130 protein-coding genes and 3 pseudogenes (1 of these 133 only partly in view) are annotated in these 113979 nt (G+C 37.9%); 81 read left to right on the top strand and 52 right to left on the bottom strand.

What is annotated here, in order from left to right; translation table 11 throughout:
• The 5 genes from tsaB to CGC52_RS07550 all read right to left on the bottom strand — a co-directional run.
• On the bottom strand, window positions 1-603 hold the 5' portion of the coding sequence (tsaB, locus tag CGC52_RS07570; protein ID WP_095893992.1) for a tRNA (adenosine(37)-N6)-threonylcarbamoyltransferase complex dimerization subunit type 1 TsaB. Its footprint begins 66 nt before the window's first position; only the first 603 of its 669 coding nucleotides appear in the window; it begins with the start codon at window positions 601-603; its stop codon lies beyond the left edge, outside the window.
• 227 nt (window positions 604-830) lie between these two features.
• Window positions 831-2243, bottom strand: a complete 1413-nt coding sequence (locus CGC52_RS07565) for a M17 family metallopeptidase (RefSeq protein WP_095893991.1) — start codon at window positions 2241-2243, stop codon at window positions 831-833.
• Window positions 2244-2290: 47 nt separating this feature from the next.
• Window positions 2291-2722, bottom strand: coding sequence for a DUF5606 domain-containing protein (locus CGC52_RS07560; protein WP_042007792.1), 432 nt, complete (start codon window positions 2720-2722; stop codon window positions 2291-2293).
• Window positions 2723-2809: 87 nt separating this feature from the next.
• Window positions 2810-3397, bottom strand: a complete 588-nt coding sequence (gene def / locus CGC52_RS07555) for a peptide deformylase (RefSeq protein WP_042007790.1) — start codon at window positions 3395-3397, stop codon at window positions 2810-2812.
• Window positions 3398-3586: 189 nt separating this feature from the next.
• A complete protein-coding gene (locus CGC52_RS07550; protein WP_095893990.1) occupies window positions 3587-5206 on the bottom strand; it encodes a DUF4139 domain-containing protein in 1620 nt (539 codons plus the stop codon).
• A gap of 162 nt (window positions 5207-5368) precedes the next feature.
• On the opposite strand from CGC52_RS07550, the gene CGC52_RS07545 reads away from it, so the two are divergent.
• From CGC52_RS07545 to CGC52_RS07525, 5 genes are all read left to right on the top strand, one after another.
• Window positions 5369-6085, top strand: a complete 717-nt coding sequence (locus CGC52_RS07545; protein ID WP_042007785.1) for a pyridoxine 5'-phosphate synthase — start codon at window positions 5369-5371, stop codon at window positions 6083-6085.
• Between the two features lie 35 nt (window positions 6086-6120).
• Window positions 6121-7245 carry a DNA polymerase III subunit delta' gene (locus tag CGC52_RS07540; RefSeq protein ID WP_095893989.1) on the top strand — a complete coding sequence of 375 codons (1125 nt, stop codon included), beginning with the start codon at window positions 6121-6123 and terminating at the stop codon, window positions 7243-7245.
• A gap of 10 nt (window positions 7246-7255) precedes the next feature.
• A complete protein-coding gene (locus CGC52_RS07535) occupies window positions 7256-7639 on the top strand; it encodes a hypothetical protein (RefSeq protein WP_095893988.1) in 384 nt (127 codons plus the stop codon).
• Window positions 7640-7739: 100 nt separating this feature from the next.
• Window positions 7740-8483 (top strand): 1-acyl-sn-glycerol-3-phosphate acyltransferase, encoded by a 744-nt coding sequence (locus CGC52_RS07530; protein WP_042343937.1) that lies wholly within the window; start codon window positions 7740-7742, stop codon window positions 8481-8483.
• 41 nt (window positions 8484-8524) lie between these two features.
• On the top strand, window positions 8525-9073 hold the full coding sequence (locus tag CGC52_RS07525) for a CAP domain-containing protein (protein WP_095893987.1): 549 nt from the start codon (window positions 8525-8527) through the stop codon (window positions 9071-9073).
• 139 nt (window positions 9074-9212) lie between these two features.
• Here the strand turns inward: CGC52_RS07525 and CGC52_RS07520 are convergent, their stop codons facing one another.
• Together CGC52_RS07520 and CGC52_RS07515 are read right to left on the bottom strand one after the other, a co-directional pair.
• The gene (locus CGC52_RS07520) at window positions 9213-11474 is read right to left on the bottom strand and encodes an inorganic phosphate transporter (protein ID WP_095893986.1); all 2262 of its coding nucleotides are present in this window, start codon (window positions 11472-11474) and stop codon (window positions 9213-9215) included.
• 120 nt (window positions 11475-11594) lie between these two features.
• Window positions 11595-12032, bottom strand: coding sequence for a retropepsin-like aspartic protease (locus tag CGC52_RS07515; protein WP_095893985.1), 438 nt, complete (start codon window positions 12030-12032; stop codon window positions 11595-11597).
• A 122-nt stretch (window positions 12033-12154) separates the two neighbouring features.
• Here CGC52_RS07515 and hemB point away from each other — a divergent pair, with 122 nt between their 5' ends.
• Window positions 12155-13147, top strand: coding sequence for a porphobilinogen synthase (hemB, locus tag CGC52_RS07510; protein ID WP_095893984.1), 993 nt, complete (start codon window positions 12155-12157; stop codon window positions 13145-13147).
• Window positions 13148-13151: 4 nt separating this feature from the next.
• Here the strand turns inward: hemB and obgE are convergent, their stop codons facing one another.
• The 4 genes from obgE to CGC52_RS07490 form a co-directional block, all read right to left on the bottom strand.
• Entirely contained in the window at window positions 13152-14153 is a 1002-nt protein-coding gene (gene obgE, locus CGC52_RS07505; protein ID WP_042009803.1) for a GTPase ObgE, read from the bottom strand.
• Window positions 14154-14727: 574 nt separating this feature from the next.
• Entirely contained in the window at window positions 14728-15585 is an 858-nt protein-coding gene (locus CGC52_RS07500; protein ID WP_095893983.1) for an MBL fold metallo-hydrolase, read from the bottom strand.
• Between the two features lie 21 nt (window positions 15586-15606).
• A complete protein-coding gene (locus CGC52_RS07495) occupies window positions 15607-16278 on the bottom strand; it encodes a GDYXXLXY domain-containing protein (RefSeq protein ID WP_095893982.1) in 672 nt (223 codons plus the stop codon).
• Window positions 16271-17494: a DUF2157 domain-containing protein gene (locus CGC52_RS07490; RefSeq protein WP_095893981.1), complete on the bottom strand. Its 1224-nt coding sequence runs from the start codon at window positions 17492-17494 to the stop codon at window positions 16271-16273. The genes CGC52_RS07495 and CGC52_RS07490 overlap by 8 nt, the downstream gene beginning before the upstream one ends.
• A 144-nt stretch (window positions 17495-17638) precedes the next feature.
• Between CGC52_RS07490 and CGC52_RS07485 the strand changes: the two genes are divergently transcribed.
• A complete protein-coding gene (locus tag CGC52_RS07485; RefSeq protein ID WP_095893980.1) occupies window positions 17639-18541 on the top strand; it encodes an ABC transporter ATP-binding protein in 903 nt (300 codons plus the stop codon).
• Window positions 18542-18551: 10 nt separating this feature from the next.
• Window positions 18552-20786, top strand: a complete 2235-nt coding sequence (locus tag CGC52_RS07480; RefSeq protein WP_095893979.1) for a redoxin family protein — start codon at window positions 18552-18554, stop codon at window positions 20784-20786.
• Window positions 20787-20878: 92 nt separating this feature from the next.
• On the opposite strand, the gene bioD is transcribed toward CGC52_RS07480, so the two are convergent.
• Complete coding sequence (bioD, locus tag CGC52_RS07475) at window positions 20879-21499, bottom strand: dethiobiotin synthase (RefSeq protein ID WP_042346309.1); 621 nt, start codon at window positions 21497-21499, stop codon at window positions 20879-20881.
• A gap of 412 nt (window positions 21500-21911) precedes the next feature.
• Between bioD and CGC52_RS07470 the strand changes: the two genes are divergently transcribed.
• From CGC52_RS07470 to CGC52_RS07460, 3 genes are all read left to right on the top strand, one after another.
• Window positions 21912-22850: a transporter gene (locus tag CGC52_RS07470; RefSeq protein ID WP_095893978.1), complete on the top strand. Its 939-nt coding sequence runs from the start codon at window positions 21912-21914 to the stop codon at window positions 22848-22850.
• Complete coding sequence (locus CGC52_RS07465) at window positions 22835-23959, top strand: GNAT family N-acetyltransferase (protein WP_095893977.1); 1125 nt, start codon at window positions 22835-22837, stop codon at window positions 23957-23959. Before CGC52_RS07470 ends, CGC52_RS07465 begins: the two co-directional genes overlap by 16 nt.
• A gap of 112 nt (window positions 23960-24071) precedes the next feature.
• Window positions 24072-24782 carry a ZIP family metal transporter gene (locus tag CGC52_RS07460; protein ID WP_042009793.1) on the top strand — a complete coding sequence of 237 codons (711 nt, stop codon included), beginning with the start codon at window positions 24072-24074 and terminating at the stop codon, window positions 24780-24782.
• Between the two features lie 234 nt (window positions 24783-25016).
• Here the strand turns inward: CGC52_RS07460 and CGC52_RS07455 are convergent, their stop codons facing one another.
• Window positions 25017-25619 carry an META domain-containing protein gene (locus CGC52_RS07455; protein ID WP_095893976.1) on the bottom strand — a complete coding sequence of 201 codons (603 nt, stop codon included), beginning with the start codon at window positions 25617-25619 and terminating at the stop codon, window positions 25017-25019.
• 224 nt (window positions 25620-25843) lie between these two features.
• Here CGC52_RS07455 and CGC52_RS07450 point away from each other — a divergent pair, with 224 nt between their 5' ends.
• Window positions 25844-26092 (top strand): hypothetical protein, encoded by a 249-nt coding sequence (locus CGC52_RS07450; RefSeq protein ID WP_095893975.1) that lies wholly within the window; start codon window positions 25844-25846, stop codon window positions 26090-26092.
• Window positions 26093-26204: 112 nt separating this feature from the next.
• Here the strand turns inward: CGC52_RS07450 and CGC52_RS07445 are convergent, their stop codons facing one another.
• A complete protein-coding gene (locus tag CGC52_RS07445; protein ID WP_095893974.1) occupies window positions 26205-26846 on the bottom strand; it encodes a S24 family peptidase in 642 nt (213 codons plus the stop codon).
• A 92-nt stretch (window positions 26847-26938) separates the two neighbouring features.
• Between CGC52_RS07445 and CGC52_RS07440 the strand changes: the two genes are divergently transcribed.
• From CGC52_RS07440 to CGC52_RS11250, 3 genes are read left to right on the top strand one after another with little or no spacing between them, the layout of a single operon-like run.
• Window positions 26939-27148, top strand: a complete 210-nt coding sequence (locus tag CGC52_RS07440) for a hypothetical protein (RefSeq protein ID WP_095893973.1) — start codon at window positions 26939-26941, stop codon at window positions 27146-27148.
• Window positions 27149-27151: 3 nt separating this feature from the next.
• Complete coding sequence (locus CGC52_RS07435) at window positions 27152-27745, top strand: Rha family transcriptional regulator (RefSeq protein WP_095893972.1); 594 nt, start codon at window positions 27152-27154, stop codon at window positions 27743-27745.
• An 11-nt stretch (window positions 27746-27756) separates the two neighbouring features.
• Window positions 27757-27930 (top strand): hypothetical protein, encoded by a 174-nt coding sequence (locus tag CGC52_RS11250; protein WP_157909126.1) that lies wholly within the window; start codon window positions 27757-27759, stop codon window positions 27928-27930.
• Window positions 27931-27933: 3 nt separating this feature from the next.
• On the opposite strand, the gene CGC52_RS07430 is transcribed toward CGC52_RS11250, so the two are convergent.
• The gene (locus tag CGC52_RS07430) at window positions 27934-28347 is read right to left on the bottom strand and encodes a hypothetical protein (RefSeq protein WP_157909125.1); all 414 of its coding nucleotides are present in this window, start codon (window positions 28345-28347) and stop codon (window positions 27934-27936) included.
• 227 nt (window positions 28348-28574) lie between these two features.
• Between CGC52_RS07430 and CGC52_RS07425 the strand changes: the two genes are divergently transcribed.
• The 17 genes from CGC52_RS07425 (at window position 28575) to CGC52_RS07350 (ending at window position 37864) form a co-directional block, all read left to right on the top strand.
• On the top strand, window positions 28575-30611 hold the full coding sequence (locus CGC52_RS07425) for a hypothetical protein (protein WP_095893970.1): 2037 nt from the start codon (window positions 28575-28577) through the stop codon (window positions 30609-30611).
• Window positions 30608-31495: an ATP-binding protein gene (locus CGC52_RS07420; RefSeq protein ID WP_095893969.1), complete on the top strand. Its 888-nt coding sequence runs from the start codon at window positions 30608-30610 to the stop codon at window positions 31493-31495. The genes CGC52_RS07425 and CGC52_RS07420 overlap by 4 nt, the downstream gene beginning before the upstream one ends.
• Window positions 31496-31499: 4 nt before the next feature.
• A complete protein-coding gene (locus CGC52_RS07415) occupies window positions 31500-32156 on the top strand; it encodes an AAA family ATPase (protein ID WP_095893968.1) in 657 nt (218 codons plus the stop codon).
• A 2-nt stretch (window positions 32157-32158) separates the two neighbouring features.
• Window positions 32159-32515, top strand: a complete 357-nt coding sequence (locus CGC52_RS07410) for a hypothetical protein (RefSeq protein ID WP_095893967.1) — start codon at window positions 32159-32161, stop codon at window positions 32513-32515.
• Window positions 32512-32712, top strand: a complete 201-nt coding sequence (locus CGC52_RS07405; RefSeq protein ID WP_095893966.1) for a hypothetical protein — start codon at window positions 32512-32514, stop codon at window positions 32710-32712. The genes CGC52_RS07410 and CGC52_RS07405 overlap by 4 nt, the downstream gene beginning before the upstream one ends.
• Window positions 32696-32980 carry a hypothetical protein gene (locus tag CGC52_RS07400; RefSeq protein WP_095893965.1) on the top strand — a complete coding sequence of 95 codons (285 nt, stop codon included), beginning with the start codon at window positions 32696-32698 and terminating at the stop codon, window positions 32978-32980. The genes CGC52_RS07405 and CGC52_RS07400 overlap by 17 nt, the downstream gene beginning before the upstream one ends.
• A 12-nt stretch (window positions 32981-32992) precedes the next feature.
• The gene (locus CGC52_RS07395; RefSeq protein WP_095893964.1) at window positions 32993-33685 is read left to right on the top strand and encodes a DUF3164 family protein; all 693 of its coding nucleotides are present in this window, start codon (window positions 32993-32995) and stop codon (window positions 33683-33685) included.
• Window positions 33686-33697: 12 nt separating this feature from the next.
• Window positions 33698-33898 (top strand): hypothetical protein, encoded by a 201-nt coding sequence (locus CGC52_RS07390; protein ID WP_095893963.1) that lies wholly within the window; start codon window positions 33698-33700, stop codon window positions 33896-33898.
• A 77-nt stretch (window positions 33899-33975) separates the two neighbouring features.
• A complete protein-coding gene (locus tag CGC52_RS07385) occupies window positions 33976-34272 on the top strand; it encodes a hypothetical protein (protein WP_095893962.1) in 297 nt (98 codons plus the stop codon).
• A 1-nt stretch (window position 34273) separates the two neighbouring features.
• Window positions 34274-34708: a hypothetical protein gene (locus CGC52_RS07380; RefSeq protein WP_095893961.1), complete on the top strand. Its 435-nt coding sequence runs from the start codon at window positions 34274-34276 to the stop codon at window positions 34706-34708.
• A gap of 21 nt (window positions 34709-34729) precedes the next feature.
• Window positions 34730-35257, top strand: a complete 528-nt coding sequence (locus CGC52_RS07375) for a hypothetical protein (RefSeq protein WP_095893960.1) — start codon at window positions 34730-34732, stop codon at window positions 35255-35257.
• Between the two features lie 2 nt (window positions 35258-35259).
• Window positions 35260-35424: a hypothetical protein gene (locus CGC52_RS11245; protein WP_157909124.1), complete on the top strand. Its 165-nt coding sequence runs from the start codon at window positions 35260-35262 to the stop codon at window positions 35422-35424.
• Window positions 35425-35443: 19 nt separating this feature from the next.
• Window positions 35444-35944 (top strand): hypothetical protein, encoded by a 501-nt coding sequence (locus tag CGC52_RS07370; RefSeq protein ID WP_157909123.1) that lies wholly within the window; start codon window positions 35444-35446, stop codon window positions 35942-35944.
• A complete protein-coding gene (locus CGC52_RS07365; RefSeq protein ID WP_095893958.1) occupies window positions 35941-36252 on the top strand; it encodes a hypothetical protein in 312 nt (103 codons plus the stop codon). Before CGC52_RS07370 ends, CGC52_RS07365 begins: the two co-directional genes overlap by 4 nt.
• Entirely contained in the window at window positions 36252-36704 is a 453-nt protein-coding gene (locus CGC52_RS07360; RefSeq protein WP_095893957.1) for a hypothetical protein, read from the top strand. Before CGC52_RS07365 ends, CGC52_RS07360 begins: the two co-directional genes overlap by 1 nt.
• Before the next feature lie 359 nt (window positions 36705-37063).
• Window positions 37064-37609, top strand: a complete 546-nt coding sequence (locus tag CGC52_RS07355) for a hypothetical protein (RefSeq protein WP_157909122.1) — start codon at window positions 37064-37066, stop codon at window positions 37607-37609.
• 69 nt (window positions 37610-37678) lie between these two features.
• Window positions 37679-37864: a hypothetical protein gene (locus CGC52_RS07350; RefSeq protein WP_095893955.1), complete on the top strand. Its 186-nt coding sequence runs from the start codon at window positions 37679-37681 to the stop codon at window positions 37862-37864.
• Here CGC52_RS07350 and CGC52_RS07345 read toward each other — a convergent pair whose 3' ends face one another.
• The 8 genes from CGC52_RS07345 to CGC52_RS07310 form a co-directional block, all read right to left on the bottom strand.
• Window positions 37865-38374, bottom strand: a complete 510-nt coding sequence (locus CGC52_RS07345; protein WP_095893954.1) for a hypothetical protein — start codon at window positions 38372-38374, stop codon at window positions 37865-37867.
• On the bottom strand, window positions 38374-38904 hold the full coding sequence (locus tag CGC52_RS07340) for a hypothetical protein (protein WP_095893953.1): 531 nt from the start codon (window positions 38902-38904) through the stop codon (window positions 38374-38376). The genes CGC52_RS07345 and CGC52_RS07340 overlap by 1 nt, the downstream gene beginning before the upstream one ends.
• On the bottom strand, window positions 38904-39296 hold the full coding sequence (locus CGC52_RS07335) for a hypothetical protein (RefSeq protein ID WP_095893952.1): 393 nt from the start codon (window positions 39294-39296) through the stop codon (window positions 38904-38906). The genes CGC52_RS07340 and CGC52_RS07335 overlap by 1 nt, the downstream gene beginning before the upstream one ends.
• A gap of 139 nt (window positions 39297-39435) precedes the next feature.
• Window positions 39436-40668, bottom strand: a complete 1233-nt coding sequence (locus CGC52_RS07330) for a phage minor head protein (RefSeq protein WP_095893951.1) — start codon at window positions 40666-40668, stop codon at window positions 39436-39438.
• 137 nt (window positions 40669-40805) lie between these two features.
• Window positions 40806-42056 carry a DUF935 family protein gene (locus tag CGC52_RS07325; protein ID WP_095893950.1) on the bottom strand — a complete coding sequence of 417 codons (1251 nt, stop codon included), beginning with the start codon at window positions 42054-42056 and terminating at the stop codon, window positions 40806-40808.
• Window positions 42053-42481 (bottom strand): hypothetical protein, encoded by a 429-nt coding sequence (locus tag CGC52_RS07320; RefSeq protein ID WP_095893949.1) that lies wholly within the window; start codon window positions 42479-42481, stop codon window positions 42053-42055. Before CGC52_RS07320 ends, CGC52_RS07325 begins: the two co-directional genes overlap by 4 nt.
• A gap of 100 nt (window positions 42482-42581) precedes the next feature.
• On the bottom strand, window positions 42582-44099 hold the full coding sequence (locus tag CGC52_RS07315) for a hypothetical protein (protein WP_095893948.1): 1518 nt from the start codon (window positions 44097-44099) through the stop codon (window positions 42582-42584).
• 45 nt (window positions 44100-44144) lie between these two features.
• Window positions 44145-44675 (bottom strand): DUF1804 family protein, encoded by a 531-nt coding sequence (locus CGC52_RS07310; protein ID WP_095894490.1) that lies wholly within the window; start codon window positions 44673-44675, stop codon window positions 44145-44147.
• 179 nt (window positions 44676-44854) lie between these two features.
• On the opposite strand from CGC52_RS07310, the gene CGC52_RS07305 reads away from it, so the two are divergent.
• The 25 genes from CGC52_RS07305 (at window position 44855) to CGC52_RS07185 (ending at window position 62567) form a co-directional block, all read left to right on the top strand.
• Window positions 44855-45940 (top strand): ATP-dependent Clp protease proteolytic subunit, encoded by a 1086-nt coding sequence (locus CGC52_RS07305; protein ID WP_157909121.1) that lies wholly within the window; start codon window positions 44855-44857, stop codon window positions 45938-45940.
• Window positions 45941-45974: 34 nt separating this feature from the next.
• Window positions 45975-46862 carry a hypothetical protein gene (locus tag CGC52_RS07300; RefSeq protein WP_095893946.1) on the top strand — a complete coding sequence of 296 codons (888 nt, stop codon included), beginning with the start codon at window positions 45975-45977 and terminating at the stop codon, window positions 46860-46862.
• Between the two features lie 67 nt (window positions 46863-46929).
• Window positions 46930-47142 (top strand): hypothetical protein, encoded by a 213-nt coding sequence (locus tag CGC52_RS07295; RefSeq protein ID WP_095893945.1) that lies wholly within the window; start codon window positions 46930-46932, stop codon window positions 47140-47142.
• A complete protein-coding gene (locus CGC52_RS07290; protein ID WP_095893944.1) occupies window positions 47142-48371 on the top strand; it encodes a DUF2586 family protein in 1230 nt (409 codons plus the stop codon). Before CGC52_RS07295 ends, CGC52_RS07290 begins: the two co-directional genes overlap by 1 nt.
• A 5-nt stretch (window positions 48372-48376) precedes the next feature.
• On the top strand, window positions 48377-48808 hold the full coding sequence (locus tag CGC52_RS07285) for a hypothetical protein (protein WP_095893943.1): 432 nt from the start codon (window positions 48377-48379) through the stop codon (window positions 48806-48808).
• A 42-nt stretch (window positions 48809-48850) separates the two neighbouring features.
• Complete coding sequence (locus tag CGC52_RS07280) at window positions 48851-49276, top strand: hypothetical protein (protein ID WP_095893942.1); 426 nt, start codon at window positions 48851-48853, stop codon at window positions 49274-49276.
• An 8-nt stretch (window positions 49277-49284) separates the two neighbouring features.
• Complete coding sequence (locus CGC52_RS07275) at window positions 49285-49515, top strand: hypothetical protein (RefSeq protein ID WP_095893941.1); 231 nt, start codon at window positions 49285-49287, stop codon at window positions 49513-49515.
• A gap of 148 nt (window positions 49516-49663) precedes the next feature.
• Entirely contained in the window at window positions 49664-51667 is a 2004-nt protein-coding gene (locus CGC52_RS07270) for a phage tail tape measure protein (RefSeq protein ID WP_095893940.1), read from the top strand.
• Window positions 51668-51678: 11 nt separating this feature from the next.
• Window positions 51679-51957, top strand: coding sequence for a hypothetical protein (locus tag CGC52_RS07265; protein ID WP_095893939.1), 279 nt, complete (start codon window positions 51679-51681; stop codon window positions 51955-51957).
• Window positions 51941-52558 carry a DUF6046 domain-containing protein gene (locus CGC52_RS07260; protein WP_095893938.1) on the top strand — a complete coding sequence of 206 codons (618 nt, stop codon included), beginning with the start codon at window positions 51941-51943 and terminating at the stop codon, window positions 52556-52558. The genes CGC52_RS07265 and CGC52_RS07260 overlap by 17 nt, the downstream gene beginning before the upstream one ends.
• Entirely contained in the window at window positions 52555-53517 is a 963-nt protein-coding gene (locus CGC52_RS07255; protein WP_095893937.1) for a hypothetical protein, read from the top strand. The genes CGC52_RS07260 and CGC52_RS07255 overlap by 4 nt, the downstream gene beginning before the upstream one ends.
• Window positions 53518-53563: 46 nt before the next feature.
• Window positions 53564-54028 carry a hypothetical protein gene (locus CGC52_RS07250; RefSeq protein ID WP_095893936.1) on the top strand — a complete coding sequence of 155 codons (465 nt, stop codon included), beginning with the start codon at window positions 53564-53566 and terminating at the stop codon, window positions 54026-54028.
• 2 nt (window positions 54029-54030) lie between these two features.
• Window positions 54031-54264, top strand: a complete 234-nt coding sequence (locus CGC52_RS07245) for a hypothetical protein (RefSeq protein WP_095893935.1) — start codon at window positions 54031-54033, stop codon at window positions 54262-54264.
• Window positions 54265-54278: 14 nt separating this feature from the next.
• Entirely contained in the window at window positions 54279-54575 is a 297-nt protein-coding gene (locus tag CGC52_RS07240) for a cell wall anchor protein (protein ID WP_095893933.1), read from the top strand.
• A complete protein-coding gene (locus CGC52_RS07235; protein ID WP_095893931.1) occupies window positions 54575-54883 on the top strand; it encodes a hypothetical protein in 309 nt (102 codons plus the stop codon). The genes CGC52_RS07240 and CGC52_RS07235 overlap by 1 nt, the downstream gene beginning before the upstream one ends.
• 3 nt (window positions 54884-54886) lie before the next feature.
• On the top strand, window positions 54887-55639 hold the full coding sequence (locus tag CGC52_RS07230; protein WP_095893930.1) for a chromosome partitioning protein ParB: 753 nt from the start codon (window positions 54887-54889) through the stop codon (window positions 55637-55639).
• A complete protein-coding gene (locus CGC52_RS07225) occupies window positions 55639-56475 on the top strand; it encodes a nucleotidyltransferase (protein WP_095893928.1) in 837 nt (278 codons plus the stop codon). The genes CGC52_RS07230 and CGC52_RS07225 overlap by 1 nt, the downstream gene beginning before the upstream one ends.
• On the top strand, window positions 56465-56935 hold the full coding sequence (locus CGC52_RS07220) for a hypothetical protein (protein ID WP_232751803.1): 471 nt from the start codon (window positions 56465-56467) through the stop codon (window positions 56933-56935). Before CGC52_RS07225 ends, CGC52_RS07220 begins: the two co-directional genes overlap by 11 nt.
• A gap of 6 nt (window positions 56936-56941) precedes the next feature.
• Window positions 56942-57814 (top strand): hypothetical protein, encoded by an 873-nt coding sequence (locus tag CGC52_RS07215; protein ID WP_095893927.1) that lies wholly within the window; start codon window positions 56942-56944, stop codon window positions 57812-57814.
• Window positions 57815-57874: 60 nt separating this feature from the next.
• Window positions 57875-59323: a hypothetical protein gene (locus CGC52_RS07210; RefSeq protein ID WP_095893926.1), complete on the top strand. Its 1449-nt coding sequence runs from the start codon at window positions 57875-57877 to the stop codon at window positions 59321-59323.
• A gap of 27 nt (window positions 59324-59350) precedes the next feature.
• On the top strand, window positions 59351-60169 hold the full coding sequence (locus CGC52_RS07205) for a hypothetical protein (RefSeq protein WP_095893924.1): 819 nt from the start codon (window positions 59351-59353) through the stop codon (window positions 60167-60169).
• A 9-nt stretch (window positions 60170-60178) separates the two neighbouring features.
• Window positions 60179-60568 (top strand): D-Ala-D-Ala carboxypeptidase family metallohydrolase, encoded by a 390-nt coding sequence (locus CGC52_RS07200; RefSeq protein WP_095893922.1) that lies wholly within the window; start codon window positions 60179-60181, stop codon window positions 60566-60568.
• A 17-nt stretch (window positions 60569-60585) separates the two neighbouring features.
• Window positions 60586-61173: a hypothetical protein gene (locus tag CGC52_RS07195; protein ID WP_095893921.1), complete on the top strand. Its 588-nt coding sequence runs from the start codon at window positions 60586-60588 to the stop codon at window positions 61171-61173.
• 301 nt (window positions 61174-61474) lie between these two features.
• Window positions 61475-61825 (top strand): DNA cytosine methyltransferase, encoded by a 351-nt coding sequence (locus CGC52_RS07190; protein ID WP_232751802.1) that lies wholly within the window; start codon window positions 61475-61477, stop codon window positions 61823-61825.
• Complete coding sequence (locus CGC52_RS07185; RefSeq protein WP_232751801.1) at window positions 61818-62567, top strand: hypothetical protein; 750 nt, start codon at window positions 61818-61820, stop codon at window positions 62565-62567. The genes CGC52_RS07190 and CGC52_RS07185 overlap by 8 nt, the downstream gene beginning before the upstream one ends.
• A gap of 80 nt (window positions 62568-62647) precedes the next feature.
• Here the strand turns inward: CGC52_RS07185 and CGC52_RS07180 are convergent, their stop codons facing one another.
• Complete coding sequence (locus tag CGC52_RS07180) at window positions 62648-63088, bottom strand: DUF4377 domain-containing protein (protein WP_232751800.1); 441 nt, start codon at window positions 63086-63088, stop codon at window positions 62648-62650.
• Window positions 63089-63324: 236 nt separating this feature from the next.
• Here CGC52_RS07180 and CGC52_RS07175 point away from each other — a divergent pair, with 236 nt between their 5' ends.
• Window positions 63325-63525: a hypothetical protein gene (locus tag CGC52_RS07175; protein WP_095893919.1), complete on the top strand. Its 201-nt coding sequence runs from the start codon at window positions 63325-63327 to the stop codon at window positions 63523-63525.
• Between the two features lie 257 nt (window positions 63526-63782).
• Here the strand turns inward: CGC52_RS07175 and CGC52_RS07170 are convergent, their stop codons facing one another.
• The 11 genes and pseudogenes from CGC52_RS07170 to CGC52_RS07125 all read right to left on the bottom strand — a co-directional run bounded on the left by CGC52_RS07170 (window position 63783) and on the right by CGC52_RS07125 (window position 69873).
• On the bottom strand, window positions 63783-64334 hold the full coding sequence (locus CGC52_RS07170) for a hypothetical protein (RefSeq protein WP_095893918.1): 552 nt from the start codon (window positions 64332-64334) through the stop codon (window positions 63783-63785).
• A gap of 20 nt (window positions 64335-64354) precedes the next feature.
• Window positions 64355-64690: a TfoX/Sxy family protein gene (locus CGC52_RS07165; protein ID WP_018279832.1), complete on the bottom strand. Its 336-nt coding sequence runs from the start codon at window positions 64688-64690 to the stop codon at window positions 64355-64357.
• Between the two features lie 36 nt (window positions 64691-64726).
• Window positions 64727-65053: a nuclear transport factor 2 family protein gene (locus CGC52_RS07160; protein WP_018279831.1), complete on the bottom strand. Its 327-nt coding sequence runs from the start codon at window positions 65051-65053 to the stop codon at window positions 64727-64729.
• Between the two features lie 73 nt (window positions 65054-65126).
• Window positions 65127-65705, bottom strand: coding sequence for a Crp/Fnr family transcriptional regulator (locus CGC52_RS07155; RefSeq protein ID WP_018279830.1), 579 nt, complete (start codon window positions 65703-65705; stop codon window positions 65127-65129).
• 159 nt (window positions 65706-65864) lie between these two features.
• Window positions 65865-66848, bottom strand: coding sequence for an alpha/beta hydrolase (locus tag CGC52_RS07150; RefSeq protein WP_095893917.1), 984 nt, complete (start codon window positions 66846-66848; stop codon window positions 65865-65867).
• A 33-nt stretch (window positions 66849-66881) separates the two neighbouring features.
• A complete protein-coding gene (locus CGC52_RS07145) occupies window positions 66882-67406 on the bottom strand; it encodes a dihydrofolate reductase family protein (RefSeq protein WP_095893915.1) in 525 nt (174 codons plus the stop codon).
• 48 nt (window positions 67407-67454) lie between these two features.
• Window positions 67455-68294: a type II CAAX prenyl endopeptidase Rce1 family protein gene (locus CGC52_RS07140; protein WP_095893913.1), complete on the bottom strand. Its 840-nt coding sequence runs from the start codon at window positions 68292-68294 to the stop codon at window positions 67455-67457.
• Between the two features lie 59 nt (window positions 68295-68353).
• Window positions 68354-68878: a TetR/AcrR family transcriptional regulator gene (locus CGC52_RS07135; RefSeq protein ID WP_095893912.1), complete on the bottom strand. Its 525-nt coding sequence runs from the start codon at window positions 68876-68878 to the stop codon at window positions 68354-68356.
• Between the two features lie 195 nt (window positions 68879-69073).
• A pseudogene (locus CGC52_RS11430) lies at window positions 69074-69190 on the bottom strand (glyoxalase); the annotation flags it as partial.
• Window positions 69191-69364: 174 nt separating this feature from the next.
• Window positions 69365-69649, bottom strand: a pseudogene (locus CGC52_RS11425) (DUF6597 domain-containing transcriptional factor); the annotation flags it as partial.
• Entirely contained in the window at window positions 69646-69873 is a 228-nt protein-coding gene (locus CGC52_RS07125) for a hypothetical protein (RefSeq protein ID WP_095893909.1), read from the bottom strand. The gene CGC52_RS07125 and the pseudogene CGC52_RS11425, both read right to left, overlap by 4 nt.
• Window positions 69874-70080: 207 nt before the next feature.
• Between CGC52_RS07125 and CGC52_RS11360 the strand changes: the two genes are divergently transcribed.
• The 4 genes from CGC52_RS11360 to CGC52_RS07095 all read left to right on the top strand — a co-directional run bounded on the left by CGC52_RS11360 (window position 70081) and on the right by CGC52_RS07095 (window position 74885).
• Window positions 70081-70668, top strand: coding sequence for a hypothetical protein (locus tag CGC52_RS11360; protein WP_231550020.1), 588 nt, complete (start codon window positions 70081-70083; stop codon window positions 70666-70668).
• 417 nt (window positions 70669-71085) lie between these two features.
• A complete protein-coding gene (locus CGC52_RS07105) occupies window positions 71086-73260 on the top strand; it encodes a TonB-dependent receptor (RefSeq protein ID WP_095893907.1) in 2175 nt (724 codons plus the stop codon).
• 5 nt (window positions 73261-73265) lie between these two features.
• Window positions 73266-74060 carry a cation transporter gene (locus tag CGC52_RS07100; protein WP_095893906.1) on the top strand — a complete coding sequence of 265 codons (795 nt, stop codon included), beginning with the start codon at window positions 73266-73268 and terminating at the stop codon, window positions 74058-74060.
• Between the two features lie 396 nt (window positions 74061-74456).
• A complete protein-coding gene (locus tag CGC52_RS07095) occupies window positions 74457-74885 on the top strand; it encodes a DinB family protein (protein ID WP_232745168.1) in 429 nt (142 codons plus the stop codon).
• Between the two features lie 331 nt (window positions 74886-75216).
• Here CGC52_RS07095 and CGC52_RS07090 read toward each other — a convergent pair whose 3' ends face one another.
• From CGC52_RS07090 to CGC52_RS07070, 5 genes and pseudogenes are all read right to left on the bottom strand, one after another.
• Complete coding sequence (locus CGC52_RS07090; RefSeq protein WP_095893904.1) at window positions 75217-75951, bottom strand: hypothetical protein; 735 nt, start codon at window positions 75949-75951, stop codon at window positions 75217-75219.
• Window positions 75952-76143: 192 nt separating this feature from the next.
• Window positions 76144-76788 carry a hypothetical protein gene (locus CGC52_RS07085; protein ID WP_052458201.1) on the bottom strand — a complete coding sequence of 215 codons (645 nt, stop codon included), beginning with the start codon at window positions 76786-76788 and terminating at the stop codon, window positions 76144-76146.
• A 104-nt stretch (window positions 76789-76892) separates the two neighbouring features.
• The gene (locus tag CGC52_RS07080; protein WP_095893903.1) at window positions 76893-77429 is read right to left on the bottom strand and encodes a DinB family protein; all 537 of its coding nucleotides are present in this window, start codon (window positions 77427-77429) and stop codon (window positions 76893-76895) included.
• A gap of 82 nt (window positions 77430-77511) precedes the next feature.
• Window positions 77512-77658 (bottom strand): annotated as a pseudogene (locus tag CGC52_RS11420) (TetR/AcrR family transcriptional regulator); the annotation flags it as partial.
• A 210-nt stretch (window positions 77659-77868) separates the two neighbouring features.
• Complete coding sequence (locus CGC52_RS07070; RefSeq protein WP_095893902.1) at window positions 77869-79545, bottom strand: formate--tetrahydrofolate ligase; 1677 nt, start codon at window positions 79543-79545, stop codon at window positions 77869-77871.
• Between the two features lie 196 nt (window positions 79546-79741).
• Between CGC52_RS07070 and nhaD the strand changes: the two genes are divergently transcribed.
• A complete protein-coding gene (gene nhaD / locus CGC52_RS07065) occupies window positions 79742-81067 on the top strand; it encodes a sodium:proton antiporter NhaD (protein ID WP_095893901.1) in 1326 nt (441 codons plus the stop codon).
• Window positions 81068-81199: 132 nt separating this feature from the next.
• Here the strand turns inward: nhaD and CGC52_RS07060 are convergent, their stop codons facing one another.
• Window positions 81200-82180: an acyl transferase gene (locus CGC52_RS07060; RefSeq protein ID WP_095893899.1), complete on the bottom strand. Its 981-nt coding sequence runs from the start codon at window positions 82178-82180 to the stop codon at window positions 81200-81202.
• A gap of 131 nt (window positions 82181-82311) precedes the next feature.
• Here CGC52_RS07060 and fbp point away from each other — a divergent pair, with 131 nt between their 5' ends.
• From fbp to CGC52_RS07040, 4 genes are all read left to right on the top strand, one after another.
• Window positions 82312-83328 (top strand): class 1 fructose-bisphosphatase, encoded by a 1017-nt coding sequence (gene fbp, locus CGC52_RS07055; protein ID WP_042005879.1) that lies wholly within the window; start codon window positions 82312-82314, stop codon window positions 83326-83328.
• 91 nt (window positions 83329-83419) lie between these two features.
• Window positions 83420-84661, top strand: a complete 1242-nt coding sequence (locus CGC52_RS07050) for a M48 family metallopeptidase (protein WP_095893897.1) — start codon at window positions 83420-83422, stop codon at window positions 84659-84661.
• Window positions 84662-84802: 141 nt separating this feature from the next.
• Complete coding sequence (locus CGC52_RS07045; RefSeq protein WP_042005881.1) at window positions 84803-85255, top strand: 6-carboxytetrahydropterin synthase; 453 nt, start codon at window positions 84803-84805, stop codon at window positions 85253-85255.
• Between the two features lie 12 nt (window positions 85256-85267).
• Window positions 85268-86032 (top strand): UDP-2,3-diacylglucosamine diphosphatase, encoded by a 765-nt coding sequence (locus CGC52_RS07040; RefSeq protein WP_095893895.1) that lies wholly within the window; start codon window positions 85268-85270, stop codon window positions 86030-86032.
• Window positions 86033-86403: 371 nt separating this feature from the next.
• Here CGC52_RS07040 and CGC52_RS07035 read toward each other — a convergent pair whose 3' ends face one another.
• Window positions 86404-88686 carry an NADP-dependent malic enzyme gene (locus CGC52_RS07035; RefSeq protein WP_095893893.1) on the bottom strand — a complete coding sequence of 761 codons (2283 nt, stop codon included), beginning with the start codon at window positions 88684-88686 and terminating at the stop codon, window positions 86404-86406.
• A 171-nt stretch (window positions 88687-88857) separates the two neighbouring features.
• Here CGC52_RS07035 and CGC52_RS11355 point away from each other — a divergent pair, with 171 nt between their 5' ends.
• The 3 genes from CGC52_RS11355 to CGC52_RS07025 all read left to right on the top strand — a co-directional run bounded on the left by CGC52_RS11355 (window position 88858) and on the right by CGC52_RS07025 (window position 92153).
• On the top strand, window positions 88858-89382 hold the full coding sequence (locus tag CGC52_RS11355; RefSeq protein ID WP_232751799.1) for a beta-N-acetylhexosaminidase: 525 nt from the start codon (window positions 88858-88860) through the stop codon (window positions 89380-89382).
• The gene (locus CGC52_RS07030; protein WP_369800757.1) at window positions 89354-90865 is read left to right on the top strand and encodes a family 20 glycosylhydrolase; all 1512 of its coding nucleotides are present in this window, start codon (window positions 89354-89356) and stop codon (window positions 90863-90865) included. Before CGC52_RS11355 ends, CGC52_RS07030 begins: the two co-directional genes overlap by 29 nt.
• A gap of 166 nt (window positions 90866-91031) precedes the next feature.
• A complete protein-coding gene (locus tag CGC52_RS07025) occupies window positions 91032-92153 on the top strand; it encodes an adenylate kinase (protein WP_082024978.1) in 1122 nt (373 codons plus the stop codon).
• A 59-nt stretch (window positions 92154-92212) separates the two neighbouring features.
• Here CGC52_RS07025 and CGC52_RS07020 read toward each other — a convergent pair whose 3' ends face one another.
• The 3 genes from CGC52_RS07020 to CGC52_RS07010 all read right to left on the bottom strand — a co-directional run bounded on the left by CGC52_RS07020 (window position 92213) and on the right by CGC52_RS07010 (window position 96640).
• Window positions 92213-92413: a hypothetical protein gene (locus CGC52_RS07020; protein WP_042006441.1), complete on the bottom strand. Its 201-nt coding sequence runs from the start codon at window positions 92411-92413 to the stop codon at window positions 92213-92215.
• A gap of 94 nt (window positions 92414-92507) precedes the next feature.
• Window positions 92508-94274 (bottom strand): signal peptide peptidase SppA, encoded by a 1767-nt coding sequence (gene sppA, locus CGC52_RS07015; RefSeq protein ID WP_095893891.1) that lies wholly within the window; start codon window positions 94272-94274, stop codon window positions 92508-92510.
• A gap of 104 nt (window positions 94275-94378) precedes the next feature.
• Entirely contained in the window at window positions 94379-96640 is a 2262-nt protein-coding gene (locus CGC52_RS07010) for a GH92 family glycosyl hydrolase (RefSeq protein ID WP_095893889.1), read from the bottom strand.
• Window positions 96641-97059: 419 nt separating this feature from the next.
• Here CGC52_RS07010 and CGC52_RS07005 point away from each other — a divergent pair, with 419 nt between their 5' ends.
• The 5 genes from CGC52_RS07005 (at window position 97060) to CGC52_RS06985 (ending at window position 103116) form a co-directional block, all read left to right on the top strand.
• Window positions 97060-99327: an aconitate hydratase gene (locus tag CGC52_RS07005; protein ID WP_095893888.1), complete on the top strand. Its 2268-nt coding sequence runs from the start codon at window positions 97060-97062 to the stop codon at window positions 99325-99327.
• A 338-nt stretch (window positions 99328-99665) separates the two neighbouring features.
• Window positions 99666-100466, top strand: coding sequence for a helix-turn-helix domain-containing protein (locus CGC52_RS07000; RefSeq protein ID WP_095893887.1), 801 nt, complete (start codon window positions 99666-99668; stop codon window positions 100464-100466).
• Between the two features lie 64 nt (window positions 100467-100530).
• Window positions 100531-101271: a DNA alkylation repair protein gene (locus tag CGC52_RS06995; RefSeq protein ID WP_095893885.1), complete on the top strand. Its 741-nt coding sequence runs from the start codon at window positions 100531-100533 to the stop codon at window positions 101269-101271.
• 75 nt (window positions 101272-101346) lie between these two features.
• The gene (locus tag CGC52_RS06990; protein WP_095893883.1) at window positions 101347-101724 is read left to right on the top strand and encodes a VOC family protein; all 378 of its coding nucleotides are present in this window, start codon (window positions 101347-101349) and stop codon (window positions 101722-101724) included.
• Between the two features lie 339 nt (window positions 101725-102063).
• Window positions 102064-103116 (top strand): carbohydrate-binding family 9-like protein, encoded by a 1053-nt coding sequence (locus tag CGC52_RS06985; protein ID WP_095893881.1) that lies wholly within the window; start codon window positions 102064-102066, stop codon window positions 103114-103116.
• A gap of 61 nt (window positions 103117-103177) precedes the next feature.
• Here CGC52_RS06985 and CGC52_RS06980 read toward each other — a convergent pair whose 3' ends face one another.
• The 6 genes from CGC52_RS06980 to CGC52_RS06955 all read right to left on the bottom strand — a co-directional run bounded on the left by CGC52_RS06980 (window position 103178) and on the right by CGC52_RS06955 (window position 108172).
• Window positions 103178-103735, bottom strand: a complete 558-nt coding sequence (locus CGC52_RS06980) for a DinB family protein (protein ID WP_095893879.1) — start codon at window positions 103733-103735, stop codon at window positions 103178-103180.
• Window positions 103736-103771: 36 nt separating this feature from the next.
• Window positions 103772-104314 (bottom strand): Crp/Fnr family transcriptional regulator, encoded by a 543-nt coding sequence (locus CGC52_RS06975; protein ID WP_095893878.1) that lies wholly within the window; start codon window positions 104312-104314, stop codon window positions 103772-103774.
• Window positions 104315-104403: 89 nt separating this feature from the next.
• Complete coding sequence (locus tag CGC52_RS06970; protein ID WP_095893877.1) at window positions 104404-104694, bottom strand: outer membrane assembly protein; 291 nt, start codon at window positions 104692-104694, stop codon at window positions 104404-104406.
• 112 nt (window positions 104695-104806) lie between these two features.
• A complete protein-coding gene (locus CGC52_RS06965; protein ID WP_095893876.1) occupies window positions 104807-105808 on the bottom strand; it encodes an SPFH domain-containing protein in 1002 nt (333 codons plus the stop codon).
• 12 nt (window positions 105809-105820) lie between these two features.
• Window positions 105821-107083, bottom strand: coding sequence for a hypothetical protein (locus CGC52_RS06960; RefSeq protein ID WP_095893874.1), 1263 nt, complete (start codon window positions 107081-107083; stop codon window positions 105821-105823).
• A 174-nt stretch (window positions 107084-107257) separates the two neighbouring features.
• Window positions 107258-108172: a cation diffusion facilitator family transporter gene (locus CGC52_RS06955; protein WP_095893873.1), complete on the bottom strand. Its 915-nt coding sequence runs from the start codon at window positions 108170-108172 to the stop codon at window positions 107258-107260.
• Window positions 108173-108505: 333 nt separating this feature from the next.
• On the opposite strand from CGC52_RS06955, the gene CGC52_RS06950 reads away from it, so the two are divergent.
• Window positions 108506-108955 (top strand): hypothetical protein, encoded by a 450-nt coding sequence (locus tag CGC52_RS06950; protein ID WP_095893871.1) that lies wholly within the window; start codon window positions 108506-108508, stop codon window positions 108953-108955.
• 223 nt (window positions 108956-109178) lie between these two features.
• Entirely contained in the window at window positions 109179-110084 is a 906-nt protein-coding gene (locus tag CGC52_RS06945) for a DsbA family protein (protein WP_095893870.1), read from the top strand.
• A 190-nt stretch (window positions 110085-110274) separates the two neighbouring features.
• On the opposite strand, the gene CGC52_RS06940 is transcribed toward CGC52_RS06945, so the two are convergent.
• Window positions 110275-110610 (bottom strand): hypothetical protein, encoded by a 336-nt coding sequence (locus CGC52_RS06940; protein ID WP_095893868.1) that lies wholly within the window; start codon window positions 110608-110610, stop codon window positions 110275-110277.
• Between the two features lie 116 nt (window positions 110611-110726).
• Between CGC52_RS06940 and CGC52_RS06935 the strand changes: the two genes are divergently transcribed.
• The 4 genes from CGC52_RS06935 (at window position 110727) to CGC52_RS06920 (ending at window position 113742) form a co-directional block, all read left to right on the top strand.
• Window positions 110727-111173: a hypothetical protein gene (locus CGC52_RS06935; protein ID WP_042008874.1), complete on the top strand. Its 447-nt coding sequence runs from the start codon at window positions 110727-110729 to the stop codon at window positions 111171-111173.
• Between the two features lie 129 nt (window positions 111174-111302).
• Window positions 111303-111521, top strand: coding sequence for a hypothetical protein (locus CGC52_RS06930; protein WP_095893866.1), 219 nt, complete (start codon window positions 111303-111305; stop codon window positions 111519-111521).
• Window positions 111522-111769: 248 nt separating this feature from the next.
• On the top strand, window positions 111770-112588 hold the full coding sequence (locus tag CGC52_RS06925; RefSeq protein WP_095893865.1) for a GIY-YIG nuclease family protein: 819 nt from the start codon (window positions 111770-111772) through the stop codon (window positions 112586-112588).
• 443 nt (window positions 112589-113031) lie between these two features.
• Window positions 113032-113742 carry an NAD-dependent deacylase gene (locus CGC52_RS06920; RefSeq protein WP_232751856.1) on the top strand — a complete coding sequence of 237 codons (711 nt, stop codon included), beginning with the start codon at window positions 113032-113034 and terminating at the stop codon, window positions 113740-113742.
• The last annotated feature ends 237 nt before the right edge of the window (window positions 113743-113979 follow it).

The following is a 113979-nucleotide window of genomic DNA, read 5'->3' as shown; positions in this document are numbered from 1 at the left end:
CTCAAAACAAGCATTTCTATATCTTTCCTCTGCATACGGAATCATATCTTTTGCCTGTGGATACTTATCACTAACAAAGACTGCATTAGGGTGATTACATATGGCAGAAAATTTCATTGCTCCATCTCCCAAAAAGGTAACTTTTCCTTTATTTAACCACTCTTGATAGCTGTTTTCATCAAGTATTTTTGCTTGAGTTGCTTCTAACTCATTGTTATTTTTATCAAAAACAGCACTATACACCTCCATACGTCGAGCATCCAACATAGGAATAACAAACTGACTGTCAGAAATTTGTTTAGCCAACACCTGTAATGTAGGTACAGAAATTAAAGGAACACCCAATGCAAAGCACAAACCTTTAGCAGCTGACACACCAATCCGCAATCCTGTGTAAGAACCTGGGCCTCCACTGATAGCAATAGCATCTATTTCTTTCATCGGAAGATTTGCATCAGCAAGTACTTTTTCAATAAAAAGATGTAATGTTTCGGCATGTGTAAACTTACCTTTATTTTCCGATTCTTCGGCAATTGATACCCCATCGCGAGCAACTACTACCGAACAATTAATTCCCGATGTTTCTATACAGAGAATGTTCATTTTTACATTTGATTTTGTATAACAAAAATATTTCCTATGTAACAATACTGTTTACAAAGAAATACACTTCGATTTGAATGAGACTGAGCGAAGAGCCTTTTTTTGGAATTTTTAGAAAAACATTAATATTCAACATTTTTACAAATACATTCTTCTTTAAAATAGACCTTTTCGGACAGTCTCTTCTACTATTTTGAATACCTTATGCCAATAGAATTTGTTCGAAATTAATCATTATAAGTTGAAACCTCGCTCAAAAAATCATACAACAAGCGAATACCAACACCTGTCCCACCAGCTTTGAAATAGCGGAAAGGAGCGTTCAAAAACGCAGTTCCTGCGATATCGATATGTACCCAAGGATAATTGGTAAAATGTTCTAAAAACTTCCCAGCTGATGAAGCTCCTCCTTCGGGATTTCCTAAGTTTTTGATATCGGCAATGGGAGATTTTAAATCTTCTCCGAACTCATCCCAAAAAGGAAGTTCTACCAAACGCTCAAATACCTTATCCCCAGATCGTTGTAAACGTTTTTTGATTTCATCGGAAGCATTCCCCATAAAAGCACTACCGTAGTGTCCCGTAACGCGAGCCGCAGCTCCTGTAAGTGTAGCTAAATCAATAACCAATTCTGGGTTCAAACGCTGTGCATAAGTCAAAGCATCCGCTAAAATAAGCCGTCCCTCAGCATCTGTATTCTTAATTTCAACAGTCATTCCGTTCATCATTGTCAACACATCATCGGATACGATAGCATTAGAGTTTATTCGGTTGTCGGTGGCAGGAATTAGCCCTACTACATGCAGTGGCAATTGATTTTTGGCTACGGCACACAACAAGCCTACTACAGCTGCCGCACCCGCCATGTCGGCCTTCATCGTATCCATGTAATTTCCAGGCTTGATGTTATAACCTCCCGTATCATATACTACACCTTTCCCTACAAACACATAAGGTTGTTGATTTTCAGCATTTTTAGGCTTCCATGTAAGAATATTAAAAGTAGGAGGCACTTCACTACCCGCATTCACACCCAATAATCCACCCATCTTCAAATCTTGGATTTCTTGCTTACGGAGTACACTAACCTCAAATCCAAAATGCTTACTGAGAACTTCGATCTCTTCGGATAAACGCGTGGTTGTCAATGCCAAAGGAGGTTCGTTTACCAAATCACGAGCAACTGCAACCGATGCCAACAAATTATTAAACTGAGTAAGTTCGGTTACTGGTAAATCAACGTATACAGATATTTCAGGTTGAGAATCTTCCTTAGTTTTATACTTATTAAACTGGTAGTCAGACAACTGCATCCCTTCCAAAACACACATTGTGAGGTCTTTATCTGCTGATGAATGAATATAAACTTCTGTATATTTTTCTTTTTTAAAAGTAGTAAGAAGTTCGTTTCCAAGTTGTCGAGCTTTTTCTCTTTCGGCATTAGTATCTTTCCCTTTTTCAAGTAGCAAAACAACCACTAAGGGTCGTTCTAATAAAGGGAATGCCACTACTACATTTTGCTGTTTTTCAGTATGTTTTTTCAAATATGTGTGTAAAAAATCAGGCGTTTGCTCTACTTCGGTAGCAATGTAAGCTGTTACATCACCTATTTGCTGATTTTGTGTAGGATATATTTTCATGTGATATTCTGTACAAAAAGAGCGTATCTAAAATACGCTCTGAATGATTATTTATTTTCTTCTGTTGCTTCTTCGCTAAGAGCTTCGGTTTCTGTTTCTTCTAAAAAGCCTTTTTCAAGCAGTAAGTTGTACCATTGGATTACCTTTTTGATATCACTTGCATACACACGATCTTCATCATAGTTCGGAAGTACACTGAAGAAATATTCCTCTAATTCTGCTCCACTTGACTTGTGGGTAACTGGAGTTTTTCCACTATTTTCTTTGTCTTTTATATTTTTAAAAACCTGTGAAAGAGGCACTTCTTCCTCCAATGTGTATATAGCTATTTCTGAAAGTAGGCTCACATTATCGCGGATTCCGATAGAAATTCTCTTCCCGTCCAAAAGTGAAGTTGCTAAAAATCCTGTACGCGTTTGGGACTCTAAGTGGTACAATCCTGGTTTGCCTGAAATAGCTAATATTTTGTTTAATTCCATTTTTTATATTTTTTTATTAATGATTATCTTCGTTATAGACAATAAAAATTTGAGAACTTATTTTGTGAAAATCCTAAGAACTCTGAACTATTTTCTTCTTACATCCGGAAATCGCATACGATAATCGACATTCACTTTACCTTTGCTGATGTCAGTCAATTTCCCTTGTAGGATTCGTTTTTTGAATGCCGACAGCTTATCGGTGAACAACACTCCTTGTATGTGGTCATATTCGTGCTGGATAATTCTCGCTGCCAACCCATCTACCGTAAGAACTTGAGGCTGAAAATTTTCATCTAAATATTCAATAGTTAATCGCTCATGTCGTGACACGTCTCCACGCACCCCTGGAATGCTCAAACAACCTTCGTTAAAACTCCATTTGTCACCTGTTTCCTCAATGATTTTAGCATTGATAAACACCTTACGAAAGTTTTCCAAAAAGGTTTGTTCTTCCTTTGTTAGTTCGTCATCATCAGCAAATGGAGCTGCATCAACCACAAACAAACGAATGGGCAATCCAATCTGTGGTGCCGCTAAACCAACACCCCTACTAGCTTCCATAGTTTGGAACATGTTGGATATCAAATCTTTAAGATTGGGATAGTCTGCAGAAATATCCGTACACATCTTTCGGAGCACAGGATCGCCATAAGCTACAATCGGTAAAACCATAATCTTTCAATGTTATAAGAATGCAAATGTAAACTTTTTCCGTAGAATGACAATTTGTTTGATAAAAAATCGTTATTTTCTGCTTCTATTTTTTTTCGTAATTTCTCTGCAATGGTTCCTATTTGGCAAAAATTAGAAACTCTTTAAACAAAATATCCACACCAAAAATAACACTAAAAGTAGAAATTTTTATAAATTCGACACATTCGATTCCTTATCCGATTCCACTTGATAAGTAAACTTAACCTTCTTATTTTCATTAGGTTTCAGCTGTATTCTCCATTGTAGCTTTCCTTTGGAAGCATCGAAAGTTGCATTATCTGACGACACCAAGTGGACTTTAATTTCTTTATTGGTGCTTAACGGAATCTGATCTTCAACTTCAATCTCTACCAACTCACGCTTGTTGTTCTGCATCGTAATTTCATAGGTAAAAGTCTGTACCTTTTTAGAGCTAAAAGATTTATTTTCTGTATTTTGGGACACCAACTTTCGGTCGATACGGATATTTCTATCTTTACCTAAGCTCAACGTTAGTTTTTTGGATGCGTTTTCTGGGTTAATAACTGTTTTCCCTACATACATACCTTCAAAAATCAAATTTGCCTCACCTCGCAACAGATTGTATTTACCATAATCTTGAATCTCTCCTACCAAATAAGCTCCTAAATCATATTTTGGAACCGTATAGTATTTATACGTCGCTGGGATTTCGATTGTTCGCAGTGCAACACTGTGCTTTTTTGCATTGGAAAGAATGGTGTAAGGCAAATCTATATCAAATACGGTATTGAATTGGGTTTCGTTTACCACTACCACATCTTGAAGTGATTTTTCTTCTAACATAATATCTTGTTCAACCACTTCATTTAACTGCTTTGTTTCCATATTTTTAGAAAAAGCAGCCCTTTGTCGAACCATGGGAGCTGGTTGTGCAGGTTTGTCATAATTAATAAACCATGGACTTAACACCGGAGCTGTAGTTTGTTGATTCACATAACCACTAGACAAACTCAACTTAACATTATTCCAATCCACTCCTGTGCTTTGCGACACTCCTGCGTTGTATTTTAGCGTTATCGGAGCATTAATTTTTTCAGAACGAACCTCATAAAAAGGACTCCAACGTGCTTGGTAAGAAATATAATTCAACTGAAAAGGCACTTTTCCTTCCGTTTCGTTCATTACCTGCAGAATGATTTTCCCTCTATTATTGACATTTTGCGAAGAAGCTGTTCCCATTCTAAATTTGAGTAACCCGAGTTTTTTTTGCAATCTGTCACTTTCTTCTGAAAGATCATTGAGTTGTTTTTCAAGTTCAAATCGTTTTGATTTGTGATAGTCCAACAACTTAGAAAGTTCGGCTGTAGTCATATTTTGATTTGTTAACTGTTGGTTCTTATCAAGTATTTCTAATGATTTTTGGACAGATTTTCTCAATAACGCATTTTTTTTGATTTCTTTCTCAGTATTTTGAATACTATCCCAAATGGGACGAGCTGTATCCGACACAAATTGCTGATCATAGCCCACCACAGGTTGATTTGAAAACTGAACAGACAAAATTGTAGCTGTTTTTGCAGATTTTATCTGTATTGAACTCTCATCCAATTGATTAGCAACATTCATAATCACCACTTCTGATGTCCCTTTTGGGAGTGCCAAATTTGCCGATTGCTGAATTTCAGCCCCATTAAAATAGAGTTGAACACGTTCTGCTTTAGCATGCGTAAACACCGTCTGTGCCTTTAACACACTGAATAACAAGGTTATAAAACCCAAAAAAACACTCAATATAACTCGTTTCATATTTTTATCTTTTTATGTTTGATATTTATATATGTATTTGGCAATACAATAAACGTGCCTTTTATTATTTTTAGCTCAATTATCTGTCAATCTCCAAAAAAATACTTTTATTTTCAACAAGAAGACGTATCTTTGTTTTTTGAATCAATAATGAATAATACAATGACAAAATTAAGTGTAAACATCAATAAAATCGCAACCCTTCGGAACTCACGTGGAGGAAACGTTCCCAATCTACTAAAAGTAGCTACAGATATTCAAAATTTTGGAGCTGAAGGAATTACGATTCACCCACGCCCTGACGAACGACACATTCGCTATCAGGATGCGATTGATTTATTGGATGTTGTAGTAACTGAATACAACATTGAAGGAAATCCGATTCGGAAGTTTATGGATTTGGTGTTAAAAGTAAAACCTACTCAAGTAACCCTTGTTCCAGATGCTGACGATGCCATTACCTCCAACGCAGGTTGGGATACTATCAAACACCGAGCTTATCTGACGGAAGTAATCACTGAATTTAAACGTAATGGAATTCGTACTTCCCTTTTTGTAGATCCTGTGGAAGCTATGGTAAACGCTGCTGCGGAAACAGGCACTGACCGAGTAGAACTTTACACAGAAGCATATGCTACTGAGTTCGAAAAAGGAAACAAAAATGGTATACAACCATACGTGAAAGCAGCCTTAGAAGCTCAAAAAGTAGGTTTAGGACTCAACGCTGGACATGATTTGAATCTTGAAAACATCCGTTTTTTTAAGGAAAACATTCCAAATCTGCTCGAAGTCTCAATAGGACATGCTCTCATTAGCGAATCTCTCTACTTGGGGTTGGAAAATGTGGTAAATTTATACCTAAATAAGTTAAGCAGATAGCATTCGGAAAAATTTATTTTCAATTAACAAAAAAAATGACATTCGACGACATTATCGGATACGAAACCATAAAAAAACACCTGAAAGACAGTGTAGAAGCACAACGTATTCCACACGCACAGCTTTTTGTGGGTAACGAAGGAACAGGAATGTTGCCTATGGCAATTGCCTACGCTTCCCATATTTTATGTAAGGGTGATACTTCCTGTATGACAAAGTGCAACCATCTTTCACATCCCGATATGCATTTTGTTTTTCCGACAGCTACTAACAACAGAGTAAAAAAAGACCCTATAAGTTCGTTATTCTTAGAAGATTGGCGTGTGTTTATAAAGGAGCAACCTTATGGCAGTTTGTTTGATTGGTATTCACAGTTGGGCATTGAAAATAAACAAGGGAACATCAGCGTAAATGAAGCCAAGGATATTACCTCAAAGTTAACTCTCAAAGCTTTTGAAGGTGGATTTAAGGTGATGATTATCTGGATGGCTGAAAAAATGAATGTAGAATCGGCCAACAAGTTGCTGAAACTTTTGGAAGAACCTCCACAAAAAACGATTTTTTTACTCATCACTGAAGATGAATCATCCATATTGGACACGATTCGCTCACGTTGCCAGATTCTGCGATTCCCTCCTTTGAGTGAAAACGCTATCAAACAAGCTCTTATACAGAAAGGGATTACTGAAAGCGATGCCACACGCTATGCTGTACAAGCTCAAGGAAATTTCAACAAAGCCCTACAACTATCGGAAGAAACCGAAGAGGAGGATGTCTTTGAACGCTGGTTTATCACATGGGTTCGATCGGCATACAGGGCTAAAGGCAACAAATCAGCCATTCACGGATTGCTTCAATGGAGCGAAGAAATTGCTACAAGCGGGCGTGAAAAACAAAAACAATTTTTGTTCTACTGTATTGAGATATTCCGTCAAGCAATGCTGTTGAATTACGGCTCAAAAGAATTAGTCTATGCCGTTTTCAAAGACCCTTCGTTTGAATTACAAAAATTTGCACCTTTCGTTCACGGAAACAACATCGAACAAATTCACCAACAGTTAGAAGAAGCTCTACTGCACGTAGAACGCAACGGTAATGCAAGGATTATCTTTACGGATTTATCCATAAAACTTACTCGATTGTTACATAAAAAACCTTGATTAGTCTAATATGTTTTGGAGTTTATTTTTCATATATCTGTTTTTGATAATCACTTTTGGATATAGTGCTTTTGAAAAAATCGTTAATTTTAAGACTTCGGTAAACTATTACAAAAATTATTTTAAAGGTATTTTCATCTCTGGATGGATATATCCTTTATTGTTAATAATAACTGTAATAGAATCTGTTACAACGTTGTTTCTGTGTATTGGAATATATGAACTTTGGACACTCCCCTATCCTCAATACGGATTTTATGGACTAGTACTAAGTAGCTCTACCCTACTCTGCTTTCTTCTGGGACAACGTCTGGCTAAGGACTATGACGGAGCAAGAGGGATTGCTATCTATTTCATTATTTGCTTAATAGGATTTATTTCTGCTTCATTGTAAGCAATCCTTTTTCCAAAGCCTTTTGTAATAATTGATTTTTTACATAAAGTTCAAAACAGGTTAATTGCCTTTTTATTTTCACAAAACAAGACCTTTAAAAATGATATTCCGATATATATTTTGGTTCATTTGGCGGACATGGTTCTATGTATTAGTAGGAACCTTAACCTTATTATTCGCTCCATTACTTTTGATACTGACTTCGCATCAAAAGTGGTATACTCAGTTCTATTGGGTAGCTCGAAATTTATGGGCAAAACCGATTCTATATGGCATGGGGTTTTACCCACAAATATCACGTTATGAAACACTTGAAAAAGGAAAGAGCTATATGTTGATAGCTAATCACACCAGTATGACTGATATTATGCTTATGTTCGTTTGCAGTAAAAATCCATTCGTTTTTGTCGGGAAGAAAGAATTAGCTAAGATGCCGTTATTTGGATTTTTTTACAAGCGAGTAGCTATTTTGGTCGACAGGTCAAACCTACAAAGCCGTAAACAAGTGTATGATTCGGCCATGGAGCGACTTAATGCAGGATTGAGTATTTGTATTTTTCCTGAAGGAGGAGTTCCTGACGAATCGGTTATGTTGGATAATTTTAAAGACGGAGCTTTTCGTTTAGCAATTGAGTATCAAATTCCCATTGTTCCAATGACTTTTTTCGATAATAAAAAACGATTCCCATTTCGCTTTTTTGCGGGAAGCATGGGGCGTATGCGTGTTAAAATACACCCCTTTGTACACACACAAGGAATGCAGTTTGAAGATAGACACGCCTTGAAAAATGAAATTAGAAGTTTGATTTTGAGTGATTTAGAGCAGGTTTATAATTCAAATTAGAAAATATTTAGTGTTGTTATATTTATAAAAAATTCATTTCTATGTACAATTTTTTTTTAACCTTAATTCTTGCTTCTGGGTTGATGGGAGGACATCAGGCGAGTAATGTGTTTTGCCAAAATAGGGCAGTGATCACCCAATCCAAACATCTCTATGACAGTGAGGTGCATAGCTTATCGCTTGCTCAACTACAAACTATTATGCTGGACTATATCAATAGCATCCGAAAAGAGCATAAATTACCTCCGTATCGTATGATAGACCTTCCTCTGGCACAGGAACATTCCAAGTACCTTTCGGAAAGTGGAGAGGATAAAGAGCTTGACTGGAATGATCATTTTGATGCAGAAGGGAAGTCTATTTTTTGGAGAATGAAAGCTACTAAGATACGTTTTAAGGATGTGGGGGAAAATATTGTCACTGTTCCTCCTGGAGCAACGGTCAGGCAACTTGTAGATGCTTGGATGGGAAGTACTATGGGACATAGAGAGGCATTGCTGTCTTCAATATATAAACAGGTTATGATTGGACATCATCCTGGTTCTAATAATGTTGTACTTGATTTTGTTACATTATATGAAAAAAAATAATTGCTTTGAGGTTGCTAATTGCTATTTTGCCTCATTGTCAAAATAAAAGTAGGTAAACTGTGAACTAACAAAAACCACATAGTAACATAGAGTTTATTCTATTTTCCTATGTGGTTTTAAGTTGTTGTTAATCAATAAATTATTTACGGTTGCGATTTCGCTTTTTCAATTCGTGCTGAAACTCATCAAATTGTAAAAGCAGATTATTATTAGCTCTAACTAACGCGTTGGTTTCCAACAGCAGACTGAAATAAAGTTTTGAGTTTTTCGGACTGGTTTCTGAAGTTCGGATACGGTCAATTTGTTTTTGAACCATGTTTGAAACGTGCTTCTTCAATTCCACTCCTTTTCCTAATACATTATGCAGATTTGTATAGTCTTCGCTACGGAAAACCGTTACCTCCCCTTTGAACAATTCTTCCATACTTTCTGAAACACCCTTCAAATCTCTCAATTGATTGAATTTAAGGTTTTTATGGTTATTATTCACATGCTCATAACTGTGTGAAGCAATCGTACTTAGCGAATATGCCATATCTTGGAGATTATCCATAATCATAATATAAAACTTACTCGAAACCACGGAACTATCGTCTAATGACTTTATGAAATAGTAGATATTTCCTTTCAGCTCGTCGATTTCCTTTTCTATTTTTTTTGCGTTTTTCTTATTTTTAGTCAGTTTACCTAAGTCTTGCGTACCTAAATTATTGATAATTTTACCGTAAAGTTCGTTCACACGCTCAATAGTTCCTGAAATATATTCTGAACTTTCTTTAGCAATAGCGTTGATGGTTACTAAGTCATTATATTCAAAATGACGCTTTTTGTTTTTCTCTTTCTCTTTATTTTTAAAAGCGATAGCACTTCGAAGCAATAAAAATCCAACTAAAAGCACCATACCAATAAGTCCAATCACATCACCATAGTACAGAACAAATGCTACTACGAACGCGGACAAAAAGGCTGCACCTGCCGTTAAGAACCAACCTCCTACAACATTGAACACACCTGCCACACGATATACTGCACTCTCGCGTCCCCATGCACGGTCAGCTAACGAGGAACCCATGGCTACCATAAAAGTAACATAGGTTGTCGAGAGTGGTAATTTTAACGATGTCCCTAAGGCTATCAAACTACTTGCAACCACCAAATTAGTAGAAGCACGTACCAAGTCGAATGCCGGAGCATCTTTGTCTTTGATTTTCGGGTCTTCTTCAGGTTTTTGGAAACGCTCGTCAATTTTTTGAGCTACTGCTCGAGGAATAACATATCCAATCACATTGGCTGTAAAAACCGATATTCGCACCACAAAACGAGAAAGCATATTGGACGAAAAACGCTCCTGCCCTTCACTTTGGCGAGAAAGATTGACACCTGTTTCAATCACATTACGTGCTTTTTTGGAAAACCAAAGAGTCAAAACCATAATCGTTCCAGCCAAAATCAATAAAAGTGTTGGAGTTTGAGCCTTCCCTGAAAGAGCTTCCATGGTGAATTGATCGGGTTCTAAACCAGAAGATTGCCACATCTCAAACGATTGCCATGCAGCAATAGGCACCCCTATAAAGTTCACCAAGTCATTTCCTGCGAAAGCCATCGATAAACCAAAAGTTCCAACGATGATAACTATCTTAAAGATATTGACACGCAATTGAATGAATATCTGGGAAAGTATGGTAAAGATTACCAAACACAAGATAAGAATCAGCTTGATATTCTCATCTAACCACTCAAGTGTGTCGGAAGAAATGAATGAAACACCTTTTAGTCCTTTAAAAATGATGAAGTAAGTCAATGCCGTAAGCGAAAGGCCTCCAAAAAGACCTCCCGTAATATGGATATTTCGCTCATATCGGAATGAAAATACTAACCTTGCCAAATACTGTACAATTGTTCCTACCGTAAAGGCAATTAGAACGGACAAGAAAATACTGTATATGATTTGCCCTGCCTTTTGAGTATTGATATATTCGAAAACGGCGGAGATACTTTGGTCGTTATTATAGGTTTTGATGATTCCCACACAGACAGCAGCTCCTAACAATTCAAATACAATGGAAACAGTAGTCGATGTAGGTAATCCCAAGGAGTTAAACAAATCCAAAAGGAGCACGTCAGCAAGCATTACAGTCATAAAAATAACCATAATTTCACTGAAATAGAACTCTGTCGGGTCAAAAATTCCACTCCGAGCTATTTCCATCATTCCACTGGAAAAAATCGCACCAATGGCAACCCCTAAACTTGCAACAATCATTATCGTACGCAAGGTTACAGCTCGTGAACCTACTGCCGAATTCAAGAAATTTACTGCATCGTTACTCACTCCAACTACCAAATCCAAGATAGCCAGTGAGAACAGTACAAACAACATGAAAATATACACTTGTTCCATATTCAAATACTATTTTTATGGAGCAAAATTCTGCATAATCTCAAAAAAATATGTTACCTAATTGTTAAGAAATCGGTAAGATTTTGGTTGTAACATAAGCTCTAAGAAAGTAAAAACAATCTACAGTTTCAAATAGAGTTTTTTCTTGGGATAATTAATCACAGCCTTACCTTTTTTAAGTATGTCTGCACCAATAATCCCATGAACAGGTTCAGCATTATGATGTATCAATGCGGCATTTACATGCGTAAGGTCAAACAAAACTAATGGCGTTCTTTTCATCTCCCATGTGCCAATTTTTAAGTGATTCCTAACGGAAAGTAAAATTTCTATATCACTTGAACCTGCTCCAGTGGCTTTGATTTCAGAAAGTTTCGTATCCAAATCAAAATATACGATATGTTCCATCCCTACACAAGTGTTCGATGCTCCTGTATCTAAAATGAAACGTCCTTCGATTCCATTAATCTTTGCTGACAACTGAAAATGTTGGGTGGGAGTAGTCAGCAAAGGGATAACGACATATCGCTGTGAAATAAGTAATTGTTGTAAGGTCATGCTATAAATTTTGGGCGAATTTACATTTTTTGAGCTCACTTTCCAAAAATATATACAGCCGACAACGATTGCTTATAGGAATAATTCGTACCTTTGCCTTATTGTTAAAATACACAAAAACTATGTATCCATTAAGAAGAAATAGAAGGTTACGCACCACCGAAGCTATTCGCAGTTTGGTTCGCGAAACCATTTTATCCCCCAATGATTTTATTGTTCCATTATTTGTTGTAGAAGGTAAAGGCATTAAAGAGGAGATTGCTTCCATGCCCAATTACTTCCGTTATAGCTTAGATTTGTTGGAGCAGGAAGTGAAAGAACTTTGGAACTTAGGGCTGAAATCCGTATTGTTATTTGTAAAAGTACCTGATAACATGAAGGATAACTCTGGAAAGGAAGCCGTAAATCCCAATGGATTGATGCAACGAGCCATTAAAACTGTAAAAAACATAGTGCCTGAGATGGTAGTTATGACGGATGTTGCTCTTGATCCATATTCAGTGTACGGACATGATGGCATCATCGAAAACGGACGCATTGCCAACGATTCTACGGTAGAAATTCTTTGTGGAATGAGCCTTTCACACGCAAAAGCGGGAGCTGATTTTGTTGCTCCAAGCGATATGATGGACGGACGTATCCTAAACATCCGTGAGACGCTCGAAAATGAAGGATTTACCGATGTGGGAATTATGTCATATTCAGCAAAATATGCTTCCTCTTTCTACGGGCCTTTTCGAGATGCTTTAGATAGTGCCCCTGTAGAAGCTCAAAACATACCGAAAGACAAAAAAACATATCAAATGGACTATCACAACCGATTGGAAGCCATTCGAGAAACTCGTATGGATATAGAAGAAGGAGCTGATATTGTGATGGTTAAGCCAGGGTTGTGTTATTTAGATATCGTCCGAGAGGTAAAAAACATGTCCGAAGTTCCTGTGGCTGTCTATCAAGTATCAGGGGAATATGCAATGATAAAAGCAGCTTCCGAAAAAGGGTGGCTGAATCATGACGCTGTAATGTTGGAACAAACCGTAGCTATCAAACGTGCGGGAGCAGACCTCATCGCATCTTATTTTGCAAAAGACGTGGCGAAACTGATAGGAAAGTAATTTCCTATCGGTTTATCATCTGCCAAAGAGTATCTTTCAGGTTTTGAATGCCTTTACCTGAAACAGAGGAAATAAACAAGAACGGAACCCCCTCTAAAGCAGATTTTATTTCATTTTCTATGGCCAAAGTCAATTCATCATCCAACATATCTGATTTTGAAATGGCTATCAGGCGGTCTTTATCCAACAACTCGGGGTTGTATTCTTTCAGTTCGTTGAGCAGAATATTGTATTCCTCTATGATATCCTTGCTATCGGCGGGGATTAAAAACAATAATGTAGAATTTCGTTCAATATGGCGTAAAAAATAATGACCTAACCCCTTTCCTTCGGCGGCTCCTTCAATGATTCCGGGAATATCAGCTACTACAAACGACTGAAAATCACGATGTTCAACAATCCCCAAATTAGGTTTTAGGGTCGTAAACGGATAGTCGCCGATTTTGGGTTTCGCCGAAGTTATAACCGAAAGTAAAGTTGATTTCCCTGCGTTAGGAAATCCTACAAAACCCACATCAGCCAACACTTTGAGTTCCAATAATAATTCTCGTTCCTCTCCTGGGATACCTGGTTGAGCATAACGAGGCGTTTGATTGGTAGCACTTCTGAAATGCCAATTTCCGAGACCGCCTTTACCTCCTCGTAGGGCGATAACTTCCTGTTTGTCTTCAGTAATTTCAAAAAGCATTTCTTCCGTAACGGCATCTTTGACGATAGTTCCCAACGGCACTTCTAAATAAACATCTTGTCCATCGGCTCCCGTACTACGACTCGCACCTCCACTTTCTCCGTGTCCTGCACGAAAATGTTTCTGGAATTTGAAGTGAATCAACGTCCAAAGGTTTTTGTTTCCACGAACGATAACATGTCCTCCTCTACCTCCATCGCCTCCATCAGGGCCTCCTTTAGCCACAAATTTCTCTCGGTGCAGATGCATAGACCCCTTGCCTCCGTTGCCAGATGTTGCAAATACTTTAACGTAATCCGTGAAATTTCCTTCGGTCATAATCGTATGAAATAAATTTAGGGAACAAAAATACAGTATTTTTTTTGATTTTTCGTTCTTGTGCTAAAGTTCTTGTGGTTATCTGCTTTCTACTACAAAAGTAATTAAATGCCACAAATATCTATAAAACAACAAAACATTACTTTTTTAAAATGCTAAAAATAAAGCATATATACATTTGGGTTTTCTATACAATTATTGCAAATATTTCTGTTGAATTCATCATTTGTTTTCATATTTGTACTTTTGTGTTGAAACATAGTAAACGAAAGCTTGATATGTGAAACCAAAAATTATCTCCACAAGTTCGGCGAACTTCATTCCAAGGCTATAGATACTTCACTAAAAATCAATTCTCACATACTCCGCTGTGCGGACTTTGTCTACAATGCCTATAGAAAACACAAAAAACATTGAAAATAGAAGTCTAATAAATAAAAAAGATATGTGGTTAAATGCTGAACTCGGTATTTCTCTTGCTTCCACACAGGTTAGTAATCACGAAAATCAACAAAGCTATTACGCTCAAAACACGAACATGCTATTTTAACCTCTCTACTACTTTCTGCTAAGTTTAGAATACATCCTCAAAACGAAACGTATTTTTGAGCCGTACACCAATTTCAGTACGCTGTACCGTACATAGCTGATGATGAGCATCATGTTCCAAAAATAAATAATATTCCTTCTCTGCAGCTTCTCGCAAAAACTTATCTTTTTCTTCGAGGGTAAGTAAGGGACGCGTGTCGTAGCCCATCACATAAGGCAAGGGAATATGCCCCACCGTAGGCAACAAATCTGCAACGAACACAATCGTTTTTCCCTTGTAGTGAATGTATGGCAACATTTGTTTTTCGGTATGTCCATCCACAAATAAGATTCCAAAACCTAATTCCGATTGTTCTAAAAACGTATTCCCTTTGGGATCAATGAAATACAACTGTCCGCTTTCCTGCATCGGTAAAATATTTTCTTTCAAGAAAGATGCTTTTTCACGTGGATTGGGTTGGGTTGCCCATCGCCAATGACTTTCGTTTGTCCAAAAACGTGCATTTTTGAATGCAGGTTCGTAGCCTGTACGCTCTTTATTCCATTGGATAGAACCTCCACAATGATCAAAATGCAAATGGGTCATAAACACATCGGTAATATCATCCCGATGAAAACCAGCTTTTTTTAGGGAATCATCCAAATTAGTATCTCCCCAAAGTGCGTAATAGCCAAAAAACTTGTCCGACTGCTTGTTCCCCATGCCTGTATCGATGAGAATCAATCGGTTATTATCTTCAATAAGCATACATCGAGCTGATAAATCAATTTGATTGTTTGCATCGGCAGGATTAGTTTTCTGCCAAATCGACTTGGGAACGACGCCAAACATCGCTCCACCATCCAGTTTAAAGTTCACTGTATCAATAGGATATATTTTCATAACAAGTGTGTTTCAATTTCGCTAATTATCGCCATTAGGTTCGTTAATAGTCTCTATGATGATTTCTTCTGCTTGAGAAGGCTCCTCCATAGGTTGAGTTATTATCTCAGGCTCTTCCTCAGAAGCATCGGTCGTAGCTCCTCTATATGTTTCTACAAAATCTTTGAGAGAAACACCTTCAACAAGGACGTCTTTCAAAACTACCTCTCCTTTGTAGATTGCTACTTGCGCATAGGCTTTGAGGTTCTCATCATTTAAAATTTGTTCTGCTCGTAGTGATTTCTCTTCGTTCATATAGTAACGATTGAAGGGGAAATCAACGGTAATTTGTCCATATTCATCAACATGTAAAACCTTTGTTTTGAAATAATTAGCTATTTCAGTTGGTTCTTGTTCTGAAATTTCGGACAAATAAGCAATACCTGCATAACGATCCACCGTAACAAACGCTTCCTGCCCTACCCTAAAAGAAGGAATACTATCAAAACCATATGCTTGTACTTTATTGTCCCTAAACCCTAAAACGACATATTTCCCTCGAAAAGCATCATGAGGATCAACAGGCTCTGTTTCAAACAAATACACCTGATTCTGACGGATAATATTTTCTCTGTTCCAAATCATTACCGATGGCACTAACCACTGAAAAAGAACCATAAGTCCAAAAACTATGAATAAGATATAGTTACGCATTTTTTCGTATTTTTCTAATAATTAAATAATTAACTACAAAGAAACTCATCCCTAAGATAACGAATACAATTCCTTTTAACAGGAAAGGAATGTAAGCATCAAAGAATCGCTGTCCGATAGCGTATGTGAGTACTATCAATCCAAAATTAATCAGTAAAAACCGATGTGATTTGACACCTTTAATCAAATACCAAATCCCGAAACCAAGCCCCAATAGATCAAACATATAGGGAATGGAAAGCCAATAAGCCTGTGCTACTATCAATATCGGAAACACCTCCAACCAATCAAATTCCTCTTTTTTGACCCAATACTTTTTGTAAGCATACAACAATTGTAAACCAAACAACAGAACAGCTATAAACTGAAAATCAGACCAGAAGCCGTAGGAGTAGTAAGGGAAAAACAATAAAAAAACAATTCCTAGAATGGCTGTGAGTTTATAAGCATTGTAATATATGCTGCTTTGAATATATTTACCCACATAAATAAACATCCATAAAAGAATGATTATCAAAGCAAACACATACTGTTCCCTAGCATTAGCAAATATGGAGATAAGTAAGGTTATCACAAAAAACCAGTGAAAAACAGCCGTATAGTTATTTTTAGCTTCAGCTTTAAAAAGACGATAGTAAAAAGGAATAATTGCAATTACCAACCCGGTTTGCATAAGGAGGTAGTAATTATCGGTTTGGTCATAGTTAAATGCGTTCTGTGTACTGATAGCATAAGCGGACACTCCAAACATGTAAAACAACGCTACCGATTTGGATTTCATCACATAGACCAAAGGAAGCCCCAGTAAAATCCAAGTGAATATAAAATTGCTGATATTATTTTCGGGCAGGTTATAAATTTGATGCACCATTGCTATACACAGTCCTACGGAAAGAGCCGTAAAAATCGCAAAACTCTCGTAAATCCATGTTTTTTGCGGTCTAAACAACACCCAAAAACAGGCTGACTGACCGACGATCAAAGGCGTAAAAGCTACAATGGTTTTGACTCCCCGCGAAAGATAATCCCAGTTATGAGCCAAGATTAGAATAAGTCCCAACCCAATGAGAACCGCTCCCAAGATACCGAAAATAACCAAAAAACTATTAGTGGTATTTGGTTTTCTTTGGTGTAAGTATGCACGTATATTTTGAGCTACTTCGGAGGTAATGACCCCCGCTTCTTGCAACTCGTCCAGTTCATTTAAGATTTTCATAAAGATTGTTTTTGACAAAAATAATAATTTTATTGGAAAATACACTTTTTTTACACAGAAGTTATCTTAATCAAACTCAATTCACACGATTTTTTTTGATTTTAACAAACATTTCACTATCTTCGCCTATCCAAAATAAATATTATGACTCAATACGCCATACAGACCAAAGCTCTAAACTTTGGGTTTTCAAAATCAAAGAAAATAATTGATAACCTGTCGATTAACGTTCCTAAGGGAAGTATTTACGGATTTTTAGGCCCTAACGGAGCAGGAAAATCAACAACAATGCGATTGCTTACAGGAATTCTCCCTGATGATACCAATAGCATCGAAATTTTTGGTCAATCACTTAAAAATCAAATACCTTACATATTTGATAATATAGGCTGTTTGGTGGAAAGCCCCGCCTTATACCTGCATCTTTCGGGATACGATAATATGCGTTACATCGCTTTGATGCGAAATGTGTCAGAAGAAAACATTGAGAAATACTTAGAAATTGTGGATTTACAACGAAGTAAACACATGAAAGCTAAAAAGTATTCTCTGGGAATGAAGCAAAGACTTGCTATTGCGATGGCACTGTTGAGCAATCCTTCGTTATTACTGTTGGACGAACCTGTAAACGGACTTGACCCTAACGGCATGCTCGAAATCAGAAATTTGTTGATAAAACTCAATAAAGAATTCGGCACAACAATCTTTGTTTCAAGTCATTTACTTTCTGAAATTGAGAAAATGTGCACACACGTGGGTATCATTTCGCATGGAAAATTACAATTTGAAGGCTCTATGAAGGAACTTTCAGACAGATACAGTGACTGCAAAGTACAAATCTTCTTACGAAATCTTCCAGAACTAGCTAATAAGATTAAAGAGCAATTCCCTGAGGCTACGTTCACTGACGGCAAAGCTACTTTCACCCTTGCTAACAAAGAGGCTATCCCTGAGTTGGTTAAACAATTAGTACAACTCGGAGCCGAAATTTACGAACTCAAATCTCAGGAAGGTTTGGAAGAATCTTTTATGCTATTAACCAAATAATTTTACAACTATGTCATTTCTAAGCGATTATAAGACAGCTTTCCGAGCTGAAAATATAAAAAGAAAAGGAACAGCCACTTTTTTGATGGCAACTATTTTCGGGGCATTTATCCCTGTGGTGATTTTTGTGTTTTTTCTTACGAGAAAGGAAAATCCCCCAGTTACTATCCCATATAATTATTTTGAAGACATCACCGCCGGAGCTTCGGAAGGGCTAACATCTTTATTTCTTCCACTACTCATTGTGTTGACTTGTGCTAAAATCACACAAATTGACCACCGAAACGGAGGATGGCAACTGATGGAAACTCTGCCTATTTCTAAAATAGCTACATATTCTTCAAAGTTGACAATTGTACTGATTAGCAATTTAATATGTATTCTATCCTTTGTAGTTTGCGCCATATTGTTTGCCTGGATTACTTATCTATTCGGAAAAATACCTGAGGGCGTGGAAATAAACATCCCGTGGGGATTCTTTTTTCAATTTACTGTAAGAATGTTTGTAGCAACTTTGTTTTTCACAATATTACAATTCGTCCTATCAACCTTGTTTTCAAGCTTTATAATTTCCATACTGATTGGAGTGGCATTAGTGATAGGAACAGGAATCCTACGAGGTTTTGATATTGAAAAAGTTTGGAATCCGATAACCATATTAGCAAAAACATCTAAAAATACCTACGGAAGTGACTTGAATCATTGGTTGCTTTACACCGAAAAATTGAGTTTGATAGCCTTTATCACTCTCTTTATTGTCGGATTTATCTGGTTCAAAAGCAAATCCTTAAAACGTGTTTTCACTAAAAGAATGAATGCGATAGCAACCATTTCGGCTTTGGTTGTAGGTTTTTTGTTAGTTTACTACCTATTGATTCCCAACCACTTACCTAAGCATCATCGCACTGTAATTGCAGGAGAATTTGACAGTGATGAAAACATTTCTAAACTGATTTTAAGTGAAAGTTTTATGCGAGATACCATAGTCGAAATCCCTGTAAAGGACAATAAATTTCACTATATAATTTCCGAAGATTTACCTTTGAAACAATATACACTATTGGTTCCGATGAAAGAGAATAATGCACAAATTCATTTCCCTTTCCAAACCAACGATAGTATTTTCTTTAAGCATAAAATTGCGAAGAACAATATTAAAATAATTTCAATAAAAGGAAACCAATTAGCTGATTTACAATACAACTCAGAAAAAGTTTACGATAAATTATGGACGTTGGAATATTGGGCCGAGCGAAATAATCAACCTTTAAATAAAATAGATCAATTTGTCGAAGAAGCATACAGTGTTTGGACAAACAGAATGAACACAACCAACAGCTTCCGAACAAAAGATAATTATGCCCTCAGCGAAGATTTATTGTTGATTCACAAGAAATTATTCACACTGAAAATTTTAAATTATTGGAGAGCCTTTGAGGAAAAAATAAAACATTCAAGACCTGATATTGTGGAAAATCTCCCTAAGGAAATTCAAGAAATCAAAGAATTTATTTCTTTTACGGATCATAGCCTATTGGATTTCCCTGAATATTTACAATATATTTTGAATGAACTCACTAAAAAAGACACCACAGAAATTGCTCTGCAAACCAAACAGTTAAATGCTATCGCAACGCTTAACGATCCTATTTTCAAAGACCAATTGTTATTCTATACGTTGAATGAATCATTACAAAGCTCATTCGATACTAACGAAAGAAGCGAATTGATACAAAACTATGCTTCACAGATTGAAAACACAAAAATCAGAAACCGAATTAAGACTATCTACCGTCAGGGAGAAAAAGTTTCTCGAGGCAGTCAGTCCTTTGACTTTGAAGCTGAAAACTCAGAAAAGGAAACCGTTCGTTTATCCGATTTCAAAGGGAAATACGTAGTCATAGACGTATGGACTACGTGGTGTGGTCCATGTAAATATGATTATCCATATTTTGAAAAGTACGCTCTAAAATACAAGAGCAACCCGAATTTTGTATTCGTTGGAATGAATGCCGACAGCAAACGTGAAGCCTGGTTGCAAGATGTTCAAAACAAATCAAAGTCCATTGTACAACTACGTCCGTTTGATTCTGAGATGAACGCATTTAAAGAGAATTATAATATTACCAAATATCCAACTTATATCCTCTTGGACAAAGATGGGAAATTCATTTCGGCACAAATGCCACGACCTACTGAAGACCATTTTGAGCAAATGCTAAAGGATTTAGAAAAACAAAATTAAGTTTTGTGTATCGGAAACTTAAACTCAAAAACTAAGTTTAACCTCCTTGTGTAGTAATTATTTGTTTTACAACACCATATTATAAAACCGAGCTATAGCAAGGAGGTTAATCGTTCTTGAAATTTTTCTGCATAATATGCAATCACATTCCGATCAAAATAGGGCTCTTCGTTAATGCGTCCGAGAAAAGAAAGTTGTGTTTTTTGGAGTATAACTTCCTCTGTTGGCATATTTTCCTCACCATTGAAAATAATCCCAAACACAGATAGCCCTCTGTTTTTCAGAGCTTCATAAGTTAAAAGAGTGTGATTAATACTTCCCAAATAGTGTCGAGAAACGATGATGATTTTATCGGTCGGAAGTATCAAATCGGCAATCGTTTGGGTATCATTCAAAGGAACTAACAGTCCTCCCGCTCCTTCAATAACAAGATGATTCTCAGTATTTGGGCGATTTATCTGTGTCAAATCAATAGAAACTCCATCTATTTCCGCTGCTAAATGCGGACTTGCAGGAGTGTTTAATCCATAAGCATTTTTATGAAAAACAGAGGTTTGATTGGTTACTAATCGTTGTACTTTATGGGTATCAGAATTGTCTAAATCCCCTGCTTGGATAGGTTTCCAATAATCCGCCTGTAATGCTTCTGTCAAAATAGCTGAAGCTATTGTTTTACCAACATCTGTAGAAATTCCTGTGATAAAAAAGGTCATACGATTGTTTTTTTTGCAAAAGTAATAAAATTTGATTTAACAATATGCAAGACATAATTTGGAATTAAATCACGAAAAATCCTGCCTTCGTAATTCGTAATTTATAATTCGTAATTTATAATTCGTAATTTATAATTCGTAATTTATAATTCGTAATTTATAATTCGTAATTAATTATTTAGGTCGTGTTGTAAAAAGTATGATGGAAGTTCTGATTGTCAGGCTGAGCGAAGTCGAAGCCTTATCATTACAGGGCTTCGACTTCGCTCAGCCTGACAGAAATGTCCTCTTTTTTTAAGGTATCATACTTTTTACATCACTTCCATTATTTATTTCTTGAAAGTAGGAAAAGTATTGTCATTTAAAGAGATAAACTTATATTTGCAGTTCATAAACAAATGAATTGGACACAATGAGAAAAATCATCATATTGCTGATAATCAACACACTTCCGATTATAGCACGAGGACAATATACGGATATTATCAATTCCAACCAACCTGGAAACTCACAAAGTGCGTACGCTGTTGGAAGAAAAGTACTCCAATTTGAAGGTGGGCTGTGGTTTGAACAGCGAAATCATAAGTATACCTACACGGACATGACTTTAGTAGGATTGAACTACTCGGCTCGTTACGGAGTATTAAGCGATAAGTTTGAAGCAGTACTAAACGGAACATTAGCATACGACCATACGCACTACCACTATCTGGGGAGCCAACGTTCCAACAACATCGGTTTCATCAACAACACCATAGGAGCTAAATACCTGATTTACAATCCTTATTTTGATGAGAAACCAAACTTATACAGCTGGAAAGCCAACAACAAATTCCAATGGAAACGCTTAATTCCCGCTGTAGGAGTGTATGCAGGAATGAACTTTTTCCCAAACAAAAGGTTTTATTATGACAACATCCCGACACTTTCGCCTAAAGCTGTGGTTTCGCTTCAGAGCCACCCGATGCCCAGAGTCGTATTAGTTGCAAACCTAATAGCCAATCGGTTTTTGGATAGCAACCGAGAATTGGGTTACATCGCTACTTTAACCCACAATATTGATAATGGCCGATTTAGCATCTTTTTAGAATCCGAAGGTATTCAAAGTCATTACTATAGCGACCATATCCTACGTTTGGGCGGAGCATATCTATTCACCAAAGACATCCAAGTGAATGTAGATTTGGGAGCAAGTTGGAAGGATACACCAAGTCGATACATGGGATTGATTGGTTTTTCATATCGAATTGACAAACATTTAGATGTCATCAAAAAAGAAATTTTAAAAGGCAATGAAGAGGAGTTTAAACCCACAAAAATAAAAAGAAAGAAAAAATGGCTACTATTCTAATTAAAGAGTTATCATCAAAAAAAGAACTTACGGATTTTGTTAAATTTCCTTTTTCCTTATACAAAAATAATCCTTATTGGGTTCCTCCTATCATCAATGATGAGGTAACGTCATTCGACAAAACTAAAAATCCAGTATTTGAAAACGCAGATGCGTTTTTCTATGCAGCGTACGACGCTCAACAAAAGATGGTCGGACGTGTAGTAGCTATTGTCAACAAACACGATTTGCGACAAGGAGTGCAAAAAATTCGTTTTGGATGGTTGGATATGATTGATAACATAGAGGTTACCAAAGCTCTGCTGAACAAAGTTGCCGAAAAAGGAAGAGAGTACAACCTCCAATATATGGAAGGGCCTATGGGATTTTCAAACATGGACAAGGTAGGGGTGTTAACAGAAGGTTATGACCATATTGCCAATATGATGACATGGTATGCCTATCCTTATTACAAACAACATCTGGAACAAATGGGCTTGGTAAAAGAAAAAGGATATATTGAAACCTACTTCACCTTAGACAGTGTAAACCCAGAGGTGTTCAATAAAACAGCAAATGCTATCAAGAAACGCTACGGAGTCCGGTTGGTTGAAGCCAATACGAAAAACGAAATCCTAAAATACGTTGATGCGATGTTCGATTTGTTTAATGAGAGCTACGCATCGCTGTCATCATTCGTACCTATCACTGAAAAACAACGAGAGCATTTCAAGAAGAAGTACATTCCATTTATCAATCCCGAATACATCCGTTTCATCGAGGACAACCAAGGAAAAATGGTATGTTTCGCTATCGTACTACCTTCATTTTCAAAAGGATTACAAAAGGCTCAAGGGAAACTTTTCCCTTTTGGATTTTGGCATCTACTTCAAGCAAAAAGAAAACACGACATGGTCGATTTCTACTTGATAGGAGTATCTCCAGAATATCAAAGCAAAGGAATTCCATCGTTGTTATTCGATTACTATTACCCTATTTTTAAGAAAAATGGCATTAAGAAATGCATTATCACTCCCGAATTAGAAGATAATATTGCTATCCAACAACTTTGGAAGAATTTTAACCCTGTAATTTTTGCAAAAAGAGCAACATATAAGAAAAATATCTAATCTTAAGTTATTAAAAGCTCACTACATAAGTGATTCACGAAAAAAATCATTAAATTATTGAATCTTTGAATCTTTGAATCTTTGAATAGTATAACAAATTTTATAAAAAAGAATGAACTATCTATTACCCTTTCTATCGATTGTATTAGGTTTTGCAATCGTACTTATTTTTAAACCTAAAAATCAACGCAATATCAAATTACTATTAGCTTTCAGTGGTGCTTTTCTGTTAGCTATGACCATATTTACCTTAATGCCCGAAGTATATCATTCATTGGCACACGACCACGACCATGATCATCACGGCGAAATAGGCAAACAGTTAGGCATTTGGATTGTTATAGGAATTTTACTGCAAATTGTATTAGAGTTTTTCTCCAAAGGAGCTGAACACGGACATACACATCACCCGCATAAGGATTTAAAGAACGCCTTCCCTTGGACGTTATTTATCAGCTTAAGCATTCACTCAATTTTAGAAGGATTCCCTTTGCACCATCATCATCATATGGCATACGGGATTTTTGTTCATCACTTGCCAATTGCGATGGTATTGACAATTTTCTTTCTAGATTCAGGTATTGGATTTAAACGTACGTTTGTTTTTCTAACCCTTTTTGCTCTGATGACTCCCTTCGGAACGTTCTTAGCAGAATACATACCTCAACTAGGTCATTACCATGTAGAAATATCAGCCATCGTTATAGGAATTTTCTTACACATTTCGTCTGTCATTCTATTTGAAGCATCTGAAAACCATAAGTTCAATCATATTAAATTGATTACCATAATCTTAGGTTTTGCAACTGCTTATTTTGTTTAGGCTTGATAACAGAACCTACTAAAACACAGCCACATTCTTTACATAAGAGATTTCCTTGTCCTGTGGCTGTTTTTGTTATTGTCCAACACCTAAGTGTAGTCAAAGAGATAGATATATAAAACATTCTTTCACAGGACTATAGCTCCATTTTAGAGGTTATTCATTCTTATTTATTGACACCCTTAAACTCAATTAAAAACACTCCACAAGAATAGACACAAAAAAAGAGGATTTTTAATCCCCTTTTATAAAAGCAACTAACTCATTGCCATTGATGTCATAAAACGTTAAATTAAGTCCGTCGAGTTTGTAGGAAGCTACCTTGCCAATGGCTTCGTTATACTGCCGAGCGATTTCCATTTCGGAACATAATTTGGCAGTCATACCGATATCTCCAAAAACGATTTTTTCTTCAGTAAGCTCCTCAATCTGACCAAAATAACTATTACAACTATCACTTCCACTGATGCTCATTTCTGTAAGATTAATTTCCAACATTGGAATGCCTTCTTTTTTCTCAATCGATTTTCCTCCAATGCGAACAGCTCCCCAAATATCGTGCAGACGCTCATTTACTTGTTGTTTAGGGCTGAAAATCAACTTTTCTTTACCTGAAGCATCGAACAAAACTAATTTTCCGTCGTTTATTTTGAAAGTACGTACTTCGGACAATGCAGTGAAATACGCCGTTTCGATATTGTCTTCCATACACATTTTTTTGGTCGCTCCCACTTTGCCAAACTGAATTTTATCTTGGCTAAGCTCAGTAATGGCTCCGAAATAATTGTTGCAACCACCAATTCCGTTTATTTTTTTCTCTTGCAAATGAAGTTCCAAATTGGGCTTTTATAAGGGGTATTTTAAAATGTACAATATAGAGTAATATAAAAAAGCCTGAAAAACCTTAAAAATTAAGGGATTACACCAAAAAAGCCTGAAAAAGGACAAAAAACAAAATGTACAAAACTGTACATTTATATGCAGAAATTGTCGCTTTTTTATGCGGGTTATTGTACAATATATAAGCCTTTTGTACAGCCCAACAAAGAAAACCCTGTAAAATGTACAAAACCCCTATAATACGCCCCTTTTGGGGCTTTTTTTATGCTTTGAAACTACTGCTTTGGGACCCGCCGAGCGACCATTTGCGTGAGCCCACGAAAATGGTACACCCCACCCCCAAAAGCCTATTTTTAGGATTAGGACTACACTTAGGACTACACTTAGGACTACAAAAAACACCCAAAAAACAGGTAGTAAAGGCATATATATACGGATTTGCATACAACCAAACCCCACTTTTTATATAGTAGAGGGGGGTGTATTGTAGGCTTTTTTGCGACTTGTTTCGAGTTTAAATTGTTGATTTTTATATGTTTACATATAAAATCAACTAAAAAGCATATATGTTGCATTGTACTTTTACTCTAAACGAACCACACCTACTACCAAGGCAACAGCATATATTTGAGACTTGTGCAACTCAAAAGGTTCGTATTTTGGGTTCTCGGAAACCAATGTAATATGTTCATCATCCGAGCTTTTACAAACACGCTTGATTAACGCACCTTGCTCTGTATCAAGTACATATACTTTGTTCCATTGAAAGAAAATATCTTGCAGGGATAATTTTTTACACGCTACCACATCGCCACTATTATATTTGGGATACATAGACGAGCCTTTTACAGGAATAAGATAATCTGCACCTTTGAACATTGGTATTACATAACGCTCACAATCAAGTTCTAATACGGATATTTCCCCACTGCCCACCCCTGCCATAGCGTCTAACGGAATAAGCGGAATACCCTCATTAAGACTCTCTGTATAGGTAGCAACAGGTAAGTTTTGCTCACTTTTGAGCATTGGTTCTTTACCAATTAATAGCCATTCGGGATTTAATTCGGGACATTTTGTATATAAAAGCTCCACGTCATAAGTATTCCTTGACTTCCATTTTGATAAATTTTGAGGTGGAATTTCTAAAAAACGAGCAAAATCTGCATCAGATTTAAATTTTTTATACTCTATTATCTTATTTAAAATCAATGTTTTATCCATAACGATAAAAATTTTATGTAAAAAATGTACTCAAAAATTTGTATTAATGTACAAAATGTACTTATCTTTGCCACATCAAAACATTGTAACAAATGACAAAAGTAATGGATTTTAATGAGATTGTTCGCATTTGCGAACAAAAAAAGCAAACGGGCGATATTCAAACGCTTTCGAGAATGTTCCGAGTAACTACGGACGCTATAAGAATGAGAATGTCAAGAAAGGACGAGAAAACTTACGAGGCTCTTTATCAAATTGTAGAGCAACGAGAAAATTTAATACAAAAATATCAAAATCAATAGATTATGACAAGTTTAATAAACACCATCGAACAAACAATGTCAAGCCGTGAGATTGCTCGGCTAACAGGAAAGAAACATCAGCACGTTATGCGTGATATTCGTGAAATTGCATCGCAATTAACTGAAAATCACCGACTGTCCAAATTTGGACAGTCCGATTACACTTTCAAACAGCAAAGTTACATTAACCAACAAGGAAAGGAGATGCCCGAGTACCAACTCAACCAAAAAGAGGTGTTACTCTTGGTTTCGGGTTATAATGTGGTGCTACGTGCGGCGGTTATCAATCGCTGGATTGAGTTAGAGAAGCAACAAGGTGTTATCAAAATGCCCCGCAGTCTCAACGTTTATGGCAAAGAAGCCTTGCCGTATGTGGAGTGGTTGCTCATCAACGGGTACAGCGTAACGAGTGGGCAATATCACCGCCGTATCAAAAAGCACCCCGAGCAGTTCTACAAAACCGCTGAGGGTAAATGGTACATCAACCGAGAGTTTGCCGAGCAACTGCTCAAAGTTAGAGACGGCTACAAGGCACTGAGCCAAGTGCAGGGACTTCCGCAAATAAAACAAGTAACCATTTTTGACGTGATTAATTAACAATTTATACAATGAAAACAAAAACCATTTACCATTTAGACGTAGATTGCAATTTAGTGAAAGTAGAAAAAAGAACCACGCTTTGGGGCGTGGTGGTAAAGAGAGTTATTTGGCTTGTAACTCCTGTTGTAAATAAGTCAGATTTTGTTGGATTTCCGCTTGTGCGTTTTGCAACTTGTCGGTAGCAACTACCCGAAAAACCAGTGAGTAACCAGCAACAAAAAACCAACAACGAATGAAAGCATACAAGCCCACTCGCAAAAAGACAGCAAGTTATCGTACTTTGAAAAAACTGCTAAACGCCTATCATAAACGGAATTTAGGAAAGATACTTTTATTAGTTCCTGCCAATCCTTGTCCATCCTGCGAAGCTGACTTAATGAAGTTTTTAGAAGAGATAAACCAAAAAGGATACACAATAGGAATGATAGAAACGCAATATCCACCAAAAGGTTGTTGTGGTGCTTTTCGCCGGACAAGGCAATTAGTATGGCAAGAATTGCGCAGGAAACGGAAACAAGATTTTTTGCTATATCTAAGCGTAAATTTTCGATGCGTATTTTGGTTTCTTTGAGTTGGTCAATGGCATCATCTATATTCATAAAACTAAATTTTTGATTAGACACCACAAATTTAGTGAAAATCCTGAAAAGCATACACCCCGAGGCAGGTACGAGGCAGGAACAAGACAAAGAAGGAAGAATAATAAGCCGTTATTTAAGTACGCTGACGGTGGCGACCGTGACGGTTCGGAAAGACGAGCTTTTTTAAAAATGTTTTAATAATCATTTAAAAAGTCCCTCCTTGGGAGGGATTTAGGGAGGAAAAAATGTACGCCTATCAAAATAACATATTATCCATACCGGCACGCCTACTGTACGAGGATTGGGGCTTGATGAGTTACAAAACATACAACGTATATTGTACTCGTGGCAAACTTATCCGAACCAAAGAAGGGCGTGGTCAAGGCAATGAAGCGTGGGTATCGTTCCACGAGTTGCCCGTGGTTAAAGGCGTGGATATTAAAGGATTTTGTATCAAAATGTTAGGTAAACCCGAAGATGCTAATATCGTGCAGAATGATTTAGAACCGCTATTAGTGCCTGACCTTGAAGCCATCAACTTCTTTGCAGGACACCGCAAACCCAACGGCAAACCGCTGACCATTGACCAACAACGTGAAAAAGCCACGTCGGCAATGATTTTAAATGCCATTGAAACGCTACTTAAAGGGCGCGGAAAAAGCCCTCATTACAAAGGAAAAAAAGTGCAGGTTTGGGAAAACATCAGCAAGGCGGTGAACGCCCTAAACCCCGAGCGTTGGCGGTTTGACTTGCCGAACAACCCCCGCGTGTTACAACGCAAATTCAATCAGTACAAAAAAGAGGGCTATTTTGCTTTTATCCACAGGGGCGAGGGCTCGGTAAATGCCAAAATCGTAACGCCCGTTATGGAAAGGCTTTTTATTTCGATTTGCTGTTTGCCTAATAAACCTTATATCAGTTCGGTATATACCATTTATCAGCAGTTTTTGCACGGACAGAAGGAGATTTTTGACCGAAGTACAGGCGAACTCTTTAACGTGGAAACTGATTTTTGCGATGCGTTCGGCAATCTGATTGAAGTTTCGGAAAGCACGGTTAAAAATTGGCTGAACAAACCCGAAAATCAGTTAGTTATCAAAAAAGCCCGTAACGGCGATTATGATTTCAGCCACAAGGAACGTCCGCATGTGAACCGCCACGCTCCGCTTTACTCAATGAGTAAAATATCATTGGACGACCGCGATATTTTGCATACCAAAATGCCCGACGGCTCAAAGGTGATGGCGTATTACGCTTACGATGTGATGAGTACGGCATTGATTGGGATTGCCCACAGCAAAAAGAAAAACACGGAGTTGTTTTTGGATTGCTTCCGCAATATGTTTCAATTTACTACAAGTTACGGACTTGGTACACCGATGCAAATTGAGGTGGAACGCCACCTAACGGGTGAATTTGTCGAAGGACTTTTAAAGGCAGATAACGTGTTTCCGTTCGTACGGTTCTGTAACCCGACCAACTCGCAGGAAAAATACGCTGAAACAGGTATCCGACTAAAAAAATACGGGGTGGAAAAAAACAACCACCAAATAGTGGGACGCCATTACGCACGATTAGACGCCAACCGCGTAACCCAACAAAAGATTTTTGACGAATATAACGATAATTATAAAGAAGCAAAAGCCTCGTATGAGCAAATCGTAGCGATGGACTTGCAGGAGCAAATCGAATACAACAACGAGTTGCACCCCGACCAAGAGCGTTTTAAAGACAAAACCCGTTTGCAGGTGTTTTTGGAAAACGTAAATCCGAACCTGCCGAAGCTCAACAAGGCACTTTTGGCACAATACATCGGATTTTCAACGCACACAACCATTCGCCGAAATCAGTACGTTACGGTGCAATATCAAAAGTACCAACTACCGAATCCGCAGATTATTTCACTATTGGAAAACTACGAAGTACAAGCGTTTTACTTCCCGTCAGGCGAAGGCATCAGCGAAGTGTATTTGTACCAAAACAACCAATTTTTGTGCGAGTGCAAACAGCTAAAAACGTTCAACCGAGCCAATGCCGAATGGACGGAAACCGACAAAGCCATTTATCAGGAGCAAATGAGCTACATCAAAGGCTTTGACCAATTTACGAAAGAAAAAACCGCCGAAAAACTATCGAAAATCGGCATTATTGAGGCACAACCTCAAATTGAAGTGGAATACAACACGGTGGATTATCAAGAGAATGAAACGCCTGTATATCAATATGAAAGTAACGAAAATACAAGAAGTTCAAACATAAACAAAGCTATTTTAGACCTATGATAACTAACGAATTAAAAGAAAAAATTGTTTTGGCAGTAGCCGAAAACCGCAAAAATTACACCAACGACAGAAAACACGCTACGGCGTTGGGCATTGACAAGGCTCAATATTCCCAAGTGTTTATCAAGGGTAAATTAGATAAGGTTTTAAGCGACGCCAATTGGATAAGCATTGCCCGTAAGTTGCAGGTACAACTCAAAGAACAAGCCCCTTGGGTAACGGTGGAAACGGAAACCTTTCAGTACATCACGGGTCAGCTTTCTGCTTGTCAGCAAAGAAGCATTTCGGCGATATTTTGTGATATTGCAGGTATCGGCAAAACCCACACCGCACGGGTGTATGTCAGCAAAAACAAAAACGCCGTGTATGTGGACTGCTCACAAGTGAAAACCAAGCAAAAGCTAATCCGCAAAATTGCACAGGAGTTCGGCGTAAACCATACGGGGCGTTATGCCGATGTGTACGAGGATTTGATTTTCTACATCAAGCAGTTAGAAAATCCGTTAGTGATTTTGGACGAAGCGGGTGATTTGGACTACCCTGCATTTTTGGAACTGAAAAGCATTTGGAATGCCTGTGAATATGTTTGCGGTTGGTATATGATGGGTGCCGATGGTTTGGAGGAGAAAATCAATCGAAACAAAAATATCAAAAAGGTAGGTTATACGGAGATTTTTGACCGCTACGGCAACAAATACAACCGCGTAAGTCCGCAGGCGGACAATGGGGCGATAAAAGCCTTTCACTTAGACCAAATCGCGAAGGTAAGCAAGGCAAATGGGGCGGATATTTCACCCGAAAAAATGTTCGCCAAAACGATGGGAAGCCTGCGGAAAGTACGTACTGAAATTGAGAAAATGCGAATTATACAAACAATGAATTAACACAATGGCAGATAATAACAACATTCCGAGAGCCTATACGTATGAGGATTTAAAGCGAAAAAAATATAAAACCTTACCGCTTTCTGACCAATGGACAAACCATTTGGGGAATGTGGAACGGGCGGGTAGTATTTTGATTTATGGCGAATCAGGACACGGAAAAACTACGTACGCCCTGCAACTGATGAAAGAATTATGCCAGCACGAAAAAGTGTTATACAACTCGTTGGAGGAATGCGGAAGCCTTTCGTTGGTTAAGAATTTGGAAATGAACGGACTAAAACCCTACAAAAACAAGTACATCATTCAGAAAGAGCCGATTGACAAGCTGATACTTCGGCTTTCTCGCCCGCAACAGCCTAAAATTGTGTTTATAGACAGCATACAAGAATGCTTTGACGGCAAAAAAGCCAACCTATACAACAAAATGGTAGAAATGTTTCCCACAACTTTATTCATAGGCGTTTCGCAGGTGGACGGCAAGGGTAAGCCCAAAGGGGCGGTGGCTAATAAATTCTATTGGCTCAGTCAAAATCGAATTGTAGTTCAAGACTTTGTCGCTTCCATTGAGAAAACCCGCACAGGAGCCAACGAAGTAGATCCTTACATCATTTCCAAAGAGAAAGCCGCCGAACGAGAATTTAAACTAACAAACCAATAACTATGCAACGTACACAACAAATCATAAACATTTTACAGACCGACTACATCGGTTATAGTAGCCTACGGCACGCCTATTTTATGCATTGGTGCCGAGAGCAATGTGAACGCCATTATCTGCCTTTAAAAACGTTGGCGATGCACGACAGCGTAGTGCAGTGGTACGAGACCGAATGGCATCACGTTATAGAACAACAAGTGTTTCAAGGTATTGAGGATTTAATTCCGCTGATGAGTCCAGACGACTTATTGGGGTTCATAGACATTCAGGCACGGCAAATACACAAAAATTACCCTGCCGTCCTTTTTCAAATGCTACGCAAAGAATTTAATAACAACGTAAAAACCAAAGCTATATGACAACAAAATACGTTAATAAAGACTGGCTCGAAGGCAAAGTAAATGAAATCAACCACGAACTAATCAATTTTCACCACCAAACCGCCGAACGCCAACGGTTGGAATCTGCCCGAAATTACTACGTGAGTAAGCTCATTGATATGGACGAGTATAAATTGAAATTCATTGAAATTGAAAACTATGAGCACAACGAATGAGTATATCAGGTATTTGGAGGTATTGGTGCTGGATAACTTCGTACGAGTGCTGAGTACTGGCGAACGAATTATGGTCAATCAATATCGAGCGGGTAGAACCGACCAAGTTCCTGAAAAAGCCCAACGCCTACGACAATGGCTCGACACTCACTCGTGGGATATTCCTACCCTGTATTATTCCAGTGAGGACGGCGAATTGAAGTATAGGGAAAAAGGCATTGAAAAGCAACTTAAAGAAAATGAATTGTATAACAAAAAAATTATATAAAAATTAACAATTATGAGCAACATAGATTTATCGCAACTATCGGCACAAGAGTTACAAGCCGAATTGCAAAAACGACAAGACGCACAGGCGGAAAACCGCCAAGCCTACAAGGACTTGGTAAACAATAATTTGAAAAATATTATTGACGTTTTGAAAGAGTTTTCCAGCGAAGTGAGTAGAACTAAATTATTTGTTTTTCAGTCGCTTAAAGTGTTTTTAGACCTCAAAAACGAAGTGTACGAACTAAAAGGCGAACAGCAGAGCCACACTTTTTCCGATGACCATGGAAATACCATTACCTACGGCTTCCGCACGGTGGATGGTTGGGATGACACAGTAAATGCAGGCGTAGAGAAAGTACGAGACTTTATCAGTTCACTTGCCAAGGACGACAATTCCGCCAAGTTGGTAGATGTAATCAACCGACTGCTTCGCAAGGACGCCAAAGGCAATCTCAAAGCCTCACGGGTGCTGGAACTAACCAAAATAGCCGAAGAATTTAACTCGCCCGAGTTTACCGATGCTGTGAAAATCATAGCACAGGCGTACAAACCGCAAAAGTCGGCGTTTTTTGTAGATGCGAGTTATACCGACCCGCAGGGCAAAAAAGTGAACATTCCGCTCAATATTTCGGCGGTGGATTTCCCCGAAGGCACCAACATAGCGGATTTGTTCCCCGTTCACGAGAAATATGATAACATTTAAAACGATTTAGAAATGGAAAAGGAAAAGGAAAACAAAGTAAAACTGCTTATCAGTGCCGAAGGCGAATTGAACAACGCAAAGGATTTCAAAGTTCATCTTGTAGCAGAAGGAGGAATGTTTGAAATATCGTGCGTACTCGCGGGGCTTCTACAAAGAGAAGATTGGCTTAAAAAGGTTGTAGAACAAGCCTTAGAGATGGCATATGAACAGTAGATAATACATTACTTTCCGCACAGGCAGGCATCGGGGTTCGAGCCCCCGAGCGGAGCGAATTTTAAAACGATTTAAAAATGAAACCGACACATTATTACTGCGACTTTCAGTCTGGAACACAGACAAAAAACAAACTGCAAAACGAGTTTTACGATTTCCTAAAAGGTTTTGACCACCGAATTTATAGAGCGGAAGACATTCCTAAGTTACAAGAAGTCGTACAAAATAAAGTGAAAGAATTGAACGCTAAACATCCAAGATGCAAGCCTCTGAACGCTTCACTTGACAATAGCTATCTGTACAACAACGATTACAGCGTGTGGACAGATTTTGCGATACTTAAATTTAAGGCAGGAAATATACACGAGGTTTAAAATGATAACCACAGACCAAATCAGAATAATTCAAACGCTGTTAAATAAACGTTTTAGTGAACGCCAAGAACGGCTGGAGTTTCTCTCCGATTTCTTTGGAATGCAAATTAAATCTACCAAAGATTTGAGCGAAAAACAAGCCTTTATTTTGATAAGACATTTAAAAAGTCCCTCTCCTTCGGGGAGGGATTTAGGGTGGGGATTTTATGCTCGATTTGACACTCAAAACCCGCAACACCGAGCCTTACTTGCCCGTTGCCACGAGTTAGGTTGGGTGCAAGACGACAAGCCTCATTTGGTGGATTTAAACCGCTTGGGTGGGTGGCTCATCTCAAAACGTTCGCCTGTAAAAAAGGCGCTTCAAGATATGAGTCATAAAGAAGTCAGCAAAGTGATTTATGCGATAGAAAATATGATAAAATCAAAATATAAGTAATTAACAACGAACAATTAACAAATGATACTACCTTTCAAAACCAAAATTAACGGAAAACCTACCTATTTTGTAGAGAAGATTTGGGCAGGACTTGAAAATCATTGTAAAGTTTCGGGGAAATACGAGTTTGAGGACAATTGGTCATTTGCTCCGAAAATCCACACCATACGAGAAGATAAACACAACCGTTGGCAAGTGGGCAAAATGATAGACTTCTACATCAACAATCGCACAAAAAAAGCCTTCTGTTTCGCCCCGAGAGTGCCTGTAACGAATATTCAAACCATCAAATTGGATTACGCACCTTCATTCGTATATCTGTATATTGATGATGAATGTTTGGAGGCAGCAAGGATAGATGATGGAGGGATTGAGTACTTATTCAGGAGCTTATCCACAGAAGGCGATTGCCCCATAATGCACAGCTTGGCAATCAATGACGGCTTTGGCTCCATCACTGAATTTTTAAATTATTTTTATCCCTACGAAAGGGACGGAACTACTTGCTTTGAGGGCAAAATCATTCATTGGACAAATCTAAAATATTAGCTATGACTCAAACCGAAATCAATGAAATTATGGTGGAGTATGAAGTGGTTTGTCCGCACGCCGACCACGAACTGCGAGTATTGGAGGCGTATTGCACCTGCGAACTGATTGCTCTTTACTGCAAAAAATGTGGGGAGCAACTCACAGAACCTTATTGGGATTGTTGAATTTAAAACTAATCGTATTATGATGATAATGACACGAAGTGCCTATGAGTTTTGGAGCGGAAAAAAAGCCCCTCCTGAGGTACATTCTTTTGAAAAAAATAATTTAGGACAATGGACAACCACCACGTGGAAAGATGTATTTAAAGAACGTAAAGAAAAGCAAGATAAAAGCCTATCCTTTAAACGTGATTTTTACGAAAAAACAATACCCTGTTATGTTTGGGTTTTTCATAATCAAAATCAGTTTCTTTTTGGAGGTTGGTACATTTATATTGTAACTAAAAACAAGGAGTTCGCATTGAATTTCAGACCTCAATCGAATTATAAGGATATTCTTTTAGATATTATGAAGTTATTTCCTTGTGGCGTACTTCCGATGCACGAAAATTTCGAGCTGTGGTGTGAGGCATTTTGTAGGCAGTTTCCTAAAAAATCAAAGAAACGCCCAACCGAAGGAGCTAAAATCTGTTACGCTGAATTAGATAAATATAATCGCCTTAAAAAAGTTATTACAAAATGAAAATCAGTATTAAAATCAGCAAATCGCAAGCAGAAGTTTTGGCAATATATTCCAGTGTAGGGGGCGTCACTGCCTTTGGCAGAAGGCAACGTGTATTACTTTCGTTAATGCGTGAAATTGCTGAAAAAATAAGGCGGTTTTATCACGGTTTTCGCTCGAATGTGAAATCAAAAAAAATAACGTTTAAATGGTACGAAGCCGATACTTTGGAATTATTCTTAAACGAAAGAATGCCGTATATTTCAGATGAATATGATAAGACTACTCTGCTTTATATCATTGGAGAAATCAACCAACAATTAGCATAATGGAACAACTAACCACCTACCGCGTAACGGGCAAACAAACGGCGATTTCATTTATTTTTAAATACAATTTAAACGGCGATTTAAAAGTATTTGAAATTGTGGGCGAGCCACTCAATGAAGCTCAGAAAGGTTGGCTTTTCGGGGCGTACCGCTTTCCCATTGATGAAGAAAAAATTGTTTTGTGGACAAAAATGCCCGAGTTTATCGCCAAATTTAAAGTAGAAAAAATCCCCGCAGATTTGAGCTTCGACCGACTATGGGAAGCTTACAATTATAAAATGGGCAAAAAGGATGCCCAGAAAATGTTTAACAAACTCAAAGAGGCGGAAGTAATCAAAGTGTTTTTATCGCTCAAAGGTTACGAGGCACATCTAAAACGCACCGGACAAGCCAAAGCCTATTTGGCAACATATATTAACAAGGAATATTATAACAACGAATATCAATTATGACGAAGTTACACTATTTACTGAATACTTTATTTTACCTTTTGGGTTGGTATTTGATAATTGCTATCATAACAGGAGTATATGATCCAACCTGCTGGCGAACGTTTAATCAGATTATTTTTCAAAGCATTATATTATATCAGATGATTAAAATATCTGGATTAGAAAGTGATAAAAGCAACTAAAAATTTCCCCAACCTGACTTTCAAAAGGTCAGGTTATTTTTTTTACTTTTGCTGAAAAAATGAATTATGGGACTTTTTGATTTTTTGAAACCAAAGAAAAAAGTTATACATTCAGAAACAATAAATGTTTTTGGGAATGAACTTGTTATACGACAGTATGAGGACAAAACAGTTAAAATGGAGTATAATGTAGATGAAGAGCAGCAGAAAAAAAAGTATTTAGAGGCTTTGGAGCGACAAAAACAAACTATTCACCAAAACCAAAAAAGTGAGCATTTTAGGGCTTTAAAAGAACTATATTACACATATAAATCTGCTATTTACAATCCCTTAACAGAAATAGAAAAGATAGTTATAGACTTTGAAAAACAGATTCAAAATAAGCATCACCCATTTGATACCGATATTTTCATAGAGGAATTACCCAAAATGGATGACGATATAAAACATACTACTTTGTATGCCTTTATAAAGCAACATCCAAATGCCTTTTTTGGTAATTTTCAAGATAACAAGGCTTTTTTCGTACTGATTCTTACCGATGAAAATCTGCATCGTTTTTTTGATGAGTTGAATAAATTAAAAACGGAAAGAGGAAAACGAGGACGAAAGGAAAAAAAGATAGTGGAGTTAGAGTTCGTAAAGAACTATGTAGAAACGCTAAAATCGGGGGATAAACTTTCAATAGAAATTGATAAACGGATACAAATGTTAATGAAATAGAAACACACAAACGCCAACTTGTAAAATTAGTTGGCGTTTTTTACTTTTGCGAAAAAGTTCTTTTCCGCTATGACACGAACCGAGCGTACACAGTTATTTTATGCCAAAATTCGCAAAGAATACGAGCGTTTGAACGCTATTTGCGAAAATGGGCGTGCCAAATACACCCAGAGCTACATTATTGGAAAAATCGCCCAAAAATACCTACGCTCGGAACGTACCATTGAAAACATTATCTATCACCGCGTTGGGTAATTATGCAATGAAAAAATCCGTGTTTTCGTTGCTTACTTTTACCTTCACATCTGTAGGTTCATAGTATTTCATTGCGCTGGTATCTTGTAACTTACATTCAAATGTAACCTGATACAGATTACCTGCTGTGCCGGTATCTACCGGAGTAAAGCCTAAACGCCTCATTGAGCTGTAATTTTTGCCTATACTGCCGTGAAAAATACCGAACAAGGCGTCTAACGATTTGGTAAATTCCAACGCCCCTGATTGGTTATACGCTCCCACAAAAGTATCTAAAAAAGTTTCGTAAAACAGATAAAAATCTACCTGTAAATCTACAATTTGCATCAGTTCGCCCGCGTCTTGCGTTTGATTGCTACGCAAGGCAATAAATACCGCAGGGGTTGAAAACGGATGCTCATCGGCTAAAAAGCCCACTTGGTTGTGCCACAAATCTACCCACTTGATTTCGGGCATTTTCTCGCTGATACGCTCGGCGAGTTCTACGTATAAATCTTGCCAGTTTTCCATTATTTAAAATCTAAATTACGTTCTGCTGTTTTAATTTCATTGATGATAATACTTGTCAGTTTTTCAGCCAAAAAGTTACTATTGCCGATAAATTGCCTTTTACCAATAGATATGGTAAACTGCTCTTTTTTGGTCAGTGCCAAATTTTTAAAATATTCATTACCTGTTTTTTTGTACATCGCCCAAAAATATTTTCGCATTTTTTCGGTAACCTTGACGGTGATAGTGCCGCCCTCGTTGTGAATGGCGGCGTAATTAAGCCCTTCGCCTGCCGAAATAATTGTTTTTTTCCAATCGGATTGTGCTATACGAATACTATTTTTTAGTGCTAATGACTGATTTAACAGTTTATGAGGTAACACGATTTCGCTTTTTCGTTTAACCCAAGGAATAAACGAAGTATCGGTGAAACCTTGCTTTACAAAGGACTGCACAAAGAAAGCCCGAGCCTCTTCGCCAATGCGTTGGGGCATATTTTGGAGTGCTTCACGGGCTAACTTTCTGAAATCGGGTACTTGTACTTCTGCCATTATAGAAATATGGTAAAAAGGTTTTGCAATTCATTTTCAACGGCTAAGCCATCGTAATAATGCCCTATACGAATAGGTAAATGACGTTGTACGTTATTACTATAACAGAATAAGCGGTAGCCGTTTTTTTCTTCATAAATACCCAATTCAATGTGATGTGATTTGTTTTGAATTTCAAGTCTATAAAACGGCAAATTATCTGTTTTTTCTTTGCAAGTAAAACCTCTTTGCCGAAACCCTTTGATGTAAGGTGCGAGGGTTTTTATCAGTTTTTGGGCGAAGCCTTTGGCATCGGAAAATTGCTGTTGTGCTTTGGCTTTTTCCATTTCCGATTGCGAATTATGCCCCTGCATACGGGCGTCTAACTGCGAAAAAAAGTCTTTTTTATTCATATTTAAATCGTTTTTATTTGTTGTTTAAAAAGTTTTTGTAATTTTGCAGTGTGTAACGAGCAATTGTTACACCGCGAAGCGGACAGTTCCAATTCGCTCCCAGAATAAGCCCTAATAGTAATATTGGGGCTTATTCCGTTTATAACTTCTTGAAAAGAATAAACACACTATCAAAGTCATTCATTAGTTGCTCTTTGGTAAAGTAAATCGCCTTGCTACCATTAACAAAAAAAATTTCTTTTAACCATTTTTTGTCGTTAAAGCTAATTATCTTACCTTTTAAATATCTAAGTATTTCACCTGCTTCCCAGCCTTTAAAGTTGGTAATATCATATACAATACTGCTATTTCCTTGTTTTTTTGCATTCCCCAAGTTACTTTTTATACTTGTGTAAGAACTAACCTCTTTTCTATCGGCAAGTTTATTATTAATTTCATATTCAGGATTTTTGTGTTTGTGTAAATCCAAATGCGGACGAATATTCACGCCCACCCCCAACTCATCGGCAATTACAACGGCAGTTTGTACGTTTTTTTGTAAGTCGCTTTCGTCAGCAAAAGGGCTTACTTTTATTTCCGCACCGTTTTTGGCTTCGTAAATTTTAGTATAAGGCGTGGCGAGTTTGCTATATTCAAAGGCTTTTTTGGTTTCACTGCCCCATTCTTTTGACAGGGCAAAATACGGGTGTGGTTTGCCTTTGTTTGCATCCGTTTCCTTAAAAACTTCGCCCGAAATCCCCACATTGCCCCGAAATTCTTTCGGAAATTCTTTATCCGTAAGCACGGGCAATTCGCCTTCCGTTGGTGGTTCTGCCGTCTGTACCACATAACAGCGACAACGCCAACCGTTGGGCGGGTAGTGCGTTTTCCAAAAGTCACTATCTATTGGGGCAATAATTCCTTGTAAGGCTTGATGTGCCTCGCGTACTTTATTGTCCTTTTGGGTTTGGTACTTTAAATTCGGATACAACGCTTTGTTTTCTTGGTACGCTTGCCAATTGGCAGCGTGATACCCTGCTTGTTTGGCGGTTTGCCACTCGGCTTGCAAATAGTTTTTGTTGTACTTGGGATTGAGTTTCAGTACTTCATTTTTAAAGGCATTCCAATTTTTGCCCTTGTCAGAGGTTAAAATTTGGTTGATATGCTCTAACACCGCGTAATTCTTTGCTCCGCTGAATTTAAACAAATTGCGTTGCATTTGTAAGGCTTCAATAGGTATTTTGCCTGTGGCTTTATTTACTTTGAAATTATCCGCTTTGAAGCCGTCAGACAACGCCCCGTTAAGTTCCTGATACGTTTTTAAGATGTAGGCATCGGAGAGCTCGCCTTTTTTGAGTTTACCCTCCCAACGGTCTTTGGCGATTTGCTCCATTACATTGAGCCAACCTTCTAAATCAATGGCCTCGGGGAAATGAACCGTGCAACCGCAGTTTATATTTTCATACAGAAAATCCGCCCTGTTAAGGGCTAATTTGAGTTGCCATCGGGCGTTGGCTTCATTTCCCCGACTTACTTTTTTTCGGGAAAAACAGGTGCTTGATTGTTTTTTACACCCAAAATTTTTACGCCCGTGATGTTTTCCACCTGTTCGGGGTCGAGTTCAAAATGATAGCCTAAGGTTTGTACCGATTGTAAAAATTTCTCGGTTGTCATTGGCTCGTCATCGTCCCATTCAAAACGCAATCCGCTGAGTTTGGAATATACGGGTGACAATTTTACCAACAACGGAAATAACTTTTTGTTAATGATGTGTTTCACTAACAATTTATCGCTTTGAAATCGGTAACTTGCCAGTTCAAATTGCACTTCCACCGAGCCTACAAAGCCTTTTTCGTCCGTTAGCCCCGTACCGCCTAAAAAACGCTTGGAAATTTCATTGTCGGCACGTTTTATTAGCCCGTCAAAAACGTCATTACTGCCGTGCGTGGTGATGTTTGGTACTTCAAATTTTTCCTGCCCACGTCCGACCATAAAGGCGTTGCGTCTGAAATGGGTTGCCATTTCAAAAAGCTCCATCAATCGGGTGTCGTCTTCTCGGTCGGTGGTAATAAACAAAGGCGGTACGCCGTATTTTTCAATAAAATCCAACCACGACCCCAAGCCTAATTTTTTCGCAAGCACGATGGGAGCGACCAAGGCGTACAGCCCCAAATCGTTGTAATCCTTACCGATTTGAATGTAATAATTGGCTAAATTACCTTCTTTGTAAGGCGTTCCGGTGGTATCGCCTGCCTCTTTTAAAATGATGCCTTTCACGGGATTAAAATACGCCTGCCCAATTTCGGTAACTTCGGAAAGTTCGCCATTTTCGTCCAAATGAAAAAGTTCTACCAAAGTAGTTCCTTGAAATTTGCTCATCAGTACGTATTTGATAAAATCTTGAAACCAAACGCCCTCAAAAAGTGCCTTTAACTCGTCGACGCGTTCGCCCTTTTGGTTGACGATTTTAAAGGGCGACTGCTGGGTTTTGGCAATACGAGTTTCAATGGTTGAGCCCAAATGGTTGTCTTGCTCCAAGCTGTCATACAAGGCACGAAGTTTGGCTTTTTCGGGGTTTTCGGGATTGGTAGCGAGCATCACGCCCATTTTCCAATCTTTAAGGGTTTCCACCCGTAATATTTTCGCTTGATGGTTGATAATATCAGAGGGTGCGGACGTGCCTCGCCCTTTGGCGATTGCCAATACCAAATCCGTATAAGGTACTTTGTTAATGAAGTAATTGCCGATGCTTCGGTAGATGTTTTTTATTGGGTTTTTCATATGTAAAAGTCGTTATTTGTCAAGTTTCCGTATAAAAATCGGGACTGCCCCGTGCCGTTCTGTGGTTCGGGTTTGGGTAAATCTTCCAAAATGATGATGCCTTTTGCAAGTTTGTCCAATTCCTTTTCTGCCCATTCCTTTTGTTTTTCGAGGTTGCTATGCTGATTGTACTTGCGATAGGGGTTTCGTGAACATACATCAGATAAAACCAAAAATGTCAGTATTCTCCCCAACACGGGGTTGTAAACAGGCTTGGTTTCATCAAAAATTGTATCTACGTTATAAAAACGTTTTAAAAGACTTTTAAAAATGGCGATATGCTCGGCTTCGCTTTGGTCAAGTGCCACCTCAAAATCTTTACTGCTTTCGTCAATCGCACGTTCGTACGCCTTGGCGATTAGGTTGTCTTTTTTTAGGTATATCATTTTTTTAGTAATTAGTGGTTAGTGATTAGCAATCAGTATATTATTTGCCTGTGGTGCTACTACTGCCCGTCGTGCTATGACTGCCTGCGGGTGCTACCCGCTACCAGCGGTGTGTACCTAACATTTTGCCCATTAGTGCTTTGAAAGAGCGGTTAGGCATATAGGCTTCAAGGTCGGTAGTGCAGATTTGATGGGCATCGGGAAAGTCATCATTTACTTTGTAATTGGGTTCAATTCCCTTCAATTGTCCGAGCCCTGTTTGCATATCCACCGAGCCTTTTAGCCTTTGATTGTAAAAAATACGACCGTTTTGGTAGTACGGTTGCATACTCATTATGCGGTCTATTTTTTTTGCTCTGTCGAGCGTTCTTTTTATGATGCTTAAATACACGCCTTTTTCGGCTTGAACTTCCTGCAATACGCGTTGTACTTCGTCGTTCCAAAATTGGCTTTCATACTGCCAATGCACTACTACATTGGCGGGTAGCGTTTTTTGAAAGTCGCACATCCATTCCACGGCGGCACGCATTTTGGTCTGTCTGCAAAAGCAATCTACTACGTAAAAATGTTTGTCTTTTAAGCCCTGCACCACTACGGCGTTGTAATCGCTTCGGGAATTACCCGCATAGGCAATATCCCAATGCCCGATGATGTACTCCATAGTGTGCAGGGCGGGCAGTTCCACCCACTGAAATTGCTCATCTTTAAATACAACCCCTTCAATGTGTGGGGAGTTGTTGTATTCGGCATTGGCGGCAAGTTCCCCGATACCATTATCGCCATAAACCAACTCGTAGAAATAGGTATCATCATACTTTCCGCTCCACGTAGGGGCAAAAGTTACAGGGTCGAAAGCGTTTACTTGATGCACCTTCCATTTGGGGTGCTTTTCCTGCAAAATGGTTTGTATCATCACGGGGGCAAATCGGTTGTTGGCTTGAATGAACCGCTTACGCTTACCGTCCATCGTAGGGATTAAATCCTGCTCAATCCAAGTGGCATATTCGTTTTGGCGACGGGGATTTTTGATGAGTTCCTTGCTCTCCAAATCATCGCCAACAATGTGTGTAGGGCGCAAATTTTTGATACGTAGTCCCCTTACGTTTTGCCCCATACCGAGTGCTTGACCGATAAAACCGCCTTTAGTGATAAAAAAACCATCCTCCCACGTACCAAGCTGTTTTTGTTCCCCAAAATCTCCAATAATGCGGGGGTTGGCTTCAAATTCTGCCTTTAAATCCTCCAATAGTTGAACAGCTCGGTCAAAGCTGTTACCGATGATTACCAAATAGACGGGTTCGCCCCGAAGCCACAGCCAAAAGGGAATAAAAATGTCGTTCCAAACGGATTTGGCTAAGGCTCGCCCCCATTGGCAAAAACCCCTGAAATTAGGGGCTTTTTCCACCAACCACGCCCATTCGATTTGGAAATCGGCACAAGGAGCATCGGCATAATGTGGAAAATACCGCTCCACCATTTTACGCGGATCGTTCTTACAAAGTTCAATCGCCGCCTTACGCTCCTCAGGCGTTTCGTGAGCGTATTTTGCTCCTGCCGATTTGGCAAAGGCAATTTTCTGTAAGTACCTCTCTTTGGCTATTTTGTCGTCTATTTTCATTTTGCACGTGGTTGTCTAAAATATTTGGGTGTCGAGCCTCTCGACCTAAAATTTACGGCTGGCAATTTCATTGAGGTGTTCCTCTTGAAAGTCTAAGGTTTGAATGTACAGGCTTTCGTTTTTGATGCGCAGGGCTTCAAAAACCATTTCCATCACTTCAATGTACATTGATAGTGTTACTTTGGTCTCCTTATTTAGGTTCTCCACACGCTTGTTCCATTTGGCGATGGAATCGTCAATAGAGGCACATTGCTTACGGTAGTTTAAAAGCTCATTTTGCAAATCCTTACGGACTTGCTCATCGGATTCGTCCGCTAAAACGCTTTGTACTTGTTTGATTTCGGCAATGATACGCAGACGTTCATCGGTAAGGGAGTCCACCACCAACTGCGTACGTTCGATGCGTTGCTTACCACTATTGGCTTTGGCGTCGCGTATCTTTTTCCAATCGTTTTCTTTTGCCCAACGCTCTACCGTGCGGGGGTTTACGCCTACCTGTGAGGCGATTTCCTCGTATGATTTGCCTTGCTCTACAAACAAAATTCGAGCTGTTTTTTTCTCTATTTCCTTTGCCATATCCTTTGATTTCTCAGGCAAAATTCCCTCTTATTATAACGAGTAAAAAATTAACGTTCCGATTCGGGCAAAAAATACTGCCTAATTTGGGCAAAAAATACTGCCTGAATTGGAATGCCAATTTTTTTAAGCCTTATAAACTATTGAATTTTGCCTTGTCGAAAATGATAAAAGCAACAATGAAAAAAGGATTAGAAGCCGTTATTAACGCATCGCAAAACACCTTAGAGCTCCGCATTACGGGGCGTATTTATCACGGTTGGTCGGCGAGTGATTTTCGCTATGAAATAGACCAAGCCCTGCGACAAGGTATTAAAAAAGGCGTGTTATACCTCAATACGGAGGGCGGTTCGGTTTTCGAGGCTTCGGAAATCGTCAATCAGCTTCGCCGACTGCAAAGCGTGGAAATCCAAACGGGAGCACTCGTAGCTTCGGCAGGTACATATATAATGAGCCATTTTACTTGTAAGGCATTCGCTACGTCTCAATTTATGATACACAAACCACTGACGTATTTTGAGGGCAACATCGACCAAATGCGTTCGGATATGAAATTGCTTGAAAACTTGACCAATCAGTATAAAAAAGTATATGCCAAGCGTTTTAATCGTACCGAGGACGAGATTGACGAGTTATGGAAACAAGATTATTGGCTTACCGCCGATGAGGCACTTTCGCTGGGGCTTATCAACGAAATTGTGGACGGCGAACCCATAATTACCGAAGATACCATCGCCGCCTTTAAGGCTTGCGGGGGTGAGCCACCCAAAGCATTTAAGGAGAAAGTAGCGCAAATACAGGCTAAAAATCAAAATAGTAATAAATCAGATAACAATACAAAAATGGATAGAAATGTACTTATTGCATCGCTGGGAATGTCCGCCGATGCTACCGATGAGCAAATTCAAGCACGTATAAGTGAGTTGAAGCAACACGAACAAGAAAGCAAAGCCACGACACAGGCACGGGCTGAAAAGTTGGTCAATCAGGCGATTTTTGACAAAAAAATAACTGCCGACAAAAAAGAAGCCTATGTGAAGTTGGCGATTGCCGACTACGACAGCACCCAAACGTTGCTAAGCGAGATGGAAGCCCCTAAAGCCGCATCACAGGGTATTACCCCAAAAGTAAATGCCGAAGCTGACCGAAGCGGCTGGACGATGGAGGACTATTTAGATAGAGACCCCGAAGCATTGGAAACACTTATCGCGGAAAATCCCGAAAAAGTGAAAGAGCTAAACGCCTTGTACGCTAAGAGTAAATAGTGAATAGAAAAACAAGAATTAAAACAAGAGAAAAATGCCAAAGAAATCAGAAAGTTTACCGCTAAAAAATGAATTGGCGGTAGTAGAATTGATAAAGCAGTTCCGCCACGAGCATAGCTGGCTCGGAGCGGTAAAGAGCAAAAACGAGTGGGTGGGCAACGATGTTATTAAAGTTCCCGTACGTGGCGCCGTGCCTAAGGTACTTATTGATAACAAGGTGTACCCTATCAACTCTAAAAAACGTGATGACGGGCGTATAGCCATTTCGTTACACAAATACGAAACGGAAAACACCGATGTAACCACCGATGAGTTGTACGCACTTCCGTATGACAAAGTGAATGACGTGCAAATGCAACATCGTGAAGAATTGGAGGATAAAACGGCAATGCACGCCTTGCATTCCATTGCCCCACAACAAAACACGGCTCAAACCCCCATTATCAGCACCACAGGAGAAGATGACGGAACAGGTAGAAAACGCCTCACCGCTAAGGATTTAATCAGCTTGAAAAACAAGTTGGATAAATTGTTAGTACCAAAAAAAGGGCGTGTGTTGGTGCTTTGCAATGATCACGTTTCGGATTTGCTTTTGGAGGACTTAGCCTTCAAAACGCGTTACCAAAACACCACCACAGGACAAATTGCCGCTAACTATTATGGTTTTGAGGTATATGAGTCCACGTACGCGCCTACCTACAATAGCGGGGAAAAAGAAGCCTTTGACGGGGTAGCACAAGGAAAAGAAGCCTCTATCGTATTCCATAAGAACTATACGGTAAAAGCCGTAGGTTCAGCAGTACGTTATGCGATTGAAAAAGAGAAAAATCCACAATACCGTCAGCATCAAATCGGATTTGAAATGCACTTCGTGTGTGTATCTATCAAAGACGAAGGAACGGCGGCTATTATTAACGGATAGTGTGAATCACACAGGCGATTTATTTGTCGCCTGTGTTTTTAAACAACATTTAAAAAATATTTAAAAAATGGATAAAACATACACCAGAGAGGAATTAGCCGAAAAAGCACACCGCACAATGGCGGGGCAAGGCCTAACAGAAATCTACGCTACCGAAGATGGACAACTGTTTTATGAGCAGAACCGCGCGGAATTACACGCCAACAACGACAAAGACAACGTAATGAAGGTGTTTACATTCGTGGAAAGTAAAAAAAGTAAAACCAAAACCAAAGAGTAATGGGGCAATTAGAAGGATTTAAGTTTAAAAAGTCAGACGGTGGGCTGGGCAGAACCGAAGGCACCAACGACAGTGTGTTTTTATTGGTGGGGGCAATGGCTATTGCCGGAGCCACATTAACCCACGCCAAAGCCGAGACCTTTATTCAGCTGAAAGATGCCGAAGCCTTAGGCATTACCGAAAGTTTTGACGCCAATCAAAATACCTTGGCACATTACCACATTTCGGAAGTGTTTCGATTAGCCCCCAATTGCACGTTGATATTTTTGCCTGTTGCTCCCAACGGAAAGGCACAGGAACACACCACCGAAATCGTGAAAACCATTCGGGCGAACAAACAAATCAAAGGCGTGGCACTCTTTGGCTTTACCAATGATTTGTCCACAGTAGGTGACGATGTGGAGCAGTTGCAAACGCAAATTGTGGAGGCTGTAAAACCTGACGGGATTCTGATTGATTTTGTGCTGTTGGAGGGCAAGGGCAAAGAAAGTTTGCAAGTGAACGCCTTTGCCGATTTGAAAGCCAAAAACGCTCCACAGATGTCGGTTATCATCGCACAGGATAAAGATATAGCCAAAATAAGTGAGCATTACAAGTATCACGCTTCCGTAGGTTCGGCACTCGGAATGTTAGGTGTTCGCAATGTCAGTGAAAACATCGGCTCGGTGGACATTGAGAAAAAACCCGAATTTGCCAAAGGCGGTAATACTTATCCGCTCACGGATGCGGGCAAAAAACGCTTTATCAGTGCCGGAATCTCTACAGGGCAAAGCGTGGAAGAACTCAGTAACGAGCAAATGAAACTGCTCAACTCTCGAGGCTATATTTTAGCAGGGCAATATGCCGATACGGCAGGATTTTATTTTTCCAATTCGCCTACTTGCGTGAGCAAAGCCTCTGATTATTCGTATATTGAGAATAACCGAGTGTGGAACAAAGCGGCTCGTTTGGTGCGTAAGGCACTCACGCCACGCATAAAATCAAAATTGCCGAAAAATCCCGACACGGGCTATTTGAAGGACACCATTGTAACCGCTTTGCAGGAAGTTGCCGGAAAAGCCATTGAAAGGCAGATGCTGGTAACGGGTGAAATTAGCGGGTTTGATGTCTATATCAATCCGAAACAAGTAGTTACGGAAGATAGTCCGCTGAAAGTAAAAATCAGAATCGTACCCGATGATATCCTTCACGCCATTGAAGGGGAAATCGGATTAACCACTAATTTGTAAGAAAAATGGGAAAAACAACCGTTGTAAATCATTTCGGAAAACTGCAAGGCTGGAATAACGTAACCTTTAATTTATTGGGACGTGATGTGGTGGGGATTACGGAAATCAATTATTCCGACACCACCAAGAAAACCAACGTAATGGGAGCGGGTAATATGCCCGTAGGGCGTGCCGAAGAAAACTACGAGGCAAAGGCTTCTATTACGCTTTTGAAAGAGGAATTGGACGCTATCAAAAATGCCCTGCCAAAGGGCAAACGCCTACAAGATATTGAACCCTTTGACCCCGTTGTCGTTTACGAACGAGGCGGAATAATACAAAAGGACGTTATACGCAATGCGGAATTTTTGGGAACGGAAATGGCTATCAAACAAGGCGATGGCTCTATTGCCGTAAAATTGGAATTGATTGTAAGTCATATTGATTGGAATATTTAATCCTCCCCCGTCCCCTCCGAAGGAGGGGCGTTGTAGAACAAGTTGAAAAATAATTTAAAACACGCACACCTCCCTGCGTTTAATAGCCCTCCCCTTGGGGGAGGGTTGGGAGGAGATTATATGAGAAATTACACACAGCAAGATATTGACGTTTTTAAAGCCAAGTACCCACGGGTGGTACGAGAAGTTTCGGTTTATCCTTCGGATGTGGAAAAGGACGAAAACGGCAAGCCTACCGAAGAACCTGTGCATTTTTTGATTAAAAAACCGAATCAAAATTTCATTCGGCTCATTCAATCCAAAGAGTATAGTGGAGATGCCGACAAAATCGCCGATGCGGCAATTAAAAACTGCGTATTGGCAGGTGATATGGAGGCGTTGGAAAATGACGGCTCGGTCTATATGGGGCTGGTGGAGCAACTAATGTCGTTAATTCAAAGCTCGAAGGTTGAGTTAAAAAAAGTATAGAAGCCTCTTTGCTTGACATTGAGGCGTACGACTTTATCGAAGGAATTGACGCACTCATTTTAGCCTACTTTGGTAAGAACCCCAAAGGAATGGAAACGCAAGAATACATCGACCATTTTCGGGCGATAGATTTTAAGATGAAATGTGAAAGCCGACTTGCGTACAATGCTCACAAAAGAGCATTGGTTGAAGTGCTTAACGAGTTTTTTTCACAAACAAGCCAAACAAATCCTGAGTAACGGCACCGATAACGGCGCCCGTTACACTGATAACGGCTAAGGCACACCAAAGCATTAGAAGGATGCCAACAATAATGAAAACACCTAAAAGTATGTAACTGAAAACGTCTAACATAGCTTTGTTTTTTAACAAAAGTAACTCAAAAAAATGAATTATACAACTACTTGGACATTTACCGCTACGGATAACATCACCGAGCCGGTGCGTAGAGCACAAGAACGTGTGGAACAGGCTACGGAAAAGGTACGCAAATTCGGCGATTGCCTTCGTGCGGTACGTGCCATTGACTGGCAGGCGGCAAGTCAGGGGTTGAATAGTTTTTTGGGTATTTTTTCCGATGCCGCACAGGTGGGCGAAGATTACGAACGTGCATTATTGGATGTGTCAGCCATTACAGGTGTAACAGGTGAAGATTTAGACCGTTTGGGAGGGAAAGCCCGAAGCCTTGCCAAAGAGTTCGGCGGGTCGGCAACTGATAATTTGGGAACATTCCAAACCATTTTATCAAGGCTGGGACCGCAAATTGGCAATAGTGAGCGGGCAATGGAAAGTATGGGCAAATACGCCAACACCCTTGCCAAGACAATGGGCGGTGATGTGGTTGGTGCTACCGATGCACTCACTACCTCAATGCTGCAGTTTAAAGTGGACTTGAATGATCCTATTGCGGCAGCTTCCGAAATGGAACGAATGATGAACGTAATGGCGGCGGGGGCGAAAGAAGGAGCGGCAGAAGTGCCACAAATTGCCCAAGCATTAGTACAAGCAGGTGGTGCGGCGAAGCTATCCAACGTATCATTTGAAGAAACCAACGCCGCTTTGCAATCGTTAGCTCAATCGGGTAAATACGGAGCGGAAGCGGGCGTGGGACTTCGTAACGTGCTTATCAAAATGAACGCCCCGTCCGCACTTTCAAAAGAAGCCACGACGATGCTTGCCCAGTACGGAGTAAATATGCAAAAGGTGTCAGACACTACCGTGCCATTTGCCGAGCGTTTGAAAGAATTGCAAAAAATCGGACAAAATACCGATGCTCTTGCCGCCGTTTTTGGTGCGGAAAATATTCAAGCCGCGCAAGGGCTTATCAATACTGCCGATGCACAGGCAGAACTTACCCAGCAAATCACAGGGACAAACGTAGCTGTGGAACAAGCCAATACGGTGATGTCGGGTTGGGGTGAGAAAATGAGCCGTGTTAAGGCGTGGTTTCAAGATTTGCAAATTGCAGGATTTGATGTGTTTAAAGTGTTGGGAGCTGTGGGTAGTGGATTAGGAAGCACCATATCGGTTGTAGGTGATTTGGGTGCGGCATATTCAGGGTTAGCTCCTGTAATGAAGTCATTTGGTAAGTGGATTGCACAGACCACATTGGGACAAAAAACAATGGCACTTTGGACGAAAATCGTTACCGCCGCTCAATGGCTTTGGAACGCTGCCCTTTCAGCAAACCCTATTGGACTTATTATCGTTGCTATCGGTGCATTGGTGGCGGGTATCGTTTGGTTGGCATCAAAAGTAACAGGTTGGGGCGAAGCGTGGAAACATACGTGGGAAGGGGCTAAACTACTCTTTGAGGCGTGGGTTTCCGCTGTCAAAGCCAATTGGAACACACTCATTAACGGGCTGATGATTGGACTTAACAAAATTCAAGAGGGTTGGTACAAATTTAAAAATGCAACAGGATTAGGCGATGAGGAGGAGAATAATAAGATGTTGGCTCAAATTCAAGCTGATACCGAAGCTCGTAAAAAGGCAATCGTTGATGGATATAAAGAAGCGGGCGAAAAAGCTCTACAAGCCAAAGATGAATTTGTCAAAGCTGCCAGTTCACTATCCTGGAAAAAAGACAAAGAAGCACCCGAAGACGAAGAAACTCAGAAAACAGCCTCCACACTTTCGCCCAACGCCGCTATTGGTGGAGCAGAAGAAAGCTGGAAAAACCTAAACAAAAACGGAAAAGGGGGTAAAGGTGACAAGGAAAAAACAATGAACGTGGGCGGTTCGGGCGGTGGCTCAAAAACTGTAAATATTAAAATAGAGCAAAAAAACTATTTCACCATTGACCGAAGTGTGGGCAGTAAAGATGCCGCCGCCAATGGTGTAATTACCAAGCTCAACGACCGAATGCGTGATGCTTTGGTTACCATTTAAAAACGAACATTATGAAGGACATTTTACTAAATGAAAACAACGATTTGGCTATTATTAATGGGGATTTTTCCGTAGGGGAAAGTGAAATGCAAGAGGTTGCCCTCATTTTGCAGTATCAGCAGGGAAGCCTCAAATCCGACCCACTCGTTGGGGCAAATATGACGGAGCTCATTAAAGGTAAATATGACCGTACCGCCATTGAAAAACGGGTAAAAATTCAATTGGAACGAGACGGCAAGAATTATGACGAAATCAAAAAACGATTACATCTAAATGGACAATCGCTATAACATAGGGCAATTATTTCAGGCGGCTTTCGGCACAAACCTACCTGTTTATCTGACGGTACCAACAGGCAAACAACCGCCTACCGAGATAAATTACGGTTCGGTGCAAGTAGTGGAAAAAGCAGAAGCCGTGCGACTTAGCCGATTGGGAACGCCCATTGTTTTTCCTGTGAAATTCGTAGGCGGTTCGTACAAGTTTTACAATTCGCAAAGTCAAATCGTGGAGAAAACGCTGCCCGATTTATGGCTTCCGCCTGCTACGATGGTTGATTTTTCAAGATATAAAAACATCAGTCGCACCGATGTTATTGGCGGCAATGGCACGGTAAAAGAGATTTACGGATTTGATGATTGGAGCATCCGCATTCGTGCCTTGTGCATCAATGATGAGCTTTCGGCACGGGAATATGAAAAACGCATTATTGAATGGTCGGAAACGGTGCAATCCATTTCTGTCGAGGGCGATTTGTTCGGTTGGAAAAACATACACAACCTCGTGATTGAAGGGATAGATATTCGTTCGTTAGAGGGCGTTCCGAATGTGATACCCATAGAGCTGAATTGCATTAGTGATGAACCTTTTGAACTGATTTACAAGCTATGACGTTGGCAATTAATGTAGAGATAACCTTTTATCCGAAAATCGGAAAGCCTTTTCAAGTGCATAAGATTTCAGCGGTTGAAATTGAAAGCAGTTGGAAAATGCTCACCGATACGGCAAGCGTGATTTTGCCCCGTAACGTGGGTGATTTTGACAAGCAAAAGGTACGTGAGCTGTTTTCCGTTGGCGACAAAGCCGTTATCAAAATGGGCTATAATGGACAGTTGGTGAAAGAGTTTGAGGGCTATATCACGCAGGTTTCGGCAGATTTTCCCATTCGTTTGGAGCTTTCCGATGCGATGTGGAAACTGCGACAAATCCCCGTGAATTATGTTTCAGCAAATATGGATGTAAAGCAGTTTTTGACAAAATTTATTACTGATTTTCCAATAGATGCCGATGCAATTTCACTCGGTGCGGTGCGGTTCAGTCAAACCACATTGGGGGCGGTATTAGACGAATGGCAAAAAAACTATTCTATATATAGTTTTATCCGCAACGGAAAATTAACCGTAGCAAAACCTTATTCAGAAGTAAAAAACGAAAGTGATACGTATGTGTTTGATTTGGAGCGAAATTGTACGGATAACAATTTGAAGTATTTATCAAGGGAAGAACGCACGGTTAAGATTATCGGAACATCAAGCTACGGTAAAGGCAAACGCCTAAAAGCCGAATTTGGAGACGAAAACCCCAAGACTACAATAAATATGAGTTGGCGGGTCAGCTCACAAAAAGAGTTGGAAAAGGAAGTAAAACGCCTATATGAACTTTCTAAACGTGAGGGCTTTGAGGGGAGTTTTACCACTTATGGAACACCCAGCATTCAGCACGGCGAAAAAGTGAAAATAACATCCTCACTTTACCCCGACAGGCACGGAACGTATTATGTGGACAGGGTTCGCAAAACTCTTGAAAACGCCCAATATCGGCAGGAAATTGAAATTAACTCCTCCCTCTAATCCCTCCGAAGGAGGGAGGTTGTTTGAATATTAAAAAATTAAAAATATGGCAGATGTAATTGATGAATTTGACAAGCTGATGGCACAGCGGATAAAAAAAGCCGTTCCCCAGCAAGTGCAGTGGGCGAAGGTTGCATCGGTCAATTGGGATGAAAAAACCTGCGAGGCAACGGATTTAGATACGGATTTACCTTTTTTAGGTGTGTCGCTCGGTATCGGAAGTATGCACGTAAAGCCCAAAGTGGGAAGTCTCATTTTGGTAGGATTGATTGAAAACAGCGAAACCAAGCCGTTTTTACTCCAAGCCGAAGCAATTGAAGAATACGAAATCAAAGTCACGAAAATTGATTTAAAAAATGATGAAATCAATTTTAAAACGCTTTTAAATGAGCTTTTAACGGAGTTGAAAACAGCTATCGTACAAACCCCTTCAGGGCCGGGCAATTTTGCCCCGAATAATGTTGCCAAATTTGATGAAATAAACGGAAAAATTAACCAATTATTCAAATAGTTATGCCACTAAATAAAGAAGAATTAAAGGAAGGAATTATCGCCCTGCAACAAGAAATGAAAACTAAAACCGAACCTGACGAGGAATATTATGCTGAGCAGTTGGCAACGCTCATCGATACCTTCGTTAAAAGCGGTGAGGTAACTATCCCGCAGGGCATACCCGTAACTACGGCAGGTACGGCGGTGTCACAGGCAGGAGCTACCACCGCACCGGCAAAGGGAACGATAAGTTAAAAAAGCATACCAAAATGGAACTATTGAAAGAAATATTATTGCCAATTATCACCACTTTCGTGGGAGCGTTAGTGGGTTGGTTTTTTGGGCGACCCAAAGAAAAAGCAGAGCTACAAACTTCGGAACTTGACAATGTAGATAAGGCGGTCAAGATTTATCGGGAGATGATTGAGGATTTGGGCGAAAAATATGCAAAAGCGATTTCAGATTTGGAAAAAGCCAACCACCGAGTTAAGGAGTTGGAAAACTCTGTTGAAGAACTTTTGGCTGAACTCAAAAAATACAAGCAGTTAAACGGAAAATCAAAATAATGAAAGTCATTGTCTTACATAATCAATCCCTTTTAGATACCTGTCTGCAGCATACAGGCACTATCGAAAGCCTTTTTGATTTGGCGTTAGCGAATGATTTAAGTGTTACCGATGATTTGACCGCAGGGCAAGTCCTTTCCCTACCCCTCTCGGAAGGAGAGGGAACAAAGGATAAGGATATATTAGGTTATTACACTGCCAAAAATATTCAACCCGCCACAGGTTTTACTCAAACTGATTTGCAAGTGTTAGAACGTTTAGAAGGCATCAGCATTTGGGCGATAAATTTAGATTTTAAAGTAAGTTAAAAAATGGAGAATAAAGAATATCAAGATTTTGTGGATAAATTCAAACCTAAGAAGACAACCGACGATTGTTACACGCCTCCATCAATATACGATGTGATTCTTAACTACGTCAAAGAGAGATGCAATATTGAAGGAATGAAGGTTTTGCGACCATTTTACCCCGGTGGAGATTATGAGAACGAAACTTACACGAAGGACTGCGTGGTCATAGATAACCCGCCGTTTTCTATCATCTCGCAAATTATCAGGTTTTACAATCAGCGAAATATTAAGTACTTTTTATTCGCCCCGCATTTAACCTTATTTAGCTCTGACCAAGATTATACGGGCATTGTGGTTGGCAGTGATATAATCTATGAGAATGGGGCAAAAGTCAAAACTTCTTTCGTTTCAAATCTTTTTGGAGATGTTAAAATATTGGGTGATTCCTATCTGTACGAGCGATTAAAACAAACGCAAGGAGAAAATAAAAAATGTTTGCCTCGCTACATATATCCTGACAACTTGATAACGGTTGCCGATGTTACTAAAATAGTAGCCCAAGGCGGGTCTATTACGATAAATAAAAAAGAGGTAGCCCATTGCAGAGCCTTAGAAAGTCAAAAACCATTTAAAAAAACCATCTTCGGAAGTGGCTTTATTATGAGTGATGAAGCTACCGAACGAATGAAAACCGAACGAATAAAGGCTAAAAAAGAAATAATAACTTGGACTTTATCAGACCGAGAAAAAGAACTTGTAAAAACATTAGGCTAATGGCACGAAGCATACAAGACATACAAGAACAAATCTACCAAGCCAAAGCGAGTGAACCCGCTTTGAACGAGCTAAATTCCACGAGCAAAACCGCCATTTGGCGACTGATGATATACATCGTTTCGGTGGCGATTTGGACGTTGGAGAAACTTTTTGACCTTCATAAAAAAGAAGTGGACGAAATGCTCTCCGAGCTAAAACCCCACACCGCTCGTTGGTATCGTAACAAGGCGTTGGCGTTTCAATATGGATTTGATTTACTGCCTGATAGCGACCATTTCGACAATAGGGGCAGTAGCGAAGACGCCATTGCGAGTAGCAAGATTATTACCTACTCCGCAGTGGTTGAGAGCAAGAACGAGGGCAGACTTATTGTGAAAATCGCCACCGAGCAAGGAGGCGAATTACAGCCTATTAGCGACGAGCAAAAAAACGCCTTTGAAACCTATCTATCAGAAATTAAAGACGCAGGCGTACGCCTCTCAGTGGTCAATCACCCACCTGATGTTTTGCGTTTGAAAATGAAAATCGTCTATGACCCGCTGGTATTAGATGCTAATGGTCAAAGCATTTTAGACGCTACCAAACCCGTTGAAGACGCCATAAAAACCTATCTGAAAAACTTACCCTTTGACGGGGAGTTAGTACTGGCACATTTGGTGGACGCTCTCCAACAGGTTAAAGGCGTTAAAGTGCCACATTTGATACTTGCGGAAAGTAAAAATGTAAAAAGTAACGGAGAATACGGAGATTTTGAAGTGATTGAGATTTCACAAATCCCAACGGCGGGTTACTTTGCTATTGAAAATTTTGAACATATCAGCTATGTACAATAAAATATTTAACATAAACATTGACAAGTTAGGCATTTTGTTGTTGCCTTCGTTACTGCGTAGGTATAAGCTCGTGGCTTGGATAAGGGCGTTGTTATCCCCTTTGAAAAGTAAGCTGTACGATTTCCAAAAAAATCGGGAGGCAAACCTAAATAACTTACAGCACAACAGCCAAGTCTGTTATTTACGTAAGATTTTGAACGACAATTTTGATAAGGAGTTAAGACGTATAAAAATCCTTGATGGTAGACAAAAAGGTAGAATATACCTTTATCCAAGAGCCTATAACAAGCCTGTTTATTTAGGAAAAATATACCTCCATCAGCGGGGTAATTACATTGACGGAGGCGTTGATTTCATAGTTCTGTTACCACAGGGATTGGAGTATGACGTACACAGACTTCAAGCAACGATTGACTTTTATAAATTAGCAGGAAAACGCTACACTATAACTTATAACTAAATAGTAATGAATACGTTAAATTTTACACACGACGCAGGATTCCCCTTAGATGTAGCCACATTGAGCTATATGCAAGAGGCGTATCGCATCTTTAATAACTTGGGCTACTTGGCTGGAAACTTTGTGATTATTTCAGGCTGTGAGAAAACGGGGAACTCAGTAAGCAACGGAATTGTCTTTGTCAATGGCGAAGTATTGCCGTTCAAAGGAGGTACGGAAGGGGCGTCCGTTTTTATTAAAGAAGACGCCACCGAAGGCACGTTTGAAGATGGTTTTTTACGAGAAATGGAGCAAACCCGTTACGTTACTTTCGGAATTTCCTCACCCGAAAAAACGTTTGAGTGGGCGAATTTTAAAAAAGTAAAAAACAACGCTCAATTAGACGATGATAAAACCGAAAAAACAACCACCAATGAGCTGTTAAAACGGATTGAAAAGTTGGAAAAACAAAAGTCTGCCATACCGATTGGTATGATTGCCCTATGGGGAAAACCCGCGAGCGAACCTCTTCCTACGGGCTGGAAAGAGTACGTAAACTTGCGAGGACGTATGCCCGTAGGATACGACCCTGATTACAATAAAACCGCCAATGAACCTGAGGATTACAAGTTAAACCGAATGTTAGAAAAAGGAGGGGAGCGGTCGCATCAATTGACGATAGCAGAGATGCCAAGTCATAATCACGGAACATCTAATCACACATCAGGGGATGATTCAGATAGCAACGGAAACGGCTCTGCATTTACAATGGCAGACCGTGAGATAACGTATAACCGAAGTGATTTGATGACAATCAAGAGTACGGGAGGCGACAAACATCATAACAATATGCCTCCTTATAGAGTAATTCAATTTATTGAGTACGTAGGGTTTGATTAGTAGTTAGTGATTAGATTTTTTTAATCTTTTAATCCTTTAATTTTTTAATCTCTAAAAACAATGGCAACAGCAAGAGAAATAATTAAGCAATGGTTTGAAAATTTCAAAAAACCTACGCAGGAGCATTTTTGGGCGTGGATAGATTCGTTTTGGCATAAGAATGAGAAAATTCCGATGTCGTCCGTGCAGAATTTGGAACAGTCTTTACAAAATGTGGTAACCTCTGATCAGTTCAACAACCACATCAATGACGGGAATGCACACCAAGCGTTGTTTGACAGCAAGTTAGATAAGGGTACTTATACAGGAAATGCCAAAGACTTGGAAAGTGCTATCAATCACAAGGTGGATAAAGTTGACGGCAAAGGTTTGAGTACCAATGATTTTACTAATTCTGACAAGCAAAAGCTGGACGATACCGCCGATAAAGTGATAGTTAGTGGTGCGGTTACGGGCGAAGTAAATAAAATACTAACGCTAACGTATTCCGATGGAACTGCCCTACATATTTCATTCCAAGATTTGGGCATTGACAACATAGCCGACATAATGCTGAACTCGTTGAATTTTAACTTTGAAACGGGGGTTTTGACAGGTTTACGTTCTGACGGGCAACAGCTAACAGTGAATTTGGACGGCAGATACTCACTACTTGATCACCACCACGATGATTTGTATGCTAAAAAAACACACACGCACTCGGAATTTGCCCTGCGTACGCATCAACACAATTGGGATGATATTCAGAATAAACCCGACTTGTCGCAATTGGGGGCGAAGTCTGTGATTAAAGTTACTGTGGATACTGCAAGAACCATAAGTGTTAAAGTAGGAACAACTACAGCGGGGAACTACGTCCCAAAAGAGGGAGATGAGCTATCAGTAGAATTTAAAAAAGGTCAAACAGCTAATAATGTAACATTAAATATTGATAATAGTGGCGAAAAAAAAATAGTTATTGGAGGTGCTATTGCTAATTCAAGAACATTGTTAGTTACTGACCATAAATTAGAGTATAAGAAAATGGTCCGTTTGTGGTATGATGGTGAAAATTATCAACTAACTGGCTCAACGTATAATTCTACTTATGAAATAATACATACCGCACGTTTAGAAGATGTACAAAATCAACAACCACATTTAGTAAGTGGAAAAATATTAGCATGGGTCAGAAACTGGGCGAACATCATCGGCAAACCCGATATTGAGACTGTTCTGTTAAAGATTACAAACAATACCAATACCGAAGATTTGATTAACAATGTGCCTCAGAAAGGCAAAACCATTGTCACGCAAGGAACGGCTAATATTGTGGTGACAGTAAACAGTGCCGATGGTTTTGTAGCGAGTTACCAAAAGGCTGGGACAGGAAATATCACGTTCCAAGCAGGAAATGGTAAAACGTTAGTTCAAGTGGATGGCACCAACGTTATCAATGGAGTAAAAGGAAGCACGGCAACGGTCACTGTTGTAGGGAATGAAGTGCTGTTAAGAGTGAGCAATGTGTAATTATTAATTATTAATTGTTAATTGAAAATGAATGCAACGCAATTTTGGCAGTGGGGAGGCAAACAGCAACGATACGCAGATAACGAGACTGTTATTGAGATAACCACTACATCGTCTAATGAAACTTTTGAATGGGGAATTGTTACAGGAACAGTTCAGTACTATGACTGGGGAAATGGAATAAAAAATAACAACAAATCACATACGTTTGCGAACGCGGGAGTATATACGATTAAGATTGTTGGAGACATTGACTATTTTAGAATAAAAAAAAGCTCTAATTATGAATTAAATCCTTTGGTTACTAAGATTTTACAAGTGGCGGGCTCTATAAATAATTTTTATGAAAGTTTTTATGGTTGCATAAATATAACATCAATTCCACAAGGACTATTTGATAAAAATGTAAATGTAGGCTCCTTTGTTAGTTGCTTTTGGGGATGTGCGGGTTTAACATCAATTCCACAAGGACTATTTGACAAAAATATTAATGTTACAAGGTTTGATGGCTGTTTTTTTCTTTGTACTAACCTAACTTCAATACCACAAGGTTTATTTGACAAAAACGTGAATGTGATATATTTTACATCATCTTTTGCTGAATGTAAAAATCTAACAACAGTGCCAATTGATTTATTTGACAAAAATATAAAAACATGGCAATTTATAGATTGTTTTCACTCATGTATTTCTTTGAAAAACAGACCCAAACCTCATGGCTTAGAGATGTGGCAAATAGCGGGTACAAACGGTAGGCCAGCGGTTATTCACATAGGGCGTATGTTTACCAACTGCCATGCCATGCCCGACTATAATTCACTACCAGCCAGTGTTAATAATCAATAAATCAAAAATATGCAATTAACAAAAAACTTTACAAAACAGGAATTTGAATGCCGAGACGGTTCGGCTATGCCTCCGCAGGCATTGGAAAACGTAAAACAATTGGCTCAACAGCTACAAGTTTTGCGGGATTATTTAGGCAAAAAGATAACCATTAACAGCGGTTATCGGAGTAAAAAGTACAACGCTACTTTAAAAGGAGCATCGCCCAAATCACAGCATTTGTTGGGCAAAGCCGCCGATATTGTTATTGAGGGGATGACTCCTAAGCAAGTCGCCGAGACCATTGAAAGCCTTATCAAGGCAGGCAAAATGAAACAAGGTGGCATCGGAATTTACAAAACTTTTACGCACTATGATATTCGTGGGGCGAAAGCAAGGTGGGATTTTTCTAATAAATAATTTAAAAATGATTGATAATGAAGTTACTATTAAATTTGTTGTTTCTCCTTTTGTTCGTTACAGGTTGCAAAATCAAGCACGTCCAAATAGAGCGGAAAGAAGAAAAGCACAAAGAAATCAAAAAAAGCCAAAAAGACAGCGTTTTTGAGCAAGTTGCCGAGAGTAGAAATCAGTTTTTTTTGCGAGAAAATGAGATAATCTCGCAATTTGAACTTGAAACAGAAAAAGACAACACAGGACAAAGTAAAGTACTTGAATTTGAGCGTATCCGAAGCCCCGCAGGTGAGAAAATCATCGTGCGAGGTGGTAAGGTTAAGATAAAGACTTCCGCCAATACTTCGGAAAAAATCACGAAAAAAGACACATTACAAGTAAATAATACAAGTGTCCGCACGAGTGAAAATACGCAAAAAATTACTGAAAACAAGTCGTTTAAAAAACAAAAAGAAGTGAAAACGCAAGGGTTTACATTCGGAGGTTATCTATCTTTAATCCTTTGGATTTTGGTACTTGGAATTTTGGTATTCCTTGCTTGGCGGTTGAAGTTATTTCGGAAAATTACAGCCATAATAACGAAATTTAAACGGCTTTTAAAAAACATTTAAAAGGTTGGGAAACGAGCCTTAAATCGCCCTTGTCCCGTTAAGCATTTGCCTTATCGCTGCAAGTAAAAAAAACATAGGAGGAAAAAAAATGTCCTCCGCTTTAAAAAAGTTACCACACATTTTTAAACATAAGCACACCGGCTACGGAGGACAAATATGTCTTCTGTACCGGTGTGTTTTTTATGTTTATTGATGTGTGGTGATGCAAAAATACTAAAAAATATGAAATACTACTACAACTGGAAATTATCAAAAACAAAATTCGCTAAAAACAAGGGAAAGGTATTTAGTTGCTTTGCCTGTGGCGGGGGCTCAACACAACCGAAAGCTGGGTGACCGAACTTATGCAGATGTACTGAAACGTATCGAAAACCGAGACAGCAACTTCAATGCTCAATTTATTTATGAGGATAAAACATCGCCTACATTGGCGGCTTCGAGTGGGTCAAAAATGGTTTTGTTTGATGAACCAAGAAAAATGAATCATAGAGAGTTGATTAGTTGTCAGTCGTTTCCGCAGGATTATGATTTTGGAACTTCAGCATATTCATTCGTGCAATACGTACTGGGAATGAGCGTTCCGCCCGTGATGATGGCGAATTTGGTCGATGAGATTTATAGACAATGGAGAAAAATATTTGAAAATGAATGAAATAAAGAGAATAGTTGTACAAAGTAGCAGAATGGGAAATTTGGTTATCAAACGAATTTCCAAAGAAAAAGCAAAAAGTTTAATCATTAAAAATCATTATAGTAAGAAGTTAGGAGCAAATCACGGATTGTTCAATTATGGCATTTTCCAAGAAAATAAAGAATCTGAAAATGATTGTTTAGGCGTGGCAGTGTACGGCTATATGATGCATCCGAAGGCTCGGCATTTTACGCACCCTAATCCGCAAGCGATGATGTTGGAACTCAACAGAATGTGGATAAGTGATGAGCTGGGTAAGAACGCCGAAACGATACTTATTAGTCGCTCGTTGAGACTGTTACGTGAGGATTGTCCGAACTGTGTAGCCGTACAAAGTTTTGCCGATGGTCGGTTAGGTTGCGGAACGATTTACAAGGCGGCGAACTTCAAGTATTACGGGCATCACAAAACAACTTTCTTGAAAAACAAACGCACGGGTGAAATTAACCACGAAATGAACTTTACCCGAATGGACAGTAAAGGAATGTATTTGCGTAATAATTTAGCGTTTTTGCTGGGCGATGTAGCTGTTTTTCAGGTGGACACCTATCGGTATATTTTTCCGCTGTGCAAATGTTTTAGGTATAATAAGCCCGCACAGCCTTACCCTGCATATAACAGAGGCACAACGCCTTTTGAGTGGCAACGCAACCGCAAGCTAATCAAGGAGCGGTTAATAAAATTTATCAGCGAATTGGAATAAAAAACACGGCTAAAATGCCGTGTTTTTGTGTTTTTTGGATATATTTGCAGTGGCGATGAAATTCCGAAAAAATGTACATTTCATTTTGAATTTTGGTACATTTCGTTTTGCGGATTATACTTTAATGATTGCGTAACTTGGTTTCCGTTAAGTTTTTCCAACATCCAATTTCCGTTAAGTTCAAAAGACATATCTTTCTGTTTTTCAATTTCTTTTATCATCGTGTATTTTACCGAAGAAGCATCGGCAGGGACATTTTTGCTATCTAATTGTGTTTCTTTGACTTGTATCTTCTTAAAAAATCCTTCCTCGAAAACAAAATTTTCTATTGGAGCATAAAAATATTCCCATTGAGCTTTATCAAGGTCTTCATTTTTAGAAACTTGCAAACATTCGGCTTTTCCTGCTCCTGCATCACAATCTACTTTTACAGAATTTACCCAATAAATTTGTTCTTTTGAAGTGGAACACGCCGAAATGGCACCTCCAATTATCAAAAAAAGAATATATTTTAATTTCATATCTTAATAATTTAAAAATTTGCTAAGCATTACTACAAAAAGCATTCCATTTTCGCACAAAATCTGAATTTTTTATTTCTACTTAGGAAGTAAATTCGAAGCTTTTTTCTACCTTTAATCATAAAAAAAGACACATTACATTGTGTCTTCGTGTATTTTAGGTTCTGTTATTCTGTCGTGATAAAAATAGTAAATTGAGTTCATTATTTATTTTCATACATTGTTCTTTTCCTTAGATGAAAAGAACCAAAAATCAAGGCTTTGGATATTTGTCTAAAAATCAGACTCATGTCGCTAAAATTTTCCAAACTTGCTTCCTACGGTCGCTTCGAACAATGGAAAATTTTGACGCTTTATTCGTTGATTTTCTTAACGCCAAATCTCCAATGCCGATGAAAAGTGGTCAAAATACTGAAAAATCAGTGTTTAATCATTAAAAAATATATGCAATTAAGAACTAAACTCAAAATAGTAATTCCAAATAATTTTTGGAGCTTCGACTCCGCTCAGCAAGACAAACTCCGTGTCAGTCTGAGCGAAGTCGAAGACTTTTATCTTCGTAATTTTAAATTTAAAATTGTGTAAGTGTCTTCGTTACTTCTTCGTTGTTTCTTCGTTCATTTATGATGATTTTTTTGTAGAAATCAATCACACTTCGACTTCGCTCAGTGTGACATTTAAAATTAAAAATCAATTACTTTAAAATTTCTGTTTTTTCTGTGACATTAGCAGGAATATCGGAAGCCTGAATGATTATTTTATCTCCTGAGAGGTCGGGATTTTGTGCGGTGGCGATATAAATCCAATCGATACCTTGTAAAACGGCTTCGCCCTCCTCAACCAACGAACCATCTGCATTTTGGATAATTACCTTTACAGAAACGACCTTAAAATCATCTGTGGCTCGAATAACAATCGTGTCTCCTGCATTGCCTTTGTAGTTTGAGACATTGATACTTTCGATTTTAGGCGCATTGAGCAGGTCGGCAACAGCTACGTTATAGGCTTTTTTGCCTGTGGTTTCGTAAAGTGCCTTTTGATTGTCGTCTGCAAGGACAGCCTTTCCGTAGAGTACCGCCTGTTGGAACTTGGCTTGTTGTTGTTTTTGCTTTTCGGAATCTTCTCCTTTGCGTTTTTTGGGAGCTTTGGAAACAATGGTTTTCCCGTTTCGTTGGGAGAAGACTAAAATATCTCCCACTTTTCCACTTAATCCGTGGGTTACGATGTTGTTCTTTGATTGTGCCATTTTTTTATGATTTCAAATAATTACTTTTTCTTGGTTTTTTTGTTGAAATCCAAGCAGAGATTAAGCCAAAAAGCAAAATCTTTTGCTGATTTGTAGCCTATTTCTTCCACATAGCAGTAGCCTTTCAAATCCTTATTTTTCATTATGCAAGGTAAATAACCCTGCCTTTCGGTAAGCCCTTCGGTATATTGGGGGTCGAAACGACACATCAAACGGTCATCACTAACATTAATACACATCTTTTCGTTTACCAAAAATGCTAACCCCCCAAACATTTTCTTCTCTTCAACCTCAATTTCAGGAATTTTTGCTAAAAATTCACGCACCCGATTGGCTAAAGCTTCATTGTAAGCCATTTTTATACTATATCGATTATCATTAAAGCCTGTTTTCTACTTATGAAAATAGATTTTCAGCTCTTTCAAAAGTCCGTTTTCTGCTTTCCATATCTCGGCAACATTACCATTTTGTATAGTTCCGTTGGGCAAAATCCAATCGTAATTTGCCAACACAAAGGCATTATCTCCTTCTATTATCGTTTGGATTACTCGCATTGTTTGGTAGCTTTTACAAAAATTTCTGTACATTTCTATATAAGCCTGTTTTCCCAAAAGAGGCTCTCCGTCGTTCATTATAAAAACAAAATCTTCGTCTAAAGTTTGTTCCCAGTTTGCTTTCTGTGCAAACCCCTTGTAATAAGTTGCTAAAAGTTCTTTCATTTTATTCTGATTTTTGGGGCAAAAGTAGTGTCTTTAAAATAAAAAAATGTTGCCATAAGGCAACATTTTCAACTTATAGTGAAACTTCCTTTCTAATCCGACTTAAGGAAGTATGTGTAATTCCTAAGTAACTAGCAATTTGCCTTAAAGGTACATTCTGAATCACTTGCGGTTTATCTTTTAGAAATTGTAGATAACGCTCTTTTGCAGGAAGTGTAATCATTTCAAGCGAGCGTTTTTTTATTTGAAATAACTTTTGGGTCATAAAGAGTCGCCCCCACTCAGCATAGCCCGGAAGAGAATGATACAATTTCTGAAACTCCTTAAAATCAATCTTCCAAGCTATACAATCGGTTAAAGCGACAATACTTTCAGCACTTGGTAGATGGTTGAATAACGATAGTTCTTGCACTATAATTTCATTTTTGCAAAAGAAATCTGTCGTAATTTTATTTCCTTTGTAATCATATACAAAACTTTGAACAATACCACTTTCCAAAATCATATAATCTCGAGCCGTTTGCCCTTCTCGTAAGATATATTCTCCTTTTTTGATTTCAATCCTATAATGAGCCTGTGTAATCTTTTTAAGGTCATTTCCAAAAATCAATGGATGTGCATATATTTTAGAAAAATCAAGAGTGTTTGACATTATCAACATTTTTCCACAAAAGTACAATGTTTTTCAAAATACAATTAAAATTATTTACAAAACACCCCAATTAGGACGTTTTCTACTGCGTATGTTTTAAGTTAATCTATAGATTATGATGTTGTTCTTTGATTGTGCTATTTATATATATTTTTAACATTATTGTAAATTCTCCTTAAAAAACGTTTCCAATTTATCAAACGGAATCACTCCTGCCTGATTGTCGTAAAAGTCGGTGTGCTTGGCGTTGGGAACAATAAACAACTCCTTGTTTTTGCTTCCTACGGATTGGTAGGCATCTTCGCTCATATAGCGGGAATGAGCGTTTTCTCCCGCAACGATAAGGGTCGGGACATCTATTTCGTGAGCATACGACAGCAATGGAAAATTTAGAAACGAAAGCAGTGTAGTGGCTGTCCAAACCTGATTGGAAACCGAACGCTCGTGGAAACCTCTCGGAGTTTTATAAAACTCGATATAATCGTTCAGGAACTGAGGAACTTTATCGGAAGGAGCGTCTGGCATCGGATAGCCCGGAGCAGGTGTTCCTCTTTCGGCATCCGTCCAACGAAGGGCATTGAGCGAACGCTTCATTTCCAGACGCATTTCGGGTGTGTTACTGTCGAAATATCCTTTGCTAAAGACGCGAGACATATCGTACATTACCATCGTCGCCACCGCCTTTATTCGCGTGTCTATAGCCGTAGCGTTCAGGGCAAATCCGCCCCAACCGCAGATGCCAATAAGCCCTATTTTTTCTCTGTCCACAAAGGGTTGAAGCCCCAAGCAATCGACCGCAGCCGAAAAGTCTTCGGTATTGATGTCGGGTGAGGCTACATTGCGAGGTTCGCCACCGCTTTCGCCCGTATAAGAAGGGTCAAAAGCCAAGGTTACAAAGCCTTTTTCCGCCATCGTTTGGGCGTAAAATCCGGAGGCTTGTTCCTTTACCGCTCCGAATCCTCCACAAACGGCAAGAGCTGCAAGTTTCTTGCCTTCGCTGTTTTTCGGAAAATACAAATCGCCGACAAGGGTTATGCCGTAGCGGTTTCTGAACGTTACTTTTTGATGTTCTACTTTATCGCTTTTCGGGAAAATTTTGTCCCAACAGTCAGCACCGGAGTGCATTTTTTTGTTTGTGTTCATATTGTTGAAAAATTAATACCTTTTATTTATGTATTATATTCTTTTGTAATACAATTGCACAAGTCCTGTGTCGTAAGGGGTTACGCTGATGAGTTTTAGTGGCTGTTCGGGTCTGTTGTCGTTAAACAATTTTGTGCCGTTGCCCACCAATATCGGAATGACGGAAATGATGAGTTCGTCCAATAAATCGCCCTTCAAAAGTTCATTCACGATTTGAGCCCCGCCATCGCAATAGATGTTTTGGCGACTTTCTTTTTTCAATTTTCCGATGAGCAGTGATATATCTCCCGTATAAAAATGAATGTTCCCTGCGGAAGGTCTTTCGGTTTTCGTCAGTACATAAACCGTTTTTTCCTTATGCGGAAATTCCCCTACCGCATTCATTACCCAATCGTATGTTTTTCGTCCGATAATCAGCGTATCTACCGTTGATATAAAACGCTCAAAACCATAATCTTCTCCTTCTTTTTCCACGATGGATAAGAAACTTAAATCGTCATTGGGCTTGGCGATATACCCGTCCAAACTCATTGAGATATACAGAATTACTTTACTCATATATTATATTGTATATTGGTTATTTCTGTTTTTGATGTAACCATAAAATCAATCGGTTTGACAGAATTTCGCTTTTCGTATTTTTCTTAAATACAAGCCTATTGCCAAATACATCATCAGCGGAATAATACCGAAAGTTGGCGAAATCAATAATGTTTTATCAGGCGAGACAACGGCAAAACCTTCGGAAATCAGCGGATTGAGAGCGTCTTCCATCGTGTGCATCAAAACCACCACCCAAAGCGAACGCGACAAGAAAAAGACTTCGGTGTACATAATCGTCCAAACGCCCACCACCACAAAGCCGTAGACGAAAAGCCACACTCCGCCGTAAGGGAAAAATTGAGCCAAATAGTCTTCTTCCAAAAACACCATATAATAAGGGGCGTGCCAAGTCTGCCACACCAGTGCCACCACTAAATAAATCAACCATTCGTTTTTGGTAAGTTGCTCCATTTTTAGGGTGAGATAGCCTCGCCAAACCGATTCTTCAAAGATATTTTTGATAAATTCGGGCAGAAAAGCGGTTGCCAATATCGGTAAATAGGTTGCAAAACTAAACTTGCTCATATCTATCCACCCCAGCGATTTGCCCACAAATAGCGTTATACCAATTACCAACGGATAAACCGCAAAAGCGAACAAATACCAACGGGCGTTTTGTTTGAAATTCGGTTTTAGCGGAAGGTCTTTCCAGCCATCTCCGCCGAAAAGGCGAAGCAAAAGCATACACAAAAGTGGCGTAGCGATAAAAATCAACGCTCCGAGCGATTCCAAATTCGAGGGCTGACCGAGTAACTTATCCACCCCAACGCCTACCCAACCGCAAGCGATAGCCACCAAGCTGAATAGGGCAACGTTTCTGAAAGTTTTTGATTTGGTGTTCATATTGTTAAAGGTTTACATTGTTTTTTGAATGAAATTTCGTTTTAGACATAGAAATGATATTATTTTAAAATATCCAAAATTTTCTCCTCATCATAAACAAACATTCCAACTGCGACCAGTGAAGCTATACCGTGAGCCAACATCCACGATTTAGCGATAATGTTCTTTACGCCTTCGTCGGATAATTGTCGGTATTCTTCTGAATTTTTCATTATGTTTACTATTTGCTGACTTTCCGGAAAAATATCTGTAAGTTTTATATTCATAATATTATCCATATAGAAAGCCTTAAATAAAGCAGGTTCTGTATGAGCCATTTGCACATACCCCAATCCTAAATCAAGGAAAGAGTTTCCTGTTTTTGAATAGCCCAACATTGTGTTTTGTAAGTGAATAAGAGCTTTTTGGTAGACTTCGGCTTTGAGGTCGTCCATATTTTTGTATGTCCAATAAATGGGCTGTGTTGAACAACCGATTTTTTTGGCAATGTTTCGGGCAGAAAGCACAGCAAACCCTTCTTTTCGAACCATTTCAAAGGCAGTTTCAATGATAATTTCTTTCGTTATTGTCGTTGTTTTAGGCATAATATTATTTTATAACATACATTATATAACTATTGTTATATTTTATTGCAAAGGTAATATGTTTTTTTGAACAGACAAATTTTAAAAGAAAAAGGAACGAAAATTTCGTTCCTTTAACCTTGAAATCTTATAAGTTATGTTATCTCTAAACCAAAAAACGCCCCGATTGGAGCGTTTTTATATCTTTTTTGATTATCATTCAGGTTCTGTGTAGGTTACTATATCAATACCGATGTCGTTGGGGTCTTTGATAGCGAAATGGCGGTCGCCCCAAGGCTCATTTCGTGGCTCAATTTCAATAGGAACGGTTTTGATTTTTTGTTCATAAACGAAGTCGAACAGTTTTAATTTTCTACTGTCAATTGGCTTTAAAAGTTTTATGGAGGTCTCTAAATTATTCGAGATTTCGGAAGCAAATTTTTCAAATTCATCAGTTTTATATTTGTCAATGCTCCAAAATGAAAAAGGCAAATTTACGATTGAGTCTAAAATTGATTTAATCTCTTTTCGGAAGATATATTCAATGGCTAAAAGTTTAAACCTAATGGCGAAGAATTTAGCGTTTTTAGAGATTTGTATGTCTTTCGGTTTTGTCCAAATTCCTGTGAGTTTGACAGTTGTCAATGTTTCGTTTTCAAACTCTGCAATTAAGTCAAAGTAACCGTCCGGTAAAATGGTATGCTGGATTTCTGTGTCAGTAGTTTCGTAATACCAAAAGCACTGTACAAAGTTGTTCAAAAATCCATTCGGTTTAATTTCTCTGTATTTCATTGTAGTGGCGTTATAAAGGGCATATAACTTGAAAAACGCTGTTTTATGTCTTGTTGTGCGTCATAGGTGTTACTTCGTAAGGACAAAAATACTAATTCCTTTGAAACGAATACGATAATCACATAAAAAACAGAAAGTGCATAACCCACAAACCTATCCTTTTTGGGGAATAATGTAAACCATATCTTTGCTCTGTTTTCTTTTTGCAAAGACAGTAAAAACATTCGGAAATACAAATGTTTCTAGTTGTTGTATCTTGTTGATTTATTGATATATAAAAGAATTATGGATAAAAAAATAAAACGATATACGAATATTATATATGTAGAATAAACGAAATTGCGTATATTTGCGTGTTACCTGCAAGCGTAAAGACAGACCGTGCAACCCTGACAGTAACGGTCAGACAAACAAGAGAAGCGTAAACCATTTTGACAGATAAACAAAGACATACAGACCATATTACAAACGGACAAGAACTAAGCCGACACACCTTGCCGACCCTTCTGTATTTTTTCTTTTCCCTACCGCACATTTTTTTATTCAATTTTTTGCCACCGCACAATGGCACATTGGCTTTTGCCCCGACACACAAAAGCCCACGCTTCGGCAAAATCCAAAGAGCCATTTTTTCCCAACGCTTTTTTAACTTTGCATTTATAAACATCTATATAGAGAACACTATGCTATCAACAGAGAAAACATTATCAGAAGTAATAGAAATACTAAGACAACGTGGTTATACAGAAGACTTTAACTTGTTGGAAGAAAACATATCTTACAAAAAAGGAGGCGAAAAAGTTGATTTGAACGACATCGTTATTGACAAAATATATCGTTTTACAGGACAAAACGACTTGGAAGACGAAGCCATTTTATACGCAATGACAAATCAAAAAGACGGAGCTAAAGGCGTATTTGTCAATGGGTATGGAACTTACACAGACTCAGGGGCAAACGCTGTTATCAGTAAGATAACCGTTAATGAAAATGATAATGACGATTGGACAATAAAATAATGAATTATACTAACTTTGCAGCGTGAAATATTTCTCCTTCATATTAGCCCTTTATGTTTTGTTGCTGACAGCAGCACCAAACTTGGTGGAGGACAATTGTTTTCAGGAGCAAACAACCGAACAATCACAAGACAATCAAAGTGACAAAGATTGTAGCGATTGTTGTTCACCATTTATGAGTTGCAGTACCTGTTTGGGTTTTACTTTTCCAATAGCAAAATTTTCAATACACTCTATCCTCACTTATTCAGACAAAAAAGTTTCTATTTACAAGGAAAATACAACGTCTGACTTTTTCTCTTCCATTTGGAAACCGCCCAAGATTAGTTAATGTTTCCGTGCCTTCGGCACAATAACAAATTGCGGTGCTACGCACCGCCAATTCTTATTTTTCAAACATTAATAATCATTTAGGCAATGAAGTTTAAAATCATTTTGCTACTAATGGTAGCATTCAACATAAATACCGTATTCGGACAGAATACATTTAAAGCGGTCATAAAAGACAGCGAAACAAAAGAACCGTTAATCGGTGCGACAGCTATTTTATCAGAAACGGCAACAGGAGCAACCGCAGACATTAACGGAATGATAACCTTAACCAATATCCCAAACGGAAAGCAGATAATTGAATTTCGTTACATCGGTTATGAAACAAGAAAAGACACGTTTGATTTTCCGTTGACAACATCAAACCTGATAGAGATTTTTCTCAAATCAAATGCAAACGAATTGGACGAAATTGTGATTTCATCTACCCGAAGTTCCAGAACCATAAAGGACATTCCGACAAGAATTGAATTTATTGGAGGGGAAGAATTAGAAGAAAAAGGCAATATGAAAGCAGGGGATATTCGTATGCTTTTAAGTGAAAGCACAGGCATACAAACGCAGCAAACTTCCGCAACATCTGCCAATGCTTCTATTCGTATTCAGGGACTTGACGGACGATATACTCAAATTCTTAAAGACGGATTTCCACTATATGCAGGAGCAGCAAGCGGTTTAGGACTTTTGCAAACGCCACCGCTTGACTTAAAGCAAGTAGAAATTATTAAAGGTTCTTCATCTACACTTTACGGAGGAGGAGCGATAGCAGGATTGGTAAACCTTATTTCCAAAACACCGACAGATGAAAAAGAATTACGTTTTCATTTAAACGGAAGTTCGGGCAGAGGTTTTGACATTAACGGTTTTTACGGACAGCGATTTAACAAAATTGGAACAACAATATTTGCAGCACACAACCGCAATTGGGCTTACAACCCTGCCAATATTGATTTTACAGCAATTCCAAAATTTGACAGGTATGTTTTCAATCCCAAGTTATTTGTTTATTTCAGCGACAAAACAAAACTGAATGTTGGAATAAACACAGCTATTGAAAACCGTATCGGTGGCGACATACATTTTATACAAGGAAAAGGAGACACTATCCACAGCTATTTTGAAGAAAACAAAACACAACGCTATTCCACGCAATTGTCTTTTGACCATAAATTTAATGACAAAAGTTTCTTCAATTTTAAAAACAGCGTAAGTTATTTTAACAGGATAATCAATATTCCGAATTATAGCTTTGACGGCACACAAACAGCCACATTCAGCGAAGCAAGCTATACCAATGTTCGGGAAAAAACAGAATGGGTTGCAGGTGTAAATCTTTGGTCGGATAACTTTCAGGAAAAGCAGACAGACACTTTTCCGTTGAGAAATTACGACCAAATTACTTTTGGTGCATTTGCTCAAAATTCGTGGAAAGCAACCAAGTGGCTCAATCTTGAAACAGGTTTCAGAGCCGACTATGTTATTGATTATGGTATTGCCTTGCTGCCAAGAGTTTCAGCATTATTCAAAATAACCGACAAATTTTCTTCACGGCTTGGCGGTGGCTTTGGCTATAAAACGCCAACCATATTTACAGAGGAAAGCGAACGCATACAATACCAAAATGTAATGCCCATTGATAAAAACATCAACAAATTGGAACGCAGTTACGGAGGAAATTTTGATTTTAATTATCGCACCGTATTTGGCGAAAAAGTAACGTTCAGTATCAACCAACTTTTTTTCTATACCTATTTGAATAACCCTTTGTTGCTTGAATCTCAAACAGGCGGATTATACCAATTTATCAATTCGACAGGACACATTGATACAAGAGGAACGGAAACCAATATCAAAATCGGGTATGATGATTTTAAATTGTTTTTGGGTTATACATTTACCGATACCCGCTTGCATCAAAACGGAATTTTGACAAATACACCGCTTACGCCAAAGCACAGGATAAATTCAGTTTTAATGTATGAAGTAGAGGACAAATGGAAAGTAGGTTTGGAAGCGTATTATTTCAGTCCTCAAAAATTGAGTGACGGTGCAACAGGAAAACAATATGTGCTTTGTGGTTTTATGGTTGAAAAGCTATGGGAGAAATTTTCGGTTTACATCAACTTTGAAAATTTCCTTGACGCAAGGCAAACCCGATTTGACACTATTTATACAGGCACAGTAACTAATCCTGTTTTCAGGGACATTTACGCACCGCTTGACGGATTTTTAATCAATGGTGGTATCAAACTAAAATTGTAGCAATTATGCAAAAGACAATATTTAACATTACAAAAATGGATTGCCCAAGCGAGGAGCAATTAATACGGATGAAACTGCAAAAATTTGATGAAATAAAATCATTGGACTTTGACATTCCGAACCGAAAATTAGCAGTTCATCATAACGGAAAACCAGAGCCAATACACTTAGCATTAAATACACTGAACCTTGATACTTCTTTGGTTTCAACAGAAGAAAGCAGAGTAGAAATTGAAACGGACACAAGCAATAAACAACGGAAATTGTTGTGGACGGTTCTTATCATCAATTTTCTGTTTTTCGGATTGGAAATGCTGTTAGGAATTTTTTCCAACTCAATGGGATTAGTGGCAGACAGTTTGGATATGCTCGCAGACAGTATTGTTTACGGATTGGCATTATTTGCGGTGGGTGGAACAATAACGAGAAAAAACAATATCGCAAAATTTGCAGGATATTTTCAAATACTTCTTGCTGTAATTGGTTTTGTAGAAGTAGTCAGACGATTTATAGGAGTTGAGAAAATGCCTGATTTTCAAACAATGATTATCGTTTCTGTTTTGGCTCTTATCGCTAATGTGATTTGTCTTTACTTATTACAAAAAGGTAAAAGCAAAGAGGCTCATATGCAAGCAAGTATGATTTTCACTTCCAATGACGTAATTATTAATTCGGGTGTTATCGTTGCAGGACTTTTGGTTAATTGGCTTAGTTCAGGTTATCCCGACTTGATTATTGGAGCAATCGTTTTTATAATTGTTGCAAGAGGAGCATACAGAATATTACAATTAGCGAAGTAAAAAGCCAACGCACACAAGCACACACATTTTGCAGCCGCTACAAGCCGACACGCAAACCAAAGCTGTAAAAAGAGTGTGCTTGTTCCCTAAAAAAATTGAATAAAAAATTTCCTGCCCTTCTGAAAAGAAAAAATACCCGAACGCACAACCCGACAGCGACACTTGGACGACATACAGACAAATGGTTTACTAAGACGGTGGACAGAACGCCAGCAGCTAACAGCGGTTTGGCGTAATGGGGGCGGACGTTCTTCGTATGACAGTTTTTCGTAAATTTGAACTTTCGGCTTCGTATGAAGTTTTGTGCTGAAAAGCCCCCACTACGCCAAGCCGCGAACCGTTATGTGTAATTTCACCAAAACACCGTCCAAATGAAGGAAAAGTTAAACGAATTATTTGAGTACAACTATCATTTTAATAAAAAAATGGATTGAGTTTCTGACGGAAAATTTCCAAGAAGTTCCTGAAAAATCTTTGAGACTTATAAATCATCTGATTAAAGCTCAACAAATATGGAACATCAGAATTGACAATGAAATTGAATTTGGAGTTTGGCAAATTAACGAATGGAATAAAATCTCGAAGATAAATGATGAAAATTATACAAAAACCTTGAAAATAATTCGTGAAAATAATCTTGAAAATATAATTGAATATCAAAATTCAAAAGGACAAAAATTTACAAATAAAATTGAAGATGTTTTATTCCATATCATAAACCATTCGACTTATCACCGTGCTCAAATTGCGGTCGACATTAAAAATTATGGAATAGAACCGATTAACACAGATTATATTTTTTATAAAAGAAAGATTGAAGAATAAAGAAACTGCCCACTAACATCGTATTGGCGAAATGGCTGTTTAAGGGAAAAATTGAAAGTTTACCTTCGGGGAGACTTCGTATTCTCCTTTTTTGTTGTAGCAACCATCCAATTGAAACAAATACGATAATCACATAAAAAACAGAAAGTTCGTTAAAAAAATCCCCGTCTAAAAACATAAAACGACTTATCCAATAATCTTCAAATTTTACTGATATAATTCAGCAAATCAAAAGGGAATTTTTACATCTCCCCCTTGAAAGGGTCATTAGATAAGACATACAAAATCTATAAAATACAAATGATGAAATATCATAAAATAATTTCATTTCTCAAACATCAAAGAAATCCATCTCATACTGAAAAACTTCGAACGGAACTTCCTCATTATATGCCTTATAGACTTCTGACTTCAGAATTTTTCCATTGGAGTCAAAGATGTTTTTTTGTATGGTAGCATCGTCTTGATTGACTGCCGATTTCCATCGGTATAGACAACAAAAGCCGTACTTGTCATATTCATAAAACACCGAACCGTGATGAGTTTTATCCGAATAAAAATATTTTATCGAGATGAGCCTGCCACTTTCATCGTAAAAGGACTCCGAATATCCGCTCAGGCGGTCGTTTTGGTGTTCGTGATAGCAAAAAATTTCTTGTCCTTTTTCGTTGAACTTTCGTGTGACTTTGGCATAAAATTCTTCATTTTGCAAAGTTAAAATTTCAGAATTATTGTTGTTTTCATCATAAGTAAAAATTTGTTTTAGTTCTAAATTTCCGTCTGAATCATAATAAAGAGCCTGTATTTTTTTGCCATACGCATCAAATGTTACTTTTTTGTATTCGTAAGGTTCAAAATATTGATAATGAAAAATCCACTCCACAACTCCATTTCTATTTAGAAAAAACTCCTTTATGGAATATAAATTTTCTCTTCCTTCAATCACTGAATAACAATTGATTTTCAAATATTTGACATTTTGATGTGTCATTATTTGATAATATTCTGGGCTAAAAAAAGCACTTTCTTCCAGTATGATAAGCAACGTTTGATTTTGTTTTTTCATCGTGTTTTTTTAGGAAAGACAAACTTAATAATAAATTTTATTATTGTTTTGGACTTGGACAATATACCTTTGGTGGTGTTAAGCTGTGAAGCGTATCTACCAAACGTTATTTTACTTCATCAATAGTAATACCTCCTTTTTGACGACTGACCTTTAAACTTTCTTGAAAAATGCAAAATCTTATCAAATGCCTCACTTCATCTTTCGGATTAAACTCAAATCAAAAAGAGCTAAAAAGCTGAAATACAGAGTTCCCAATGCAATCGCTGTATGAGGAAAATCTAAAAAAAGTCCACCGTGTTTTTTGGCATCTAAGTAACTTTGGGATTTGCGAAATCCTTCATCTAAGGCAAATTCTGGGACAATATTTTGCCCAAAAGCGACAAACATCGCAAGAAAAAAATACAGCATTACTGCGACGACAGATTGAGCCATTACTCTTTGTTGTACAGCTTCACTGGTGTTAAAAAATGCAAAACGCATTCGGTTAAACACGGTAACGCAATAAAGCGTAGTAATCGTCCAATCCGAAAACCCCATAATACTCTGAAAAGAATAGGCAAACAAGCCATATACAGGGAAAAATATAAACAAACTGATGCGTGCAGAAAACGCCACCATAAACACACCTGAATGTACCATTATAAACTCAAATGCCATTAAAAGACTGAATTTAAACACTTTATCAGCGTCCAAAGGCGTGGCGGAAAACCACAAACTTCCGTAATAAAATGCCATCAGCACCAAATTCAAAAATCCAAAATACTCAAAAGGCTTGTCCCAACGCTCTATCACACTGATTTTTGAGTTTTCTTTTTTGGTTCTTTTTCGTGTCATTTTTTATTTTTTTGGCAAAAATAGGAGATTTTATTTATTTTTCACAAATTACGAAAAACAAGGAAGAATTATACCTCCTTATATTAACCATTTAGCATTGAGAATTATCCCTCCCATTCTTCCGGTTCGTGTTCGTTTACCCACCAACGGAAACCGCTAATATCTTTTATTTTCAATCGCTCAATGATTTCTGCTGTATGGTGTTGGGTATGCCGGATGCAGTTCAGATGCAATTCAAAACGCGAAACTGGATACCATTCATATCCCGAATCCGCTTCAAAAGGCAGAGCTTCAATCCGTTGTAGCAAGTTTTCATTCAGCTCATCAATAAACGAAAACAATTCTTCTTTGGTATGAAATCCCTCTACCACCACACCTGCATCAGGATTTTCCCATTCTTGCGAACCTCCAAGACTCTCTGCCCCTCTGATGGCTTTTTCAAAGGGTACAAAACTGGCGTCATTTGCCCCTAAATAATATTGTATTGCGGCAATGCAATGATAGGCAATTTGCCAATTCGGATTGTTGTACTCATCCGTATTCCATTGGTCTTCAGGAACTTTTTCCAAAGTTTTACGTAGCATTCCAAGGCTTGCTTTATACTGCGAAGCCAAAATCTCTGCGATTTTTTTGTTGTTCATTTTATTCTGATTTTTAGGTTGTTACTATTTTGTTGTGGGCTACATATCAAGACCGTAGCCTTTTGAAAAAGGAATTTTTACTGTTTCGTTGGCAAAAATACGATGGTGTTGAACAACCAATTTGCTTGGCAATGTTTCGGGCAGAAAGCACAGCAAACCCTTCTTTTCGAACCATTTCAAAGGCATTTTCAATAATAATTTCTTTTGTTATTGTCGTTGTTTTAGGCATAATATTATTTTATAACACACATTATATAACTATTGTTATATTTTATTGCAAGGGTAATATGTTTTTTTGAATGAACAATATTTTAAATGAAAAAAGAGCGAAATTTTCTTCCTTTAATCACAAAAAAAGAAGCCGTCTTTTTCGGACAGCTTCTCTCCTCTTTTTTATCAGTCATCCAGTAGTACTAGAAAGTCCTACTGAACTAAAAAACTATGAAAGTCCTGTAATGATTCCATTGTCGTCTATGTCCATACCTTCTGCCGCAGGAACGCTTGGTAGCCCTGGCATACGCATTGTATCGCCCAAAATAGGAATCACAAATCCTGCCCCTGAAGCAAATTCAAACTCCCGAACCGTAACCTCGAAATCCGTTGGACGTGCTAATTTCTTATCATTATCACTCAATGATTTCGGAGTTTTTACCATACAAACAGGCATTTTGTCGAAGCCTAATTTGTTAATATTATTGAGTTGCGTACGTGCCTTTGAAGTAAAATTCACGCTTTTAGCTCCATAAATTTCGGTTGCAATTTTAACAATTTTATCTTCAATGGAAATCGCATGGTCGTAAAGCGGTTTAAATTTACTTTCACCACTTTCTACAATCTCCACTACCGCTTGTGCCAGTTCTTTTGCCCCATTACCTCCTTCAGCAAATCCTTTACAAACAATTGCTTTCACTCCTTTTTGTTCACACACTTGTTTGATGAATTGAATTTCTTCATCACTGTCATTAGGGAAGAAATTAATTGCTACAACAGCTTTCAATCCAAATTTTTGCACGTTTTCAATGTGCTTTTCTAAGTTTCCGATACCTTTTTTTACTTTTTCAAGACTTGCTGTGGTATATTCTTCTTTCATTGCTCCTCCATGATGGCGTAACGCCCTAACAGTTGCAACAATAACAGCTGCATCAGGAGCAAGTCCAGCAGACACACATTTGATATTCATGAATTTCTCTGCTCCTAAATCAGCTCCAAAACCAGCTTCCGTTATAGTATATTCAGCTAAGGACATTCCCATTTTGGTAGCTAATACTGTATTGGTTCCTTGAGCAATACTTGCGAAAGGTCCTCCATGCAAAATGGCAGGATTATTTTCTAAAGTTTGCACTAAATTAGGTTTTATCGCATCTTTCAACAGTAATGCCATAGCTCCTACTACTTTCAAATCACGAGCAAAAACAGGTGTGCCATCGAATTTTTTACCGATGTAGATGTTTCCAATACGCTTCTTTAAATCCGAAAAACTTTCTGACAAACAAAGGATTGCCATTATTTCAGAGGCAGGAGTGATGTTAAACCCATCTTCACGAGGCACTCCGTTGGCACTACCTCCCAAGCCGATGACAACCTGACGTAATGCACGGTCGTTCATATCCATCACACGCTTCCAAACAACTGTACGTGGATCAATACCAATGGAATGTGTTTTACTTTGTATATTATTATCAATCACTGCTGAAAGCAAATTATTTGCTTTTTCAATTGCTGAAAAGTCGCCTGTGAAATGCAGATTGATATCCTCCATTGGCACTACTTGTGAATACCCTCCTCCTGCGGCACCTCCTTTAATTCCAAAAACAGGCCCTAAAGAAGGTTCACGAAGCACTGCAATGGCTTTTTTACCGATTTTGTTCAACCCTTCAGTAAGACCGATGCTAGTAGTAGTTTTCCCTTCACCTGCAGGGGTTGGAGTGATAGCCGTTACTAACACTAATTTATTCTTCTTAAGTTTTTCATTATCAATTAGATGTAGAGGCAACTTAGCCTTGTACTTTCCGTACAGTTCCAAGTCATCTTCACTAACATTTAATTTTTTGGCAACTTCTTTAATAGGAAGCATTTTTGCATTTTGTGCAATTTCTAAATCCGTTGGAAAACTCATAATATATAGCTATTTATTTGGTTAAAAATAATATGAAATTAATGAGTTCCAAAGGTACGAAATTATTTTTGATAATCAAGAATACAAATAGCAGATGATTTTCTTAAGGAAAAGATTTTAGTTTTTATATGGGATTCATGAGTATTTTTTTATCTTTGTCGCCAATTTTACATCTATAATAAAATCAATACATTCTATGGAAATTTTGTTGATTGCTGTGTTTTTTATCGGCTATTTTTTTATCACTATTGAGCATCAGGTGAAGATTGACAAAACCATCTCAGCTCTAGGGATGGCATCGATTTGTTGGGCTATTTTAAAAATGGGAGGACTCACTGTCTATGAAATCGAAGATCAAGCCCTTCACGCTATTAACCCTACAAACAACGACTTAGCTATTGACAACATTTTGTTACATCATTTGGGAAAAATAGCTGAAATTCTCTTTTTTCTTATCGGAGCAATGACTATCGTTGAGGTAATTGATATGCACCGAGGCTTTGAAATTATAAAAAAAATCATCAAAACACGTAGAAAAAAACGCTTACTTTGGATTGTCGGGATTATCGCTTTTTTCCTTTCCGCATTGATTGATAATTTGACAACAGTCATCGTTTTGGTTACAATTATGCGTAAATTAGTACCATTCAAAACTGAACGCATTTGGTACATTTCACTCATTGTGATTGCTGCTAATGCAGGAGGAGCATGGTCACCTATAGGAGATGTAACTACGACGATGCTTTGGATGGCAAATAAAGTGACTGCAGCTAAACTCACAGAATATGTGTTACTTCCCTCTATTATATGCTTTGTTGTCCCTTTTGCTATCGCATCATTCTTACCCGTTTTCCAAGGGCGATTGGACATTCCGCGGTCTGACAAGACACAGGCTTTTAAAAGTAGTACTCCAGTGTTGATTATTGGTTTTGCGTCCATTATTTTTGTACCTGTATTCAAATCCGTTACGGGTCTACCTCCTTACATCGGGATGCTTTTTGCTTTAGCAACCATGTGGTTTTTCTCCGAGCTGTTGAAACCTATTAAAGAATTAAATGAAGATGCAGCTGTTTCATTTTCGACACACAGAGCTTTGTCGCGTATTGAAATATCAAGTATTTTATTTTTCTTAGGTATTTTATTGGGAGTTGCCGCTTTGGAATCCGTGGGTATTTTATTCAACTTTGCAAATGTATTAAACGAAGCGGTTCCAAATCAGAATATTGTAGTGGCTCTTCTTGGAATGGGATCATCAGTAATTGACAACGTACCGTTAGTAGCAGCAAGTATTGGGATGTTCCAAGAGCCTGTGGATAGTGCTTTGTGGCATTTTATTGCTTTTGCAGCTGGAACTGGAGGAAGTTTACTCATAATCGGATCGGCGGCAGGGGTGGCTGCTATGGGAATGGAAAAAATAGACTTTTTTTGGTACTTGAAAAACATTCTGTGGTTGGCTTTCTTAGGTTTTATTGCTGGGTTTTTATCCCTCATCATGTTAGAGAGTTTTCATGTGTTCGAATAAAATCCGACTAAAGAAGTAAATATACACCATCCGAAAAGTTTTGTTTGTTCATCACGATTAGTGTGTCACTTTCGAAGAATACCAAGTATTTCAGTGCCGAATCTGTCTAAAACAAAACTTTTCGGATTTTTATCACAAAACTAATAAATTACACCCCCTAATATCTGAATTATCGAACCTTCCCAACACTTCAAAATCTGTGTCAGAAAGGCGTCTGCCTAAATCCTGTGTAGCAATAAAACTACACGATTGTAAATTTGCTAAATCAATTACATTAATCCCACCCGTTTTTTTATTAGGTTGAAAAGAAAGAGCATCGTTAGTATCTCGAATTAAAATCTTCATCCAAGGTACGGTTTTAAAAATGCCATTCCCGCAGGAATAACCTTGTGAAAGTAATTCCGTCATACCATATTCTGAATGAATAGCTTGAACACCAAATCCATTACATAAAATATGATGTAATTCCTCCCTTATCAACTCTTTACGACGCCCTTTCATGCCTCCCGTTTCCATAATGATGGTATTTTTTAATGAAAAGGAATGTTTTTCGACCATATCCAGTAGCGCAAAGGATACTCCGATGAGTAATATTTTTTTTCCTGCCTCATCCAATGCTTTTAGCAGGTTAGCTAAAGATTGTAACTCATTCAAATAGAAACCACTGTTAGGATTGTTTGATTGCTGAATTAAATCTTCTACCATGTAAATGAGAGAAGAACCAGTTCGTTCTAAGTACGAAGGAAGCAAAGCCAAAATCACATACTCGGATGGATTACCATAAAACAACTCAAACCCCTTTCGGAAACTTTTTTCGTAAACGCTCATTTTTTTTACATAGTGTTTTGATGTTAGCATCCCTGTGGTGCCGCTACTTGTAAAAATCTGTTGTTCAGAATCTTGTCCGCAAAAAACACGATGTGATTTAAAAAACTCTATCGGCAAGAAAGGAATTTCAAATAGAGAGCGTACATTTTTAGGTGTTTTTTTTAAATAGGTGCAAAAATCTTGATATACTAAGTTGTGATTAAACTGATATTCAAAGACTTCCAAGCTTATATTTTCGAAATCTATCTCGTTATTGATAGAAAAAATACGATCTTCTAAGGACATTTTGTGATGCACGATTGTTTTACAAAACGCGAAGTTACGAAAAAAAATGTAGAAAATAATGGATAAACATTTTTGTATTCTTTATGTTTTTTTGCTAACTTTGATACCATAAAACTCAAAACTTTAAAGACATGGCTAAAACGTATCAAACAATGGGTGAATTCATCATCCAAAATCAAAAAGATTTTCAATATTCCACAGGAGAGTTGACTCGACTTTTGAGTTCCATTCGCTTGGCTTCAAAAGTTGTGAATCGTGAGGTGAACAAAGCAGGTTTGGTGGAGGATATTTTGGGCGACATGGGTGAGGAAAATATACAAGGCGAAGTACAAAAAAAACTAGATGTATTTGCCAACGAAATTTTTATCAAAGCCTTAACACAGCGTGAAGTAGTTTGTGGAATTGCTTCGGAAGAAAACGAATTTTTTATTTCAGTAGAACCCTCTCAAAACAGCCATTTGAGTAAATATGTGGTGCTGATTGACCCTCTTGATGGCTCCAGTAACTCTGATGTGAACGTAACTGTAGGAACGATATTTTCTATTTATCGTCGTGTGACTCCTGAAGGTACACCTGTGCAGTTGGAAGATTTTTTGCAACCTGGAAATAGACAAGTAGCCGCAGGTTATATCATTTATGGACTTTCTACAATGATGGTGTACACAACTGGTAGAGGAGTTAATGGTTTTACACTCGATCCTTCCATCGGAACGTACTATCTTTCGCATCCAAATATGCAATTTCCTAAAGATGGATCTATTTATTCCATCAATGAAGGGAACTATGTACATTTTCCTCAGGGAGTTAAAGACTATATAAAATATTGTCAAGAATTGGAAGGTGACCGACCTTATACCTCTCGTTACATAGGTTCGTTAGTTTCTGACTTTCACAGAAACATGCTTAAAGGTGGAATCTATATCTATCCGTCGGGAACACGTACTCCTCACGGAAAATTGCGATTACTTTACGAATGTAACCCTATCGCTTTCCTTACCGAACAAGCAGGAGGCAAAGCTTCCGATGGGTATCGACGCATTATGGACATTCAAGCAGACCACTTACATCAGCGAGTGCCATTTTTTTGTGGTTCAGTGAATATGGTTGAAAAAGCCGAAGAATTTATGGCGAAATATCCGAGAGAATGATTTAATTTTGAGGTTAATAAGTTAGATATTTCTTTCAAACAGAACTTATTCGGAGAAAATCCGTACTTTTGCTCCTCAAAATATATCAAAAATGGACGCTACAACCTTATTTTATCTAATACTGGCTATATTTATTGCCGAACATTTGTTAGACGAATGGATTTCAACACTAAATGCTCGAAAATTTAGAGATCCGATTCCAGAGGTGTTAGCGGATGTTTATGACACTGAATCATACGAAAAATCGCAAAACTACAAGTTTGAGGGACATCGTTTTTCAACCTTTTCCTCGTGGTTGTCGTTCGCTCTGACTTTGGTGGTTTTGAGTCTTGATGGTTTTGCCTTTTTAGATGGTTTTCTACGTCAATATTTTGAAAATGAAATAGTTATTTCTTTATTGTTTTTCGGAATACTGATGCTGATTAGCAACTTAATAGCTTTGCCATTTGAGTATTATGCTACCTTTGTTATTGAAGAAAAGTATGGCTTTAATAAAAGCACACGTACCTTATTTTTTACGGACTTTTTGAAGGGACAGGCTCTGACTCTATTTATTGGCGGAGGGATATTGGCTTTAGTGGTGTGGTTTTACCTTTGGGTGGGTACATATTTTTGGATTTATACTTGGTTGTTAGTCAGTGGTTTTTCGGTAGCGATGGCGTTTCTATATACTCGATTGATTGTCCCATTGTTCAACAAACAGACCCCCTTGGAGGCAGGTGAATTGCGTGATGCCATTGAAGAATATGCAAAAAAGGTTGGTTTTCAGCTGAAAAACATCTATGTGATTGACGGTTCAAAACGTTCGACCAAAGCAAATGCTTATTTCTCAGGGTTCGGAAAGACAAAACAAATCACTCTTTACGACACTCTCATCAAAGACCTTACTACAGATGAAATTGTTGCTGTTTTAGCTCATGAAGTTGGACATTACAAACATAAACACATTCTTTTCAATATATTAGAATCGACAATTCTAACAGGGATAACGCTCTACGTGTTGTCTTTAGCTATTGAAAATTCTATTTTTTCGGAAGCTTTAGGAGTGCAAACGCATAGTTTCCATATCGGTTTGTTAGCTTTTGGATTGCTTTACAGTCCTATTTCAACGGTTACGAGTTTGATTTCTAACTACATATCTCGAAAATTCGAATATCAAGCAGATGAATACGCCAAAACGACTATGGGTACGGCAGAGCACTTGGTCACTGCTTTGAAAAAATTGTCTCGTAACAGCCTTAGTAATCTGACTCCACATTCATGGAACGTGTTTTTAAATTATTCACATCCAACACTTTATCAACGCGTAATTCATTTACAAAAAGAAATGTAAAGACACTATATACTTTTCAATGATTCCCAAAACTGCATTTGATTGCTTGAACGGATGCTGAATTGATATTACATTTTACAGCAGATTTGATTGTATATCGCTAAAACTTGCGTATTTTTGCGTACTAAAATTAATCAAATAATGGCAAAAATACGAATCACCAAAAAGTTTGACTTTGAAGCTGGACATGCTCTTTATGGCTATGATGGCAAATGTAAAAACCTGCATGGACATAGCTACAAACTCCACGTTACTGTTATTGGAGAACCTATTACTAATCCATCCGATGTGAAATTTGGAATGGTTATTGACTTTGGCGATTTGAAAAAAATTGTAAAACGAGAGATTATCGATGTATTTGATCACGCCATGGTTTTTAATGGAAATTCTCCTCATTTAACTCTTGCTCAAGAACTTATAGATAAAGAACACCATATAATAACTGTAGATTATCAACCTACAAGTGAAAATTTGGTTGTCGATTTTGCAGAACGTATCAAAAAACATTTGCCAAGTAATGTTACGCTGTTTTCGTTGCGTTTACAGGAAACGGAGAGTTCGTATGCTGAATGGTTTGCTAACGACAATTTGTAAAATTTCTTCGCTATGGAAATCTCATTAGCAGGTGATAAAAAAATATACTTTGCATCGGATAATCACTTAGGAGCACCTAATTTTGTAGCAAGTCGTCCACGTGAAAAACGTTTCGTCCAATGGCTTGACCGAATCAAAACCGATGCAGGAGCTATCTTTCTCTTGGGAGACCTTTTTGATTTTTGGTTTGAATATGAAACAGTGGTCCCAAAGGGATTCGTCCGTACTTTAGGGAAATTAGCCGAGTTAAGTGATAGTGGCATTCCTATTTATTTTTTCGTGGGCAATCATGACCTTTGGATGGAGGATTATTTTCAAAATGAATTAGGAATACCTGTCTTTCACAAACCTTTAAGTTTTACCGCCAATGGGAAACGTTTTTTTGTAGGACATGGTGATGGATTGGGACCTGGAGACAAGGGATTCAAACGTATGAAAAAAGTGTTCACGAATCCTGTTGCCAAGTGGTTTTTCCGATGGTTACACCCTGATTTTGGAGTGCGATTAGCTCAGCATATGTCTGTTAAAAATAAATTAATTTCGGGGAATGAAGATGTCAAATTTTTAGGAGAAGACAGAGAATGGCTGGTGTTATACTGCAAACGTAAATTAGAAACCCAACACTACGACTATTTTCTTTTCGGACATCGCCACTTACCTATGCAAATTCATCTTAATGATAAAGCAACTTACGTCAACACAGGTGATTGGATTCATCACTTCACTTATGCTGTATTTGATGGAAATAGTTTGCGTTTGGAAAAATGGGATAAGTAATTCTCGCTAAGATTGATTCTGGACTGAAGAACGATTTATCTGATTTGTTTGATTCTTGAGTTTTCAATATTTCGTAGAATCACACATCTGAGCGTCTTACGATATAATCAGATTCAACTTTTCCTTTTTATGTTGATAACTAATCTTTGTGCTAATTTACTTTAATCAAGTATTTATTTAAACTCATCTTTTGACTGCGGGAACAGGAATCCTGTTGACACATAGATTTTTACTCAAAAAACTTAAGCTGTCCAAAAAGTCAAATTTTAGCAATTTCACAAAACTTAATCCATTGAAAATAAGTATTTTATTTTTAATATTTTGCTAAAAACAACCCTTTTCGGACAGCTTCAAGTCTTATATGTGAGAAATTATTTCTTTCGGAGTTCTCGTTCTTGTGCATCAACCACGGCCAAAGTTGCTAAATTGACCATTTCATCAACGCTTGAGCCCAAAGTAGTTACGTGAATCGGTTTACTAAGACCTAAAACGATAGGCCCAACGGTATCCAACTGTTGTATTTCTTTCAGCATTTTATAAACAATATTAGCTGACTCCAAGTTTGGGAATATCAATACGTTAGCTCCTTTTCCATTGTTTAGTTTTGAAAAGGGGAACGATTTAGCTAACTTCTCTGGATTGATAGCAAAATCGGCCTGAATTTCTCCATCAACAACTAAATCGGGGTGATTTTTATGTAAATAAGCTACTGCCTCACGTACTTTTTGTGTACTTTTTGAACTGGCAGATCCGAAATTTGAATAAGAAAGCATAGCGATTGAAGGCTCTATACCAAACATTTTCACAGCCTTTGCAGTCATTAAAGTGATATTGGCCAAGTCTTCAGCGGAAGGATCAACATTAATAGTTGCATCAGAAATAAACAAAGGCCCTTGTTGAGTCATCATAATACTGGTTGCAGCAATGCGTTTCACTCCTTCCTCTTTCTCCACAAGTTCTAAAATTGGACGAATAGCCGATGGATACGATCGAGAATAGCCCGTTATCATTGCGTCGGCCTCCCCTGTATTGACCATCATTGCACCAAAGTAGTTGCGTTCACGCATTAATCGTTCTGCACTAACCAAAGTAACGCCACGTCGCTGATGTTTTTGCCAATAGACTTCTGAAAAGGCTTCTCTCCTTGATTTTTCAGTATCTGTTTTAGGGTCAATAATCATTACATCAGCAGTAAAGCCAACTTCTTCTTTGAGTTCGGTAATGATTTCTTTTCTTCCTAAAAGAATCGGAATTCCAATACCGTCTTCATACAACCGTTGGGCAGTTTTCAACACCTCAATATGGTCGGCTTCAGGAAATACCACTCGTTTTGGATTTCGTTTGGCTCGGTCTTGTAATAATCTGATTTCCTTACTACCTTTACCTGAACGTTCGATAAGTTCCTCACGATAAGCATCCCAGTCCGTAATTGGTTTTAGTGCCACTCCTGATTCGATTGCTGCTTTAGCCACCGCTGGTGGAATTTCGTAAATCAATCGATAATCGAAAGGCTTAGGAATGATATAATTACGTCCAAAAGAAAGGTTTTCATTGCCATAAACTAGCGACACTTGATCGGGAACCGTTTTCTTTGCCATATCTGCCAGAGCATGAACAGCCGCTAATTTCATTTCCTCGTTGATTTTGGTGGCACGTACGTCCAAAGCCCCTCTGAAAATAAACGGAAATCCTAACACATTATTCACTTGGTTGGGAAAGTCAGAGCGTCCCGTTGCCATCAGAATGTCTTGACGCGTATTCACTGCTAATTGATAGTCAATTTCAGGAACAGGATTCGCCATGGCAAATACAATAGGATCTTTTGCCATTGACAACAACATTTCTGGACTCACTACATTTCCTTTTGATAATCCGATAAATACGTCTGAATCCTTCATTGCTTCTTCCAAGGTGTGGATATTTCTATCCGTAGCAAATTCTGCCTTTTGCTCTGTCAGATTAGGACTATCCTTACGGATAACACCTTTACTGTCACACATCACAATGTTTTTAGGATTTGCTCCTAAAGCAATGTAAAGTCTGGTACACGAAATGGCTGCTGCTCCCGCTCCATTGACTACAATCTTTACTTGATGAATATCTTTTTTAACAATTTCTAAAGCGTTTTTTAAGGCTGCTGCAGATATGATAGCTGTTCCATGTTGGTCGTCGTGCATTACCGGAATATCAAGTTCCTCTTTCAGTCGGCGTTCAATTTCGAAAGCCTCAGGAGCTTTAATATCCTCCAAATTAATACCTCCAAACGTAGGGGCAATGGCTTTGACCGTTTCCACGAATTTGTCAATATCAGTAGCATCTACTTCTATGTCAAATACATCAATGTCAGCAAAAATCTTGAATAACAAACCTTTACCTTCCATTACAGGTTTGGAGGCCTCAGGGCCAATGTCCCCCAGACCTAACACAGCAGTTCCATTGGAAATCACGGCAACTAAATTACTTTTTGAAGTATATTTATATACGTTTTGTTTATCCTTAGCAATTTCCAAACAAGGTTCTGCTACACCTGGGGAATATGCTAATGACAAATCGTGTTGCGAAGCATATTTTTTAGTAGGTACAATGGCTATTTTTCCAGGTTTGGGGAACTGATGATAGTCCAACGCCTCTTGTTTTTTTCTGTTATCTTTCATGTTTATGTTATAATAATAAATCAATAAAACTATCCGCAAAAGTAGAATGTTTTCAAATAATAAGCAATAATTTTTAGGAAAATATGAATTAGACGGTAAAATTCAACTTTTTTTAATTTTAAAAAATGTATCTTTGTAATCAAATAATAAAGTACCTGTAAAATCCATGTTATGAAGTTTATGTTTACATCCCTGATTTGCTTATTAACTTTTTATTCCTATGCTATTTCGGGTGTTAACCACTTACTACCTAAGCCTCAGCTAATAGAGATTAACAATTCATCTTTTTCTTTACATAAAGTACGACTTTCTACACCCGTTTTGCAAACACAGTGGCAAAATTTCATCAAACAAATGGGAGGAACTACATCCGATAAGGCTAACAAACTCATTGAAGTAAAGCTTGTCAATGATATCCCTCAAGCTAGAGTCAACAAAGAAGAGGCTTATACATTATCTATCTCCAAAGACAAAATACTAATCGAATCGACCACGGAAAAAGGGGTGTACTGGGCTATGCAAACTCTACGACAACTGGCAACAAATAAAGGAGATATAACTGAATTTCAAGGTTGCTATATACTAGATTTCCCTGCTTTTCGTTTTCGTGGATTTATGCAAGACGTAGGGCGAACTTTTATCTCTTTGGAAGAATTAAAAAAAAAAAATTTCCATACTTTCACAATACAAAATTAACGTTTTCCACTGGCACCTAACTGAGAACCAAGGGTGGCGATTAGAAAGTAAAAAACACCCCATTCTAAACCATCTTTCCAGCTATGAGCGTTCGCACGGGCAGTTTTACACTCTTGATGAAGCGAAAGAATTGGTTGAATTTTGCAAACAACACAATATGATACTGATTCCTGAAATTGACATGCCTGGGCATAGTTTGGCCTTTCGTAAAGCATTTAACCACGATATGCAATCAGAAGAAGGTATGAAAATTTTGAAAGAACTTTTGGATGAAATGCTACCTTATTTCGATGTGCCGTACTTTCACATTGGCACAGATGAGGTGGAATTCACAAATCCAAACTTTGTTCCCAACATGGTGCAATTCATTCGTGAGCGAGGTAAAAAAGTAATCTCATGGAATCCTGGTTGGAACTACAAAGTAGGCAATATTGACATGACTCAATTGTGGAGCTACCGTGGAAAAGTACAAAAAGACATCCCTGCGATTGACTCTCGATTTCACTATCTCAATCACTTCGATGCTTTTGGTGATATAATCGCTTTGTACAACAGCCGTATTCTAAACGTTACCCAAGGAAGTGACAACTACGCAGGATGTATACTTGCTGTATGGAACGATCACTTTATTCCTAATGAACAGGAAATACTGATTCAAAACAATTTTTACCCATCAATGTTAGCCTTGGCAGAACGCTCCTGGTTAGGCGGTGGCACAGAATATTTTGACAACAAAGGTACAATCCTATCATCAAAAAACGATCTCAATTTCATCGCCTTTGCAGATTTCGAACGCCGAATGCTGTGGCATAAAAATAACTATTTTAACAACCTACCCTTTGCTTACGTAAAACAAACCCACATGGAATGGACCATCACAGATCCTTTCCCAAACGAAGGTGATTTAACAAGGTCTTTTCCTCCTGAAAAAGAACTGTCGAATAGCTATACCCATCAAGGCAAAACCTATTACACACAAAAAACAATCGGCGGAGGCATCTACTTAAGACATGTTTGGGGAAAAATCGTAAAGTCATTGTACGAAAATCCTCTACCCAATCATACGGCATATGCCTATACGCACGTATACTCTCCTAAAAGACAAAAAGTGGGACTTTGGATAAGCACTCAGAATTACAGTAGGTCAGAAAAAGATTTACCTCCACCACAAGGAAAATGGGACTACAAAGAAAGTCGTGTTTGGATAAACAATTCTGAAATACACCCACCTAATTGGCAGTCATCACACACCCAAAAATCTAATGAAACACCATTGACAAACGAGAATTTTGAGGTACGCCCTCCTATTCCCGTAATCCTTAAGAAAGGTTGGAACAAGATACTATTGAAACTCCCTATCGGGCATTTCTCAACTCCAGAAGTTCGTTTAGTGAAATGGCATTTTAATTTTGCTTTCGTGAGCTTGGACGGTAAAAACGAAATACAACAGCTCAGGTTCGACGCTGACAGAAAAACGCAATAACTATAATAATAAACAGAGCATACAAAACTAAAAAAACAGACACACAGAGTCGGAAATATGAAATACCTTTTAACAACAAGTCCCTTAATGTAAAAAATCAGCGATAAGATTAAAAACGATTGTTTTTTTGAGAAAAATTCGTACTTTTGTTTTTTATTTATTTTCTATGGAAATCATAAAAATACACGACAAATCATTTGAACCTTACATTGATGCGGCTCAAATACAGCAAATTATTCAACGAATGACTTCAGAAGTAGCTCGAGACATGGAAGATACAACTCCTGTATTTGTCTCTGTGCTTAACGGGGCATTTATGTTTGCATCCGATTTTGTACGTAACTACAAAGCAGATTGCGAAATAACGTTTGTAAAACTATCGTCCTACGAGGGAATGCACTCTACTGAGAAAGTACGTGAACTCATCGGTTTGGATATTTCAGTCGAAGGACGCGATGTGGTAGTATTGGAAGATATTATCGACACAGGAAATACACTCGAAGAAATCTATCGTATTTTCCACAATAAAGGCGTGAAATCTTTACGCATTGCAACACTTTTCTTCAAACCTGATGCCTACAAAAAGAACTTGAAAATAGACTACGTTGGTATGCCTATTCCCAACCGATTTATCGTTGGCTACGGACTTGACTATGACGAATTAGGACGAAATTTACCTCATGTATATCAATTAAACACATCTTTGACAATGACAAATTTAGTTTTATTTGGAAAACCAGGAGCAGGAAAAGGTACACAAGCTACTTTCCTGAAAGAAAAATACAATTTGGTACACATCTCTACTGGAGACTTGTTCCGATACAACATCAAAAACGAAACTCCACTGGGCAAACTAGCACAATCGTATATGGACAAGGGAGATTTAGTACCCGACGAGGTAACCATACAGATGTTACAACAAGAAATTGATAGCAATCCAGATGCGAAAGGTTTTATTTTTGACGGATTTCCGCGTACTATTGCACAAGCAGAGGCTTTGGATGCATTCTTAACTTCCAAAGGAATTAAAATTCATGGAACATTAGCATTAGAAGCAGATGACGAAATTCTTATCCAACGCCTTGTTGAGCGAGGAAAGGTGAGCGGACGTACCGATGATCAAGATGAAAGTAAAATCAGAAATCGATTTGTAGAGTACAATCAAAAAACGGCTCCCCTGATTGAATTCTACAAAAAGCAAGGTAAATACCACGCTATCAATGGAATAGGAAGTATCGAAGAAATCACGAATCGACTTTCCGAAGCTATTGAAAATCTGGAAAAATAAAAACGAAAAGGCTGTCTGATTAGTTCTCGGACAGCCTTTTCTGATTAACAATTAAAATTCTACTTTTTATTTATAGAAACCACACAATCAATCAATTCTGGTTTGTCTTTGGTGTAGTTATCTAACCACACTTTCAACTCCTCTTGTTCGTAAGGTAGTAATTTGTCTAAGGCTTTGTTGAGTTCCTTACAGAAGAGTTCTGAATTAAAACTTACTTTTGACAGAATTAACTTAGCATACTCAACCATCGGTCTTTTCATAGTATTAATGTTTTGACGTTTTCTTTTCACAAAGATACGAAAGAAAACAGAAACAAAACAAAATAAAAAGTTAAAGTTTTGGTAAAACTTAGAATCAATCTAAGCTAACATCAAAAAGCATACGTGCTTGAATTCCTTCTTGTTGCGATAACAATTTGATTTTCTCGTACATTTGATATGCCTCTTTACCTAACTCTTCTTGTAACGAATGAGATTTTAAGGACATCGCATAAGTGCCGAACATTTCTTTCAAACTGGTCTTAAACAATGGGTAAGACACTACACTGTACGACTCCAAACCTTTTTCATTAGCTACAAATTCCAATACATTATCCAATGTCCCAATTTGATCCACCAAACCCAACCTCAATGCGTCTTTACCGCTCCACACTCTCCCTTGTGCAATTTCATTGACTTGTTCAGTTGTCATGCCACGACCTTCTGCCACGCGTTCCAAAAAGAGTTCATAAATCTGTTCAACAGATTCCATATTCTCATCAATGAAACTTTTAGACGGCTTTTCAAAAAGACTGTATTCCAACGCGTTAGAATGAGTTGTCACCTGTTCAGCATTGACACCCCATTTTTCTGCTAATTTGCTAACATTTGGCACAGCTCCAAAAACACCTATCGAACCTGTAATAGTTCCGGCTTCGGCAAAAATCTTATCAGCATGACAAGCAATGTAGTATCCACCTGAAGCTGCGTAATTTCCCATTGAAACGTATACATTTTTATGCTGTTTTGTAACAGCTATTTCTCTGTGAATCAATTCCGAAGCTAACACACTTCCCCCTGGAGAATTAACGCGTAACACAATGGCTTTTACATCGTTATTTTTCACAGCTTTTCGCAAAGATTCTACAATGGTTTTATCTCCCACAATTTTGGAACTGCCGCTACCATACATGATTTCACCTTCGGCATAGATAACTGCAATTTTATCCTTTGCTTTTTTAGAATATTTTTTAGAAACACTTTCGGTATACTCTTCTATGTTTATGTAATTAACATCTTCAATTTTAGAGACATTCATTGCCTCACAAAGTATGTTCTCAAATTCATCTTGGAAAAGCACTCCGTCTACCATTTTGTTTTTCAAGGCCAACTGTGGAGTTCTTGCTTCTAAATTTGTAGCAATAGCGTTCAGATCTTCTACTGTAATGGCTCTACTTTCGGCAATATCTTGAACAATAATATCCCAAACTGAGCTCAATAACTCTTTGATTTGTAGTCGATTTTCATCACTCATTTTATTGTCTAAGAACGGTTCTACAGCACTTTTGTATTTTCCATGGCGAATTACTTCCATTGACACTCCTGTGTTATCCTGTAAATCTTTAAAAAATAGCACTTCAGATGACAATCCTCTGAAATTCAATTTTCCTAACGGACTTACATAAATCTTATCCGCTACCGTTTGCAAGTAGTAATCTGACTGTGGAATTACATCATTGTAGGCATAGATGAATTTACCTGAAGTTTTAAAATCCTCCAAAGCAACACGTAATTCCCGAACTAAAGCCAATCCCGATAGATTACCTGAACTTTTCAAAAGAATACCTTTTATTTTACTGTCAGTTGAGGCATGTTTAATTGCTTTAAGAATGCTGTTCAAGCCGTTGTATTCTTCAATGGTATAATCAAAATCTTCAAGATAAACCTTTTCACCATAATCTCTTAAAGGCATTTTGAACTCCAATTCTAACACTGAATTGTCTTTCACAATCACCGCGGCACTGTCTGTCGACCCTATCGATGACATCATTACTGACATAAATATGAGAAAAATAATGAAAAATATCCCCAAGGATATAAAAAAACCGAGAATGGTCGCTAATACATTTTTTAAAAAAGTCATTTGTTTTATCTGTTTATCCTTTGTTATTCGTTAAAAATATTATATTCGTCGTAATTTTTGTTCTGTATGATTATTTTAAGTATCCTATTTAGAACTTGTTTGCATTATTTTTTTGTATTCAAAGGCTTTCTATCCAATTCAAATCGTATGTTTTTAGCTTTTTTTAGCTCTTCATGAGTTATAAAATACGATTTGTAAGGTTTCCCATCAATAAGAATACGTTTTATATACACATTTTCAGGAGAAGCGTTTGATTCGATAATCAATTCACCATTTGGATAATATTTTTTATCCAATGAAAGGATGATTTTATTAAATTTTGGAGCTGTAAAAGTGTATATTGGCTCTGCAGGGCTTACTGGATAGAATCCCATCATTCCGTAAATCAACCAAGCTGACATTACCCCTGTGTCTTCATTACCTGGTAATCCTGCGGGTTTATTCTGAAAGTACTCTTCAATGAGGTCGTGTACTCTTTTTTGAGTTTTCCATTCGCTTCCTCGAACGTAGTTATACAAGTAAGGATAAGCAATATCAGGTTCATTTGCCATGTCATATTGCTTGGAATCAAAGATATGATCCAGCTGTTTTTCAAAAGCTTTCTCACCCCCCATCATTTTTATCATTCCTTTCACATCGTGAGTTACCATGTATACATATTGCCACGCATTTCCTTCAATGTAGCCTACATTTTTCTCAAAATTTGCTCCACTTGCAGGATTAAAAGGTTCATACCATTTGCCATTGCTATACTTGGGTCGAAGTAATTTAGTTTGACTATCAAACAACTTTCTGTAAGAATACGCTTGTTTATTAAAACGCTCATAATCAGATTTTTTACCTATTTTTTTCGCCAATTGAGCAATTGCAAAATCTGCAATGTTATATTCCTGTGTGGTAGAAACAGGTCCTGCTACACCGCCATCCACACTCAGATAGCCTAATTTCCAGTATTCGGCTACACCCGGACGTATTGGATTTTTCTCTAAGGTATTTGCTCCCTTCAGCATTGCTTGAAACGCTTTTTCGACATCAAAATTTGTCAATCCTCGTAAGTATGTGTCCGCCAGAACGATACTTGCAGGATCTCCAACCATAGTAAACGTTTCCGTGGAATTAAGTTCCCATTTGGGTAACCAACCGCTCTCGTCATAAATATCTAACATTGACTTTATCATGCCTAATTGCTGTTCAGGATAGAGTAAGGTCATCAATTGGTGATAGTTACGATAAGTATCCCATAAAGAAAAAACGGTGTATCGGTTGTTAGACTTTCCTATTTTGTTAGTTTTGCTCTGAGGATAATCACCATTCACATCATTTAATACGTTGGGATGTATTGAAGCATGATACAACCCTGTATAAAAAATTGTTTTTTGGTCGTCTGTACCTCCTTCAACACGTGCGTGAAGTTGTTTATTCCATTCGTTTTTAGTTTGTTGATAGACATCCGCAAAGGTTTTTACGCCAATTTCTTTCTCTAAATTTTCACGAGCATTAGCAATACTTACGTAGGAAATACCTACTTTCACCTCCACTATTTCTTCCTTATCAAACTTATATCGGAAATACGCTCCAATGCTATCCCCCACTACTTCTCTGGAAAAACCCTCTTTCAAACGCACATCGCCATTGTACCACATCCACTCGGCTTCCACTCCCTTGTACGTTTCTGGTTTATGCCAAACGCCGTAGTTCATTGCAGGTTTTGAGAGTTTTGCAACAAAATAAACGGGATAAGCCAACTCCGGACTATTGTAGCAGAATGACCCCACCATCCGCATTCCCTCCACCTCGGTTGGCGAAACGATTTTGACCATCGCTCCTTGCTCATTGGTTAGTCCTAAACCCAAATTGAGCAAAATGTTTGCTTCCCCTTTCGGAAAATGATAACGACTCACCCCGGCTCTTGTTGAAGCTGTCATCTCGGCTTTCACGTTATACTTTGTCAAATGCGTACTGTAATATCCTGCCGAAGCCTTTTCGTTCGAATAAGTAGTTCCATAGTCCAAATGATTCGTTTTTAACTCCCCCGTAGTCGGCATGGTGATGATAACCCCCAACTCTGGACAACCTACACCACTCAAGTTAACGTGCGTAAAACCTGTTAAAAATCTATTTTCATTTACGTAAGGATTCGATAGCCAACGACTGTCTTTTTCCAATGGATCTTTGATTCCCTTAGTGTCAAATGCAACGTTAAAGGGTGAAATACTCAACATTCCGCGGGGAGCAATTGCCCCTGGATGAGTCGCCCCATAGTTAGAGGTTCCGATAAACGGATTTACATAGTCCGCTGGGGTTTGTGCTGTTAACACAGTTGCCGACAGACACAATGCTGACAAAACAATCTTGTGTAGTTTCATAAATTATTATTTTAGTATATTATTCTCAGTAAACAACATAGTGGCAAAGGTAAGAAAAATAATCTTATTTCTGGGAAATATGTCGATGTGAATGTGCAAAATAGAATTTAAATTCCCCTTCTTAGCATCGCATCAAAAAAACATTTTTCTTAGTCTTATCAAAATAGAATTAATATAAATAAGAATATTTTATTGAAAATATTACATTCTCAAAAAAGCAATTTATTTGCAATTTATATATGACAATGATTATTTTTAAATAAATAATTTACTATTTTATAAATATTTCTCGCTTATAGCAATCAAAAAAACATATTTATAATAAAACAACAAAAAAATGTTTTATTAGATATATTTTATCAATTAAAAAAAAGACCATATATTTGCGTATTAGGAAATGAATATAAAAACACATAATTATGGCTTTCGATATTGAAATGATTAAGGCGGTGTACGAAAATATACCTTCGCGTGTGGACAAAGCACGTGAATTGGTTGGGCGTCCGCTGACACTTTCTGAAAAAATTCTATATGCTCACCTGTGGGACGGGCAACCTTCACAGGCTTACACGCGAGGAAAAGACTATGTTGATTTTGCACCCGATCGTGTGGCATGTCAAGACGCAACTGCTCAAATGGCATTGTTACAATTTATGCACGCAGGAAAATCAAAAGTTGCAGTGCCTACAACGGTGCACTGCGACCACCTCATCCAAGCCAAAGTAGGAGCTGAAAAGGATCTTTCTGTGGCAAACGAGCAATCAAAAGAAGTCTTTGATTTTCTTTCATCTGTTTCAAATAAATACGGCATCGGATTCTGGAAGCCAGGTGCTGGAATTATCCACCAAATAGTATTGGAAAATTACGCATTTCCTGGAGGTATGATGATTGGGACAGACTCACACACTGTGAACGCTGGTGGACTTGGAATGCTTGCCATCGGTGTGGGAGGTGCTGATGCTGTGGATGTAATGGCAGGAATGGCATGGGAATTAAAATTCCCCAAGCTAATCGGGGTAAAACTCACGGGGAAACTAAACGGATGGACTGCTCCGAAAGACATCATCCTACGCGTGGCGGATATCTTAACTGTAAAAGGCGGAACGGGAGCTATCGTAGAGTATTTTGGTGAAGGAGCAGAGTCTATTTCTTGTACAGGTAAGGGAACTATCTGCAATATGGGAGCTGAAATCGGAGCTACAACCTCAACTTTTGGATATGACGATTCAATGCGTAGATATTTAAAGGCAACAGGTCGTCAGGATGTGGTGGAAGCTGCCGACAAGGTCGCAAAATATTTAACAGCTGACCCAGAAGTATATGCTAATCCAGAAAAATATTTCGACCAACTTATTGAAATAAACCTTTCAGAATTAGAACCTTATATTAACGGACCTTTCACTCCTGACCGAGGAACTCCAGTCTCAAAAATGAAAGAAGTAGCTAGAGAAAACGGATGGCCTCTAAAAGTAGAGTGGGGGCTAATAGGTTCTTGTACAAACTCTTCCTATGAGGATATGTCAAGAGCTGTATCCATTGTAAAACAAGCATTGGATTTAGGCATTACCCCTAAAGCTGAATTTGGAATCAACCCTGGTTCTCAGCAGATTAAGTACACTATAGAACGCGATGGAATGATTGAAGTTTTTGAAAAACTAGGAACAAAAGTATTTACTAATGCTTGTGGACCTTGTATCGGTCAATGGGATAGAGAGGGTGCTGACAAACAAGAAAAAAACACCATTATTCACTCTTTCAACCGTAACTTTTCAAAACGTGCCGATGGAAATCCAAATACACACGCTTTCGTAACTTCGCCTGAAATGGTCGCTGCTCTAGCTATCTCAGGTCGTTTAGATTTCAACCCAATAACGGATAAGCTACTAAATGATAAAGGCGAAGAGGTTATGTTCAAACCTCCATATGGCGACGAACTTCCCGTAAAAGGATTTGATGTAGACGACCCTGGCTACCAAGCTCCTGCGGCAGACGGATCGGGCGTAGAAGTGGTTGTACGTCCGGACTCACAACGTTTACAATTATTAGCCCCGTTTGAACCATGGGACGGTAAAAATATTACGGGAGCGAAATTACTTATTAAAGCAGAAGGAAAATGTACTACTGACCATATTTCGATGGCGGGCCCTTGGTTGCGTTACCGCGGACATTTGGACAATATTTCAAACAATATGCTCATAGGAGCTGTGAATGCTTTCAATGGGAAAACCAATGCGGTAAAAAACCAATTTACAGGAGCTTATGAGGAAGTCCCTGCAGTACAACGTCAGTACAAAGCTGAAGGAGTACCGTCAATCGTAGTGGGCGATCAGAACTATGGAGAAGGATCTTCACGTGAACATGCTGCCATGGAACCTCGCCATTTAGGAGTAAAAGCAGTTTTAGTTAAATCATTTGCTCGTATTCACGAAACAAACCTAAAAAAACAAGGTATGTTGGCACTTACATTCGCTAACGAAGCTGACTACGACAAGATTAAAGAAGACGACACTGTAAATTTCTTAGACTTAGTTAACTTCGCTCCTAACAAACCGTTGCAGTTGGAGTTTGTTCATGCCGACGGCTCAAAAGATATCATAGTAGCAAACCATACCTATAACGAAAGTCAAATTGAGTGGTTTAAAGCCGGAAGTGCCTTGAACTTGATTGCTTCAAATGCTAAAAAATAGATTCTGTTGATATGAATGAAAGAGGCGTTATTTGAAAAGGAATACGCCTCTTTCGTCTTTTAAATTAAGAGCTGAGTGCTATTGAATCTGAATGCTTTCCTGATTTTGAGTCTTAAAGAGAATACAACATATGTTTATAAAACCTCTTTTGCTATATAATATAAGGATATAAACTGAAGTTTTTTCGATGGAAAAATGCTTTTAGAGAGTTTGAGATAAGCAACGTATTGCATTCCTTAGAGACATAAAATATTAGAAATGAGTGCATATGGAATTCTTAAAAAACGATGAAACACCTGTAATTTTTTACTTTAATATCATACTTCTTGCAATCCTCTTTGAACATACGAAATTACTACAAACCCATTCAGCCAACGATTATTCAATCGGCTGAAAATGTGTTTTATACAGAAATCTTTCCTGATAAAAAATTATTGCCTTTCATCTATTGCTATTGGCAACTTAAAACAAAAACACAACTTGCTGAAAACTATGTATATAGAGTGATTTCCGATGGTTGTATTGATGTGTTTTTTGAGTTGGAAAATCCTGATGAAAGTTACCTTATGGGGTTTTGTAAAAACTACACAGAATTTCCTTTAGGAAAAGAGTTTAACTATGTGGGAATACGATTTTTGCCTTCTGCTTTTCCGTTGATTTTCAAACAAGACGCCAAAGAATTGAACAATAATGATATTCTTTTGAATTTAGTTTCTTCCGATTTGGCGATATTCATTGCTCATAAATTCAGTAATCCGCAGAGTTTACAACAGATTAAAAATGAATTAGATACATTTTTTAGTAAATACTTGGAAAAGACTGATTTTAGTATAGACAACAGATTCTATAAAGCTTTGGAAATCATCTTAAAATCAAAAGGAAATGCACGGATAGTGAGCGATTTAGATACGGGAATTAGTCCTCGTCATCTCCGCCGATTATTTGAATTTTACATTGGCGATACCGCAAAAACTTTTAGTAAAGTAGTTCGTTTTCAGTCTTTTTTGAATGCTAAAATTTCCAATCAAAACACTGATAATCCATCATTTTACGATATGGGCTATTACGACCAATCGCATTTCATTAAAGAGTTTAAAACTTTTTGTGGAGTAACGCCGAGGGAGGTTTATTACAAATAATTTGTCCCCTTTTTCCTATTTTATCATTAAAAAACATTTCTATTTTTGCCTAAAATTCACGAAGATGGGAACGAATTACAGCATTACCGAAAAATTTGGGGCAAATCTTGCCGAATTGTTAGCTGAAAAAATTAATAGGGTTTATCCTGATTTTAACAGCAAAAATTTCATAAAAGACACAGAAAATAAGGTTATTGGGCAAACTTACACACAGAGAATAATCACCATCGCAGATTTGTTAAAAAACTATCTTTCAGCAGACTACAAAGAAGCTCTGCGTGTGTTACTCTCTATTTTGGGCGAAGAAAATCCCAATCAAACAGGAATGTTCACACATTATTATTGGATTTTGCCTATTGGAAAATTTGTAGAACGTTATGGTATTAATCATTTTACGCTTTCGATGAACGCTATAGAGGAGATAACTAAGAGAAATACAGGCGAATACGCCGTACGTCCATTTATCAGAAAATACCCTGAAAAATCACTAGAAATCATTGAAAAATGGGCAAAATCTCCTAATTTTCATTTACGTAGGTTGGCAAGTGAGGGACTGAGACCCAAGCTCCCTTGGGCGAGTAAATTAGATACTTTTGTAGAAAATCCTGCTCCTGTTTTTCAAATTTTGGAACTTCTAAAAGATGATGAAATTATGTTTGTAAAGAAATCCGTTGCCAATCACCTAACTGACTGGTTTAAAGTGAATAAAGAAGCTGTTTTGCCTCTCATCCACCGCTGGAAAACTTTCGAAAATCCGCATACCCAATGGATTATAAAACGAGCCACAAGAAAATTTGATGTATAAATAATTCTGTCCCTTTTTTCCTATTTTGGTTTCATCACTCTTGATAATTTTGCCAAAAATTAAAATTCAGAAAAAATGAAATTGAATGCAGGAATTATCACCGAGAAATTAGCAGAGACCAAAGCCTTTTATACCGAAATTTTAAACTTTGGCGTGAGCTTCGAAAACGAATTTTACCTTCTGCTCCATACTCCCAATCGAGAAGCAGAAATCAGTTTTTTGCTTCCCAATCACCCGAGCCAACAACCTATTTTTCAGAAACCTTTTCAAAATCAAGGTGTTTACCTGACTATTGAAGTCGAAAATGTAGATGAAGTTTATAAAGAATTGAAAAACAAAAACATTCCCATTGAAATTGAGCTACGAAACGAACCTTGGGGCGACCGCCATTTCGCTATCAAAGACCCCAACGGCATCGGTATTGATATAGTAACCTACACAGAACCTGAATAATAGTCAATTTTTGCATAAAAACGGGAATTGTAATCCATAAATTGATTGTATACACCGTAAAAGACACAAAAACGCTCCTTAATTGGGGCGTTTTTGGTTTAGAAAGAACATAACTTATACGATTTCAAAGTTAAAAGGATTAAAATCTGGACAAATCTCCAATAACTTCACCTATTTTCGGACTTATTCCTTTACTAATGTACTTAGGAATAGGATTGTATTTAAGAAAGATACGAAAAAAGAGCGTTATATTCAAACTGCGAAATGTATGAAAATAATTCAATAGATTAGAAATTGGAATTATTTTAGTATTTTTGCTCTTGAAAAAAACATATGATTATGAGACTCTTTTTCCAATTTCTATTCACTGTATTCGTATTCAGTATGACGACATTGTCAGCTCAATCAAAGCCTGATCCAAAAACATATATTGCCTACCGCGTAACCGAAAAAATAGAAATCGATGGTAAGGACAGTGAATTATCATGGCAAAAATCGGAATACACCGATGATTTTATTGATATTGAGGGAGTTAAAATTCCACATTTCAAAACCAACGTGAAAATGCTCTATGATGATGATTATTTTTATTTCTTCGCAAAGATGGAAGAGCCTCATATTTGGGCAACTCTCAAAGAGCGTGATACAGTTATTTTTCATAATAATGATTTTGAAATTTTCTTAGATCCTGATAATGATTCACATAACTACTATGAATTTGAAGTTAACGCACTTAATACTGTTTGGGATTTATTCCTTACCAAACCGTATCGCGAAACTAATAAAGTACTGGATGGCTGGGATATCAATGGATTAAAATCCGCTGTGTACGTGAATGGTACACTCAATAACGCCTCAGATATAGATACTTTCTGGAGTGTAGAAATCGCCATCCCGTGGGCAGCAATGCGAGAAGCTCACAAGCAAAACAATATCCCTACAAACAAGTTTTGGAGAGTGAATTTTTCTCGTGTACAATGGGATTTTGACCTTACGAATGGACGATATGATAAAAAGAAAGACGCCTACGGAAAATATTTACCTGAGTACAACTGGGTATGGTCTCCACAATGGAAAATTAGTATGCATGAACCTGAATTGTGGGGCTATGTCTATTTTTCGGATAAAATAATAGGTCAAAAAGATAGTTTTGAACTACCAAAAGATGAATCTATAAAAAGATATTTATATGATTTATATCATTTTAGCAAAAAAAACTCATCTCAAAAACTCATAACCGAAACCAAAAAAGGAACGACGATTGCAAACAAAAAAATCATTCCGAAGTTCAATACAAATCCGCATTTTTGGAACATTTCCGTGGTAAGTCCATTTTCTGGAGAAACCATCGTGATTTTCCAAGATGGTAAAGTAGAGGTATTAAAAAAATAATACCTCTGAATAGATGTAGAAAATTTTATAAAAAACTGCATCCTTTTTTAGTAGCAATTTTCTACAAACAGTCACGTTTTTTTCCTTGAAGAATACGCCTTACTTGCTCCATATGTCTCTGATTGTGGTAAACCACAAACTGCAAAGTATCTCCCAAGCGAAGACGCAGGAATCTGGAAATGGAAATTTTGGTTTTTAGTTGAGTCAAATCCGTAGTGTGGGCTTTTTGTAGTAAATCAAGGAGTTGGTTTTGCTGACGGATAAAAACTTGCAAACAATTCTTTGTAAGCCTACGCCCTTTGGGATTCATTTTAGTGGCGGTTTTCATTTTGTTGAGCCGAGGTTTGGGCCGAATAAGTTTCACAAAATAATTGCCTAAAAATCCGCTTTTGAACAGATTACGGTTGCTTTCATCAGCTTTTGCTATACACGAAGCTATTTCGGGCAGATAAAAATTTCCGTACAAGTTCAGGTGTTCGATACATTCCAAAATACTCCAAGTATCATCATTGGGGCTATGGCTGAGTTCTATTTCGGATTTTAGTAGCAGCACTTCTGCAAAGGTTTTATTTTCAAGCGTTATCTGCGTAAGCGTGTCTAACAATTGTTTTCTGTCCATCTTTTTTTGAGGGCAAAGGTCAGCAAAATGGAGGTGCTAAATCTTGATTGACGTCAATGTTTTTTTGAGTCTGGAAAGCGTCTCTTCGGTCATTCCCAAATACACGGCGATATGTCTGTGCGGAATTTGCTGAAAAAGTTTCGGATTTCGTTTCAAAATTCGCTGGTAGCGTTCTCTGGGCGAGGATAAGAGCAAATCTTGTTCGCGTTCCAATTGGTCAACAAGTAGTTTTTCTAAAATTTTGGTATAAATCCACAAGTTTTCGGAAGATTTTTGTACAAATGCCATAAAATCAGACTTAGAAACCACCGCCAAACGACACTTTTTGATTGCCTGAATATACAATTTGGATTTCTGTTCCGTGATAAAAGAATCCAATGCCGTGATTACATCATTCTCGTACCCGAACCTTAGTATTTTGTCTTCATTTTCGGTAAAAAATCCGATTTTCAAACTTCCCTCTTTCACAAGATAAATATGCGTGTCTTTCGTATCGGGCGTTTTTAAAAACGCTCCTCTTGGGATAACGATTTCCTTTCCCAAGGAAAAGTTTTCCGTAAAAATCGTATCGAGATTCATTGTAAGATGTGTTTTTTAAAGTAATTTGAAATTGAAAATAACAAAACGTTTGTCAATAAATCTCAGTTTCTCTTTACAACAAAAGTTTTTCACTTTTGGTAATGACTACTTTTCGCTGTTTCTTTCTTTTTTAATGTGTTTTTTTTCGGCTGTGCGATTCCATTGTGGTTTTTGTCGTAGCCTTTGTCGTGGTCTTTGAAAAAAAACGGCACCAAAATCAATAGTAAAACCGATACCGCTCCTACAATCATCACCGTAACCGCTCCTTTTTTAAGCTCTTGGGGCGTGATTAAGGTATCGTATTCCCACAAATCGGCTAAAAAATAAGTACTAACTGATAAAATAATCAGCACAACGATAATTCCTATAATGTATTTCATCTTTCAGGTTTTTTTAATGTTTTGTTTGAAAATGGCTATAAAGTTAAGCGTTCTGTCTGTCAGGCTTCGACTTCGCTCAGCCTGACAAAAATGAAACATCATACTTTTTAACTTACATCTTCCTTAAAATTTCTTGTTTTTTAAGCTCAAAATCTTCTGCCGTGATGATGTTTTCATCGAGCAAGATTTTCAGTTTGCGAAGCTGTTCGGCGGCATCGGCATTTCCTTTGGCAAGCATCGAATCGGTTTGTTCGTTAAACTTCTTACCGATTTCCATACCCACGCCAAATTGCAGCCCCGCTCCGGCAAGTCCGCCCTCGTTACGCGCCGCATCGCGTAAAGCACGCAGTTTCTCTAATTCCACATAATCCAATCCTGCTTCTTTGGCAGCTTGTACATCGGCACTGATATCGGCAACACGACCGATACGCTCCTGCGTAGCCTCGTCAAATTGCGTTCCTACGATACGAAAATCGGTAAGTTCGAGCCCCAAATTTCCATATTCGCTATTGATTTCACGCTTGATTTCTTGGGCGATGTCGTGAATTTTACCGTCTATTTCAATGTAGGAATATTTTTTTTCGTGAATGTTTTGGGCAATAAGCTGTGGAATACGCTCGGCAACCGTTTTGCTCATCGCTTCTGCTTCAAATTCATCGGTTTCGCCAATAATTTCGGTATAAAAATACTTGGGATTGGCAATTCTGTACGAAAAATTTCCGTTTAGCCCCAATTCCACAGGGATTTTATAAGTGGCATCAATGAATTTGATGGGATTTGGCGTTCCCCAACGCTGATTGAGAATCTGTGCCTTACGGAAAAAATAAATTTTGAGTTTATGCTCACTGTCAAAATTCTGACGCAGATTGACAAGCGTGGTGATAAACGGATGGTTGTCGGTTTTAAGGTTATAAATCCCCTCTTCTTCGATGATTTCCACCAACGTCCCTTCATACACCAACGCACAGCCCTGCGAGGGAGCAACAATGAGTTTAGAAGCGTTGATAATTTCATCGCGTTTTGACGGATATTTCCACCAAATGACACTCGGTTTCGGATTTTTCCACTCGATGACGGCGGAAAGTTGATTGCTAAAAATGTTGAGTATGCTCATCTTTTTTTGATTTTATCGTTGGGTTAATTTTTCTCTAAGTTCAAGTTTCTCTAATTTACCTTCTTTGGTATTGAGAATAAAAGAATCATAGTTGCTTATTAAATAACCGTCTTTTATTTTAGCAACAAAGTCATCGCTTAGATAGTGCATATCTTTATGACTTTGTAAGCTAAGTTTTATCTCGCCTGTTTGGGCATCAAGCACTTGAAAAAAGTAGGGACTGCTTTCTGCCCATTCGTGTTTGAAATGGATAAGCACCTCATTGTCATCATAATGCAACACTTCGGGCTTAAAATAAAATCGTTCAGGGGTAAAATTCTCATAAGATAAAACTTGAGACTCTTTGTCTATATATAACTCACCTTTGAACCAGCGAAAAAAATACCTCTTATATGGATACCCCGCTTGTCCTTGTCTTTTTACTTTAAAAAGCTCAGGTAGTTTATCTTTATCTTTTCTTGAAAAAACAAATCGAGTTACTCCTTGTGGAGCAATCGGATTTTGGGCAATCAGCTGATCCATTTCTTTACGATTTCCATATAAAATCGCCTGATTAAGCTTGGGAAAATAATAATACTCTTTGCCTAAATTATTGGTTATTTCAAGTGAATTTTCATAGGCACTGTTTGTGTCTATTTCGGCAAAGCCTTTTTCAAATTCAGGCAGTCCGATGGTTTGCGGTGTTACTTCACTGATGCTCAATGTGTTCTCGTCTAATAAAAACAGGCGATTTTTATTGATGACGATATAGGTTTTGCCTTCGTCCATTTTTTTCCATTTAATAATAGGGTAAAAACCTTCTACATTAATTGGTACCGCAGCGATTTCTTCAAACGTTTGGGCGTGAAAAAAGCCAAAAGTGGGTTTGTAAGTTTGGTTAGGATGATTTCCAGAAACAATAGAGCCCACCACGATGGCAATGGGTTCGCCGTCTTTATCGGCTGTGGGTATAATTTCTTGAATATTCCAATAGGGCTTGTTTTCTTGAACCGCAGCCGTGGTGGGGGTGTAGGTTGATTTGGACGGCAGCAACGAAATTACCACCATCATCATCACAAACACCGCCATCGCAAGCCCTAAAAATTTGAGTGCTTTTAGATGTTTTGCCGAAAACTGAGGCGTATCATAACTGTGCCGATGATTGATGTTAATATCATCATTATCAATAAAAAACTCTGATTTACAGCTCTTACAGCGGTAATAATCGGTTTTGGTTTCGGTCGCTTGTGTGCTGCCACACTGCGGACATTTGATGGGTTTGATTCGTTTTGCCATTTTTGAAATTGATTTACGAACCACAAATATAGTTTTTTTATAATAAGCTACAAATGAAAGAAATAAAATTTGATTAGATAGATGATTAAAAAAATAGGAAGAAACAAATGATTTGGTTCTATTAAAAACTTCTTAGCCTTTCCTTTTAGCACTTCGAATTTTATGTTCACTCTATCAATGACAATCATCACACTTACATTTCATTTTTGAAAGTTCCACTTCAAATGTAGTATGGTGAATATGTTCATGTTGGAGAGTATGTCTTATTTCTTTTTTAAGTTGGTCAATTTCTTCAAAAGTGCTACTGTCTTCTATTACCAAATGAGCTGTAAGTGCGTTTTCCTGGCTGCTCAATGCCCAAATATGAATGTGATGCACCGAACAAACCTTGGGATGCGACTCCATAATTTGCCTTATTTTATCCACTTTTATACTTTGAGGCACACCATCAAGGATGAGTTTTACGCTTTCGGTAAGCAGATTCCAGGTGGAAACCAAAATCACCACTGCAACCACCAAACTGGTCAGCACGTCGGCAGTGTACCATCCCGTAAAATGGATAATTACTCCCGATACAATCACCCCTACGGATACCAGAGCGTCTACCAACAAATGCAGAAAAGCCCCTTTTACATTGATATCCTGTTTTTGCCCTTTGTAGAAAAGAAAAGCAGATAAAGCATTGATAATAACTCCAATAGTCGCCGTTATGATGATCATACTACCCGCCATTTCGGGGGGAGCGTCAAAACGTTCGATAGCCTCAAGGATAATTTTCACGGCAATATACACCAACAGTACCGCATTGATAAACGAAGCTAAAATAGAAGCTTTTTTGTAACCGTAAGTAAATGAATACGTAGCTGCTTTCTGAGTAAGTTTCAGTCCGAGAAGTGAAATGACCAAACTGGCAACATCGCTCAGGTTATGACTTGCGTCCGAAATAAGCGCCAAGGAATTGATTCGGAACCCCACGACGAATTCAATAATCGTGTACACTAAATTCAACCCGATACCTATATAAAAAGCTCGGTTGATGCTCTCCAAACTCGCCACGCTATGGCTGTGTCCTTCATGTAAATGTTCCATTGCGATTTCTTTTTGTTATTTTTAATTGGTTTAATCTCTCGCTACAAAGATACTGCTTTTTTTAGGGGAAAAACTCATAAAATGAACCTTTGTAAGTTGAATGTAGCAATAGTTTTTTAACTCGTTGCGAATTTGTATTTAGGAATCACCAAAAATACAACATTATTTTACATAGAATTCTTTCATTTTTTACTATTTTTGTATTCTAAGAATCAGGATAATGGCGTGTTATATTTTTTAACATTCAATAAAGTTATAACTTTATCCTGATTGCTATTTTTATATTCAGAAATCTGACATATTTTGATAACAAAGCATCTTTTAAATAAAGACATGAAAATAACACTCATCTTGATAATAATATGCTCTTGGACTAAAGTACAAGCACAGTTCTTTGATAAATTAGCAGTAAGTGCCGAATATCGATATTTAGGACGAAATATAGCAGGATTAGGTCTAGAATATCGTGCTTCGAATAAAGATGAAGCGGTATTGAATATAGGAGCGAAAGCTTTTTATACCACAGTAAAAAGAAAAGCTAAAATATTACCTCAAATCAACATCGAATGTGGAAATTTCCTTAACGGAGGAGTTTCTATTACCCCCTATGCTATTGAACCTCAATTTATAATAAACGTATTAAACTTAATAAAATTGAATACAGGTTACGCTATCCCAATACACCAAGAAAAATATTTTAAAGGAATAACTTTTGGGTTACAAATCAACATCGCAGTTGGAAAATACTCGCGCTTTTACGATGATCTAAAGGTAGGCTTTTAGTGGGCTGTGGAAGTAGATAGATTGGAGGAATGACTAAATTCCAAACAAATACTATTATTGAATTCCTTTCACATCTAATTTCATATCTTTGTAAGCCTAAAAACAGTGTTATGTGATACCAAAAATCTAGGTAAGTATATGTGTTTAAATAAGGTACTATAGCAATTTTTTGACAATGAAAACATGGATTCTTTTTTTAATAACTCTAAAAGCTACAATAACTATGGGACAAAATACTAATCCACTACTATGCGACCCAAAAACAGGTATCTGTGAGACTTCACAATCCAACCAAAAATCAGAGAGAAACCTACAAAATCACTCAAAGAAAATAGAAATCATCTATTATACCGACCCGATTTGCTCTTCCTGCTGGGGGATTGAACCCCAATTAAGAAAACTAAAACTCGAATACGGAAATGAAATAGTTATAAATTACCATATGGGTGGTTTACTCCCAGATTGGAGTTATAACAGTGGCGGTATAAGCAAACCTTCTGACGTAGCCCATCACTGGGATGAAGTAAGCCCATACTACGATATGCCTATAGACGGTGATATTTGGCTTGAAAATCCATTAGATTCTTCTTATCCTCCTTCCATTGCTTTCAAGGCTGCTCAATTACAAGATAATGACAAAGCTGTAATTTTTCTGCGTGAATTGCGTGAAATGGTTTTCTTAGAAAAGAAAAATATCACTCAATGGGAACATATTGCCACAGCAGCTCAACAAGCAGGACTTGATATTTCAAAGCTGAAATCAGATTATGAAAATCAAGGGCGGAAAGAGTTTCAAAAAGATTTAGAATTAGCAAAAAAAATAGGCATTCGCGGATTTCCTACTGTAATTTTCATAAGTGGAAACAAGCAAGAAATCGTCTACGGAGCGAGACCCTATGCTTTATTTGAAATGGCCGTGCTTAAACTCCTTCCTGATGCTACAAAACAAGAATATCACAAAGATTGGAAGTCCCTTTTTAATTATTACCCTAGTTTGACCGCTCGTGAATTTACAGAATTATCAGGTATGCCTCGTAAAGACAGTGAACAGTTACTAAATGACCTTACTCAACAGGGCATTCTAAGTAAATTAGAAACGAAAAATGGAGCCATCTGGAAAATAAAGTAGTTAGTATTTGAAATTTCTATTCGTGTTTTAAAAAGTATGATGATATAAAAAATTGACAATCAGGGAGTAAAGTTGTATTTTTGTTGAATGCTAATAACAATTACACTCCATTGCCCCAATTGTCAAAGCGCAAAGATAGTCAAAAATGGGTTTCAAAGCTACACCGACCTAATTAGCAAAATCACGAATATTATAGAGGTTTGTCGTACTTGCTGATGGTTTGCCAATTTCCTAAAAACGAAAAATCGTACGTATTTACGCGGTTGTTTTGTACATTTTCGGCGAAAGCCTTAAAATCATTAAATCCGATGTAGCGACAAAAAATATCTTTGGTTTGGGGCGAAATGTTACTTCCGTTTTGGATTAATTTCCAAAATCGCCTGATGGTTTGGGAGCTAATCTGCTCTCGGATTTCCTCGCTAATTCTATCGGAAAGCAACTCACTATCGCGTTTGTCTTTGACGGATTTTCCAAATATTTTCTCTACTTCTTTGCGTAAAATGAGGTCTAAATCTGCGTTTGGCATTGGCTTGTTGGTTTTATTTTGCAAAAGTATTCAATTTGTGGTATTGTACCGAATTGAACCTGAAAAAGATAACGCCTCTACTTATTTTTGCACATAATTTTTAAAAACAAACAAAAATGAAGAAATTTTTTATGTTGGCTTTGGTAGCCGTAGCTTCGTTGGTAGCTTCTTGTGAGAAAAATAGTGATGACACTCAAACGGAAAATGTTCGTCTTGTAGGTACTTGGAAATGTGTTAAAAAAGAAAATGTAAAAGACGGAATACGAATTAACCCACAAAATGTAATAGACGATGGTTGTACAAAATATGTTTTTACCGACAAGGTATTGACTTATTTTTTCGTAAATCCAGAACCAGAAGTAAATGGAGAAGGCGAATGTATTAATCAGGAGCTATTATACAGAATAGAAAATGGTAGAATTTATAATGGATATTATGAAGAAGGTGAGTATATAGAGAATGATTTTGGATTCAAATTTATAGATGATGATACTTTTGAGGAATTTGAGGATACAACTGATGGAAAAAATGGTGTAATATCTACCTACAAACGCGTTAAGTAATTGGGTATTATCATTTCAGTTGTTTTTATTATACTCTTTATCATATTCATACACTATCAAAGGGCGAGGTAAGTAGGTAAAATCTATATCGTTTTTTAGGAATATTCATACTTTAAACAATATGACACTATGGAATCTGAAAAATATTTTAAAAATTTATCTAATAAAGAATTAGACTCTTTGTATGCTGTATTAGTTCGTCATCCAGAAAGTGCAGAGAATATGCGTCAAGCAAAAGAGATTGAAAAAATTATGCTTGATAGATATGAAACTTGTCATAACATTAAAATTGGCTTTAAAAACAATAATAAACTAAAACCTACCGAATTGAACCCCAAAAATACCTGATTATTCCCTACCTTTGCACAGAATTTCAAACCGATACGCTTCCGACCCCAAACGGGAGCGTTCGCGTTGGCTAACGAGAGCATACCTATTGACCAACGGAAGCGTACGCATTGAGAGGCATTAGCCAAGTCGCAGCAGTGTTGGGCAAATGTAAGGGCGACCCGAGCATAGCGAATAGGCAAAGCAATTGCAATACGCCCCTACAACAACAATAAAATATTTTAACTAACTTTAAATAATACTTACTTATGAACGAAATTAAGCTAAATGACATTTTACAAATTCCTATCGAAGATTTAAAAAGAACAAAAATTCGTCTTATCATAATGGTTGATAAAAATTGGAATCCGATAGAAATGTTTCAAGATAAGAAAACAGAATCTTTATTAGAAGGTCAATATTGGAATTATTCAAAAAATGTTTATCAAGAAGGCGAAATCACCATCGGGCTTGTGCGAATAAAAGATGATAAATGGCTGTTGTTCCACATTGGAAAGGTTACTAAAAAATTAGATATTTACGATGGTGTCGGATACGAGTACGAGGATTTAAAAGAATATCAAAAATATGTAGGACGATTAATTGTAGAATACAAAAACACAAGTCAAACATTGGTTCGCTGGGCGGAATCTATCATTAATGATTGTAAAGTTTCTCAAATATTGCCCGATATTTTTAATGAAGAAATTTTCCCAGGTTACGACAAGGTAAATCTTTCTTGGAAAGAATTATCAAAAGTTGTGGAAAAAGAGGTTTGGAAAACGGCTCTGGAAAATCAAAAAGGCGTGTATCTCATCACCGATGTTTCCAACAATAAACGCTATGTTGGCAGTGCCTACGGAGATAAAATGCTTTTGGGGCGTTGGAAAAATTATGTAGAAAATGGACACGGAGGAAATAAAGGTTTATTAAATTTGGATTTTGACCATATCAAACAAAATTTCCGTTATTCTATTTTGGATATTTTCAAATCGACCATTGATGACGAGGTTATTATTCAAAGAGAGCAATGGTGGAAAAGGGTTTTACTATCGCAACAAGAAGAATTTGGTTATAATAAAAATTAATGACTCCTATGAAAAAAGTGGTTTTTAGCTTGGGCGGAGAGGGTTTTGGTGTCGATATTGTGCGTGTAACCGATGGCAAACGAAGCAGTTATGGGGTTGAATCAAGTTCTTGCTTTGGCGAATTTACAGGCGATATGAACGACAGCGGAACATTGAGCCATCTCGACAATGATACCATTGAAGAAGCCTTTAAGAAGTTGGACAAAATCTGCCCCGAATGGTATATCTTTTCTCCCTTAATGGTGTCTTTTGAATACCGCGAATATGTTGCCAAACAATATGTGGAAGGACTCAATACGAGTCGTAAAGATTTAAAAGATTGGATTACAAATAGTGAATGGGAAAAAATTTTGGGAATTGAACTGACCTATCACGACAACCCCATCACGCCGAAAGCACAGAAATCGGCATACCCACAACATTGGTCGTACAAGCTCAAAAAACTGAAAATAGTAGCCATCACAGGGGCTGGAATCAGTGCCGAGAGTGGCGTAAAAACCTTTCGCGATGCAGACGGACTTTGGGAAGGGCATAATATTATGGAGGTGGCAAGTCCAGAAGGTTTTGCCAAAAATCCTGCTTTGGTATTGGAATTTTACAACCAACGCAGACGACAACTCAAAGAGGTCGTTCCCAACCCAGCTCATTTATTATTAGCCCAATTGGGGAAATATCATCAGGTAGTGGTGGTTACCCAAAATGTAGACGACCTCCACGAAAGAGCAGGAAGCACGGATATTATTCACCTACACGGAGAACTTTTAAAGATGCGTGGGGTGGACAATTCGGAAGTGGTTTATCCTTGCGAAGGCGATATTTTGGTGGGCGATTTGAGTCCGTCCAAAGCCCAGTTGCGCCCACATATTGTTTGGTTTGGCGAGAGCGTTCCGATGATTGAAAAGGCAATTGAAGAAGTCAAAACCGCTGATGTACTGCTAGTTATCGGAACCTCTTTGCAAGTGTATCCTGCCGCAGGACTCATCGACTATGCTCCGAACACCGCCCAAATATATTACATCGACCCCAATCCTGCCCCTGTGGGCAATACTAAAATAAAAGTCGTTAAAGACAAGGCTTCCACAGGCTTGGAAAAAATCCTCGGATACCTGCATTCACATTTTGATTATTATCCGATTCCACAACGACCCCGTTAAGAAAAACAAACAAAGAGATATTCAACCAGAGAAGATGTTTTTCAATGATTTTAGATACTTGGTTTCCAGTCGAATGGCATCACTTGTGCGTAAAAAGACACTTTTCGGGTGCGTCTTTCCACATCGTAAGAAGCAAATGACATTGATGATATGTTTTTTGTGCGTTTCACAGGGCAATTCACTAAATAATCAACTAATAATCAAAAGAATAGACGAATTATATAAAATATTTATAAG

It is taken from the genome of Capnocytophaga sp. H2931 (assembly GCF_002302535.1).
Lineage (GTDB): Bacteria > Bacteroidota > Bacteroidia > Flavobacteriales > Flavobacteriaceae > Capnocytophaga > Capnocytophaga canis.
This window is presented reverse-complemented; position numbering and strand designations above follow the sequence as displayed.

Coding starts and splice junctions, on each gene's coding strand:
- CGC52_RS07325 (WP_095893950.1), bottom strand. CDS start 42,056: ATGAAAAACCCAATAAAAAACATCTACCGAAGCATCGGCAATTACTTC.
- CGC52_RS07520 (WP_095893986.1), bottom strand. CDS start 11,474: ATGGAACAAGTGTATATTTTCATGTTGTTTGTACTGTTCTCACTGGCT.
- CGC52_RS07545 (WP_042007785.1), top strand. CDS start 5,369: ATGACAAAATTAAGTGTAAACATCAATAAAATCGCAACCCTTCGGAAC.
- CGC52_RS07335 (WP_095893952.1), bottom strand. CDS start 39,296: ATGAATAAAAAAGACTTTTTTTCGCAGTTAGACGCCCGTATGCAGGGG.
- CGC52_RS07490 (WP_095893981.1), bottom strand. CDS start 17,494: ATGAAAATCTTAAATGAACTGGACGAGTTGCAAGAAGCGGGGGTCATT.
- CGC52_RS07225 (WP_095893928.1), top strand. CDS start 55,639: ATGGCACGAAGCATACAAGACATACAAGAACAAATCTACCAAGCCAAA.
- CGC52_RS07210 (WP_095893926.1), top strand. CDS start 57,875: ATGGCAACAGCAAGAGAAATAATTAAGCAATGGTTTGAAAATTTCAAA.
- CGC52_RS07470 (WP_095893978.1), top strand. CDS start 21,912: ATGAGAAAAATCATCATATTGCTGATAATCAACACACTTCCGATTATA.
- CGC52_RS07220 (WP_232751803.1), top strand. CDS start 56,465: ATGTACAATAAAATATTTAACATAAACATTGACAAGTTAGGCATTTTG.
- CGC52_RS07140 (WP_095893913.1), bottom strand. CDS start 68,294: ATGAACACCAAATCAAAAACTTTCAGAAACGTTGCCCTATTCAGCTTG.
- CGC52_RS07360 (WP_095893957.1), top strand. CDS start 36,252: ATGGAACAACTAACCACCTACCGCGTAACGGGCAAACAAACGGCGATT.
- CGC52_RS07100 (WP_095893906.1), top strand. CDS start 73,266: ATGCAAAAGACAATATTTAACATTACAAAAATGGATTGCCCAAGCGAG.
- CGC52_RS07330 (WP_095893951.1), bottom strand. CDS start 40,668: ATGGAGCAAATCGCCAAAGACCGTTGGGAGGGTAAACTCAAAAAAGGC.
- CGC52_RS07410 (WP_095893967.1), top strand. CDS start 32,159: ATGCAACGTACACAACAAATCATAAACATTTTACAGACCGACTACATC.
- sppA (WP_095893891.1), bottom strand. CDS start 94,274: ATGACTTTTTTAAAAAATGTATTAGCGACCATTCTCGGTTTTTTTATA.
- CGC52_RS07315 (WP_095893948.1), bottom strand. CDS start 44,099: ATGAAAATAGACGACAAAATAGCCAAAGAGAGGTACTTACAGAAAATT.
- CGC52_RS07460 (WP_042009793.1), top strand. CDS start 24,072: ATGAACTATCTATTACCCTTTCTATCGATTGTATTAGGTTTTGCAATC.
- CGC52_RS11250 (WP_157909126.1), top strand. CDS start 27,757: ATGAAAACAAAAACCATTTACCATTTAGACGTAGATTGCAATTTAGTG.
- CGC52_RS07465 (WP_095893977.1), top strand. CDS start 22,835: ATGGCTACTATTCTAATTAAAGAGTTATCATCAAAAAAAGAACTTACG.
- CGC52_RS06935 (WP_042008874.1), top strand. CDS start 110,727: ATGAAGAAATTTTTTATGTTGGCTTTGGTAGCCGTAGCTTCGTTGGTA.
- CGC52_RS07180 (WP_232751800.1), bottom strand. CDS start 63,088: ATGAAATTAAAATATATTCTTTTTTTGATAATTGGAGGTGCCATTTCG.
- CGC52_RS07165 (WP_018279832.1), bottom strand. CDS start 64,690: ATGGCTTACAATGAAGCTTTAGCCAATCGGGTGCGTGAATTTTTAGCA.
- CGC52_RS07290 (WP_095893944.1), top strand. CDS start 47,142: ATGGGGCAATTAGAAGGATTTAAGTTTAAAAAGTCAGACGGTGGGCTG.
- CGC52_RS07390 (WP_095893963.1), top strand. CDS start 33,698: ATGGAAAAGGAAAAGGAAAACAAAGTAAAACTGCTTATCAGTGCCGAA.
- CGC52_RS07160 (WP_018279831.1), bottom strand. CDS start 65,053: ATGAAAGAACTTTTAGCAACTTATTACAAGGGGTTTGCACAGAAAGCA.
- fbp (WP_042005879.1), top strand. CDS start 82,312: ATGGCTAAAACGTATCAAACAATGGGTGAATTCATCATCCAAAATCAA.
- CGC52_RS07435 (WP_095893972.1), top strand. CDS start 27,152: ATGACAAGTTTAATAAACACCATCGAACAAACAATGTCAAGCCGTGAG.
- CGC52_RS07415 (WP_095893968.1), top strand. CDS start 31,500: ATGGCAGATAATAACAACATTCCGAGAGCCTATACGTATGAGGATTTA.
- CGC52_RS07230 (WP_095893930.1), top strand. CDS start 54,887: ATGGAGAATAAAGAATATCAAGATTTTGTGGATAAATTCAAACCTAAG.
- obgE (WP_042009803.1), bottom strand. CDS start 14,153: ATGACCGAAGGAAATTTCACGGATTACGTTAAAGTATTTGCAACATCT.
- CGC52_RS07265 (WP_095893939.1), top strand. CDS start 51,679: ATGAAGGACATTTTACTAAATGAAAACAACGATTTGGCTATTATTAAT.
- CGC52_RS07105 (WP_095893907.1), top strand. CDS start 71,086: ATGAAGTTTAAAATCATTTTGCTACTAATGGTAGCATTCAACATAAAT.
- CGC52_RS07550 (WP_095893990.1), bottom strand. CDS start 5,206: ATGAAACGAGTTATATTGAGTGTTTTTTTGGGTTTTATAACCTTGTTA.
- CGC52_RS06950 (WP_095893871.1), top strand. CDS start 108,506: ATGAAAATAACACTCATCTTGATAATAATATGCTCTTGGACTAAAGTA.
- bioD (WP_042346309.1), bottom strand. CDS start 21,499: ATGACCTTTTTTATCACAGGAATTTCTACAGATGTTGGTAAAACAATA.
- CGC52_RS11355 (WP_232751799.1), top strand. CDS start 88,858: ATGAAGTTTATGTTTACATCCCTGATTTGCTTATTAACTTTTTATTCC.
- CGC52_RS07170 (WP_095893918.1), bottom strand. CDS start 64,334: ATGGCACAATCAAAGAACAACATCGTAACCCACGGATTAAGTGGAAAA.
- CGC52_RS07020 (WP_042006441.1), bottom strand. CDS start 92,413: ATGAAAAGACCGATGGTTGAGTATGCTAAGTTAATTCTGTCAAAAGTA.
- CGC52_RS07260 (WP_095893938.1), top strand. CDS start 51,941: ATGGACAATCGCTATAACATAGGGCAATTATTTCAGGCGGCTTTCGGC.
- CGC52_RS07045 (WP_042005881.1), top strand. CDS start 84,803: ATGGCAAAAATACGAATCACCAAAAAGTTTGACTTTGAAGCTGGACAT.
- CGC52_RS07370 (WP_157909123.1), top strand. CDS start 35,444: ATGATGATAATGACACGAAGTGCCTATGAGTTTTGGAGCGGAAAAAAA.
- CGC52_RS07090 (WP_095893904.1), bottom strand. CDS start 75,951: ATGAAAAAACAAAATCAAACGTTGCTTATCATACTGGAAGAAAGTGCT.
- CGC52_RS06985 (WP_095893881.1), top strand. CDS start 102,064: ATGAGACTCTTTTTCCAATTTCTATTCACTGTATTCGTATTCAGTATG.
- CGC52_RS07355 (WP_157909122.1), top strand. CDS start 37,064: ATGGAGTATAATGTAGATGAAGAGCAGCAGAAAAAAAAGTATTTAGAG.
- CGC52_RS07495 (WP_095893982.1), bottom strand. CDS start 16,278: ATGCGTAACTATATCTTATTCATAGTTTTTGGACTTATGGTTCTTTTT.
- CGC52_RS06955 (WP_095893873.1), bottom strand. CDS start 108,172: ATGGAACATTTACATGAAGGACACAGCCATAGCGTGGCGAGTTTGGAG.
- CGC52_RS07565 (WP_095893991.1), bottom strand. CDS start 2,243: ATGAAAATATATCCTACACAAAATCAGCAAATAGGTGATGTAACAGCT.
- CGC52_RS07175 (WP_095893919.1), top strand. CDS start 63,325: ATGAAAAGAACCAAAAATCAAGGCTTTGGATATTTGTCTAAAAATCAG.
- CGC52_RS07440 (WP_095893973.1), top strand. CDS start 26,939: ATGACAAAAGTAATGGATTTTAATGAGATTGTTCGCATTTGCGAACAA.
- CGC52_RS07035 (WP_095893893.1), bottom strand. CDS start 88,686: ATGAAAGATAACAGAAAAAAACAAGAGGCGTTGGACTATCATCAGTTC.
- CGC52_RS07010 (WP_095893889.1), bottom strand. CDS start 96,640: ATGAAACTACACAAGATTGTTTTGTCAGCATTGTGTCTGTCGGCAACT.
- CGC52_RS07445 (WP_095893974.1), bottom strand. CDS start 26,846: ATGGATAAAACATTGATTTTAAATAAGATAATAGAGTATAAAAAATTT.
- CGC52_RS11245 (WP_157909124.1), top strand. CDS start 35,260: ATGACTCAAACCGAAATCAATGAAATTATGGTGGAGTATGAAGTGGTT.
- CGC52_RS06970 (WP_095893877.1), bottom strand. CDS start 104,694: ATGAAATACATTATAGGAATTATCGTTGTGCTGATTATTTTATCAGTT.
- nhaD (WP_095893901.1), top strand. CDS start 79,742: ATGGAAATTTTGTTGATTGCTGTGTTTTTTATCGGCTATTTTTTTATC.
- CGC52_RS07240 (WP_095893933.1), top strand. CDS start 54,279: ATGGAACTATTGAAAGAAATATTATTGCCAATTATCACCACTTTCGTG.
- CGC52_RS06945 (WP_095893870.1), top strand. CDS start 109,179: ATGGGACAAAATACTAATCCACTACTATGCGACCCAAAAACAGGTATC.
- CGC52_RS07270 (WP_095893940.1), top strand. CDS start 49,664: ATGAATTATACAACTACTTGGACATTTACCGCTACGGATAACATCACC.
- CGC52_RS07515 (WP_095893985.1), bottom strand. CDS start 12,032: ATGACCTTACAACAATTACTTATTTCACAGCGATATGTCGTTATCCCT.
- CGC52_RS06975 (WP_095893878.1), bottom strand. CDS start 104,314: ATGAATCTCGATACGATTTTTACGGAAAACTTTTCCTTGGGAAAGGAA.
- CGC52_RS07205 (WP_095893924.1), top strand. CDS start 59,351: ATGAATGCAACGCAATTTTGGCAGTGGGGAGGCAAACAGCAACGATAC.
- CGC52_RS07480 (WP_095893979.1), top strand. CDS start 18,552: ATGTCATTTCTAAGCGATTATAAGACAGCTTTCCGAGCTGAAAATATA.
- CGC52_RS07040 (WP_095893895.1), top strand. CDS start 85,268: ATGGAAATCTCATTAGCAGGTGATAAAAAAATATACTTTGCATCGGAT.
- CGC52_RS07285 (WP_095893943.1), top strand. CDS start 48,377: ATGGGAAAAACAACCGTTGTAAATCATTTCGGAAAACTGCAAGGCTGG.
- CGC52_RS06965 (WP_095893876.1), bottom strand. CDS start 105,808: ATGAGCATACTCAACATTTTTAGCAATCAACTTTCCGCCGTCATCGAG.
- CGC52_RS07155 (WP_018279830.1), bottom strand. CDS start 65,705: ATGTCAAACACTCTTGATTTTTCTAAAATATATGCACATCCATTGATT.
- CGC52_RS07145 (WP_095893915.1), bottom strand. CDS start 67,406: ATGAGTAAAGTAATTCTGTATATCTCAATGAGTTTGGACGGGTATATC.
- CGC52_RS07485 (WP_095893980.1), top strand. CDS start 17,639: ATGACTCAATACGCCATACAGACCAAAGCTCTAAACTTTGGGTTTTCA.
- CGC52_RS07350 (WP_095893955.1), top strand. CDS start 37,679: ATGACACGAACCGAGCGTACACAGTTATTTTATGCCAAAATTCGCAAA.
- CGC52_RS07060 (WP_095893899.1), bottom strand. CDS start 82,180: ATGTCCTTAGAAGATCGTATTTTTTCTATCAATAACGAGATAGATTTC.
- CGC52_RS07320 (WP_095893949.1), bottom strand. CDS start 42,481: ATGATATACCTAAAAAAAGACAACCTAATCGCCAAGGCGTACGAACGT.
- CGC52_RS07215 (WP_095893927.1), top strand. CDS start 56,942: ATGAATACGTTAAATTTTACACACGACGCAGGATTCCCCTTAGATGTA.
- CGC52_RS07195 (WP_095893921.1), top strand. CDS start 60,586: ATGAAGTTACTATTAAATTTGTTGTTTCTCCTTTTGTTCGTTACAGGT.
- CGC52_RS07385 (WP_095893962.1), top strand. CDS start 33,976: ATGAAACCGACACATTATTACTGCGACTTTCAGTCTGGAACACAGACA.
- CGC52_RS06980 (WP_095893879.1), bottom strand. CDS start 103,735: ATGGACAGAAAACAATTGTTAGACACGCTTACGCAGATAACGCTTGAA.
- CGC52_RS07085 (WP_052458201.1), bottom strand. CDS start 76,788: ATGACACGAAAAAGAACCAAAAAAGAAAACTCAAAAATCAGTGTGATA.
- CGC52_RS07340 (WP_095893953.1), bottom strand. CDS start 38,904: ATGGCAGAAGTACAAGTACCCGATTTCAGAAAGTTAGCCCGTGAAGCA.
- CGC52_RS07235 (WP_095893931.1), top strand. CDS start 54,575: ATGAAAGTCATTGTCTTACATAATCAATCCCTTTTAGATACCTGTCTG.
- CGC52_RS07255 (WP_095893937.1), top strand. CDS start 52,555: ATGACGTTGGCAATTAATGTAGAGATAACCTTTTATCCGAAAATCGGA.
- CGC52_RS07250 (WP_095893936.1), top strand. CDS start 53,564: ATGGCAGATGTAATTGATGAATTTGACAAGCTGATGGCACAGCGGATA.
- CGC52_RS07135 (WP_095893912.1), bottom strand. CDS start 68,878: ATGCCTAAAACAACGACAATAACGAAAGAAATTATCATTGAAACTGCC.
- CGC52_RS07050 (WP_095893897.1), top strand. CDS start 83,420: ATGGACGCTACAACCTTATTTTATCTAATACTGGCTATATTTATTGCC.
- CGC52_RS07425 (WP_095893970.1), top strand. CDS start 28,575: ATGTACGCCTATCAAAATAACATATTATCCATACCGGCACGCCTACTG.
- CGC52_RS07300 (WP_095893946.1), top strand. CDS start 45,975: ATGCCAAAGAAATCAGAAAGTTTACCGCTAAAAAATGAATTGGCGGTA.
- CGC52_RS07380 (WP_095893961.1), top strand. CDS start 34,274: ATGATAACCACAGACCAAATCAGAATAATTCAAACGCTGTTAAATAAA.
- CGC52_RS07150 (WP_095893917.1), bottom strand. CDS start 66,848: ATGAACACAAACAAAAAAATGCACTCCGGTGCTGACTGTTGGGACAAA.
- CGC52_RS07005 (WP_095893888.1), top strand. CDS start 97,060: ATGGCTTTCGATATTGAAATGATTAAGGCGGTGTACGAAAATATACCT.
- CGC52_RS07295 (WP_095893945.1), top strand. CDS start 46,930: ATGGATAAAACATACACCAGAGAGGAATTAGCCGAAAAAGCACACCGC.
- CGC52_RS06960 (WP_095893874.1), bottom strand. CDS start 107,083: ATGGCAAAACGAATCAAACCCATCAAATGTCCGCAGTGTGGCAGCACA.
- CGC52_RS07025 (WP_082024978.1), top strand. CDS start 91,032: ATGGAAATCATAAAAATACACGACAAATCATTTGAACCTTACATTGAT.
- CGC52_RS06925 (WP_095893865.1), top strand. CDS start 111,770: ATGAACGAAATTAAGCTAAATGACATTTTACAAATTCCTATCGAAGAT.
- CGC52_RS07080 (WP_095893903.1), bottom strand. CDS start 77,429: ATGAACAACAAAAAAATCGCAGAGATTTTGGCTTCGCAGTATAAAGCA.
- CGC52_RS07525 (WP_095893987.1), top strand. CDS start 8,525: ATGTACAATTTTTTTTTAACCTTAATTCTTGCTTCTGGGTTGATGGGA.
- CGC52_RS07405 (WP_095893966.1), top strand. CDS start 32,512: ATGACAACAAAATACGTTAATAAAGACTGGCTCGAAGGCAAAGTAAAT.
- CGC52_RS07395 (WP_095893964.1), top strand. CDS start 32,993: ATGAGCAACATAGATTTATCGCAACTATCGGCACAAGAGTTACAAGCC.
- CGC52_RS07540 (WP_095893989.1), top strand. CDS start 6,121: ATGACATTCGACGACATTATCGGATACGAAACCATAAAAAAACACCTG.
- hemB (WP_095893984.1), top strand. CDS start 12,155: ATGTATCCATTAAGAAGAAATAGAAGGTTACGCACCACCGAAGCTATT.
- CGC52_RS06930 (WP_095893866.1), top strand. CDS start 111,303: ATGGAATCTGAAAAATATTTTAAAAATTTATCTAATAAAGAATTAGAC.
- CGC52_RS06990 (WP_095893883.1), top strand. CDS start 101,347: ATGAAATTGAATGCAGGAATTATCACCGAGAAATTAGCAGAGACCAAA.
- CGC52_RS07430 (WP_157909125.1), bottom strand. CDS start 28,347: ATGAATATAGATGATGCCATTGACCAACTCAAAGAAACCAAAATACGC.
- CGC52_RS07400 (WP_095893965.1), top strand. CDS start 32,696: ATGAGCACAACGAATGAGTATATCAGGTATTTGGAGGTATTGGTGCTG.
- CGC52_RS07530 (WP_042343937.1), top strand. CDS start 7,740: ATGATATTCCGATATATATTTTGGTTCATTTGGCGGACATGGTTCTAT.
- CGC52_RS07375 (WP_095893960.1), top strand. CDS start 34,730: ATGATACTACCTTTCAAAACCAAAATTAACGGAAAACCTACCTATTTT.
- CGC52_RS07345 (WP_095893954.1), bottom strand. CDS start 38,374: ATGGAAAACTGGCAAGATTTATACGTAGAACTCGCCGAGCGTATCAGC.
- def (WP_042007790.1), bottom strand. CDS start 3,397: ATGGTTTTACCGATTGTAGCTTATGGCGATCCTGTGCTCCGAAAGATG.
- CGC52_RS07450 (WP_095893975.1), top strand. CDS start 25,844: ATGTACAAAACCCCTATAATACGCCCCTTTTGGGGCTTTTTTTATGCT.
- CGC52_RS07305 (WP_157909121.1), top strand. CDS start 44,855: ATGAAAAAAGGATTAGAAGCCGTTATTAACGCATCGCAAAACACCTTA.
- CGC52_RS07200 (WP_095893922.1), top strand. CDS start 60,179: ATGCAATTAACAAAAAACTTTACAAAACAGGAATTTGAATGCCGAGAC.
- CGC52_RS07070 (WP_095893902.1), bottom strand. CDS start 79,545: ATGAGTTTTCCAACGGATTTAGAAATTGCACAAAATGCAAAAATGCTT.
- CGC52_RS07560 (WP_042007792.1), bottom strand. CDS start 2,722: ATGGAATTAAACAAAATATTAGCTATTTCAGGCAAACCAGGATTGTAC.
- CGC52_RS07420 (WP_095893969.1), top strand. CDS start 30,608: ATGATAACTAACGAATTAAAAGAAAAAATTGTTTTGGCAGTAGCCGAA.
- CGC52_RS07500 (WP_095893983.1), bottom strand. CDS start 15,585: ATGAAAATATATCCTATTGATACAGTGAACTTTAAACTGGATGGTGGA.
- CGC52_RS06995 (WP_095893885.1), top strand. CDS start 100,531: ATGGGAACGAATTACAGCATTACCGAAAAATTTGGGGCAAATCTTGCC.
- CGC52_RS07245 (WP_095893935.1), top strand. CDS start 54,031: ATGCCACTAAATAAAGAAGAATTAAAGGAAGGAATTATCGCCCTGCAA.
- CGC52_RS07365 (WP_095893958.1), top strand. CDS start 35,941: ATGAAAATCAGTATTAAAATCAGCAAATCGCAAGCAGAAGTTTTGGCA.
- CGC52_RS06940 (WP_095893868.1), bottom strand. CDS start 110,610: ATGCCAAACGCAGATTTAGACCTCATTTTACGCAAAGAAGTAGAGAAA.
- CGC52_RS07535 (WP_095893988.1), top strand. CDS start 7,256: ATGTTTTGGAGTTTATTTTTCATATATCTGTTTTTGATAATCACTTTT.
- CGC52_RS07125 (WP_095893909.1), bottom strand. CDS start 69,873: ATGTTTTTACTGTCTTTGCAAAAAGAAAACAGAGCAAAGATATGGTTT.
- CGC52_RS07185 (WP_232751801.1), top strand. CDS start 61,818: ATGAATGAAATAAAGAGAATAGTTGTACAAAGTAGCAGAATGGGAAAT.
- CGC52_RS07310 (WP_095894490.1), bottom strand. CDS start 44,675: ATGGCAAAGGAAATAGAGAAAAAAACAGCTCGAATTTTGTTTGTAGAG.